The sequence below is a fragment of the Actinoplanes lutulentus genome, assembly GCF_003259845.1.
Classification (GTDB): domain Bacteria; phylum Actinomycetota; class Actinomycetes; order Mycobacteriales; family Micromonosporaceae; genus Actinoplanes; species Actinoplanes lutulentus.
The window spans coordinates 57,672-169,290 of record NZ_QLMJ01000027.1 but is presented as its reverse complement, the minus strand read 5'-3'; the positions used below and the strand labels follow the sequence as shown (position 1 = coordinate 169,290).

General features: G+C 69.7%; 90 protein-coding genes and 1 pseudogene (1 of these 91 running past the window's edge). 45 read left to right on the top strand and 46 right to left on the bottom strand.

All coding sequences use genetic code 11. The features are described from left to right. From B0I29_RS46170 to B0I29_RS41380, 14 genes are all read left to right on the top strand, one after another. The coding region (locus B0I29_RS46170) for an FG-GAP repeat domain-containing protein (RefSeq protein ID WP_181558243.1) at positions 1-1,206 on the top strand (1,206 nt) is incomplete at its 5' end. 161 nt (positions 1,207-1,367) lie between these two features. Then, positions 1,368-2,300: a hypothetical protein gene (locus B0I29_RS41440; RefSeq protein WP_111654662.1), complete on the top strand. Its 933-nt coding sequence runs from the start codon at positions 1,368-1,370 to the stop codon at positions 2,298-2,300. Between the two features lie 122 nt (positions 2,301-2,422). Continuing rightward, entirely contained in the window at positions 2,423-3,043 is a 621-nt protein-coding gene (locus B0I29_RS41435) for a response regulator transcription factor (protein WP_111654661.1), read from the top strand. Between the two features lie 99 nt (positions 3,044-3,142). After that, the gene (locus tag B0I29_RS41430; protein ID WP_111654660.1) at positions 3,143-3,700 is read left to right on the top strand and encodes a hypothetical protein; all 558 of its coding nucleotides are present in this window, start codon (positions 3,143-3,145) and stop codon (positions 3,698-3,700) included. A 165-nt stretch (positions 3,701-3,865) separates the two neighbouring features. After that, positions 3,866-4,651: an AfsR/SARP family transcriptional regulator gene (locus B0I29_RS41425; RefSeq protein WP_146617062.1), complete on the top strand. Its 786-nt coding sequence runs from the start codon at positions 3,866-3,868 to the stop codon at positions 4,649-4,651. 96 nt (positions 4,652-4,747) lie between these two features. Beyond that, the gene (locus B0I29_RS41420; RefSeq protein ID WP_111654658.1) at positions 4,748-5,173 is read left to right on the top strand and encodes a hypothetical protein; all 426 of its coding nucleotides are present in this window, start codon (positions 4,748-4,750) and stop codon (positions 5,171-5,173) included. Positions 5,174-5,272: 99 nt separating this feature from the next. Further along, entirely contained in the window at positions 5,273-6,184 is a 912-nt protein-coding gene (locus tag B0I29_RS41415; protein ID WP_111654657.1) for a hypothetical protein, read from the top strand. Continuing rightward, the gene (locus B0I29_RS41410) at positions 6,174-7,382 is read left to right on the top strand and encodes a peptidoglycan-binding protein (RefSeq protein WP_111654656.1); all 1,209 of its coding nucleotides are present in this window, start codon (positions 6,174-6,176) and stop codon (positions 7,380-7,382) included. Before B0I29_RS41415 ends, B0I29_RS41410 begins: the two co-directional genes overlap by 11 nt. Then, on the top strand, positions 7,379-8,050 hold the full coding sequence (locus B0I29_RS41405) for an ABC transporter ATP-binding protein (protein ID WP_111654655.1): 672 nt from the start codon (positions 7,379-7,381) through the stop codon (positions 8,048-8,050). Before B0I29_RS41410 ends, B0I29_RS41405 begins: the two co-directional genes overlap by 4 nt. Continuing rightward, positions 8,047-9,279 carry an ABC transporter permease gene (locus B0I29_RS41400; protein ID WP_111654654.1) on the top strand — a complete coding sequence of 411 codons (1,233 nt, stop codon included), beginning with the start codon at positions 8,047-8,049 and terminating at the stop codon, positions 9,277-9,279. The genes B0I29_RS41405 and B0I29_RS41400 overlap by 4 nt, the downstream gene beginning before the upstream one ends. A 67-nt stretch (positions 9,280-9,346) precedes the next feature. Beyond that, entirely contained in the window at positions 9,347-10,006 is a 660-nt protein-coding gene (locus B0I29_RS41395) for a ThuA domain-containing protein (RefSeq protein ID WP_111654653.1), read from the top strand. Between the two features lie 82 nt (positions 10,007-10,088). Continuing rightward, entirely contained in the window at positions 10,089-10,874 is a 786-nt protein-coding gene (locus tag B0I29_RS41390) for a DedA family protein (RefSeq protein WP_245973164.1), read from the top strand. Positions 10,875-10,922: 48 nt separating this feature from the next. Continuing rightward, positions 10,923-11,174, top strand: a complete 252-nt coding sequence (locus B0I29_RS41385; protein WP_221402883.1) for a hypothetical protein — start codon at positions 10,923-10,925, stop codon at positions 11,172-11,174. A gap of 166 nt (positions 11,175-11,340) precedes the next feature. Further along, the gene (locus B0I29_RS41380) at positions 11,341-11,961 is read left to right on the top strand and encodes a class I SAM-dependent methyltransferase (RefSeq protein WP_111654650.1); all 621 of its coding nucleotides are present in this window, start codon (positions 11,341-11,343) and stop codon (positions 11,959-11,961) included. Here B0I29_RS41380 and B0I29_RS41375 read toward each other — a convergent pair. Genes B0I29_RS41375 through B0I29_RS41360 form a run of 4 tightly spaced genes read right to left on the bottom strand, consistent with a single transcriptional unit; the run spans position 11,918 to position 16,101 of the window. Further along, on the bottom strand, positions 11,918-12,943 hold the full coding sequence (locus tag B0I29_RS41375; protein WP_111654649.1) for a prenyltransferase/squalene oxidase repeat-containing protein: 1,026 nt from the start codon (positions 12,941-12,943) through the stop codon (positions 11,918-11,920). The two genes, B0I29_RS41380 and B0I29_RS41375, sit on opposite strands and share 44 nt — an antisense overlap. Then, on the bottom strand, positions 12,930-13,637 hold the full coding sequence (locus B0I29_RS41370; protein ID WP_111654648.1) for a class I SAM-dependent methyltransferase: 708 nt from the start codon (positions 13,635-13,637) through the stop codon (positions 12,930-12,932). The genes B0I29_RS41375 and B0I29_RS41370 overlap by 14 nt, the downstream gene beginning before the upstream one ends. A gap of 7 nt (positions 13,638-13,644) precedes the next feature. Continuing rightward, the gene (locus tag B0I29_RS41365; RefSeq protein WP_111654647.1) at positions 13,645-14,904 is read right to left on the bottom strand and encodes a glycosyltransferase family 4 protein; all 1,260 of its coding nucleotides are present in this window, start codon (positions 14,902-14,904) and stop codon (positions 13,645-13,647) included. A gap of 9 nt (positions 14,905-14,913) precedes the next feature. Then, positions 14,914-16,101 carry a cysteine desulfurase-like protein gene (locus B0I29_RS41360; protein WP_111654646.1) on the bottom strand — a complete coding sequence of 396 codons (1,188 nt, stop codon included), beginning with the start codon at positions 16,099-16,101 and terminating at the stop codon, positions 14,914-14,916. A gap of 64 nt (positions 16,102-16,165) precedes the next feature. On the opposite strand from B0I29_RS41360, the gene B0I29_RS41355 reads away from it, so the two are divergent. Beyond that, positions 16,166-17,701 carry an FAD-dependent oxidoreductase gene (locus B0I29_RS41355; RefSeq protein ID WP_111654645.1) on the top strand — a complete coding sequence of 512 codons (1,536 nt, stop codon included), beginning with the start codon at positions 16,166-16,168 and terminating at the stop codon, positions 17,699-17,701. Positions 17,702-17,749: 48 nt separating this feature from the next. Then, positions 17,750-18,970: a cation:proton antiporter domain-containing protein gene (locus B0I29_RS41350; RefSeq protein ID WP_111654644.1), complete on the top strand. Its 1,221-nt coding sequence runs from the start codon at positions 17,750-17,752 to the stop codon at positions 18,968-18,970. On the opposite strand, the gene ppk2 is transcribed toward B0I29_RS41350, so the two are convergent. Next, positions 18,925-19,716 (bottom strand): polyphosphate kinase 2, encoded by a 792-nt coding sequence (gene ppk2 / locus B0I29_RS41345; RefSeq protein ID WP_111654643.1) that lies wholly within the window; start codon positions 19,714-19,716, stop codon positions 18,925-18,927. The two genes, B0I29_RS41350 and ppk2, sit on opposite strands and share 46 nt — an antisense overlap. 88 nt (positions 19,717-19,804) lie before the next feature. Next, complete coding sequence (locus B0I29_RS41340) at positions 19,805-20,968, bottom strand: ROK family transcriptional regulator (protein ID WP_111654642.1); 1,164 nt, start codon at positions 20,966-20,968, stop codon at positions 19,805-19,807. A gap of 97 nt (positions 20,969-21,065) precedes the next feature. On the opposite strand from B0I29_RS41340, the gene B0I29_RS47640 reads away from it, so the two are divergent. Then, the gene (locus tag B0I29_RS47640; RefSeq protein ID WP_111654641.1) at positions 21,066-22,283 is read left to right on the top strand and encodes a chitosanase; all 1,218 of its coding nucleotides are present in this window, start codon (positions 21,066-21,068) and stop codon (positions 22,281-22,283) included. Between the two features lie 47 nt (positions 22,284-22,330). Here B0I29_RS47640 and B0I29_RS41330 read toward each other — a convergent pair whose 3' ends face one another. Beyond that, positions 22,331-24,271: a DUF4153 domain-containing protein gene (locus B0I29_RS41330; RefSeq protein ID WP_245973163.1), complete on the bottom strand. Its 1,941-nt coding sequence runs from the start codon at positions 24,269-24,271 to the stop codon at positions 22,331-22,333. Positions 24,272-24,532: 261 nt separating this feature from the next. Here B0I29_RS41330 and B0I29_RS41325 point away from each other — a divergent pair, with 261 nt between their 5' ends. Beyond that, the gene (locus B0I29_RS41325; RefSeq protein ID WP_111654639.1) at positions 24,533-24,994 is read left to right on the top strand and encodes a phage tail protein; all 462 of its coding nucleotides are present in this window, start codon (positions 24,533-24,535) and stop codon (positions 24,992-24,994) included. 45 nt (positions 24,995-25,039) lie between these two features. Here the strand turns inward: B0I29_RS41325 and B0I29_RS41320 are convergent, their stop codons facing one another. Together B0I29_RS41320 and B0I29_RS41315 are read right to left on the bottom strand one after the other, a co-directional pair. After that, positions 25,040-27,256 (bottom strand): ricin-type beta-trefoil lectin domain protein, encoded by a 2,217-nt coding sequence (locus B0I29_RS41320; RefSeq protein ID WP_111654638.1) that lies wholly within the window; start codon positions 27,254-27,256, stop codon positions 25,040-25,042. Between the two features lie 198 nt (positions 27,257-27,454). After that, on the bottom strand, positions 27,455-28,738 hold the full coding sequence (locus tag B0I29_RS41315) for a TolB family protein (protein ID WP_111654637.1): 1,284 nt from the start codon (positions 28,736-28,738) through the stop codon (positions 27,455-27,457). Between the two features lie 183 nt (positions 28,739-28,921). On the opposite strand from B0I29_RS41315, the gene B0I29_RS41310 reads away from it, so the two are divergent. The 3 genes from B0I29_RS41310 to B0I29_RS41300 are packed head-to-tail and all read left to right on the top strand — an operon-like array spanning position 28,922 to position 32,840. Then, positions 28,922-30,625: a putative Ig domain-containing protein gene (locus B0I29_RS41310; protein ID WP_111654636.1), complete on the top strand. Its 1,704-nt coding sequence runs from the start codon at positions 28,922-28,924 to the stop codon at positions 30,623-30,625. Then, positions 30,622-31,299 (top strand): prepilin-type N-terminal cleavage/methylation domain-containing protein, encoded by a 678-nt coding sequence (locus B0I29_RS41305; protein ID WP_111654635.1) that lies wholly within the window; start codon positions 30,622-30,624, stop codon positions 31,297-31,299. The genes B0I29_RS41310 and B0I29_RS41305 overlap by 4 nt, the downstream gene beginning before the upstream one ends. Further along, complete coding sequence (locus tag B0I29_RS41300) at positions 31,296-32,840, top strand: DUF1561 family protein (protein ID WP_111654634.1); 1,545 nt, start codon at positions 31,296-31,298, stop codon at positions 32,838-32,840. Before B0I29_RS41305 ends, B0I29_RS41300 begins: the two co-directional genes overlap by 4 nt. Before the next feature lie 3 nt (positions 32,841-32,843). Here the strand turns inward: B0I29_RS41300 and B0I29_RS41295 are convergent, their stop codons facing one another. From B0I29_RS41295 to B0I29_RS41280, 4 genes are all read right to left on the bottom strand, one after another. Further along, on the bottom strand, positions 32,844-33,404 hold the full coding sequence (locus B0I29_RS41295; protein ID WP_181558242.1) for an SUKH-4 family immunity protein: 561 nt from the start codon (positions 33,402-33,404) through the stop codon (positions 32,844-32,846). 53 nt (positions 33,405-33,457) lie between these two features. Continuing rightward, positions 33,458-35,059 (bottom strand): beta-1,3-glucanase family protein, encoded by a 1,602-nt coding sequence (locus B0I29_RS41290; RefSeq protein WP_111654632.1) that lies wholly within the window; start codon positions 35,057-35,059, stop codon positions 33,458-33,460. Positions 35,060-35,338: 279 nt separating this feature from the next. Continuing rightward, positions 35,339-36,067, bottom strand: coding sequence for an alpha/beta fold hydrolase (locus B0I29_RS41285; RefSeq protein WP_111654631.1), 729 nt, complete (start codon positions 36,065-36,067; stop codon positions 35,339-35,341). A gap of 88 nt (positions 36,068-36,155) precedes the next feature. Next, entirely contained in the window at positions 36,156-36,902 is a 747-nt protein-coding gene (locus tag B0I29_RS41280) for a GNAT family N-acetyltransferase (RefSeq protein WP_111654630.1), read from the bottom strand. A 94-nt stretch (positions 36,903-36,996) separates the two neighbouring features. Between B0I29_RS41280 and B0I29_RS41275 the strand changes: the two genes are divergently transcribed. Further along, the gene (locus B0I29_RS41275; protein WP_111654629.1) at positions 36,997-37,842 is read left to right on the top strand and encodes a sigma-70 family RNA polymerase sigma factor; all 846 of its coding nucleotides are present in this window, start codon (positions 36,997-36,999) and stop codon (positions 37,840-37,842) included. A gap of 18 nt (positions 37,843-37,860) precedes the next feature. Here the strand turns inward: B0I29_RS41275 and B0I29_RS41270 are convergent, their stop codons facing one another. Both B0I29_RS41270 and B0I29_RS41265 read right to left on the bottom strand, forming a co-directional pair. After that, complete coding sequence (locus B0I29_RS41270; protein ID WP_111654677.1) at positions 37,861-41,019, bottom strand: ATP-binding protein; 3,159 nt, start codon at positions 41,017-41,019, stop codon at positions 37,861-37,863. Between the two features lie 164 nt (positions 41,020-41,183). Further along, on the bottom strand, positions 41,184-41,840 hold the full coding sequence (locus B0I29_RS41265; protein ID WP_111654628.1) for a pyridoxamine 5'-phosphate oxidase family protein: 657 nt from the start codon (positions 41,838-41,840) through the stop codon (positions 41,184-41,186). 130 nt (positions 41,841-41,970) lie between these two features. Between B0I29_RS41265 and B0I29_RS41260 the strand changes: the two genes are divergently transcribed. Next, a complete protein-coding gene (locus tag B0I29_RS41260; RefSeq protein ID WP_111654627.1) occupies positions 41,971-42,348 on the top strand; it encodes a PPOX class F420-dependent oxidoreductase in 378 nt (125 codons plus the stop codon). 74 nt (positions 42,349-42,422) lie between these two features. Here the strand turns inward: B0I29_RS41260 and B0I29_RS41255 are convergent, their stop codons facing one another. The 5 genes from B0I29_RS41255 to B0I29_RS41235 form a co-directional block, all read right to left on the bottom strand. Then, a complete protein-coding gene (locus B0I29_RS41255; protein ID WP_111654626.1) occupies positions 42,423-43,232 on the bottom strand; it encodes an alpha/beta hydrolase in 810 nt (269 codons plus the stop codon). A 61-nt stretch (positions 43,233-43,293) separates the two neighbouring features. Then, a complete protein-coding gene (locus tag B0I29_RS41250) occupies positions 43,294-46,158 on the bottom strand; it encodes an AfsR/SARP family transcriptional regulator (protein WP_245973162.1) in 2,865 nt (954 codons plus the stop codon). 80 nt (positions 46,159-46,238) lie between these two features. Continuing rightward, a complete protein-coding gene (locus B0I29_RS41245) occupies positions 46,239-46,493 on the bottom strand; it encodes a virulence activator alpha C-terminal domain-containing protein (protein ID WP_111654625.1) in 255 nt (84 codons plus the stop codon). A 106-nt stretch (positions 46,494-46,599) separates the two neighbouring features. Next, complete coding sequence (locus B0I29_RS41240) at positions 46,600-47,217, bottom strand: helix-turn-helix transcriptional regulator (RefSeq protein ID WP_221402899.1); 618 nt, start codon at positions 47,215-47,217, stop codon at positions 46,600-46,602. Positions 47,218-47,317: 100 nt separating this feature from the next. Further along, positions 47,318-50,509 (bottom strand): ATP-binding protein, encoded by a 3,192-nt coding sequence (locus B0I29_RS41235; RefSeq protein ID WP_245973161.1) that lies wholly within the window; start codon positions 50,507-50,509, stop codon positions 47,318-47,320. 324 nt (positions 50,510-50,833) lie between these two features. Here B0I29_RS41235 and B0I29_RS41230 point away from each other — a divergent pair, with 324 nt between their 5' ends. Both B0I29_RS41230 and B0I29_RS47210 read left to right on the top strand, forming a co-directional pair. Beyond that, on the top strand, positions 50,834-51,484 hold the full coding sequence (locus B0I29_RS41230) for a response regulator transcription factor (protein WP_146617061.1): 651 nt from the start codon (positions 50,834-50,836) through the stop codon (positions 51,482-51,484). A 105-nt stretch (positions 51,485-51,589) separates the two neighbouring features. Continuing rightward, positions 51,590-52,375: pseudogene (locus B0I29_RS47210) on the top strand (AfsR/SARP family transcriptional regulator); the annotation flags it as partial. A 603-nt stretch (positions 52,376-52,978) separates the two neighbouring features. Here the strand turns inward: B0I29_RS47210 and B0I29_RS47205 are convergent. The 3 genes from B0I29_RS47205 to B0I29_RS41210 all read right to left on the bottom strand — a co-directional run bounded on the left by B0I29_RS47205 (position 52,979) and on the right by B0I29_RS41210 (position 57,526). Continuing rightward, positions 52,979-56,164: an ATP-binding protein gene (locus B0I29_RS47205; protein WP_245973160.1), complete on the bottom strand. Its 3,186-nt coding sequence runs from the start codon at positions 56,162-56,164 to the stop codon at positions 52,979-52,981. A gap of 74 nt (positions 56,165-56,238) precedes the next feature. Continuing rightward, the gene (locus B0I29_RS41215) at positions 56,239-56,655 is read right to left on the bottom strand and encodes a peptidase inhibitor family I36 protein (RefSeq protein WP_111654621.1); all 417 of its coding nucleotides are present in this window, start codon (positions 56,653-56,655) and stop codon (positions 56,239-56,241) included. A 112-nt stretch (positions 56,656-56,767) separates the two neighbouring features. Then, positions 56,768-57,526, bottom strand: a complete 759-nt coding sequence (locus B0I29_RS41210; protein ID WP_111654620.1) for an RICIN domain-containing protein — start codon at positions 57,524-57,526, stop codon at positions 56,768-56,770. A 196-nt stretch (positions 57,527-57,722) separates the two neighbouring features. Between B0I29_RS41210 and B0I29_RS47200 the strand changes: the two genes are divergently transcribed. Continuing rightward, complete coding sequence (locus B0I29_RS47200; RefSeq protein WP_111654619.1) at positions 57,723-58,115, top strand: YciI family protein; 393 nt, start codon at positions 57,723-57,725, stop codon at positions 58,113-58,115. Beyond that, positions 58,112-59,326 (top strand): RNA polymerase sigma factor, encoded by a 1,215-nt coding sequence (locus B0I29_RS41200; RefSeq protein ID WP_181558241.1) that lies wholly within the window; start codon positions 58,112-58,114, stop codon positions 59,324-59,326. The genes B0I29_RS47200 and B0I29_RS41200 overlap by 4 nt, the downstream gene beginning before the upstream one ends. 8 nt (positions 59,327-59,334) lie before the next feature. Here B0I29_RS41200 and B0I29_RS41195 read toward each other — a convergent pair whose 3' ends face one another. From B0I29_RS41195 to B0I29_RS41170, 6 genes are all read right to left on the bottom strand, one after another. Further along, positions 59,335-59,745 (bottom strand): DUF1622 domain-containing protein, encoded by a 411-nt coding sequence (locus B0I29_RS41195; RefSeq protein ID WP_245973159.1) that lies wholly within the window; start codon positions 59,743-59,745, stop codon positions 59,335-59,337. 125 nt (positions 59,746-59,870) lie between these two features. Continuing rightward, positions 59,871-60,266: a hypothetical protein gene (locus B0I29_RS41190; protein ID WP_111654616.1), complete on the bottom strand. Its 396-nt coding sequence runs from the start codon at positions 60,264-60,266 to the stop codon at positions 59,871-59,873. A gap of 31 nt (positions 60,267-60,297) precedes the next feature. Next, complete coding sequence (locus B0I29_RS41185; RefSeq protein WP_111654674.1) at positions 60,298-62,307, bottom strand: YfaP family protein; 2,010 nt, start codon at positions 62,305-62,307, stop codon at positions 60,298-60,300. Positions 62,308-62,390: 83 nt separating this feature from the next. Further along, entirely contained in the window at positions 62,391-62,975 is a 585-nt protein-coding gene (locus tag B0I29_RS41180; protein ID WP_111654615.1) for a GNAT family N-acetyltransferase, read from the bottom strand. Between the two features lie 116 nt (positions 62,976-63,091). Further along, entirely contained in the window at positions 63,092-63,697 is a 606-nt protein-coding gene (locus B0I29_RS41175) for a suppressor of fused domain protein (RefSeq protein WP_111654614.1), read from the bottom strand. 17 nt (positions 63,698-63,714) lie between these two features. After that, a complete protein-coding gene (locus B0I29_RS41170; protein WP_111654613.1) occupies positions 63,715-69,720 on the bottom strand; it encodes a polymorphic toxin-type HINT domain-containing protein in 6,006 nt (2,001 codons plus the stop codon). A gap of 497 nt (positions 69,721-70,217) precedes the next feature. Between B0I29_RS41170 and B0I29_RS41165 the strand changes: the two genes are divergently transcribed. Next, positions 70,218-72,404, top strand: coding sequence for a discoidin domain-containing protein (locus B0I29_RS41165; protein WP_245973158.1), 2,187 nt, complete (start codon positions 70,218-70,220; stop codon positions 72,402-72,404). 72 nt (positions 72,405-72,476) lie between these two features. Here the strand turns inward: B0I29_RS41165 and B0I29_RS41160 are convergent, their stop codons facing one another. Then, positions 72,477-73,463 (bottom strand): Lrp/AsnC family transcriptional regulator, encoded by a 987-nt coding sequence (locus tag B0I29_RS41160; RefSeq protein WP_181558240.1) that lies wholly within the window; start codon positions 73,461-73,463, stop codon positions 72,477-72,479. A 238-nt stretch (positions 73,464-73,701) separates the two neighbouring features. Here B0I29_RS41160 and B0I29_RS41155 point away from each other — a divergent pair, with 238 nt between their 5' ends. From B0I29_RS41155 to B0I29_RS41135, 5 genes are all read left to right on the top strand, one after another. Next, positions 73,702-74,559: a transporter substrate-binding domain-containing protein gene (locus B0I29_RS41155; protein ID WP_111654610.1), complete on the top strand. Its 858-nt coding sequence runs from the start codon at positions 73,702-73,704 to the stop codon at positions 74,557-74,559. 65 nt (positions 74,560-74,624) lie between these two features. After that, a complete protein-coding gene (locus B0I29_RS41150) occupies positions 74,625-75,392 on the top strand; it encodes an amino acid ABC transporter permease (RefSeq protein ID WP_111654609.1) in 768 nt (255 codons plus the stop codon). After that, positions 75,389-76,156: an amino acid ABC transporter ATP-binding protein gene (locus B0I29_RS41145; RefSeq protein WP_111654608.1), complete on the top strand. Its 768-nt coding sequence runs from the start codon at positions 75,389-75,391 to the stop codon at positions 76,154-76,156. Before B0I29_RS41150 ends, B0I29_RS41145 begins: the two co-directional genes overlap by 4 nt. A gap of 20 nt (positions 76,157-76,176) precedes the next feature. After that, entirely contained in the window at positions 76,177-77,748 is a 1,572-nt protein-coding gene (locus B0I29_RS41140) for a 5-guanidino-2-oxopentanoate decarboxylase (RefSeq protein WP_111654607.1), read from the top strand. Between the two features lie 2 nt (positions 77,749-77,750). Beyond that, positions 77,751-78,680, top strand: coding sequence for an NAD(P)-dependent oxidoreductase (locus B0I29_RS41135; protein WP_181558239.1), 930 nt, complete (start codon positions 77,751-77,753; stop codon positions 78,678-78,680). On the opposite strand, the gene B0I29_RS41130 is transcribed toward B0I29_RS41135, so the two are convergent. Together B0I29_RS41130 and B0I29_RS41125 are read right to left on the bottom strand one after the other, a co-directional pair. Then, positions 78,671-79,381 (bottom strand): 3-phosphoshikimate 1-carboxyvinyltransferase, encoded by a 711-nt coding sequence (locus B0I29_RS41130; RefSeq protein ID WP_111654605.1) that lies wholly within the window; start codon positions 79,379-79,381, stop codon positions 78,671-78,673. The genes B0I29_RS41135 and B0I29_RS41130 overlap by 10 nt on opposite strands. After that, the gene (locus B0I29_RS41125; protein WP_111654604.1) at positions 79,378-80,253 is read right to left on the bottom strand and encodes an Lrp/AsnC family transcriptional regulator; all 876 of its coding nucleotides are present in this window, start codon (positions 80,251-80,253) and stop codon (positions 79,378-79,380) included. Before B0I29_RS41125 ends, B0I29_RS41130 begins: the two co-directional genes overlap by 4 nt. A gap of 137 nt (positions 80,254-80,390) precedes the next feature. Between B0I29_RS41125 and B0I29_RS41120 the strand changes: the two genes are divergently transcribed. The 4 genes from B0I29_RS41120 to B0I29_RS41105 are packed head-to-tail and all read left to right on the top strand — an operon-like array spanning position 80,391 to position 84,512. Then, on the top strand, positions 80,391-81,275 hold the full coding sequence (locus B0I29_RS41120; protein ID WP_111654603.1) for a sugar phosphate isomerase/epimerase: 885 nt from the start codon (positions 80,391-80,393) through the stop codon (positions 81,273-81,275). Then, positions 81,272-82,441 (top strand): aromatic ring-hydroxylating oxygenase subunit alpha, encoded by a 1,170-nt coding sequence (locus B0I29_RS41115; RefSeq protein ID WP_111654602.1) that lies wholly within the window; start codon positions 81,272-81,274, stop codon positions 82,439-82,441. Before B0I29_RS41120 ends, B0I29_RS41115 begins: the two co-directional genes overlap by 4 nt. Next, positions 82,438-83,391: a PDR/VanB family oxidoreductase gene (locus B0I29_RS41110; protein WP_111654601.1), complete on the top strand. Its 954-nt coding sequence runs from the start codon at positions 82,438-82,440 to the stop codon at positions 83,389-83,391. The genes B0I29_RS41115 and B0I29_RS41110 overlap by 4 nt, the downstream gene beginning before the upstream one ends. A 5-nt stretch (positions 83,392-83,396) precedes the next feature. Further along, a complete protein-coding gene (locus B0I29_RS41105; protein WP_111654600.1) occupies positions 83,397-84,512 on the top strand; it encodes an alcohol dehydrogenase catalytic domain-containing protein in 1,116 nt (371 codons plus the stop codon). Between the two features lie 91 nt (positions 84,513-84,603). Here B0I29_RS41105 and B0I29_RS41100 read toward each other — a convergent pair whose 3' ends face one another. From B0I29_RS41100 to B0I29_RS41090, 3 genes are all read right to left on the bottom strand, one after another. Beyond that, positions 84,604-85,017 (bottom strand): arsenate reductase ArsC, encoded by a 414-nt coding sequence (locus B0I29_RS41100; protein WP_111654599.1) that lies wholly within the window; start codon positions 85,015-85,017, stop codon positions 84,604-84,606. Between the two features lie 51 nt (positions 85,018-85,068). Further along, on the bottom strand, positions 85,069-86,097 hold the full coding sequence (gene arsB, locus B0I29_RS41095) for an ACR3 family arsenite efflux transporter (protein ID WP_111654598.1): 1,029 nt from the start codon (positions 86,095-86,097) through the stop codon (positions 85,069-85,071). An 84-nt stretch (positions 86,098-86,181) separates the two neighbouring features. After that, positions 86,182-86,526 (bottom strand): ArsR/SmtB family transcription factor, encoded by a 345-nt coding sequence (locus tag B0I29_RS41090; RefSeq protein ID WP_111654597.1) that lies wholly within the window; start codon positions 86,524-86,526, stop codon positions 86,182-86,184. Positions 86,527-86,615: 89 nt separating this feature from the next. Between B0I29_RS41090 and B0I29_RS41085 the strand changes: the two genes are divergently transcribed. Both B0I29_RS41085 and B0I29_RS41080 read left to right on the top strand, forming a co-directional pair. Then, positions 86,616-88,019 (top strand): FAD-dependent oxidoreductase, encoded by a 1,404-nt coding sequence (locus tag B0I29_RS41085; protein ID WP_181558238.1) that lies wholly within the window; start codon positions 86,616-86,618, stop codon positions 88,017-88,019. Between the two features lie 5 nt (positions 88,020-88,024). Beyond that, the gene (locus B0I29_RS41080; protein ID WP_111654596.1) at positions 88,025-89,245 is read left to right on the top strand and encodes an MFS transporter; all 1,221 of its coding nucleotides are present in this window, start codon (positions 88,025-88,027) and stop codon (positions 89,243-89,245) included. A 1-nt stretch (position 89,246) separates the two neighbouring features. Here B0I29_RS41080 and B0I29_RS41075 read toward each other — a convergent pair whose 3' ends face one another. Both B0I29_RS41075 and B0I29_RS41070 read right to left on the bottom strand, forming a co-directional pair. Further along, the gene (locus B0I29_RS41075) at positions 89,247-90,800 is read right to left on the bottom strand and encodes a serine/threonine-protein kinase (protein ID WP_181558237.1); all 1,554 of its coding nucleotides are present in this window, start codon (positions 90,798-90,800) and stop codon (positions 89,247-89,249) included. 153 nt (positions 90,801-90,953) lie between these two features. Continuing rightward, a complete protein-coding gene (locus B0I29_RS41070; protein ID WP_111654594.1) occupies positions 90,954-92,267 on the bottom strand; it encodes a sodium:proton antiporter in 1,314 nt (437 codons plus the stop codon). Positions 92,268-92,544: 277 nt separating this feature from the next. Between B0I29_RS41070 and B0I29_RS41065 the strand changes: the two genes are divergently transcribed. The 3 genes from B0I29_RS41065 to B0I29_RS41055 all read left to right on the top strand — a co-directional run bounded on the left by B0I29_RS41065 (position 92,545) and on the right by B0I29_RS41055 (position 98,369). Then, entirely contained in the window at positions 92,545-93,609 is a 1,065-nt protein-coding gene (locus tag B0I29_RS41065) for a ThuA domain-containing protein (RefSeq protein ID WP_245973157.1), read from the top strand. A gap of 18 nt (positions 93,610-93,627) precedes the next feature. Continuing rightward, the gene (locus tag B0I29_RS41060) at positions 93,628-96,303 is read left to right on the top strand and encodes an outer membrane protein assembly factor BamB family protein (protein ID WP_111654592.1); all 2,676 of its coding nucleotides are present in this window, start codon (positions 93,628-93,630) and stop codon (positions 96,301-96,303) included. 95 nt (positions 96,304-96,398) lie between these two features. After that, positions 96,399-98,369, top strand: coding sequence for an alpha/beta hydrolase family protein (locus B0I29_RS41055; protein WP_111654591.1), 1,971 nt, complete (start codon positions 96,399-96,401; stop codon positions 98,367-98,369). Here the strand turns inward: B0I29_RS41055 and B0I29_RS41050 are convergent. The 4 genes from B0I29_RS41050 to B0I29_RS41035 form a co-directional block, all read right to left on the bottom strand. Beyond that, positions 98,299-99,174, bottom strand: a complete 876-nt coding sequence (locus B0I29_RS41050; protein WP_111654590.1) for a shikimate dehydrogenase — start codon at positions 99,172-99,174, stop codon at positions 98,299-98,301. The genes B0I29_RS41055 and B0I29_RS41050 overlap by 71 nt on opposite strands. Before the next feature lie 88 nt (positions 99,175-99,262). Beyond that, a complete protein-coding gene (gene dctP / locus B0I29_RS41045) occupies positions 99,263-100,297 on the bottom strand; it encodes a TRAP transporter substrate-binding protein DctP (protein WP_111654589.1) in 1,035 nt (344 codons plus the stop codon). A gap of 39 nt (positions 100,298-100,336) precedes the next feature. After that, on the bottom strand, positions 100,337-101,617 hold the full coding sequence (locus B0I29_RS41040) for a TRAP transporter large permease (RefSeq protein ID WP_111654588.1): 1,281 nt from the start codon (positions 101,615-101,617) through the stop codon (positions 100,337-100,339). Further along, positions 101,614-102,180 (bottom strand): TRAP transporter small permease, encoded by a 567-nt coding sequence (locus B0I29_RS41035; RefSeq protein WP_111654587.1) that lies wholly within the window; start codon positions 102,178-102,180, stop codon positions 101,614-101,616. Before B0I29_RS41035 ends, B0I29_RS41040 begins: the two co-directional genes overlap by 4 nt. A 307-nt stretch (positions 102,181-102,487) precedes the next feature. Between B0I29_RS41035 and B0I29_RS41030 the strand changes: the two genes are divergently transcribed. Continuing rightward, positions 102,488-103,297, top strand: coding sequence for an IclR family transcriptional regulator (locus B0I29_RS41030; protein ID WP_220091558.1), 810 nt, complete (start codon positions 102,488-102,490; stop codon positions 103,295-103,297). Positions 103,298-103,311: 14 nt separating this feature from the next. Here the strand turns inward: B0I29_RS41030 and B0I29_RS41025 are convergent, their stop codons facing one another. From B0I29_RS41025 to B0I29_RS41010, 4 genes are read right to left on the bottom strand one after another with little or no spacing between them, the layout of a single operon-like run. After that, entirely contained in the window at positions 103,312-104,361 is a 1,050-nt protein-coding gene (locus B0I29_RS41025) for a Gfo/Idh/MocA family protein (RefSeq protein WP_111654586.1), read from the bottom strand. Next, positions 104,352-104,810 (bottom strand): type II 3-dehydroquinate dehydratase, encoded by a 459-nt coding sequence (locus B0I29_RS41020; protein WP_111654585.1) that lies wholly within the window; start codon positions 104,808-104,810, stop codon positions 104,352-104,354. Before B0I29_RS41020 ends, B0I29_RS41025 begins: the two co-directional genes overlap by 10 nt. 26 nt (positions 104,811-104,836) lie before the next feature. Beyond that, positions 104,837-106,594, bottom strand: a complete 1,758-nt coding sequence (locus tag B0I29_RS41015; protein WP_111654584.1) for a thiamine pyrophosphate-binding protein — start codon at positions 106,592-106,594, stop codon at positions 104,837-104,839. Then, positions 106,591-108,081 (bottom strand): aldehyde dehydrogenase family protein, encoded by a 1,491-nt coding sequence (locus B0I29_RS41010; RefSeq protein ID WP_111654583.1) that lies wholly within the window; start codon positions 108,079-108,081, stop codon positions 106,591-106,593. The genes B0I29_RS41015 and B0I29_RS41010 overlap by 4 nt, the downstream gene beginning before the upstream one ends. 190 nt (positions 108,082-108,271) lie before the next feature. Here B0I29_RS41010 and B0I29_RS41005 point away from each other — a divergent pair, with 190 nt between their 5' ends. Further along, positions 108,272-109,450 carry a CaiB/BaiF CoA transferase family protein gene (locus B0I29_RS41005; protein WP_111654582.1) on the top strand — a complete coding sequence of 393 codons (1,179 nt, stop codon included), beginning with the start codon at positions 108,272-108,274 and terminating at the stop codon, positions 109,448-109,450. Next, positions 109,447-110,259, top strand: a complete 813-nt coding sequence (locus tag B0I29_RS41000; RefSeq protein WP_111654581.1) for a citryl-CoA lyase — start codon at positions 109,447-109,449, stop codon at positions 110,257-110,259. The genes B0I29_RS41005 and B0I29_RS41000 overlap by 4 nt, the downstream gene beginning before the upstream one ends. A gap of 37 nt (positions 110,260-110,296) precedes the next feature. On the opposite strand, the gene B0I29_RS40995 is transcribed toward B0I29_RS41000, so the two are convergent. Continuing rightward, positions 110,297-111,619, bottom strand: the end of a protein-coding gene (locus tag B0I29_RS40995) for a TIM barrel protein (protein ID WP_181558236.1). 1,458 nt of this gene lie beyond the right edge of the window; 1,323 of the gene's 2,781 nt are visible here — the last part of the coding sequence; its start codon lies off the right edge, out of view; the stop codon is at positions 110,297-110,299.

Here is a 111,619-nt window from a genome sequence, read left to right as displayed (position 1 = left end):
ATCACCATCGACGCCTCCGCACCACCGGCGCCGGACGTGACCAGCGACGTCTTCCTCGAAGCGACAGCGGACGGCGCCACCTGGGCCACCGTGAAGTTCGGCCAGACCGGCCCGGTCACCTTCGAGTCCACCGGCGCCGTGCGGTTCGCCTACACCTTCAACGGCGTGGGTACGCCCGTACCGGTGACCGCGACCAGCGGCAAGGCCACCGTGCCGGCCCTGGCGCCACGGCACTCCGGTCCGAACGGGCTGCACGTGATCGCGTACGACTCGGTCGGCAACCCGAGCCCGACCGCTGTCTACACGTTCTACGTGCCGCCGAGCAGCGTCGCTGACGGCCCCGGCGACATCGGCGGCGACCAGAAGCCGGACCTGCTCGTCATCGACGCCAACGGCAACCTGCGTTCGCTGCCCGGTGACGACGCCGGTGAACTCTGGGGCTCGCTGGTCGCCTCGTACAACTCGGCCGGCAAGCTCGACCCGGCCGGGCACTGGACCGACCCGGCCACCGGAACGGCGGCGCTGATCGCGAAGCACTCCGACGTCTACCCCGGTGACGGCACCACCGACCTGTTCGCCCGTAACCACGAGGGCTTCTGGCTCTACCCGGGTGACGGGTACGGCAGCTTCAACGTCGACAACCGGCTCAAGGTGCTGCTGCCGGCCGGCGTACCCGCGCCGTCCACCTGGACCCAGATGAAGGCGGTCGGGGACATCACCGGCGACCACCGTGCCGACCTGGCGATCCGGTCCGGTTCCGCGTTCTGGATCCTGAGTGGTTATACCGGTGGCGCCTTCCAGTCGGCCGTCCAGATGGACGCCACCAACTGGAGCCGCGCGGAGATCGTGAACATCGCCGACGTCGACCTCGACGGCACTCCCGACCTGGTCTGGCGGCACCTGGACACCGGCTTCATGTGGCTGCGCCACGGCAAGCCCGGCACCGTCGCGACCAGCGTCAACCTGGACTCGCTGAAGAGCGCGGCGGCGTCCCGCCAGGGCGTCGACACCCAGTACGGCAGCGGGTGGACCACGATCAAGACCGTCATCGGTACGCCGGACGCGAGCGGCGACAAGGTCCCGGACATGTGGGCTGTGGTCGCGGCCACCGGCGAGACCCGGTTCTACACCACCACCACGACGTACGGCGGCACTCAGAAGGTCGTCCTCACCGTCGACTGGCGGAACATGAAGGGCTTCGCCTGATCTGAATAGTTCCGGCGGCGGGCTTGAGCAGAACGTTTGCTCAGGCCCGCCGCCTGCTTTCCGGTCATCAGAGATTTTTCCGGGCGAAAGCGCATCCGACGCGACAGGACGGGTAGACCTTTGTCGATGGCATGACGACTGGCGCCGGCAGGAGGTGGATCGTGACCGCGACTGTTTCGCGCGTCGCCCGCCTGCTGTTCGTGATCGGCATGGCCATCGCCGCGTACTTCGCGGTGAGCCTCCTGGATCACGCGGCCCGCGCCGACGAGGGCGTGCTCGACCGGCCGCTCGCCTCCGTCGAGGAGCTGGTCACCCCGCAGGCGATTCCCGCCAAGGCACAGAAGGCCATCGCGGCAAAGCCCAAGCTCCACAAGGCCGAACCGGTACGGAAGCAGGTCACGAAGGTTACGAAGGTCGCGAAAGCCGCGAAGCGCGCGGCCCCCGCACCGCAGGCGGTGACAAAGCCGCTGAAAGAGGTGACCAAGCCGCTGAAGAAGGCGACAAAGCCGCTGAAGAAGGTGGCACGCGCGGCAGATCCCGGCACACTCGTCCGTCGCGTCCTCACCGCCGCCAAGAATCCGCCCACGACGGCAGTCCCCGACCTGCCCAGCGCGGACACCCTGCCATCGGTTCCGGCAACAAAGCCGGGCAAGACCACCAAGGCTCAGCCGCACAAGACGACCAAGGCACAGCCGGTCGAGAAGGCCGCGACGCAACCGGCCGCCCACGACCCGCTGGCGACGGCACGTCTCGTCACGCCGCCAGAGGCCGATCTCCACCCGGTCTCCGTCACCACGACGCCGCCCGCCCTCTACGGCCCCTCCACACCACGGGCGGAGACCCGGCAGCACCACCCCGCGCCCACCCTGGCACCGGCCCCTGGCACTCCGTGGCACAACCCGATCACCCCGTCCCACCCCGGTGAGCAGTCCGCCGGCGCCGCCCATCTCCGCGACGCCGGCAGCACGACCGCAGCCCCGATGGGCACCGTCCCGTCCTCCTGGTGGCCGGACACCCAGGCCGGCGCCACACCTCTGCCCGAAAACGCGACCGCCTCCGGACGACCCGTCCGGCACAGCGGCCCTCCCAGCTAACTTCCGCGGTTCAGGAATCAAGCCCGCCCCGGTGACCCGGCCCGGCGGCGCGCCAGCCGACCCTCCACACATCTGAGGACGTCGGCATTCCCACCGCGAAATTCCCTGGCTGGGAGGCCACCATGATCCGCATCCTGCTCGTCGAACCCATGAATCTGCTGCGCGGCGCCCTGGCCGCGACATTGTCGCTGGAAGAGGACTTCACCGTGGTGGCCGAGCTCGGCTGCCTCCACGAGGCGCCGGCCATGGCCCGCGCGGTCCCGCCGGACGTGGCGATCATCAACGTGGGGTTGCTGGCCGGCGACGGCCTGCGCCTGTTCACCACTCTCACCGCGGAGCAACCCGGCTGCGTCACGCTGGTGCTGGCCGGCCCGGACGCACCGGCCCAGCTGCGTCGCGCGCTGGACTTCCCCGTTCAGGGCGTGGTCGGCGTGCAGGCCGCACCGAGCGACCTGATCCGCGGCATCCGGCAGCTGGCCCAGGGCGAACGCGTCATCGACGCTGACCTGGTCGTCGCCATGGTCGCCGCGCCGCGCAGCCCACTGTCGGAGCGCGAACTGGACGTGCTGAGCGTCGCCGCGTCCGGAATGCCGGCCGCCGATGTCGCCGCGACGTTGCACCTGACCGCCGGCACGGTCCGCAACTACATCTCGGTGATCCTGCGCAAGACCGGCGCTCGCAACCGCCTCGAAGCGATCCGGGTCGCCGAGGGCGCGGGCTGGCTCCGGGAAAGCCGGACATGACAGTTGTCAGGCCGATCGATGACAGCACTCACTGGGACCGATCTCCGCGGACATCGAGGCTTACCAGTGAAAGCACCGCACATAAAACCAGGAGGAACGATGACACACCGGCAACGGTTCTCGACGATCCTCGTAGTCCTGCTCGCGGCATTGGGTTTCGCCGCGGTGGGCACGAGCCCCGCCACCGCCGCTCCCGCCGCACCCACCACCCAGGCCGCCGTCATCCCCGGCGTCCCGGTCACCGGAACCTTCACCGACGCCACCGGAGGCGCGGGCACCTTCGCCGGCACCTTCACACCGGAGAGCTTCTCCGCCCAGGACGGCGGCCTGCTCGCCGCGGGCACCCTGACGGGCGCGCTCACCGACTCGTCCGGAGACACCGTCGGTACGGTCGACCAGCCCGTGAGCATGCCCGCCGCCGTGGCCCAGGCGACGTGCCGGGTCCTCGACCTGACCCTCGGCCCGCTGCACCTGGACGTTCTCGGCCTGGTCGTGGACCTGAACCAGGTGCACTTGACGATCACCGCCCAGTCCGCGCCCGGCAACCTGCTCGGCAATCTGCTCTGCGCGATCACCCACCTGCTCGACCAGAACCCGAGCGCCGGAACACTGGCCGCGATCCTGAACTTCCTGCTGGCACTGCTCGCACAGTCCTGATCCACTTCCACGACCGGTCAGCTGAGGTGCCCCGCGGCAATAAGCCGCGGGGCACCTCGGCTGACGGGTCACCGCGATGCCTGTCCACTGTGTATTCTCCGTCTCCGGGGGGCGCCTTTAGAGGCGGGAGTCTGCACTGTGCGCGAAGATCAAGAATGGCCTGAGGTGCGGATTCTCGGACCGGTCGAGATCACGGGGTCCAGCGGGGCGAAGATCGACCTCCAGCCGCAGTGCCGCAAGGTGCTCGCGCTGCTGGTCGCGGCGGCCGGGCGGCCCGTGTCAACCGGACAGCTGGTCCGGTCGATCTGGGGTTCCGGCCACCCGCCCCACGCCCCGCAGATGGTGCGTTCGCACATCCGGGTGCTGCGCGGCGCCGTGCGGCACAAGACCGAACGAGCCCTGACGACCAGCACGGCTGGGTATCGGATCGCGCCCGACAGCTGTGTCGTCGACGCGTACCGGTTCCGAGAATTGCTGCACGAGGCGCGTACCCGATGGCCTTTGGATCCGGTGGGCGCGGCCGGGACCGCTCGCGCGGCGCTCGATCTGTGGCGCGGCGCCGAAGCGATGCCGGACGTGGTGGACGTGCAGTCGCTCCGCGCCGAAGCGGCCTATCTCGAGGAGTTGCGCTTCCAGGCCGAGGAGATGCTGGTGCTGTCCAGCCTGCGGTCCGGGCAAACCGATCTCGCCCTGCCCAGAATCCGGAAGCTGGCCGAGCTGCACCCGAGGCGCGAGCGGTTCTGGCTGCAGCTCATGGTCGCCGAGGCACTCAGCGGCAGGCTGGTGGAGGCGACCTCCATAACGTTCCGGCAGGCCCGTCACCACCTGGTGAAGGAGACCGGCCTGCACGCACCCGGCCTCGAACGGCTCCAGCGGGAACTGCTCCGGGGCGTTCAGTCGCCGGAACAACTCCTGAACTTGATCACTCAAAGCAATCGCAGTGTCGCTTGAGGTTACTTACGTCCGACTGACCTCGCAGCCTATGGGGCGACCCGAGGCTCATGGGTAGGCGGAGCGAACGCGCTCCGCACGGGGAAGGGATACCACTTGTCTCGGACCACTTCGCGGACACGCTGGCTCGGTACGCTCGCCGTCACCGGCTTCGCGGCCACCGCCGTCCTGTTCGGAACCGCCGTGCCGGCATCGGCGGCGAACACCAACTTCGACGGCGACTGCGAAACCTCTGAATCCTGCATCTGGCAGGGCGACATCTACGAGGTCGCCGCCTGGGACTACGAGAGCACCGACTCCAACCTGAGCAACAACTACTACAAGAAGACCGGCGCCAAGGTCAACGACAACAGCGGCGGAGTCATGAGCTTCGGCTCCTCGTGCACCGCGGCGTGGGGCAACAACAGCGGCTCCCTTTCCAACAGCACCAAGACCGTCAAGATCGCTGTCGGCGGGCAGGCGAAGACTCTGCTGCGCACCGTCTACGAGGACGTCATCTCCTCGCACCACTGGCAGTGCTGACAGCGAAGCCCGAGCGATAGAGGCGCCGGCGGGGGTGGCGTACGCGCCACCGCCGGCGTCCCCAGGCAGAGAACAAGAAGAACGAGTGGGAGCGTACCGATGAAACGTGTTCTCGTCGCGGTCGTGCTGACGGCCGGCGCGCTGTCCACCGCCGGATGCACCGGTGATCAGGATGCCGGAGGCGGACCGCCGGCGTCCGTCGCCTCGCTTCCGCCACCGCCGGTGACCGCCACGCCCTCGGTGTCGAATCTCAACGACACGCGGCTGCCACTCGACCGCTACACCACCACGGTGGACCAGTTCATCGATCTCGACTACGCCTCGAAGATGGTGGCCGCGGACTGCATGAAGCGGTTCGGCATCACCTACAAGTTCGGGCGCCAGAACCTGGACGCTCTTCGGGACCGGACGAACCGGCTCGGCCTCATGGACGAGGCGGAGGCGAAACAGAACGGGTACCACGGTGATCCGGAGGATGTCGCCCAGTACACGCAGACGGACAGCGCTCACACGAACCTCACCGACGACCAGGCCCTCGTGCTGCTCGGCACTCGTCCAGGCCTGCAAGCGCCGGAGGGCGTGCCGGCGGGCGGCTGCATCGGCGAGGGGCACAGCAAGGTCCAGTGGAATCTCGAGGAGGACTCCTGGCTCGAGGACCAGACGAACGAGGCGGCCACCCGCACCTTCGCCGACGAGCGCGCGCTCACAGTGATCGCCCGCTGGAGCGCGTGCATGAAGGAATCCGGCTATCGGTACGACACGCCGGACGACGCGAACAACGACCAGCGCTGGTGGAAGGACGACAGCGTCGTCGCCTCAGGGCCGGAGATCAAGACCGCGGTCGCCGACGTGCGCTGCAAGAAGAAGGTCAACTACCTCGATCAGATGACCTCGATCCTGACCGCGTACCAGCAGCAGATCGTGGAGAACAACGCGGAGCGGCTCGAGACCGCCCACCGGAACACGCAGAACGCCCTGAAGAACGCGGCGACGGTGCTGAGTGGACGGTAATCCCGCCCCCGCCGACCCGTTGCGCGGCCGGCGCAGGTTCCTGATCGGCCTGGTCACCGGGGCGGTGGTGATGGCGCTCGCCGGACTCGGCGCCTCCACCCTGATCAAGTCACCGCAGCAGGCGGCGGCCGAGGCCGCTCCGCCCGCGCCGAGCCTGATCACCGCGACCGTGGAACGGCGAGTGCTGGAACAGGCGGTGGTGCTACGGGGCACCGTCGAGCCCGATCGGGCGCTCGACGTCAAGGCGGTGCTCGGCGAAGGCCGGGCCGTCATCTCGCAGCGCACGGTCAAAGCGGGCGACCCGGTCGAGGCGGGCACGGTTCTGGCGGAGATCTCCGGACGACCGGTCATCGCGCTCAGCGGCCCCGTGCCGCCGTACCGCGATATCCACACCGGGATGACGGGCTCGGACGTAGAGCAGTTGCAGTCGGCGCTGGGCGACCTGGGTTACCGGATCAGCGACCGGGACGGGGTCTTCGGCGCCTCCACCGAACGTGCGATCCGCAAGATGTACCAGGCCCGTGACTACGATCCGCCGGTCGAGGAGACCAATCCCGTGGCCGATCCTGCGGCCGATCCCGTGGCCGATCCCACCGTGTCTCCGAGCGCCTCCCCCACAGCGGCCCCACGCCCCGATGCCTACCTGCCGATGAGCGAGGTCTACTTCGTCAAGTCCCTGCCCGCTCGGGTGGCCGCGGTCAAGGCGAGCCTGGGCGCTGAGGTCCGCGACGCGATCCTCACCCTCTCGGTGGGAAAGATGGTGGTCCGGGGCATCCTGGCGCCCGCCGACCGTGAACTGGTGGAGACCGGCATGCCGGTGCGGATCCTCAACGAGACCACCGGTGACGAGGCCGCCGGAAAACTGGCGTCGATCGGCGCGCTGAAACAGGGCGCCGGGTCGGAGACCGGTCACCCGATCACGGTGAGCAGCACGAAGGCGCTCCCCGCGGACTTCACCGGCGAAGACGTACGCCTCACCGTCACCGCTGCGACCACCGAGGAGGCCGTCCTGGTCGTACCGGTCTCGGCGATCTTCTCGGCCGCGGACGGTTCGACCCGGGTTCTCCGGGCGCCGGGCGGCGACGAGCGGCAGTCGGTCCCCGTCCGGACCGGGGCGGCCGCCGGCGGATTCGTCGAGGTCAGCGGTGACGGGCTGGCCGAAGGCGACCGGATCGCCGTCGGGGAGCGCTCCGGATGACGGCTCCACCGGTCGTCGAGTTCGCTCGCGTGACCCGCTCCTATCCGGGACCGCCCCCGGTGCGGGCTCTGCACGAGGCCGATCTGATGGTCAACCCCGGAGAGTACGTCTCCGTGACCGGCCCGTCCGGCTCCGGAAAATCCACCTTCCTCAACCTGGTGGGGCTGCTCGACCGCCCGGACGGCGGCGTGTACCGCCTCGACGGCATCGACACGGCCGCCCTCGCCGACGCCGACCGGACCGCGCTGCGCGGGCGGCGCATCGGCTTCGTGTTCCAGTCGTTCCACCTGCTGCGGCACCGGTCGGTACTGGAGAACGTCAAGCTGGCCCTGATCTACACCTCGGTGAATCGCCGCGCCCGGACCGCCCTCGCGCTCGAGACCCTCGACCGGGTCGGGCTCACACACCGGGTGTACGCGCGCGCAGGGCACCTGTCCGGCGGCGAGGCGCAACGGGTCGCTATCGCCCGGGCGCTGGTGAACCGGCCGTCGCTGCTGCTCTGCGACGAGCCGACCGGCAACCTGGACAGCGCCAACGCGGCAGCCGTGCTCGCTCTCATCGGCGAGCTCAACGCTTCGGGCCTGACGGTTCTCATGGTCACGCACGACCAGCAGGTCGCCGGCCGGGCCCACCGCTCCGTTCTGATCAAGGACGGGTTTCTCCGATGAGCAGGCTTTCCCTGTTCAGGCGGGCGCCGCGGATGGTTCCCGCGACCCGGCTGGGTTTGCGGGACGTGGTCGACGAGGCCGTCGCCGGCATGCTGGCGCGGCCGGGACGGGCCGGGCTGACCGTGCTGGGCACCCTGCTCGGTGTCGCGGCGTTCGTCACCGTCCTGGGCCTGACCACCACCGTCGAGGGACAGATCAGCAACCGTTTCACCGCGCTGGTCGCCACCGAGGTGCTCGTTCAGGACACCACCGACCAGCCCGACGCCGGCACGGCGTTCCCGGACGATGCGGAACAGCGGCTGACCGCTCTGAACGGGGTGCGCAGCGCCGGCCTCTTCTGGGAGGTCGCCGACCCGGGCCCGCTCGCCGCCCGCCGGCCGACTGCCCAGGAGCCCGGCGAGAACCTGAAGGTGCTCGCCGCCTCACCCGGTTACCTGCGCGCGATCCACGCACGCCTCAGCTCAGGCCGAGTCTTCGACACGTGGCACGACGCCGAGCACCAACGCGTCGTGGTGCTCGGTTCCGGTGCGGCCGGCCGGCTGGGCATCACCTGGATCGACGAACAACCGGCGGTCTTCATCGGCGGCACCCCATTCGTCGTCATCGGCATCATCGACGACGTCGACCGGGAGGCCGGCACCCTGCTCAGCGCTGTGGTCCCGGCCGGGACGGCGGAAGCCGCCTGGGGCGCCGGCACCGGGACGCGGGCGCTCATCGACACCGAGATCGGTGCCGCCCAGCAGGTCGGCGACGAGGCGCCGCTGGCCCTGCGGCCCGAGGAGCCGAACCGGTTCACGACAATCACACCGCCCGACCCACGAGAGCTGCGTGAGGGGGTGACCACCGACCTCGGCACGCTCTTCCTTACCCTCGCCGCAGTCTGCCTGCTCATCGGCGCGGTCGGCATCGCCAACACGACGCTGGTAGCGGTCCTGGAACGCGTCGGCGAGATCGGCCTGCGTCGCGCCCTCGGCGCCCGCCGCCGGCACGTGGCAGCCCACTTCCTCGCCGAGTCCGGCACCCTCGGCCTGATCGGCGGCCTCATCGGCACCAGCGTGGGAGTCGCCGCCGTGGTGGCCGTCGCCTACCTCAGGGAATGGACCCCGCTCCTGCAGCCCGCGACGGTGCTCCCGGCCCCACTGGTCGGTGCGCTCACCGGCCTTGTCGCCGGCCTCTACCCCGCCTGGCGAGCTACCCGGATCGAACCTGCCGATGCCTTGAGGCGCTGACAGTGGTACCGGCCGGGTGTTCAGCAGCTCGCCCTCTGGATGAGATCCTGGAAACCGTGAGAGCCCGATGAACGCACTGATCGTCCGCGGCGGATGGGCCGGGCACGAGCCGGTGGCCTGCACCGAAACCTTCCGAGCGTTCCTCGAACGCAACGGCTTCACCCTGTACGTCGTGGACGACCTCGACGTCTACACGAACCGCGACGCCCTCGCCTCGGTCGACCTGATCGTGCAGTGCTGGACCGGCGGACGCATGACCGCCGAACAGGAGAACGGGCTCGTCGAACGAGTCCGCGACGGCGCCGGCTTCGCCGGCTGGCACGGCGGGGTCCTCGCGACCGGGTACGAGGCCGCCCAGTACCAGCACATGGTCGGCGGCCGCTTCATCAACCATCCGGGCGGCTTCGTCGACTACACCGTCGACATCACCGGCAAGCACCCGATCACCGCCGGTCTGGCCTCGTACGCCGTGCACACCGAGCAGTACTACTGCCACGTCGACCCCGCCCTGGAGGTACTGGCGACCACGACGTTCACCGGCGAACACGGCGCTCCGGAGACCGCCGGTGTCGTCATGCCGGTGGCCTGGGCCCGCCGTTTCGGCCAGGGACGGGTCTTCGTCTCCGCCCTGGGACACTCCCCCGCCGACCTCGAGGTGCCACAGACCCGCACCATGACCGAACGCGGCCTGCTCTGGGCCGCCGGACTCGCGATCCCGCAGGGATGACCGGACCTGATCGTTCCCGCTGGGAACGTTTTCAGGAAATATGCATCTTACGCCCGTATCTTCGGCGGCTAAGCGGCCTGTCATGGCCGCTGATCCGTATGAGGAGACGAATTTCCGCATGGGTGGCATCACCGATTTCATCACCGACTGGGTCTTCCGGCTCGTCGATGCGCTGGGAGCGATCGGCGTCGGGCTGCTGCTCTTCCTCGAGACCGTCATCCCGCCGATCCCGTCCGAGCTGATCCTGCCGCTGGCCGGCTTCCACGCTCGCGCCGGCGACCTCAACATCGTCGCCGTCTGGGTCACCGCCACCATCGGCGCCCTCGCGGGCGCGCTCGTCCTCTACTACGTCGGAGCCCTGCTGGGGTACGACCGACTGCACGCGCTCGCCGGCAGACGCTGGTTCGTCCTGGCCACGCGCGCGGATGTGGAACGCGGTTACGCCCTCTTCGACAAATACGGCTCCTGGCTCGTGCTCGCCGCCCGCTGCGTCCCGATCGTCCGCAGCCTGATCTCGCTACCGGCGGGCGTCGCGCGGATGCCGCTGAGCAGGTTCATCCTGTTCACCACCATCGGCAGCGGCATCTGGAACGGCGCCCTGATCGGCGCCGGCTGGCTGCTCGCCGACAACTGGGAGCGTGTGGAGGGCTTCCTCGGCCCGGTGTCGAAAGGCGTGCTGGCCCTCGGCATCGCCTTCCTGATCTTCCTGGTGACGCGCCGGGTCCTGGCCCGCAAACGTGCCCTGGCGGCCGGCATCGACCCCACCGAGGCGGACGTGGACGGCAGCCCCGCCCCGGATTTCGACGGCCTGGGCAGCCCGAACCAATACCCGACAGCCAGGGGCGTGGCCCGGGTTGATCATCTGTGAGGCACGACTCGTCGGCGTGCGGCCCGACTCGTTCCTAGGATTGCGGTCATGAGCGATCAACCCACAACAGAAGAGATCCGCCAGCGGATCACCGATCTGGACGCTGAGATCGCCGAGCTCCGCAGGCTCGACGGCGACGCCCAAGCCCGTCGCGGCGAGGACGGCGGCGAGTCAGAGGGCATCATCGAGAACGAGGAGCTCGCCACCGAGCTGACCGGCATCGCGGAGAACCAGGCCGTCATCGACGTCCTCCTCCAGCGCCGCGAAAGCCTCGAAGCGAAACTCAACGCCGCGAAGTAACCCGCCGCGGGGCGAGCCGTAGCTCAGACATGTCATGAGGCTGCGATGACCTATCTGAGCTACGGCCCGGCCCGCAGATCCGACAGCGCCATGTCATCCCCGGAAGTCCCGTGCGGTCACGCGTACGAAAGAAGGGGGTTGATCTTGGTTTTTGTATGATGGCGCGATGCTCGATTCCGACCTGATGGCGGCTGCTGCCGCGGCTACCGGCTTCATGCCCGAGGACGAAGGCCGCGCCCTCGCCGAGGCGGCGTTCGCGGCGCCGGACGGGCCGATCCTGGAGGTGGGCAGCTACCTCGGGAAATCGACGCTCTATCTGGCCGCGGCCGCCCGGGCGCGGGGCACGAAGGTGGTGACCGTCGATCATCACCGCGGGTCCGAGGAGCATCAGCCGGGCTGGGATTATCACGATCCCGAGCTGGTCGACCCGGCCGTCGGGCTGATCGACACGCTGCCGGGCCTGCGCGCGACCATCGCCGCGGCCGGCGCCGAGGACGTGGTCGTCGCCGTGGTGGCCCGGGCCGAGGATTTCGCCGCGCTGTGGGGGACGCCGCTCGCGTTCCTCTTCCTCGACGGCAGCCACACCGACGAGTCCGCGCAGCGTGACCTCGCGAGCTGGGCGCCGCATCTGGCGGTGGGCGGGGTCCTCGCCATCCACGACGTGTTCCCCGACCCCGCTGACGGTGGGCAGGCGCCCTACCGGATCTATCGCAAGGCTCTCGATTCGGACGCCTACACCGAGCTCACCGGGCAGGGTTCGCTGCGTCTGCTGCGCCGGCGTTCTTGAAGATCGCCGAGCGGGGATGCTCCGCGTGCAGGGCGTCGACGGCGAGGACGACCGCCGCCGCCGTCCAGGTGGTCCGTTCCACCGGCCATCGCACGCCGTCGGTCAGCACCAGGCCGGTCCAATAGGATCCGTCCGCCTCGCGCAGGTGCTGCATCGCCGCGATCAGCTCCCGCGCGGCGGACCGCTCACCGAGCGTGTCCAGGGCCAGAGCCAGCTCGCACGTCTCCGCGCCGGTCACCCACGGCTGATCAGAGACACAGAAAACACCTTTCTCGGGTACGACGAACTCGTCCCACCGCTGCTCGATGCGATGCCGGGCCGCCGTGCCACGGACCGCGCCACCGAGAATCGGGTAGTACCAGTCCATCGAGAAGCGGCCCTTGTCGGCGAACGCTTCCGGCCGGTTCTGGAGCGCGCTTCTCAATGTAAAAGCCGCGATCTCCCAGCCGGGCTGTGCCTCGCCGAGGTGCTCGGCGATCGCGGTGCCGCAGCGTAGGGCCTGGTGGATGCTGGAGCAGCCGGTCAGCAGCGCCACCGGGTCGCCGGCCGCCCACCAGATCTCTCCATCAATCGCCTGGCAGCCGACCACGAACTCGAGGGCGCGGCGGACCGCCGGCCACATCCGGGTGAGGAAAGCGTCGTCGCCGGTGCTCAGCCAGTGATGCCAGCAGCCGACCGCGAGGTAGGCGGCGTGGTTCGTCTCCGCGGTCGCGTCCGCGATCACCCCGCCCGGGTCGTACCGCGACGCCCACGAGCCGTCCGGCCGCTGCGTGCGGCGCATCCAGTCGTAGGCGGCCGCCGCCCGGTCCGCCTCACCACCGACGTCGAGGGCCATCGCCGCCTCGACGTGATCCCACGGGTCGGCCTGGCCGCCGGCGTACCACGGGATCAGGCCGTCCGGCTGCTGCTGCGCGGCGATGCTCGCGACGGTCGCCAGGATCTGATCGGTGCCGAGTACCTGGGGCAGGTCAGGAACCGACATGTTTCTCCAGGTAGATGACCACGCTCTTGCCGATCAGCGGGTTGAGAGCCTGCTCCACGACCCGGGTCACCGCCGGCTTGTCGACGATGTCCCACACCAGCATCTTGTGGTACGCCCGGGTCGGTGCGGCGTCCCCGATCGCGCACTTGAGCCACCAGTACGGGCTGTGCAGCGCGTGCGCGAACCCGTTGCCGGTCACCGTCAGCCCGGCCTGGCGCAGCCGGTCGGCCAGCTCGCTCTCCTTGTAGATGCGGACGTGCCCGCCCTCGTTGGCGTGGTACTCGTCGGACAGAGCCCAGCACAACCGTTCCGGCAGCCAGCGCGGCACGGTCACCGCCGCCAGCCCGCCCGGCCGCAGCACCCGGGCCAGCTCCGCGATCGCCGTCACGTCGTCCGGGATGTGCTCCAGGACCTCGGAGGCGATCACCCGGTCGAAACTGGCGTCCGGGAACGGCAGCGACAGCAGGTCACCCTTGACCGTCGTGGCGGTCGCCGTCGCCGGCGACTCGCCTGCCAGGTCCATCGCCGCACACCAGGACGCGGTCGTCGCCAGGTCCTTCTCGTTCAGATCCAGGGCGACGACGTCCGCGCCACGCCGGTACGCCTCGAAGGTGTGCCGGCCCTCGCCGCACCCCAGATCGAGGACGCGCATTCCCGGCCGGACGTCCAGCCTGTCGTAGTCGACGGTCAGCAACGGTGTTCTACCTGCTCTTTCGGTTCTGATTCGCGGCGATTGCTTCGGCGTACCATTCGGCGGTGCGGATCGCGGTCCGCCGCCACGTGAATTGCTCGACCGCCCGCAGGCGGCCCTGCTCGCCCAGCCGGCGGCGCAGAGGCTCGTCGTCGAGCAGCCGCCCGATCGCCGCCGACAACGCCTCGGCGTCGCCCGGCGCGACGTGCAGCGACGCCAGCCCGTCCGGGCCGGCCACCTCCGGCAGCGCGCCCGCCGTCGTCACCACCAGCGGGATCCCGCATGCCATCGCCTCGACGGCGGGCAGCGAGAAACCTTCGTACCGTGACGGGACCGCGGCCACCGTCGCTGACCGGAACAGATCGGCGAGTTCGGCGTCCGAGATGCCGGAGACGAACCGGACTGCGTCCTCCAGGCCGAGCCGGGTGATCGCCTTCGCGGCGGCGCCGTCCGGGCGGGCTGATCCGACGACCACCAGTTCCACGTCGTGGTCGGCGCGGAGTTTGGCTACCGCCTCGATCAGTTCGGCGAGGCCTTTCAGGGGTACGTCGGCGCTGGCCACCGTGACGATGCGGCCGTTGATTCTCTCGCCGCCCGGGCTGAACGTGTCCACGTCCACGCCTACCCCGATCACGCGTAGCCGCTCGGCCGGAACCCGGAACGCTTCGACGATCTCGTCCCGGGCGGCCTGCGACACGGTCGTCAGCCAGGGCAGGTTCCGGGCGACCCGGGCCTGCATGCGGGTGAAGGCGTACCAGCGCCGCAGCGACAGCCGCCGTTTCCAGTCCGGCGCCGCCACCAGCTCCAGATCCCGGTCGACGGTGATCGGGTGGTGGATCGTCGCGACCAGTGGCGTGCCCGACCGGCTCAACGGCAGCAGCCCGTAACCGAGGCACTGGTTGTCGTGCACGATGTCGAACCCGGCCAGCCGCTCCCGCAGATGCCGCCAGGCGCGCAGCGAGAACGTCAGCGGCTCCGGGAACGCCCCGGTGCACATCGCCGCCCATTCCAGCACGTCGACCGGCGTCCGGAACTCCGCCAGCTTCGGCGTCCGGAACGGATCAGGCTCCCGGTAGAGGTCGAGGCTCGGCAGGACGGTCAGGCCGACCCCCTCGTCCAGGTCGGGCAGCGGCGGCCCGGAGAACACCTCCACCTGGTGACCGAGCCTCACCAGCTCCCGTGACAGATGCCGGACGTAGATTCCCTGTCCCCCACTGTGCGGTTTGCTCCGATATGACAACAGGGCGATGCGGAGGGGGGCTGAGGTCACCAGCTGATCCTATTTGCGCAGGAAATCAGCGAGACCAGCGAGGAACCGGTCCACCTCTTCGCCGGTGTTGTAAGGTGCCAGGCCGACTCGCAGCGCGGGCTCGGGCAGCTTCAGCGCGGTGAAGGGCTCGTACGCGTAGAACGATCCCGCCGGCGCGAGCACGTCGCGCTCCGCGAGGAACAGCTGGGCCTCACGGGCGTCCCGGCCGTTCAGGCTCATCAGCGTCGTCGGGGTCCGGTCGGCGGCCCGCGAGTAAACAGTCACCTCTAGCTTGCCGAGCCCTTGTTCCAACCGGGTAAGCAGGGCGGTTTCATGCTCGTGGATCGCCTCGAACGATCGCGTCAGCCCCTCCCTGCGGGTCGCAGCTGGGGCGATCCCCGCGAGGAAGTCGACAGCGGCCGTCGCGCCGGCGAGCATCTCGTAGGGCAGCGTGCCGAACTCGAACCGCTCCGGGACCGCGTCCGACGACGGCAGCAGCTTGTCCGGCCGGATGCTCTCCAGCAGCTCCGGCGCCGCGGCGAGCACCCCGCAGTGCGGACCGAAGAACTTGTACGGCGAGCAGACGAAGAAATCCGCGCCCAGCGCCGGCACGTCCACCAGCTGATGCGCGGCGTAGTGAACCCCGTCGACGTAGAGCAGGGCGCCCGCGTCGTGCGCGAGGTCCGCGATCCGGCGTACCGAAGGAATGGTTCCCAGAACGTTGGACGCGGCGGTGACCGCGACCAGACGGGTGCGCGGCGACAGCGCCCGCTCCAGCGAGCCGAGGTCGAGCTCCGGACCGTCGAGGTCGATCCAGCGCACTGTCACCCCGGCCGGCCCGGCTGCCTGAATCCACGGCCGCACGTTGCTGTCGTGCTCGAGCCGGCTGAGAACGATCTCGTCGCCGGGCTGCCAGGTCTTGGCCAGGTGCCGGGAGAAGTCGTACGTGAGCTGGGTGGCGCTGCGACCGTGCACGATGCCCTGAGCGGGCACGTTCAGCAGGTCGGCGTAGGCAGCGCGGAACTCCGTGACGGTGCGCTCGGCGTTGCGTTCGGACTCGGTGCTCGTCCCCCGGATGGACAACGGCCGCAGCATCGTCTCGGCGATGGCCCCGGCGACCGGGCGCGGCGTCTGGGTGCCGCCCGGGGAGTCGAAGTACGCCACGCCGCCGTCGAGGGAGGGGAAGTGCGCGCGCAGAGCCGTAACGTCGATGACCATGACGACAGTCTGCCTGCAAGCAGTGCCAGGGTTGGATCACAGGTGGCCGGGAACTTTGCGGAGCATGACGCCTTCCCGCGGCTCCGGCTTCGCGAACCGCCACGCCCGACGCCTCATCCGCATCGACCGGTCGCTGCCAGGCCGGGTGGACCACCCCGCGAGCGCTGTGGTGATCGGGGGTGGGATCGCGGGCATGACATCGGCCCTGCTGCTCGCCGAACGCGGTGTCGCGGTGACACTGCTGGAACGCGACGATCGGCTCGGTGGCCGGCTCGCGGCGTGGCCGAAACAGCTGGCGGACGGGTCCACCCAGATGGTCGGCCACGGGTTTCACGCCTTCTTCCGGCAGTACTACAACTGGCGGAACATCCTGCGCCGGATCGACCCGGCGCTGTCGTTCCTCCGCCCGGCCGAGCACTATCCCGTGGTGTCCCGGGCCTGGCCGGACGAGGACTTCGGCGGGCTGCCGAAAACACCGCCGTGGAGCCTGCTCGCGCTGATCGCCCGCTCCCCCAGCCTGCGGATGCGCGAGATGCGCGACGTCGACGGACCGACGGCGATGGCGCTGCTGCGATTCTCCCGGGCGCAGACCTACCGGGACTTCGACACGATGTCGGCGGCGGACTACCTCGACCGGCTCGCCATGCCGGACCAGGCTCGCGCGCTGCTGTTCGACGTGTTCGCCCACTCGTTCTTCAACCACGCGGCCGAGATGTCGGCCGCCGAGATGATCATGCAGTTCCACTTCTATTTCCTGCGTAACGCCGAGGGCCTGGCCTTCGACGCGCCGGACGACGACTACCAGACGTCGATCTGGGCGCCGCTGTGCGAGCGGTTGCAGGCGCTGGGCGCGGACATCCGCACCGGCGCGGCCGTCGACCGGATCGAACCGGGCTGGACCGTCACCCTCACCGGCGGCGCCCAGGTCCGCGCGGACCACGTCGTCCTGGCCACCGGCCCCGCCGCCGCGCGCGCCATCGTCGCCGCGTCACCCACCCTGACCGGCTCGGCGCCGGCTCTGGTCAAGAACATCGAGACGGTACGCACGACCGCCCCGTACGCGGTCAGCCGGATCTGGACCGACCGGGACGTCGCCGCGGACCGCGCGGTGTTCAGCAGCGTCGCCCGCGAGCCGCTGCTGGACTCGGTGAGCCTGTTCCACCGCGTCGAACGAGGCTCGGCCGAATGGTCGCGGCGGACCGGAGGCGCGGTCCTGGAACTGCACGCGTACGCCGCGGACGCCGGCGTCGACGCGACGAGCGCGGCCCGCGACATGTGGTCGCAGCTCACCGGGATCTGGCCGGAGACAAGCACGTTGCGGGCGGTCGACAGCGACACCCGGATCGGGTACGACGCCCCGGCGTTCGATGTGGGCAGTGACGCCACCCGGCCCGGCGTGATCACCGACGCCGACGGATTGTTCCTGGCCGGCGACTGGGTCCGCATGTCGTTCCCCTGCGCGTTGATGGAACGCTCCGCCGCGTCAGCCGCGCTGGCCGCCAACGCGATCCTGAACCGCCACGGCGTACGCCCGGTGCAGGTCTACTCGATCCCGCCCCGAGGACTACTGGCCGGACGCGACCTCATCCGCGGGGGATGACGGAACCTCGCCCGGTGCCCGGAAGCATGGTCGCGGAGGAGGACTCCTGTGGAAGCGGCCGCTGTCTCCCTGGTCATGGTGGCGATCTTCTGCTGGGGTCTCACCGCGAACCGGCTCGGCCGGGCTGACCTCAGTGCGCCGATCGTGTTCGTCCTGGTCGGCGTGCTGTTCTCCGAGGGTGTGCGCGCGGTGGAGCCGGAGGCCACCCAGGAGGTCGTCAAGCTGCTGGCCGAGGTGACCCTGGTCTGGGTGCTGTTCGCGGACGCCTCCCGTGTCGGCCCCCGGGAGGTCCGCGCCGACCTGGGACTGTACGTCCGCCTGCTCGGGATCGGCCTGCCGCTCACCATCGCCGCCGGTTCCGTGCTGGCAGTGCTGCTCTTCGACGGACTGGGTTTCTGGCTCGCCCTGCTGGTGGGCGCCGCGCTCGCGCCCACCGACGCGGCGCTGGGCGCCGCGGTGATGGCCAACCCCGCCGTGCCGGAACGGATCAGGCGGGTTCTCAACGTCGAGAGCGGTCTCAACGACGGCATCGCCACTCCGGTCGTGACCATCGCCGTCGCCGGCGCCGTCACCGCCGAGACTTTCCAGGGCGCACTGAGTCTGGGCGGCGCACTCCTCGATCTGGCGGTCGGCCTCGGGGTCGGTGTTCTCGCCGGGCTGGCCGGCGGCCACAGCATGCGGATCGCCCGGCACCGGGGATGGGCGGCCGAGGACTTCGCCGGGCCGGCCGTGCTGGCCCTCGCGCTGGCCGCGTACGCGAGCACTGTCGCGCTCGGCGGCAACGGCTTCGTCTCCGCCTTCGTCGCCGGGCTCGCCTTCGGCCACTACGCCGGCCGGGGCGGTGTGAAGGAGGTCTTCTACGTCGAGCAGACAGCCGGACTCGTCTCCCTGCTCACCTGGCTGGCCTTCGGGGCCGTCGCGGTCCCGATCGTCATCGACCACGCCGGCTGGCGGGTGGTGGCGTACGCCGTCCTGAGCCTCACCGTGGTCCGGATGCTGCCGGTCGGGCTCGTCCTGATCAGATCCGGTCTCTCACTGCCGACGATCTCGTTCATCGGCTGGTTCGGACCGCGCGGTCTCGCCTCGATCATCTTCGCTCTGATCGCTGTCGAGGAACTCCACGACGCCGCCGGCCCCGCCGTGGCGGTGATCGGCATGACCGTGCTGCTCAGCGTGTTCGCCCACGGCCTCAGCGCGAAACCCCTGGCGAACCGGTACGCGCGTCAGAACGGCGCCGGAATGGACCGCGGCGCGCGGGCCGGTTCCTGATAATCGCCGGCCTTCTGCCGTTCCGGCAGCGTGACGTCCGGCTGCTTGAGCGGCTCGTACGGCACCTGGCTCAGCAGATGACTGATGATGTTGAGCCGGCCACGCTTCTTGCTATTGGTGTCCGCGACGTTCCACGGCGCCCACGGGGTGTCGGTCGCGGCGAACATGGCGTCCCGGGCCCGTGAGTAGTCGTACCAGCGGCTGTAGGACTTCAGATCCATGTCGGACAGCTTCCAGACCTTGCGGGGGTCGTGGACGCGGCTCTCGATCCGGCGCGTCTGCTCGTCCGAGCCGACCTCCAGCCAGTACTTGATCAGGATGATGCCGTTCGCGACCATCGCCTCCTCCACGGCGGGGACCTGCTGGAGGAACTGTTCGGTCTGCTCGGGTGTGCAGAAACCCATCACCCGTTCGACCCCGGCGCGGTTGTACCAGCTCCGGTCGAAGATGACGACCTCGCCGGCCGCCGGGAAGTGCTCGATGTAGCGCTGGATGTACATCTGCGACTTCTGCCGCGCCGTCGGTTCCGGCAACGCCACCACCCGGAACACCCGCGGACTCACCCGCTCGACGATCCGCTTGATCGTGCCGCCCTTGCCCGCGGTGTCGCGTCCCTCGAAGACGACACACACCTTGGCGCCGCTCGCCTTCACCCACTCCTGCATGGCGACCAGCTCGGCCTGCAGATCCTCAAGCGCCTTTTCGTACGCCTTACGGCCGAGCTTCTTGTCCTGTTTCTTCGCCACGGTGCGACCTCCTCGACAGCCGCGTTCAGATCAACACCGTGGACGCCGCAGCGCCTCATCCGGCCGGGATGAGTTGCCGAGCAGCCGGTCAGCCGGCCCGGATGGCGGCGACCAGAACCTCCCGGACCGCCTTGAGCCCGGCGTCCAGAGCGCCGAGCAGCACCGCGTCGCCCTCGATGGCCGTGACGGTGATCGAGCACTCCAGGGGCGCGGCACGCCCGAACGCGCTGGTCACCGCCGTGAGCAGCGCCTCGCCGCCGGCCTGGGCGATGGGCCCGGCCAGCACGATCAGGTACGGGTCGAGAATGGCGGTCACCGCGGCCAGCCCGACCACGACGCGATCCGCCAGGACGGCGAGGAACTCCTCCGAGCCGGCGGCGACCACCGCGGCCGGAGTCTCCCCGGCGATCCCGTGATCCCGGGCCAGCTCCATGATCGCCGGGCCGCCGAACAGATCCTGCAGATCGATCTTGCGGTGCGGCGAATCGGGTGAGTAGAGCGGCACATAGCCGATCTCACCGGCGCCACCACGCGTACCCCGCAGCAGCGTCCCGTTGATGTCGATGGCCAGGCCCAGCCCGTCCTGACCGATCCAGAGCAGCGCGAAGTTCTCCGCCTCCCGGCCGGCGCCCCGCCGCCGCTCGGCCACCGCGGCCAGGTTGACGTCGTTGTCGGCGCCGACCCGGGTGCCGAGCGCCTCGGCGATCCTCGGCACCAGACCGGGCCGGCCGAATCCGGGCACGTCGGTGAGCCGGATCGTCTCGCTCCTCGGGTCGTACGAGCCGGGCACGCCGAGCTGCACGTGCCGGATCCGGCCGGCCTCGACACCGGCCCGTTTCCGCAGCCGGGTGACCACGCCGGCCACGGTGGACACCGGGTCGGCGCCGAGGAAGTCGACATGCGTCTCGACCGTCGCCCGGATCGTGCCGGTCAGGTCGCAGAGCGCGGCGGCCACCGACGGATTTCCGCTGGTCCCGGTCTCGCGGATGGAGACGGCGACGGTGTAGGCCGCGTCCGGATCAGCCGCGTAGATCTCCGCGGCCGGCCCGGGCCGGCCGCTGTCGTGCCCGACCACGGTGATCAGCCCGGCCGCGGTCAGCCGCCGGAGCAGCTCGGAGATCGTCGGTGTGGACAGCGCGGTGATCCTGCGCAGGTCGGCGCGGGTGAGCATGCCGGGGTCGAGCAGCAGTTCGAGCGCCGCGCTCTCGTTCATGGCGCGCAGCAGCTTGGACGAGCCGGCCAGACGTGACATCGAAGCTCCCTATTGACGGCTATTGATAAAGCTACTTAACAGTCATAGAGTCCGTCCAGCGCGCGCCACCCTTCCATCCCCTTTCCCCAGGAGCGCCATGTTTCGCGTGAAAACCGCCGTTTACGCTGCGTCCGGACTGGTCCTCGCCGGTGCGGCCACGATCTACGGACTACTTCCGGCCAGCGCCGCCACGGCCGGCCCGATCACCGGCCTGGGCGGCAAATGCATCGACGTCGCCGGCGCCTCGTCCGCCAACGGCACCGCCATTCAGATCTACGACTGCAACAGCTCGGCCGCCCAGCGGTGGACCACCGGCAACACCGACGGCACCCTGCAGGCACTGGGCAAATGCCTGGACATCACCGCCGCCGCGACGGCCAACGGAACCAAGATCCAGCTGTACGACTGCAACGGCACCGGCGCTCAGAAGTGGACCTTCACCAACGGCGCCCTGGTGAACCCGGTCTCCGGCAAGTGCCTCGACGTCACCGACAAGAGCAGCGCCAACGGCACCCGGCTGCAGATCTGGACCTGCTCGGCGACCGCCAACCAGACCTGGACGCTGCCCGGCGGCTCGACCCCCACGACCCCGCCCACCAGCACTCCGCCGTCCACCGGCAAGAACCTCGACGATCCGGCGAAGAAGGACGTCGCCATGCAGATCGTCTCGGCGGCCGAGAACTCGTCGCTGAACTGGCGGGCGCAGTTCTCCTACATCCAGGACATCAACGACGGCCGGGGCTACACCGCCGGGATCATCGGCTTCTGTTCCGGAACCGGTGACATGCTCGAACTGGTCGAGGCGTACACCGCCACCAAGCCCTCGAACGTCCTGGCGAAGTATCTCCCGGCGCTGCGCAGCGTCAACGGCACCGCCTCGCACTCGGGCCTCGACCCGAACTTCACCAGGGACTGGAAGACCGCGGCCGCCGACGCGGTGTTCCAGGCCGCGCAGGAGTCCGAGCGCGACCGGGTGTACTTCAACCCGTCGGTCCGCGACGGCAAGTCGGACGGCGTCCGCGCGCTCGGCCAGTTCGCGTACTACGACGCCTCGGTCGTGCACGGCTACGGCGGCATGCGGTCGATCCGCAGCCGGGCCCTCGCCAAGGCCAAGCCGCCGGCCCAGGGCGGCGACGAGCGCGCCTGGCTCAACGCGTTCCTGGACGAGCGGGTCGTCGAGATGAAGAAGGAAGCGGCCCACGACGACGTCACCCGCATCGACACCGCCCAGCGCGTCTTCCTGAACAACAGCAACTTCGACCTGAACACGCCGCTGGACTTCAAGGTCTACGGCGACGCGTTCCACATCGGCTGACCCCGGCGCCAGGAGGGTGCTCCGGCACGAGGCCGGAGCACCCTTGCTCACCTGCGGGTCTTGGGCAGGTCGAACTGGTCAGCGGCGCGGCAGTCCTTCTGGTTGCCGATCGCCTCCGGACCCAGCTTGTCGATCGCTTCCCGGGCCTGCTGACGGCCGAGGTTCCACGCGTACCAAGGGTCTGGCTCTTTGAGATCCTCGGCGATCCAGCTCAGCGTGCAGCGGCGGACCGGATCGGGCAGCTCGGTCAGCGCCGGCGTCGCGTCGGCGGAGAGCGCGCGAAGGTACCAGGCGTCGATCTTGCCGGAGCCCTCGTAGCGGGCCGCGTTGCGGCTCGCCACGTAACCCTCGGGGTCGAGGACCGCGAGACCGAGAAGCATCAGCACGGCGAGCCCGACGGTGGTGCCGGGAATCCAGCGGCCCTGCCACTTGATGCCGGCGGCGGCGATCAGCACGAAGATCACGCCGAGCAGCATCTCGGACGCCATCACGAAGATCCGCTCACCGGTGAAGCTGTAAACCCGCTGGTACTCCCACATCCGCGACAGCGCGGACGCCACGATCACCACGCTCAACCCACAAAGCAGGCCCAAGAGTACGCGCAACAGCACCCGTTCGACCGGTTCGTCCCGTTTTGCCCATCGGGCCAGGGCGGCGATCAGTGCCAGGGAGAGCAGGGTGACCGCGACGAGCTGCCAGAAGCCGCTGCGGGCGTACTCCGAGTAGCTGAGCCCGGAGGTCTTGAGCACGTGCCGGCTGCCGCCGAACAGTACGGCGAACTGCACCGCCACGAAGCCGCCGAAGAGCAGCACCAGCGCGGCACCGGCCGGCGCCCATTCGAGCAGGCCGAACCTGGCCTTGCCCTCGGTATCCATGCTGGACGTCGACGGCGGCGCGGTCAGCGTGTAGACGCCGGAGACGGCGAGCAGGGCACCGGTCACGGCCAGGAAGATCCATTGGAAGACCGAACCGAACGCGAAGTCGGGCACCGCGTCGTCCAGCAGGCGGGAGAACGCGACGTCAGCCGAGGACAGCAGCGCGCCGAAGACGAACAGCACCACGACGGTGAGCGCCACCGAGAAGAAGATCCGCTTGGCGATGCCGGGGTTCTTGCCCGCTTTCAGGTGCCTGCGGACCCACGGGATGCCGGCGAACGCCGCGTACGGGGCCGCCACCAGGCTGAACAGGATCGACCGGACCTGCCGGCCGCCGACGATCGCCAGCGCGGTGCAGCCGATCGCGCCCAGCACGCTGAACGTCACCAGCCACCACGCGTTGCGGAACGCCGGGACGAGCATCAGCGCGAGCGCCGCCGCGGCCCAGCCGGACCGGATCAGGGCCTCGTTGCGCGACAGATCGGTGGACTTCCGTACGCCGAACGTCACGCCCAGCGTGAGCGCCAGCCAGCCGAGGAACCAGCCGATGCCGACCCGGTCCAGCGGCAGGAAGAACAGGAAACCGAGGGCGCCGGCGAGCACGCCGGCCGGGACGGCCCAGCCCTGGGCGGCCTTCGGCCCAGGCCAGTGCTTCTCGCGGAACGCTTCCCAGGTGGTCTGGCGCCGTTCGTAGGTGCCGAACGCGTGGATCGGGGCGTGCACCACGGGTGCCGGTCGCTGCGGACTCGGCCGCTGGGCCGGCGGCTTCGGCTTCGCCGGGGTGAACGCCAGGTCCGACGGGGTGGCGTTCTCCACCGGCGCGGGTTTCGGAGCGGGGGCAGGCTTGGGTTCAACCGGCTTGGGTTCAGCCGGCTTGGGTTCAGCCGGCTTGACTTCCGCCGGTTTGACCGCGGCCGGCTTGACTTCGGCCGGTTTGGCGGCGGCCGGGGTTGCCGTCTGCACGGGGATCATCGGGATGAACAGGGCGTATCCCCGCGTACCCGATGGAATTTGAACGGGAATTGCCCATGCCGTTTCGCCTTCGGCGCCCGGCCAGACCAGCGACGGGATCGCGTCGGTAGGCGGCATGACCAGCAGTTGAGGTGCCGGCACGGGAACGTCTTTGTTCGAATCCGCAGGCACAGCCGGGTCCGGCTGTTCTGGTGGCAACTCCGCCACTGCACCCTCCTAGGTTGCTCAGTCCGCACACTGTAGGGCGTGCGCACAGCAATTTCTACGCCGGGACGTGTCCGTATCGCCGCGACGCCCAGATGGATTGGCACAGATGCGGGAGATCCCCGGAGACATCGGTGTGCCGGTTAGGGTTGGACCAGGGCCGCGTCCACCGCGGACAGGCACTCCGGGGGTATCGCCATGACCTACGTAGTGGATTTCGACACCGTGTCGACGGCCGGGCTCGAATCGTCGCCGGTCTCCGCCACACTCGCCGGCCTGCGGGCGAACGAGGCCCGGTACTTCAAGAACAAATACAGTCATGTCTTCACGGTCGAGCCCGCGAGCGACGCGAAGGAGACCATCGACTGGGTGAGCCGCATCCTCGAACAGGAGCGCGGCATCGTCATCTCCTCGAAGCCGCTCGAAGCGACCGCCTTCCAGGTCGAGAACATCCGGATGGCCTACGTCTTCTACGAGAGCGGCCTGTCCATCAACGTGATGTACACCGTGGACGACGGCGGGAAGCGCGCTGTCGGCTTCAAACTCTCCGACGGCATGGAGGTTCCCGAGGAACTCGGGTCGTTCAAATTCGCCCGCCAGAAATCAAAGCTGGCCGGGACGATCCGCGGCTCCTACTTCGTCATCAAGAAGGAGTACTGACCCCACGACAGGAGGGCCCCGGGATTCCCGGGGCCCTGCTGCCGATCAGGGACCGGAGGTCAGATATGCCACCTGGCTACCGCTGTTCACGGTCGCACCGCTGTTGTTGATGACCCGGTTGATCGTGCCGGTGCCGCCCAGCGACACCGTCACCATGCTGGTGAAGCGCACGCCCGGCTTGACCGGCACCTCGAAGGCGCGCTCGGCGACCACCGACGGGTTGACGTTGAAGTAGGCGTACGACCCCAGCCCCCACGCCTGGTGGTTGTTGACCGCGTCGGCGACCTTGTACGCCGCCCACCCCCGCGTCGACCCGTTCATGAACGCGGCCTGGTTCGGCGGGTCGTACGGCATCTCGTTCTGATAGAAGTACGTGCGCCCGTTCTCGCCGTTCCAGATGGTCTGGTACTTCTGGTAGTGCTCGACGAACAGTCCGTAGAACGTCATGTCGTCGCCGTTCACGATCAGCCCGGTGTCGGCGGTGTTGATGTTCCAGCCGACTGTTCCGCCGTTGCCGTGGTCGGCACGCCAGATCCAGGTGTGGTCACCGATCACGTCATCGCTGTTGACCTTCAGGCTGACCGTGGCCTTGCCGGCGATCGAGCCGCCGATGCGGAAGAAGACGTCGTGCAGCGAGGTCGGGTTGGCCGCGTGGTCGGTCGACGAGCCGTCCGGCCCGACCTCCATGAGCACCGGCGAGTTGGTGGTTCCGGCGTCGAACATGATGCCGGCGACCTTCACGCCGTCGACGTCGGCGACGCGCATCGGCACGATGCCGTTCTGCGGTACGAACGTGGCCAGACCCAGACCCAGCACCACGGTGTTCGGCCGGGTGACGTTGATCGTCTGGTTGATGTTGTAGGTGCCCGGCGTGACCAGCAGGTCCCGGCCCGCGGCGAGGGCGGCGTTGATGTTCGCGGCGGTGTCACCGGGCCGGACGATGGAGAACTGGCTCAGCGAGATCGACTCACCGGCCGGGTTGCCGTTCGCCCAGGTGGTGCCGCTGACGTTGCGGCGCAGCGCGGGCACGAAGACCCGGTACGCACCGGCCGCGTCGACGTACAGATAAGGCTTCTCCCGGATCACCGGTGACTGACCGACGTTGGTGTACGGCGGGTTCGGGAAGCTGGTCGCCGGAGCGCCCTGCACCCCGACGAACACCTGGTTCCAGTTCCGGCCGGTCCACGAGCCGATCTGCGAGTTACGGGTGATCCACTGCTGCTGCGAGCCGGAGTCGATCTGGCCGTCGATCTTGGTGTCCGAGATCCAGCCGCCGGACGACCAGCCGCCGTCGGAGAGCGCCAGGTTTCCGCGTACGTGCATCCGCCGGTACGGCGCGGCCTGCGACACCGACCAGCGGTCCAGGCCGGCGGTCGGGTTGACCGCCAGGCCCTCCGCCGAACGCCAGAAGTTCTGGGTCGCGTTCTGCGAGCCGTCCGGCCACCAGTCGGCCTCGACGTGCACCCGCCCGTTGATGGTGGTCTGGTCCGGGACCAGGCCCAGCCCGGCGACCTGGGTGAAGAAGCCGACGTTCGCGTCGACGTTGTAGGCGCCCGGCTTGAACAGCAACGCGTACCGCTGGGTCCCGAACTGGTTGGTGACCTGCTGGTTGAAGACCTGGTTCAGCCGGTTCTGGATCGTCGACGCCGGCATCGAGGGGTCGAAGACGGAGACGTTGGGTCCCAGATCCGGGTTGGTCACCGGATTGTCAGTGGGCGGCGTCGTAGGCGGGGTGGTCGGCGGGGTCGTGGGACCACCCGACAGCGTCCACCGCTGGTTGGCGGAGCCGGCGCACGCCCAGATCTGCAGCCGCGAGCCGTCGGCGGTGCCGTTGCTCTGTACGTCCAGGCACTTGCCGCTGGCCTGGTTGACCAGCGCGCCGGAGGCGTTGAGCGTCCACTTCTGGGTGGCCACGGTGTCGTAGCAGGTCCACAGGTGGGTCAGAGAGCCGTCCGTGGTTCCGTTGTTCGCCACGTCCAGGCACTTGCCCTGCGACTGCACCTGACCGTTGTCGGCCAGGGTCCACTGCTGGCTGGGCACCGTGCTGTAACAGGTCCAGATGTGGATCGCGGCGCCGTCGGCGGTCGAGCCGTTCGCGACGTCGAGACACTTGCCGCTGCCCGCGCCGACCAGCGACCCGGCGCTGGCGGCCGAGGCGTTGGTGACGCCGAGAATGCCGAGACCGAAGATCACGGCGGTGGAGGTGAGGACGGCGAGCAGTCTTCGCCGTCTCGGGGATGACGGGATGCCTGTCGAGGGCATGGGGACTCCCAGTGTGAACGAAATCCGGGGGAACGAGAGCCGGGGGCTGACGTACCGGTGATGCAACTCTTAAGAAACATTCATGTCAATGCATTGCCGCGTCAGCGGCAGTGTCATCGCAGCTCAGCACCGGTTCCGGATCTGTTTCATCTGTTACATCCGCGTCGGCATCAGGGCGCGGACAGGCCCGCATGTCGTTCAGAGGTCGCGGATGAACACGTCGAGGTCGTCGTTGGTGTCGCCCGGGACCAGGTCGGACGAGAAGGAGGTGAACGCGATGTGCCGGCCGTCGCTGCTGATGGCGCCGTTCTCGCCGCCGAAGTTGCCCTGGGTGCCGGCGGTCGACACGCTGACCATCGAGGTCCGGCCGGTGCGCAGGTCGCGGACGAAGACGTCGTACCAGTCGTTGGTGTCGCCGGGCACGAGGTTGGTCGCCCAGGATCCGAACACGACGTAACGGCCGTCCGGGCTGATGTCCGCGGAGCTGCTGTTGTAGTTGCCCGGGGTGCCCGCCGCGGTGACGCTGACCATCGTGGTGGTACCGCTGCGCAGGTCACGCAGGAACACGTCGGGTTCCGGGTTGGTGTCGCCCGGCACGATGCCGGGGTCCTCCGAAAAGAAGGTCACGTAACGCCCGTCCGCGCTGACCGCCGGTCCGTCACTGCGTCCGGCGATCTGCCGGCCGTCGCTGGTCAGGCTGACCCGTACGGTGGTGCCGGCGACCCGGTCGTACCGGAACACGTCGTGCGCGCCGTTGGTGTCGCCCGGCACGAGGTTGGTGGCCCAGGACCCGAAGGCGATGTACCGGCCGGTCGGGCTGACGACCGGTGAGTGACTGCCGTCGTCCGCCTCCGGCGGGGTGATCATGCTGATCGTTCCGGCAGGCAGATCGATGACGTAGACGTCCTCGTGGTCGTTGGTGTCCTGCGGCAGTAGCGGGTCCCCGGCGGAGAGCACGACGCTACGCCCGTCCGCGCTGATGGTGCCGTTCCACAACGGCCGGTCGCCGGACAGCTCGATGTGGGCGATCCGGCGGGTGGTGCCGGTCCGCACGTCGCGCAGGAAGAGGTCGGAGGACCCGTTGGTGTCACCCGGCACCAGGTTCGTGGCGTCCGAGACGAACGTGATCCAGCGCCCGTCATCGCTGATGGACGGGTTGGAGCTCGCCAGGTCGCCCTGCCTGCCGCTGGACGAGACGCTGACCCGGCGGGTGGTCTGTGCCCAGCGATCGCGCAGGAACACGTCCTCGGTGCCGTTGGTGTCCCCGCGGACCAGGTTCGCGGCGGAGGAGTCGAACACGACGTAGCGTCCGTTGCCGCTGAGCGAGAACATGAAGCTGCGACCGGCAGCCTGCTGTTCGTTGTTACCGACGCTGGCCCGCTCGGTCCGCGGACCGGTGGCGCCGGCGGGCTGCGCTGTCGCGGCGACCGACCCGAACACGGCGACCGACACCGTCACCACAGCGCTTCCTATCGATCTCATACCAACCTCCAGAGGTGGTTTCCCTTCGACGTTGGTCGATCGATCTGCCGCGCGCCAGAGCCGAACGGCTCGTATGACCTCAGTGAGCCTCGTACGGGCCCCGAGGAGAAGCAGGACTCTTGACGCTAAGCACTCCAGCCCACCTGCCGATCATCCGCACGAGAGGCATCAGGGACGGGGAGTATGCGGGAGAGGTCGGTGCGGGACGACGGCGACGAGGGCTACAGCCTGGTCGAGATCATCGTCGCTCTGGCGATCGTCAGCATCACCCTGCTCGCCAGCACCCCCTTCTTCGTCGCCAGTCTCAACAACGTCAACTCCCAGCGCGGCCGGCAGGCCGCGATCCAGCTCGCGAACACCGCCATCGAGCAGGTACGCGGCCTGCAGGGCAGCGCGCTGCTGAGCGGGCGCAGCAAGAGCGCCACCCAGACGCAGTTCGATGCCGCGCCCACGTCCTTGGCGAGCTATCTGGCGACGATGGCGGTCGAGGCCGATTTGACGATCACCGACGCCACGTCGACCGAGGGCGCGGACGCGCCGATCCCGACCGCGTCCCAGAAGCTCACCGTGGAGGGGACCACCTTCACCCAGAACATCTACGTCGGCGCGTGCGAGATCTACCTGGTCAAGACCAGCTCCGGTGAATGCGTCTACCCGCAGGGTTCGGACGCGCCGACCGACTCCACCAAGATCCTCAAGTTCTTCCGCGTCGTCGTGCTGGAGACCTGGCCGGACCGGGCCTGCACCAGCAGCAGCGGTGCCAGCATGTGCGAGTACATCACCTCGACGCTGGTGGCCCGGGCCGCCGAGCCGATCTTCGACTTCCACCGGGCGTCGCCGACGGTGCTCACCACCACGATCTACTTCTACAAGGACGTGGAGGGGTCGTTCCAGCTGGAGGCCCGGGGCGGGTACCTGCCGAACGTCTGGACGCTCGCGGCCGCCAGCCCGAAGCTGCCGGACGGGCTCTCGATGTCCAAGTACGGCGTGATCGCCGGGACCGTGACGACGGCCGGCACCACCAACCTGAGCGTGACTGTCACCGACAACCAGGGCCGCACCGACACCGAACCGATCGCGCTGAAGGTGGTGCTGCCGCCGACCGTCACCGTGCCGGCCGCCACGATGCGTGTCGGGGAAGCGGTCAGCCTGCAGGCCGTCGGAGCGAACGGGGTCCCGGCGTACACGTACACCGCGACCGGTCTGCCGCCTGGTCTGACGATCGCGAAGAAGACCGGGCTGATCACCGGTACCCCGACCACGGCCGGCACCTACGTGGTGACGTACACGATCGCCGACGCCAACGCGGTGACCGGCACGGCCACCTACACCTACTCGACCTATCCCGCGCTGGTCCTGGGCACCCTCGCCGACCAGACGATCAAACTAGGTGACCAGATCGATCTCACCGCCGTCGGCTCGGGCGGTGACGGCACCTACACGTACAGCGCCACCAATCTGCCCACCGGACCCTCGGTCAAGATAAACGCGAAGAGTGGCGCCATCTCCGGCAAGCCGACCGCGTCGGGCCGGTTCCTGCCCACTATCACCGTCACCGACGGCACCGGCGCCACCGCGAGCCAGCGCGTCTCGATCATCGTGACCACCACGACCTCGCTGGTCTTCACGGCGCCCGCGCTGACGGCCGCCGACCAGAGCACGGTCAAGGGCGCCGCGGCATCGCTGACCCTGACCACGAACGGCGCGCTGCTCGGCCTGTCCCCGGTGGTCACCGTGACCGGGCTGCCGACCGGCATGAGCTACAACGCGCTGACCGGGATCATCTCCGGCACACCGACCACCGCCGGCAGTTACACGGTCACCGCCACCGCGACCGGCCTGTCCAGCAACCTCAGCGTTCTCACGTTCATCTGGAAGGTCACATGAGCGACTTTCTCCACGAGCGCAGGAGCGACGACGCCGGCTTCTCGCTGATCGAGTTGCTGGTCAGCATGGGCCTGATGAGCGTGGTGATGGTGATGGTGGTCGGCGGCCTGTTCGAGGTCTACTCGGACGTCAACCGCGCCGACGGCCTGGCCAGCTCCCGGGAACAGATCACCACCAGCTTCCGGAGACTGGACAAGGAGGTGCGCTACGCGAACTGGCTCTCCCCTGCCGGCAAGGTGGGCGGCAACTACTACCTGGAGTACGCCACGCCGCCGCCGGTGAACACCACCCGCCCGCCGAAAATCTGCCGCCAGCTCGTCTACAAGAGCGGCGTACTGACCCTGGCGAGCTGGAATCCGACGCTCACCAGCACGCCGGAGACACCGACGACGATCGCGACCGACCTGACGCTGACCGGGACCCAGGACCCGTTCACGATCATCCTGCCCGGCGACAGCCCGAACTCCTCGGCCAGCCCCGGCACCGCCGGCACGGGCACCGGGTACGTGCCGCAGCACAGCCAGTTGCGCCTGCGGTTCACCGCCAAGTACGCCACCGTGACCATGCCGGTGGACGTGCTCTTCACGGCGCAGAACACGACGTCGTACAACGTCTTCGGCAACAACCGCGAGCTTCTCGACAACGACTGCAGCAAGGGAAGGCCCACCTCATGAGCCTGACGACGCTCCGCAGGGACGAGGGCTCGCTGCCAATGGCGATGCTCCTCATCACGGTCGTGCTGTCGATCTCGGCGTTCCTGGTTCCGCTCGTGGTCCGCCAGACCAAGGCCACCCAGAACCTCGCCCAGCGCACCACCATGCTGGACGCCGCCCAGGCCGGCATGGACGTGATGATGGCCCGGGTGCGGGCCGCTTCCGACGTGGAGACGCGCGAGGGCTATCTGGAGAACATGCCGCCGTGCGTCCTGAGTGGCGACGCCGGGGCCACCGACACGTCCGAGCGGCTGGCGTACCAGGTGACGGTCACGTATTACGACGCGGCCGGCGGCGCACTGTCCTGCCCGGTCACCGATGTGCCGACCACCGCCAAGGTCGTCTCGGTCGGCACCACCGGGACGCTCAAGCGCACCCTGGCCGCCACGTACGTCTTCTCCACCAGTAACACCAACATCCCCGGCGGCCAGATCCGGATCTCCAGCTCGACCCTGGGCAACCAGTGCATGGACTCCGGTTCCAGCAAGGCCCCGACGGTCGGCTCCGCGCTCATCATGGCGACCTGTGACGGCAGCAGCCGCCAGCAGTTCGGCTACACCGCCGACCTGTACCTCAAGCTGATCGGCTCGGAGTCGACTGGCGCCGACGACGGGATGTGCCTGTACTCGGGCGCCACCCACGCCAACAACAACCCGCTCGTCTTCCAGCCGTGCCCGGCGACCACTCCGGCAACCTCGACGTTCCAATGGAGTCTGGACGGCAACAGCCTGTTCCACTCCGCCAACGCGTCCAAGGTCGTCGAGTCGTTCTGCATCAACGTCGTCCAGCCGGGAACGGCGGGCAGCGCGGTCGCTCTCGGATCCTGCACCAGCGCCGCCACCAAGACGGTCTGGCGCTCCGCACCCGGCGTGGGCGCGGGCATGGCCGGGGACAACACGTACCAGCTGGTCAACTATGCCCAGTTCAGCCGCTGCCTGGACGTGACGAGCAAGTCGATGAGCGCGACGTACATGATCACGTGGTTCTGCAAGCAGGCGCCGAACGGCGTGGTCGACTTCAACCAGCAGTGGGTCCACCCGGTGCCGGACGCCACCAAGAAACAGGTCTCGGCCACCGGCCCGATCATCGTCAACAACTACACCTCCACCAGCAACTCGGTCAGCGCCTGCTCGACGAGCACGGCGAAGGGCTGCGGCAGCAACTACTGCCTGAAGTCGCCGGGCACCGCCACCTCCAGTTCCTGGGTGACGGTGGAGCTGTGCTCGACCGAGGCGTTGCAAGCCAAGAACTACCTGCAGTGGACCGTCTACCACGACACCGGCGACTATGCGACGAGCTACCGGATCAAGGACTACAAGGGCAACTGCCTGCAGCCGACCCGCCAGACCGACACCTCGTACACCGCGCCGAGCAGTGACCTGCACGGTGACGGCACCAGCAAGGTCAAGGTCGTCACCTGCAACTCCTCGGAGCTGCAGAAGTGGAACGCGCCGGCGAACATCAGCAAGCCGACCCCGCTGACCGACCTGGTCGAGGACTGATCTCTACGGCAGGTCGATGATCACGTCAGGCCAGAACCCGGTGTCCGGATCGATCTCCCGGAAACGCTCCAGCACGTACTCGCACAACTGCTGATAACCGAGATAGGCGTCCGGCAGCTCCACGCCGTCTTTCCACGCCCGGATCTCGGCCTCTCCCGCGGCGTTCTGTGCCTCGGCGAGCAGCGGAACGATCCCATGCCAGCGCCACGCACACTCGACGAAGGCCGGGACCGACGAGTTGACCGTCGTCGGCGTCACTCCCCCGGCCAGGTCGGGATGCACGGCGGTCGAGCGCGGAACGGCCAGGACGGCATCCGAGTCCGCAACGAGCTTCGCGGAGCCGTAGACGCCGAGGACGTGCTCCCGGAACACGCCGGCGACGCCCATCAGGCCGTCGTCCCTTTCCGGCGGGAGTCCGTACGCGAACAGCGCGGCCTTCGCCGGGCCGGACAACCGCCAGTCCGCCAGCTCTGACGCTGGAAGTACCGGCGGGCTGCCCGACCTGGTCAGACTTTCGAGGGTGTCCCCGAGGATGCGGTCCACCGCGATCCGCGTACCGCTCACCTCCACGAGGACACCCCTAACCGTTCAACCGGACGGCCAAACTACCGGCCGGGTCAGCCCCTGCGCCATTTCTGGTTCAGGCCGCCGACGCAGTCCCAGAGGTGCAGCTTGGCGCCGTCGTTCGCGTTCCACGCCGCGATGTCGACGCACTTGTTCGCCTGCGGGTTGACCAGGTCGCCGGCCGCGCTGAGCACGAACTGCTGGGCCGCATTCCCGCTGCACGTGGCGATCTGGATGGCCGTGCCGTTGGCAGCTGCGCCCCAGGCCACGTCCATGCACTTGTTGTTCTGCGTACTGATGGTGCTGCCGTTGAACGTCCACGCCTGCGCCGCGGAGTTGTTGCAGGTCCAGACCTGCAGTTGCACCCCGTCGGAGAAGTTGGCGTTGTTGACGTCGACGCACTTGTTGTTCCAGTTGCTGAGGATCCGGTTGCCGGTGGCCGGCGGCGTGGTGGGCGGGTTCCCGCCGGCGCCGAACGGGCTCATGATGATGCCGGCCTGCTGCGGGTCACCGTCGTTGACCAGCGACTCGAAGTGACCGACGTCGTCATAGGCGAATCCGTACGCCTTACCGTCGGCCATGTTCGCGTGGATGATCCGTGAATAGTGGTTCGGCGCGCTGTTCTTGTAGAACGCGTTCGCGTCGTAAACGGGTTCCACGGTGGACGGGCCGAGCGTTCCGCGTACCAATGCTGTGCAGATGGTGCGACGCACCTCGCTCTGGATGAACGGCGCGACGTTAGGAGCGTTGAAGACGCCGTCGCAGCCCCAGACGTTCGCGGTGCTGGGCTTGTCGACGGTCGCGACCTCGGCGCCGGTGCTGTCGGTGAAGCGCATGGTGTTGCCGACGGTCCGGCCGAAGAACTTGCGGTTCGGTTCGGCCTCGCGCGGCACGACGGTCAAGGTCTTGCTGGTGTACGCGCTCCACGCCGCGTTGATGTACGCGTCGAGATAGGTCGGCGAGAATTTCCCGGCGTCGGTGGCCTTGCCCGGCGCGAGCACCCGCAGCACCGTGCCGTCGGCGCGGGTGATCACCGAGTCCTGCCAGCCGGGCTGGGCCTTGATCGCGTTGATGACCTTGTTCCGGCCGTCGTTGACGACGTCGCCGGTGCGCTTGGTCTGCCCGGCGCCGTTGGTCACGGTGACCGCGTGCGGGATGCCGAAGAAGTCCACCTGTGAGCTGTTCAGCCACAGCCCGGAGTCGTTGAAGGTGAACTCGCTGGTGTCGAAGAGCGTGTTGAAGTTCGGGTCGCCGGGCGCCCACGGCGCGGGCTGGACGAAGCCGTCCGGGGTGATGAAGAACTTGATCTTGTCGCCCATCGCCATGTAGACGCGGCCGGACAGACCCTTGGGGATGCGGATCGTCGTGGTGCCGCCGTTGCCCGGCCCGGCCATCGACACGTCCGGGGCGGGCACCGGCGGGTTGCCGCCGGCCGGCCACGGCGTGAAGGCGCCACCGGTGTTGACGTACCCCCAGCGCCCGTTCATGGTGCCGATGACATAGAGGAACACGGCGTCGCCGCGGCCGGTGTTGTTGGTGACGGTCATCGGGAGCACGGCGGGCGACGCCGCCGAGGCGGGCATCGTCACGGCCACGACCGGTGCCGCCACCGCCAGGGCGGCGACGGCGGTCAGCCATCTCATTCTGGTTCGCAAGCCAACTCCTCAGTTCTGTCCAGGCACACCCGGCAGACCTCGGGGAAGCGGCCGCGTGGCGGATGGCGGCGAAGGGGACAGGTCACAGAGGTATGACCCGTTCGCCGGCGCACTCGCCAGGAACCGCGAAGCCACTGTGAGAGCGCTCTCACAGCATTGTTTGGTTTGTTAACCGATGTCAACAGCGAAAGTCATAAATGTTTCACGACACCGGGCGATCCCCGGGCAGACGCCACGAACCGTGAACGATCCGCTCGGGGTTCACCGCTGTGCGAATCCTCAGTCGCCCACGTGCGCGGCCGCCGCGAGGATCGCCTCGACCGACGCCTGCGGCTGGGACACCAGCGACACGTGCGACGCCGCCACGTCGAAGATCTTCGAGCCGGCACGATCGGCCAGGGACCGCTGCGTGGCGGCCGGGATCACCAGGTCCTCGGTGCCCACGACGGCCCAGCTCGGCAGCGTGCGCCAGGCCGCCGTAGTGGTCGGGGCGGCGTTGGCGCTCAGCGTGATCGGCCGCTGGCCGGTGACGACGTTCCAGCCGTCCGCCTCGGGCAGGTCCTGAGCGAAATAGCGGAACACCGTGTCCGGCTTCAGGAACGCTTCCGCGTCACCCTCCGGCGCACCCGGGTACCCGACGACGTCGAGCACCGTCGTCGGGTCCGGGACGTCGAGGGCCGATCCCGATCCACCCAGAATGCCGAAGATGCTCTCGCCCTCGGCCGGGATGAAAGCGTTCACGTACACCAGCGCGCGCACGTCACCGCCGTTGCCGGCGGCGTTACTGATCACCACACCGCCGTACGAGTGACCCGCGAGCACCACCGGGCCGCTCGTGCGCTGAGCGAGGAACGACGACAGGTACGCGGCGTCGGCCTCCACCCCCCGTAGCGCGTTCGGCGGCGCCAGTACCGTGAAACCGTGCCCACGCAGCTGAGCCGCGACGGCATTCCAGCTGGACGCGTCGGCCCAGGCTCCGTGCACGAGAACGATGGTCGGCTTGGTCATTACAGTCTCCTCGGGTTATCGGGCGGATCGGCTCCTCGGCACCGACACTGGCAAGGCCCACTGGAGAGTTAGTGAACGCGCGGCGCAGTTACTCGCCGGCGAATGCCGCCCAGGTGTCCACGACGCGGAACCCCATCGACTCGTACAGCGCCCAACCGTCGTGCGACGGGTGCAGATAGGCCGTCGTGGCGCCCGCCGCGAAACCGTCCGCGAGCGTGCGCGCGGCCAGCGCCCGGCCCAGCCCTCGCCCGCGTTCCGCCGGCAGCACACCGATGTTGAACACACCGGCCGTCTCGCCGCTGAGCACACCCAGCCCGGTGCCCACGGCCCGTCCCCGCCGGTACGCCAGATATCCGGTGAAACCCGGCGCCTCCAGGACCCCGCCCTGCATGAGGCCACCGAAATCCGCTCCGAATCCGGCGTTGAGGACGCGGGTGTAGAGGTGGCTCTGATCCGCGCCGGCCACCCGGATCGCCGGGTCCGAAGCCCCGTCGAGCACGGCATCGGTGGCCGCGCAGGCCATCACCGGCATCGGCGAACGGGCGGTCAGGCCGTGCCGGGCCGCGAGACCGGCGACCGCGTCCGCCGCCTCCCCGCGCACGATAATCGACCAGGGCACCTCGTACCGGGCCACGACGGCCGCCATCTCGTCCAGCGCCGCGAGGTCGGGCTCCCGGCTCATGTCGTATGCCGCGTTCAGCGAGGTCACCGGGGTGCGGGTGATCACCGCCCCGGCCGGTCCGCGGGCGGCTCGCCGGCCCTGCGGCGTCACCTCGGCCAGCCAGCTGACGGCGTCGGCCCAGCCGGCCGCGATGCGGTCCGGCAACGTGTTCACAAAAGTCTCCACACCATCCGGATGCGTGCCGCGGCGCCGAAGTTCGGTCGCCGGGTAAAGAAACTCTCCACTGCTCTTCTCTAGCTTTGCCGCCATGCCGCTGACCGATACCGATGACGCCCGGCTCGTCCACGCCGCCCAGCAGGGTGACACCGACAGCCTCACCGCGATCTTCCGTACGCACTACCGCGGCATGCGGTCGGTCGCGAACCAGATCCTGGGCCCGGGCCCGGACGCCGAGGACGCCTGCCAGGACGCCGCGATGGCGGCGCTCGGCCGGATCCGCGGGCTGCGGGACCCCTCCGCGGTACGGGCGTGGCTGCACACGATCGTCCGTAACAACTGCCGGATGCGGCTCCGGGCGCAGCGGACCGTCGTGATGGAGATCAAGGCGGATCTGCCGGCGCCGGAGGTCGACGGCCCGGAGCGGGTGGTCGACCGCGACGCCGACCGCGACTGGGTCCGTTTCGCGCTGGGCCGGCTGTCCCCCGCGGTGCGCCCGGTCGCGGTGCTGCGTTACTTCTCAGACCGCCATTCGTACGAGCAGATCGCCACGCTCTGCGGCATTCCGGTCGGCACGGTGCGCAGCCGCCTGAGCGAGGCCCGCCGGCAGCTGGCGATCATCCTGCCCGGCGTGCACGACGAGCGGCACGGGGACGCGGCCGCTCTCACCGCCCAGCGCCGGGCCGAGGCCGCTGCGATCCTGGCGGGCACGGCGCCGGGCGCCTCCGAGCGCTGGGCGCCGAACCTCGTCGTCCACTGGCCGGCCGGTCACCGCACGTCCGGGCCCGCGGCGCTGCGGGCCGCCGTCGAGCAGGACTGGCGCCTCGTCGACGTCGTCGCCGGCCCGGACGTCACCGTCTGGGAGACCGTGTCCGCCACATGGCTGCTCATCGAGACGAACGGCCAGGTTCACGAGGTACGCGTCGTGCATCGGTGACCCGATCTCGACCAGCAGTCACATCCCGGGCGGCGTGCCGAGTTTCGCGAGGAAGTCGTCGGCGCGCCGGGCGAACAGGTGCGCGCCGCGCTCGGCCGACAGCGTCCGCGCCGCGACCGCGGCCGCACGGACCACCGGCTCGGGCTCGCCGCACGCGGCCAGCGCCTGCGCTCGCTGCAGGAGGAGCAGGCCCTCGGCACTGCGCTGTCCCTGGGTGCCGAGTGCCCGGATCGCCGTCTCGATGACGGACCGGGCCGTGGCGGGCTCGCCGGCCGCCAGCCACATCTCCCCCACCAGCCCGGAACAGAACGCGAAACCCGATCGGGGCGGGTCGGTCAGCGCCTCCGCCACGATCGCGGACGCCCGGTCCGCAGCACCGGCCGGATCGTTGCCCGTCACCGCGCGCGCCCACCAGAGGCATATCTCCACGTACGCACGGACGTGCGGGAACGCCCGCTCCGGAAAGGCGGCCATGCCCTTCTCCGCGACCCGCAGAACCCGGCTGGCGTCGCCGGCCATCGCCGCGGCCGTGGTGCTGTGGTGCGCCCACCGAGTCACTTCGAACGGCTTACCGGCCGCGCTCGTCTCCATCAGATCGAACAGCTCCTGCGCCGCCTCGGCGTGGCCGTTCATGGTCAGGACCGTCGCGCGCATCCCCGGCCACAGCATCCCCATGTCGCGGCGCAACCGTTCCGGCGCACGGTCGGCCAGCTGGTCGAGCAGGAAGCCTTCGTTCTCGCCCAGCGACCGCACCGCCTCGGTGATGTCGCCGCGATCCCATTGATGGATGCCCCACGCCTGTGGGCCGTACGTCCGCACCACGGGATCGGCGGACGCACGACTCACGGCGAGCATGCGCCCTGCCAGTTCGGCGCTGCGCTCCAGGCGGAGGCCGTGCGAGGTGGCGATCCAGCTGGACAACAGCGAGTCCGCGGCCTCGCGTTCACGGCCCAGGCCACGGGCCAGTTTCTCGACGCGTTCCAGCAGCTCCGGCGCCGTGTCGACGTAACCCACCTGCATCGCGGCAACGGTCGTGAGCTGGGTCAGTGCGGACAGCTCCAGCTCCGTCTCGCCGGCCTTGGCCGCCAGCCGCACGGCCGAGCGGAACTGCCGCTCCGCCGCGGCGAAGGCGGACTTGTCGGTGGCACGACGACCCGCGCGGATCAGCGCCCGCACGGTCCGGACCGGATCGGCGAGCGGACCCGCGACCCACAGGTGGTACGCGAGACGTTCGGTGCCGGACTCCTCGATCGTCGCCGTCTGCTCCAGCGCGTCAGCGACGGCGAGGTGCAGCAGGGCGGTGCGTCCCAGCGGGGTGGCCGCGGCGACCGCCTCGCGGACCAGGTCGTGGGCGAAACGGAACACGAACGGGTCACCGGGCGCCCGCACCACCATGCCGAGCGACCCCAGCGGCTCCAGGCGTTCGAGGCAGGTCTGCGGGTCGAGGCGGGCGGCCCGGGCGAGCAGGCCGAGCGTGACGTCGCGGCCGGCGATCGCGGCAGTCTCCAGCAGGTCACGGGCGCCGCTGTCGAGCCCGCGTATCCGGTCGAGAACCACGTCACGGACCGTGGACGGCACCCCGGCCCGCTCGACGGCGTCCCTGCTCAGGTCGCCGCCGCCGAGCAGGCGGGCCAGCTCACGAACGAAGAACGGATTGCCATCGGTACGCGCGTGGATGGCCTCGGACACGCTCGGATCCGCGTCGACGCCAGTCTCGTGGCGGACCAGCTCGGCCACCTCGGCCGGTCCGAGCGAACCCAGCGAGAGGCGGCGGTGACCCGGCACCCGGGCCGCTGCGGCCAGCGTCCGGGCGAGCTCCGAACCGGGTAGCGGCGCCTGGTTGCGCAGTGAGCCGGCCACCACCACGCCGGCCGGCAACCGCGACACCAGATGCCCGAACAGCTGCAGCGACTCGGTGTCGAGCCACTGCAGGTCGTCGATCAGCAGCAGCACCGGCCGCTGCGCCGCCATCTCCCCGAGCATCGACCCCACCTGCTCGAACAGCCGGAACTGGGTGCCGCTGTCCGGCACGGCAATCTCGGCTCGCGGTGCCACCAGCCGGCCCAGCTCGGCGGTGAGCCACCGGGCCCGGGCAGCCGCGGGCAGGCTCGCCACGACGGCGCCGATCGCCTGCACCCAGGGCCACATCGCCGGCGTGCCGTCGCCCTCGACGCCGCCGCCCCAGACGGTGAGCATGCCGTGCCGGTCCGCCTCGGCGGCTATCTCCTCCAGCAGGCGGGTCTTGCCCACTCCCGGCTCGCCCTCGACCAGGGCCAGGCCGGTGCCACCGGTCAGCGCCGGTTCGACGAGGTGCCACAGGGCGCGCAGCTCCTCGGACCGCCCCACCAGACCAGCGGGCGGCACCGGCGCTGCCGCCGCCGGACGGACGGGCGAAACGGCGGGCACGAACGGCGGCGCCTGCCCGCCGAGCACCCGCCGATGGGCCCGGAGCAGAGCGGTTCCCGGGTCGACACCGAGTTCCTCGGCCAGCCGGGCACGCACCGCCAGGTAGACCGACAGCGCCTCCGCCCGCAGGCCTGCCGCGCCGAGAACCGTGATCAGGCTCGCCTGCACCGGCTCGTGCAGCGGCCCGATCGAGGCGGCCAGGCGCACCGCCGGCAGCACCCGCTCGGGGCGGCCCGCGGCGACCGCCAGCTCCGTCGCCGTCACACAGGCGTCGAAGAATTCGCCGTTCAGCCCCGCGAAGATCGACATGGCGGCCGGCGGATGGGTCATGCCGTCGCCGGCGGGTCCCTGCCACAGGCGCAGGGCGGCTGTGTAGGCGTCGAGCGCAGCGTCGTCGCGCCCCGCAGCGGCGGCGGCGGCCACCAGACTCCGGAAGTCCGCTAGATCGAGTGTTCCGGGGCGCGGCACGAACTGATAGGCGTTGCCGCGACGCACCAGGTACGACGCGGCTCCCCGGACGGGCAGGCCCGGTTCCAGCAGGCGCCGCAGCGTGCCGACGTACTTGTGGATGACGTTCAGCGCGGTGGCCGGGGCAGCCTCGTCCCACATCAGGTCGACCAGCTCGGCCACGCTGACCGGCTGTCCTGCCCTGGCCAGCAGCAACGTCAGGAGGTACGCCTGCTGGCGCGGGCCCAGATCGAGCTCTTCGCCGTCGCGCCAGAGCCGCGGCGGGCCGAGGATCTGGGCACGCACACCCGGAGGGACCGTCATGCCGATCGGTGCCCGGCGCACTGCGCTCGCTCGGCGGACACCGGCGCCTCCTGCTTGATCGAGCGCTCCCGTGCCCGCACCCCCGCCGCACGCACCTGCCACAGGGTAACCGCCGGGCTCACGGCGGACCGGTCAGGTGACGGAAGGGCCAGGTGGCGGAAGGGTCAGCTGGCGGTGCCGGGCTTGCGGCCCCGCAGCTCGGTCAGCTCCCCGAGCAGCCGGCGGTTGGTGTCCCGCAAGTCCTTCAGCTCGCCGTGCAGCTTCTCCAGTACGGGAGCGAGCTCAGCCTGCGTCCATCGGGGCGTGATGTGCTGCGGGCAGTTCCAGTCATATCCGTGCACCTCGACGGTGATGACCCGTTCGACGTGCGCGCGGTAACCCGGCGTGCTCACCTTCGCCACCAGGTCTGCCGCGTCCGCACGCCGGGCATCAACCACCCGGGCCTCGCCGAGGATCTTGAGCCGCTGCTGACGGGCGTAATCGATCAGGAAGATCGACACCTTCGCGGACGACCGGAGGTTGCCGATCGACACGTACTGCCGGTTCCCTCGATAGTCGGCCCAGCCCAGCAGGCCGGCATCCAGCACTTTCAGGAACCCGGGTGGCCCGCCCCGGTGCTGGACGTAAGGCCAGCCGCTCTCCCCGGCGGTGCCGAGGTAGAAGGTGTCGCGCTCGGCGATGAACGCGGCCTCGTCCTCGCCGAGTTCGGCGTCGGTGTCCCACCCGGCGATCAGGCGCCGCATGGCGGTGTGACTGCCGTACTCCTGTTGCGCGGCCTCGACCGAGGGAGTCTCGAGCGCGGTCAGGTAGCGGTGCGGCACGGCATCCTCCAGGAGCTGGTTTCGTCATGACGCTAGCCAGCCGCACTTGACGATTCGTGGATCACCGGCCCGATCCGTCGCCGGATCGCTGGTACACAAGCTGTCAAGAGGCCCTCGATACGGTCGCGCGGTGACTGCTCCCGAGGAACTTCGCGCCGCCAAATACGTCCTGCTGACCACATTTCGCCGCGACGGCAGTGCCGTGTCGACGCCGGTCTGGATTCTGCCTGCCCCCGGCGACGAGCTGGCGATCTGGACCGGCGAGGACACCGGCAAGATCAAACGGATACGCCGCGACAACCGGGTCACGCTGGCGCCGTGCACCGTCCGGGGCCGCGTTCTCGGCGAGACCGTGGAGGCGACGGCTCGGATCGGCAGCCGCGAGCAGACGCACTGGGCGGCGAGGCGGATCCTGCGGAAATACGGCCTGATCGGCCTGTCGGTCCTCGCCGGGAGTCTGCTGAAGAACCGCAGGCTCGGAGGAGTCGCGGTCTTCCTGACCCTGTGATCGACAGCGGGTGGTGACCTGCCATCCGCACCGCATCTGCCGGGCGCCGTGAACGGCGCCCGGCACGAGGTTGCTCACGCTGACGGTGCTCCTGAACGATCCAGGGAGCGGACCCACGAGAGTGCTTCGTCGGCGAGCTCACGCCAGCCGTGGTCGAACACGCCGCTGTGGCCGCGGTCGGGGTGACAGGTGATGTCGGTCCGGGCCGCCGAGCCGGCGTAGAGCCGGTGGGCCGCGCGGACGACGACGGCCGGAACGGTGTGGTCCCTGCCCGCCGCCACCATGAGCAGCGGGCCCCGGTTCGCCGACGCGGTGTCGACGGCCGACGGCGCGTCACGGGTGAAGTTCGCCGACGACACCTCGAACAGCGGGCGTCCCGGCCCGGGGATGGTGAACCGCTCGTACAGCTCGGCGGACTCGGCGGCGGGCAGCGCGTTGCCGAACGAGTACGCGAACTGCTTCTCGGTCAGCGACACGGCCCGCTGCTTGTTGCCGGGCCGCGACAGCACCGGGAAGCTGGTGCGCAGCAGGCTGAACGGGAGTGCCCGGACGCCTTTGATCGGCGCCGGGGAGAACGCCACGGCGGCCGCGGCGAGGCCACGGTCGAGCAGCTTCTGCGCGATCAGCCCGCCGAACGAGTGGCCGATGACGATCGGTTTCTCGTCGTAGCCGGCCAGCACGGCGGCATACGCCTCGGTGATCGCGTCGACGCCGTACCCGGCGACGGCGTCCGGGTTCGCCCGGGTCGCGGCGACGGTGTCGCCGTCGCCCGGCCAGCCGGGCGCCGCGGTCCGATAGCCCTGGAGCTCGAAGAGCTCCTGCCACGGCTGCCAGGCGCTGGAGTGGATCCACAACCCATGGATGAATACGACCGGCCTGCTCATATATGCCCCCACCTACCCGAAGTTCACGTCTGCCGGAAAGGTAGAACAGCGCTCTTGACGGTCAGTGGATCGGCAGCTTCCGCGCCAGGTTGTCGAGCTGCTCGCGCATGTGCGGCGGGCCGCCGCCCTGGAAGGAGTCGAGCACCTCACTGGCACGGTCGAACGCCTCACGGGCCCCGGCGTCGTCGCCGAGGGTGTTCAGCAACTCGGACAGGCTGCGGAACGCCTGGAAGTGGTAGGGCCCCTGGCCCACCGAGCGGGCCGCGGCCGCGGCCCGCCGCAGTTCGGCCACCGCGTCGTCGGTGCGGCCGAGGTCGACGAGGTTGTGCGCGATGGAGACCCGGATCATGGCTTCCTCGTGCCGGCGGCCGACCCGCAGGTTGATCTCCAGGGCCTGTTGCAGCACCCGCGCCGCCTCGGCGTGCTGGCCGAGCCGGGCCAGGGAGCGGCCCTTGCAGTCCAGGCTGCGCATCAGCGACGTCTCGTTGCCGGCCGCACGGCACAGCTGCACCGCCGTCTCGGCGCTCTCCAGGGCTTTCTTGTGTTCGCCGAGTGAGGTGTGCACGGCGTGGACGTTGATGTGGGTCAGTGCCTGTTCGAGGAGCATCCGGTACTCGTCGAACACTTCCAGGGCCGCGGCGAGTAGCGCGAGCGATTCCTCATTGGCGCCGAAGAACCAGCGGGCGCCGGCGAGGCTGCGCAGCACGTGTGCCTCGCCGAGCACGTCGCCGCTGCCGCGGGCGGCCTGTAGCGCGACCCGCATGACGTCGTCCCAGTCCTGGAAGTAGCCGTACCACTCGAAGTACTGCTGCATGGTGATCGCCAGCTGCCACGGGACGATGCCGTACCCGAGGTCGGCCGCGACGCTCACGGCCTCCTTGAGTGCCCGCCGGTGCCGGGCGAACCAGGCGATGGCTTCCTGGTAGGTCTGCGGGTCTTCGGGCGCCACGCCGGGCAGCGCCGGATCGGGCGGGATCGGCGTACGGTTCGGGGCCAGCACCACCTGGGCGTTGAAGCTGCTGTGCAGGTAGTACTGCAGCAGCCGGGTGACCGCGGCGCGCTGCTCGGCCGGCGGGTCGAGGGTCCGGAAAAGCTCCTCTGCGTACGCCCGGACCAGCACGTGCCCGGTGAAGCAGCCGCCGTCCTGTTCGGTCACGAGCGCAGCCTCGGACAGCTCCTCCAGTGCGGCCCGTGTCCCTGCGGCGTCGCCTCCGGCCAGACTGACGCAGGCCTCGGCCGTGATGCCGGCGGTCGGCGCCTGCGACAGCAGCCGGAACAGACGGGCCGCACCCGGGCTGAGCTGGCGATAGGACCAGGAGAACGCGGTACGCGGATCGGTCACGCCGCGGCCCTCCGGGAACGCCGCCAGCCGGTGGGCGCCGTCGCGCAGTTCGGCGGCGACCGTGTCCATCGACAGTTTCGGGCGTACGCCGAGTCGCGCCGCCAGCACGGCCAATGCCAGCGGCAGGCGGCCGCAGAGCTCGATGATCTCGTCGAGGACCGTCTCGCCCCCGTCGAGGTCGCGAAGGCCGGCGAGCCGGGTGGTGAGCAGTTTCCGGGCGTCCGGCAGGTCCGGCAGGTCGGCCCGGTGCAGGCGAGCGCCGTCGGAGGCGGCCAGACCGACCAGCGGCCGGCGGCTGGTGATCAGCACCAGGCTGTCCACCGAGTTCGGCAGCAGCGGTCGTACCTGTACGGCGTCGCGGACGTCGTCGAGCAGCACCAGGAAGCGCTTGCCGGCGGTGAGGCTGCGGTACGCCCCGACGAGCGCGTCGAAGGTGTCCGGCACGTCGGCGCCGTACAGGCCCAGGGCGTAGAGCAGGGAACGCAGCGCGTCGGCGGCCGGGACGCTGCCCTGCTCGTCCTCGTTGCCGCGCAGGTCGAGGTAGAGCTGGCCGTCGGTGAAGTCGGCGGCGACCTGGTGGGCGAAGTGGGCGACCAGCGTCGACTTGCCGACGCCGCCCATGCCGTCGACGGCGACCACCATCGGGCTGGTCCGGCGGCTGTCGCGCATGGCGTCCATGTGGTCGTGCAGCACGCTCATCTCGTGCGAGCGGCCGACGAACAGCGGCTGGTCCGGTGGTAGCTGCGCCGGGCGTACCAGCGGGACGGGTCGTGCCGGCACCGCGGGCGGGCCGGGGTCGGCGGGCTCCGGCGCCCCACCCTGGGTGAGCACCTGCTGCTGGGCGTTCTGCAGTTCGCGGCCGGGGTCGATGCCGAGTTCGTCGGCGAGCCGTTCCCTGACGCTGCGGTAGGCCTCGAGCGCCTCGGCCTGGTGCCCGGCCGCGGCCAGGGTCTCCACGAGCGCGACGTGCACCGGCTCGTGCAGCCGGCCCATCTTGGCGGCCAGTCGCAGCGGCGCGAGCACGCGGGACGGATGGCCGGTGTGCCCGGCGATGCCGGCGGCCGCGACCACGGCGTCGTAGAACTCGCCGTCGATGCCGGCGAAGGTCGCCGCGGCCGCGGCGCTCTCGGCCAGGTTCGTCCCCGCGGCGCCCTGGCACAGGCGCAGTGCCCGGGTGTAGTCGTCGAGGGCGTCGTCGAGCCGGCCTTGGGCCTGCGTTTCCTTCGCGCGCACGACCAGCTGGCGGAACGCGATCAGGTCGAGGGTCTCTGGCCCGGCGCTGAAGCGGTAGCCGTTGTCGTGGCGTGTCAGGTAGGCGCCGGGTGCGCGCGGCGCCAGGTCGGGTTCCAGCAGCCGGCGCAGGACGCCGATGTATTTGTGGATGACGTTCACCGCGCTGGCCGGCGGGTTGGCTCCCCAGATCAATTCGATCAGGTCGGACATGCCGATCGGCCGGCCTTCCTGGGCGACCATCAGAGCCAGCAGGCACCGTTGCTGGCGGGGCCCGGCATCGAGCTCGGTGTCGCCTCGCCAGACCCGTAAGGGCCCCATGATCTGCAGGCGGAGAGCATCGGCGTCGGTCAATCGAAGTTCCTTCAGGGTCGGGACGAGTCATGACCGTAGTCACGACCAGTGGAAGAGTTCTGGACGCCGGCTGAACGCGTTCAGTCCCTCCCCGCGCCCACCTCGCGCCAGAAGTCGATCATCAGCTGTTCCAGCCGCAGCCCGGCCTCGAGCGTGGCCCGCCTCGGCGTGCCCGGCCGCAGCAGGCCCGACGCCACCAGCGCCTGGTATTGCGCGAGGCGCTGCTCGTGGGCGGCGATCTGTTCCCCGGCCAGACGCTCGATCGCGACGGCCGCGCCGGGGTCGCGGGTGGATTGGAAGAACAGCCGCAGCAGTCCCTCGTCGTGGATCTCCATGGTCGATCGGCTCGGCGCGGCGAGCCATCGGTCCAGTTCGCGCCGGCCCTCGTCGGTGAGCGCGAGCGTGCGGCGCCGGCGGCCGTCGTTTTCCTGGTGCTCGGGGTCAGATCATCCCGGTACGCACGGCGTACGCGACCGCGTGCGAGCGATTCCGCAGCTGGAGACGGTTCGTCATGCTGTAGATGACGTTCTTCACGGTCCGCTGGGAGTAACTCAGCGCGTCCGCGATCTCGTTCGTGTCGAGACCGTCCGCCATCAGCCGCAGCACGTCCACCTCACGCGGGGTCAGTCCCGCGGCGTTCTGGCCGCGCGGCGCGAGCACCTCGCGATGCACCCGCTCCAGGTGCCGCAACAGCTCGCCGACCAGGTTGGAGGGCAGCACCCCGCCGCCGGCCGCCGCGGCGACCACGCTGTGGGCCAGCCTCTCCGGGCTCACCGCCGCGCGCGGCAGGACCGCGACGACCCGGCACTCCACCGCGATGACCAGGTCGGCCTCGGTGAAATCGTGCACCACCAGCACGACCGGCGCTCCGGTCTCGGCGGCCGACAGGCGCAGCATGGCGATCACCTCGGCGCTCAACCGCTCGCAGCAGACCACCAGCACCCCGCCCGGCACGGCCGCGTCGCCGTCCACGACGGTGATGCCCGGGCTCGCGTCCAGGAAGCTGGCAAGCCCCTCCCGGCTGAGCGCGTCCGACGCCCGTACCGTCACCTGCACCATGTTCACCGCCACCTCCCGGATCGCGTCACCGGGACCAGTGTGTGAGGCCGTACTTCACGAACAGTGAACGCCGCCTGATCGGCGGCACGGCACGCGGCGGTCAGTCGCCGAGTTCGCTCAGCAGCCGCTCGGCCTGCCGGGCGAACAGGTGGGCCTCGCGACCGGCCGACAGCGCCCGGGCCCGCTCGGCCGCGGCCCGGACGACGCCGGCGGGTTCGCCCCGGGCCAGCAGCAGCCGGGCCCGTGTCAGCAGGAGCAGGCCCTCGCAGTGGCGCTCACCGTGCGTACGCATGCCGTGCTCGGCGCGGTCCAGGGCGGCGCCGGCCGCCTCGGTGTCACCGGCCGTCAGGTACAGGCCGGCCAGCAGGGCGAGCCAGGTGGTGTACGACGAACGCGGCGGGTCGAGCAGATTGCCGGACACCAGCCGGTCGAGCTCGGCGGCGGAGGCTGCGGACGCTGACGGGTCCTGGCCGGTCATGCCCAGCCCCCAGCAGCGGCCCAGCCGGGCATACGTGCCGAGGAAGACGAACGACAGGTCGGGGTCGACGGCGATGCTGCGCTCCGCGATCCGCAGCGCCCAGTGCGGGTCCTCGGCCAGCCCCGCCGCGATGACCGCGAAGGACGCCCAGAACGTCACCGCGTACCGATCGTCCCCGGCCTCGGCCTCCATCGTGTCGAACAGCTCCCGCGATCGCGCGACGTCGCCGTGCAGGGTGGTCATCAGCGCGAGCATGCCGGCGGCGAGCAGTTTCACGTCGCGCAGCAGCGGAAGGTCCTCGGTCAGCACCCGGTCCTCGGCCGCAGCCTCGGTGCACCACGTCAGATGGCGCGACGCCTCGCCGATGTCGCCGGATTCCCACTGGTGCATGCCCCAGGCGAGCAGGCCGTAGACCCGCACGACCGGATCGCCGGACGCCTCGCCCTGCTTCCGCAGCCGCTGCGCCAGCGGGCCGCTCCGCTCGACTTCCGCGCCCTCGGACAGTCCGGTGAAGCGGGTGAACAGGAAACTCGTGGCCTCACGCTCGCGGCCCAGCTCACGGGCCAGCGTCTCGGCACGTTCGAGGATCTCCGGCGGCGACCCGACGTATCCCTCCAGCATGCCCAGGACCAGGGTGAGCTGCGACAGCGCGGCCAGCTCGAACTCCGCGAGCCGGGCTTCGCGGGCCACCCGCACGGCCGTGCGCAGCTGCTGTTCCGCTGCTTCGAACGCGGACTTGCCGGTGGCCTGCCGGGCCGCGTGGATCAACGCCGTGACGGTACGAGCCGGGTCGGCGAGCGGGCCGGCCGCCCACAGGTGGTGGGCGAGCCGCTCGGCGGCTGACTCGCCGCCCGGGTCGGCGGCGTCCAGCGCGTCGGCGATGTGCAGATGCAGCCGGGGAACCAGGTGCTGCGGGGTGCTCACGACGATCGACTCGCGGACCAGATCGTGGGCGAATCGGACGGCGAACGGGTTGTCCGGCGCGGGCCCGAGCAGGCCGAGGGCCTCCACCGGTTCCAGGTGATCGAGCGCCGCCTGCACGCCCGTACCGGCAGTGCGCGCGAGCAGCTCGACGTCGGCTTCACGGCCGAACAGCGCCGCGATCTGCAGCAGCCGGCGAGCCTGGTCGCCCAGTCCGGCGATGCGGTCCTGAACCACGTCGCGGACCGTGGAGGGCACGCCGGGCCGGGTCGTGGCCTCGTCGGCGAGCTCGGTCCCGCCGGCGCCCAGCAGCCGGGAAAGCTCCCGGACGAAGAACGGATTGCCGGCGGTGCGGGCGTGGATGCCGCGGGCCACAGCGGGCGCCGGCCGGCGGCCGGTCTCCCGGCGTACCAGCTCACTCACCTCACCGTGGCTGAGCGGGCCGAGCCGGATCCTGCGGTGACCGGACGCCCGGCTGGCGGTGGCGAGCACCCGGGTCAGGTCGGGGCTGGGCACCGGCGCATGGGTACGCAGCGCGCCGACCAGTGCCGCACCCGCCGGAAGCCGCGCCGCCAGGTGCCCGAACAGGTGCAGCGAGGCCACGTCAGCCCAGTGCAGGTCGTCGATGATCAGCAGCAGCCGGCGCTGAGCGGCAGCGCGGGCGACGAGGTCGGCGACCTGCTCGAACAGGCGGAACCGCGCACCGCCGCCGGGTGCCGCCAGCGTCTCGCGGGCGGCCTCGCCGAGTGCCAGCAACCGGTCGAGCTCGCCGGTCGGCTGGTCCCTGCGATGGGCTTCGGGCAGGGCCGCGAGGATCGCGCCGACCGCCTCGATCCACGGCCACATCGACGGGGTGCCGTCACCTTCCATGCAATGGCCCCACACCACGAGCGCGTCGCGCCGGCCGGCCTCGGCCGCGGCCTCCTCCAGCAGGCGGGTCTTGCCGGCGCCGGGCTCGCCCTCCACGATGACCACACCGGTGCCGTAACCGATCGCTGATTCGATCCCGGACCGCAGCACGGCGAGTTCCGCGACCCGCCCGACCAGGCCGTCGGTGCCGGTGAGCGCGTCCACCGCGGGCTCCACCGTGGCCGGTCCGGGCCGGCCGAGCACCTGCTGGTGCGCGGCGCGCAGTGCCGGTCCGGCGTCGATGCCGAGTTCGTCGGCCAGCCGGGCGCGGACCCGGCCGGCGAGCGCGAGCGCCTCGGCCTGCCGGTCGGACGCGCCGAGAGCGACGATGAGAGCGGCCTGCACCGGTTCGTTGAGCGGGGCCAGGGAGGCTGCCAGCCCCAGCGGCCGCAGCACCCGCTGGGGAGTGCCGAGCGCGACGGCGAGGTCGGCGGCGGCGATGCAGGCGGCGAAGAACTCCTCGTCGAGAGCCGTGAAGATCGGTTTCACCGCCGGGGCGCCACCGATCCCGCCGCCGGCCGGGCCGCGCCAGAGCCGCAGTGCCCGCACGTACGCGTCGAGGGCCGGGTCGCCGGACGCCCTCTCCGCCGCCGCGACGAGCCGGCGGAACATGACCAGGTCCAGCACGCCGTGGTCGTCGACGAAGACGTAGCCATTGCCGTACCGACGCAGGTAGGAGCTGGCGCCGCGAGGCGCCGCCGCCGGTTCGAGCAGCCGGCGCAGCGCGCCGATGTGTTTCTGAATCACGTTGACGGCGCTGGCCGGGGCGTCGTCGCCCCACATCAGGTCGATCAGCTCGCTGACGCTGACCGGCCGCCCCACCCGCGCCAGCAGCACGGCCAGCAGAAACGTCTGCTGCGGAGGTCCGAGATCAAGGGTGACGTCGCCGCGCAGGACGCGCAGTGGGCCGAGCACGTGCAGCCGGAGCCCGTCGCCGGATGCCGCGTCGCCGTCCGCGTGCTCCGGCGTGGCCGGCGTTGTCACCCTGATTACCCCTGACGCGCCGACGATGTTGCTCGATCGGGCATGGTTTCCCGATCGGCCGGATAGTACAGGGCGCCCGCCCGCGTGAGAGCGCCACGCGCATCGCGTCCCAGTACAGCGGCCTGCGATCGGCATCGACGTGCGTGGCGGCACGGCGACATCGGCCGGAGGCCATCTATGCCCTTTCGGGCAATCCGGCTACCTGGCCTCGAATCCCGGCCTGGGCGCGCTCCCATGATGCCCTGTTCAGCCGCACGGAAGTCGAAAGTAAGTCACGCACCCGATCCTGGATGCTGCGGGCAAGTCAGTAGTCAGGGGTGGTCGATGTCGGTAGCCGCAACGCGAGGCGGCAGTGAACGTGCCCGGCTGATCCCGGTGACCGTGCACGGCGACGACCCGCTGGTGCTCGCAGGGCTGACCCATCACCTCCAGGCGAGCCCGCTGATCGAGCTGGGCGACCCTGCCGGCGCCGGCAGGCCGGGCGTCGCCGTCCTCGCCGCCGACCGCATCGAGGAGCCGGTGCTGGACGACCTGGCCGCGCTGAGCCGTACCCGCCCGGTGGTCCTGGTCGTGGCCCGGCTCAGCGAGTCCGAGCTGCTCAAAGTACTGGACGGCGGTGTCTCGGCCGTCCTCTACCGGCACGATGTGACGGCCGAGAGTCTGCGCGACGCGGTCCGGACGGCGGCGCGGCACGGCCGGAATCTGCCGAGCGCCGCCGTCGGTCAGCTCATCGACACCGTGCTGAGGCTGCGCCGCGAGCCATCCGGCCCAGCCGAGGACACCCGGGCGCCGCGCGGGCGTGAGCTCGACGTGCTGCGCCTGCTCGCCGACGGCCTGGAGACCCGGGAGATCGCCCAGCGGCTCGACTGCTCCGAACGCACCGTCAAGAACGTGCTGCACGGCGTCACGGTCCGCTTCCGGCTGCGGAACCGCACCCATGCGGTCGCGCACGCACTTCGTGCCGGATACCTGTAACCGGATCCCGGTGGTCAGTGCGATGCCAGTGCGGGCGTCAGTTCACCTGAAGTGATCGTCCAGTGGACTCCGTCAGGCTGCACGCACAGCAACACCCGTACCAAAATGGGGGGTGAAGTGGTGTTTGCTTCGTTAACCGAGATTTCCACCGGCACCGACAACCTGCGCATCCAGATGCTCGGCCCGCTGCGGCTGTGGCGCGACGGCGAGGAACTGGACATCGGTCCCCGGCAACAGGCGCATGTGCTGGCGTTGCTGCTGGCGCACGCCGGCCAGCCGGTCAGCAAGTCCGAACTGATCGACCTGGTCTGGGGCGACGAAGCCCCGGCCAGCGCGCTGAACATCCTGCACAAGTACATCGGCAATCTGCGCCGGCTGCTGGAACCGGCCCTCGAACCGCGCCGCGACGGCTCGTATCTGCGGCGCCGCGGCCACGGTTACCTGATCACGGTCGGCCCGGACGAGCTCGACCTGGACCGGTTCCGCACACTCGTGCGCGCCGCCGCCGGAAAGCGCGCGACCGGCCGGCTGCAGGCCGCGCTCGACGACTACGCCGGGGCCCTGCACCTCTGGCACGGTTCCACCGCGCAGTCGCTGACGCCGGACTCCCCCGCGATACCGGTCGCGACGTCGCTCGACCACGAGTTCTTCGACGCCTGCGGCGCGGCGGCGGACCTCGCGATCACGCTGCGCCGGCCCAAACGGATCCTGCCCGCCCTGCGACTGGCCGCTTGGATGGCACCGCTGCACGAGTCGATGCAGGCCAGCCTCATCACCGCGCTGGCCGCGGACGGCCGGCAGGCCGAGGCCCTGGCATCGTTCCACGAGGTGAGCGCCCGGCTGGTCGAGGAACTCGGCATCGATCCCGGATGGGCGCTGCGGCAGGCACACCGGCAGATCCTGGCCGCCATGGCGGGGCCCGGTGCGGTTGCCGCGCCGGCCCGCCCGGCGCAGTTGCCGCCGCTGCTGCCCGCCTTCGCCGGGCGCGCCGGCGAGTTGGCGGCGCTCACCGAACTGCTGGCCACGCCGCGGACCAGCACGCTGGTCGTCGCCCTGGACGGCGTCGCCGGGGCGGGTACGTCGGCGCTGGCCAGCCAGTTCGCGCACGAGGTGGCCGCCCAGTTCCCGGACGGCCAGCTCTACCTGGACCTGCGCGGGCACGTGGCGGGCGCGCGAAGCCTCCCGGCGGAGGCCGCGCTGCACACGCTGCTGCGGTCGCTCGGCGTACCCATGTCCGGCATGCCGGACACAGTGGACACGATGATCGGGACCTATCGGAGCCTGACCGCCGGCCGGCGCATTCTGGTGCTGCTGGACAACGCCCAGGACGCCGCGCAGGTACGCGCACTGCTGCCGAACTCCGCGCACTGCCTCGTCCTGGTCACCAGCCGTACCCCGCTCGTCGGTCTCGCGGCCCTCGACGGCGCCCGCCTGCTGCACGTCGACCTGCCCGGCGCCCCGTCCGCCCGCGAACCGCACCGGCCGGCGGTGGGCTCAGCCCGGCAGCCCGGCCATGAACCGCTCGACACGGCGGGCGAACAGATGAGCCTCACGCTCCAGCGACAGGGTGTACGCACGCCCGGCGGCAGCCCGGACCGCCGCGACGGGCGCGCCCCGCGCCTGCATCAGCCGTGCCCTCAGCAGCAGGATCAGGCCCTCGGCGTACCGCTGGCCGTGAGTCTCGAGCAGGTACTCGGCACGGTCGAGGGCCGCGGCGGCCTCCTCCACCTGCCCGGCCGCCAACCACATCTCGCTGAGCAGCGCGTGCCAGGTGGACACACAGGTTCGGGTCGGCTCCAGCAGGTTCGCCGCGATGATCTCCTGAGCCTCGGCGATGGCCGCGGCCGGGTCCGGCCCGGTGAGCGCCAGCGCCCAGCAGCGGGCCAGCCGCTGATAGGTGCCCAGGAAGACGAACGAGAAGTCCGGGTCGGCCGCGATGCCGGCCTCGGCGGCCCGTAACGCCCAGTGCGGGTCCCCGGCGATCGCCGCGGTCCGCGCCGACAGCGACGACCACACCGTTATCGCGTACGGATCGGTTGCCTGCGCCTCGGCGGCGTCGAACATCGCGCGGGCCTCGTCGACGCGGCCGTGCAGCGCGGTCGTCTCGGCGAGCATGCCGTCCATCAGCAGTTCCACGTCGTAACGGACCGGGTCCTCGTCGCGGGTCGTGTGCAGCAGCTCGTGCGACCTCGTGAGGTAGCGAAACGACTCGCCGATGTCGCCGATGTGCCAGTTGTGCAGGCCCCAGGCCCGCAGACCGTACGTCCGCACGGTCGGATCCGACGACGCCTGGCCCTGTTCCAGCAGCTGCCGGGCCACCACGCCGCCGTGGTCCAGCTCGAGCAGGGTGGCGTGCACCAGCCAGCGGGAGAACTGGAAGCCGGTCGCTTCCCGCTCCCAGCCCAGGTCGCGGGCCAGCTGCTCGGCGCGTTCCAGCACGTCGAGGGTGGCCGCGCCGTACCGCGACTGCATGCCGACCGCCGCGGTCAGGGCCAGCGCGGACAGTTCCAGCTCGGCGAGGCCCGCCGAGCGAGCGGTCCGCGCCGCCGACCGCAGGTGCTGCTCGGCGGCCTGAACGGCGGACTTGGCCGCGGCCCGCTGCCCGGCGCGGATCAGCGACGTCGCGGTCCGGGCCGGATCGGCGAGCGGGCCGGCCGCCCGCAGATGGTGGGCGAGGCGCTCGGCGACCGCATCGTCGCCCAGCCCCGCGGCCTCCAGCGCGTCCGCGACGCGCAGGTGCAGCTCGGGCGTCTTCGGCCGGGGTGTCAGGCCGGCCACCGACTCACGGATCAGGTCGTGGGCGAACCGCACCGCGAACGGGTTGCCGGGTACCGGTTCGAGCAGGCCGAGCGCGTCCACCGGCTCCAGGCGGTCCAGGCACGACTGCACGCCGATGCCGGCCACCCCGGCGAGCAGCCGCAGGTCGATGTCGCGGCCGACCAGTGCGGCAATCCGCAGCAGCGCGCACACGTCGTCGTCCAGGCCGGCCAGCCGGTCGTAGACCACGTCGCGCACGGTGGCCGGTACGCCGGCGCGGGCCACGCCGTCCGCGGTGAACACGCCGGTCTCGGCGAACAACCGGGCCAGCTCCCGGACGAAGAAGGCGTTGCCTGCGGTACGCGTGTGGATGCCGAGGACCACGTCCTGTTCCGGGGCTTGGCCGGTCTCCCGGCGTACCAGCTCGGCGACGTCGGCCGGGGCGAGCGGCCCGAGCCGGATCCGGCGTTGCCCGGGTGCCCGGCTCGCCACCGCGAGCAGCCGGGTCAGTTCCGCGCTGGGCAGCGGTGCGACCGTACGCAACGCGCCGATCACCAGGCTGCCGCGTGGCAGCCGGGTGACCAGATGGGCCAGCACCTCGAGGGACGCGACGTCGGCCCAGTGCAGGTCGTCGAAGATCAGCACGCAGGGCCGCTGCGCCGACACCTCGGCTACCAGCCCGGCGACGCGCTCGAAGAGCCGGAACCGGGTGTCGTTCTCCGGCATCATCGCCCCGGCCGGGGCGTCGGCGCGCGCCTGCACCAGGCTGCCGAGCTCCCCGCCGAGCCACTTCTGCCGGGCAGCGGCGGGCAGACCGGTCAGGATCGTCTCGATGACCTGCACCCACGGCCACATCGACGGCGTTCCGTCGCCCTCCAGGCACTGACCCCAGAACACCTGCGCGCCACGCCGGCGCGCCTCAGCGGCGGCCTCCTCGATCAGCCGGGTCTTGCCGGCGCCCGGCTCGCCCTCGACGAGCACCACCCCGGAGCCGCCGCCCATCACCGCGTCGATCGAGCGCCACAGCTCCGCGCGCTCCTCAATCCGCCCGACGAGACCGGCCCGCCCCATGAGACCAGCCATCCCGACGAGACCGGCCATTTCGGCGGCCGAGGCCGCCGGGCGCGGCAGCGAGCCGGCCGCCTCCCGCGGCCACAGCGTCAGCCGCAGCACCCGCTGATGCGCGGCCCGCAGCAGCGGGCCGGGTTCGACATCGAGCTCGCCCGCCAGCCGCAACCTGACCTCGTCGAACGTCGCGAGGGCCTCGGCCTGCAGCCCGGCGGCCGCGAGCGTGGTGACCAGCCCGGCATGCACCGGCTCGTGCAGCGGATCCATCGTCGCGGCCAGCCGCAGCGCGGCCAGCACCTCCTGCGGCCGGTCCAGGGCCACCGCGAGCTCGGCCGCGGCGGCCGCGGCGTCGAGGAACTCGCCGTCGAGCGCGGCGAATGCCGGGATCGCGGCGGCGGCGTGCTGCATGCCCTTCGCGGCCGGGCCCGCCCACAGGCCCAGCGCTTCGGCATAGGCGTCGAGCGCCGCGCCGTCCCGGGCCGACCGGGCCGTGGCGACCAGTTCGCGGAACGCCACGACATCGGCCACCTCGCCGTCACCGGCGAACACGTACCCGGCGCCGCGGCGCAGCACGTACGACCCGTCGCCGCGCGAGGTCACGCCCGGCTCCAGCATCCGCCGCAGACCGCCGACGTGCTTCTGGATCAGGTTCACCGCGCTCGGCGGGACGTCGGTCCCCCAGATCAGGTCCACGAGCGAGCTCGTGGAGACCACGTGGCCGGCGTGCGCCAGCAGCAGAGCGAACAGATAGGCCTGCTGACGCGGGCCGGCATCTACCTGGACGCCGTCGCGCCAGATCCGCAGCGGGCCGAGGACCTGCACATAGATAGATCCGGAACGGGCGGGCGCCAGCACGCTTCCCACACCCCCGAGACACGGTGATTTCCGGGACGCCATCGTGACACAGCCTGGCGCCCGGCCGAAATGATCTAGGCGGTCCTCAGCGAGGAGGCCTTGTCGTTCATGTCGATCGTCGACCAGTGCGGCCCGAAGTTCATCTCCCGGCCCGGCCAGATCCAGTACGCGAGCCCGTTCTTCTTCGTGTTGTAGCTGCCCTCCGAATAGATCCAGAAGCCGCGGTTCGATTTGTTGACGACCGACGACACGGAATCGTTGAGGTTCTCGCCGTTGGTGTACCGGTAGTTACGGAAGTCCTCGAACTCGCCCGCGCTGTTGTTGCGCAGCAGGACCGCGACACTGCCGGTCTTGTCGTAGTGCTGGTAGAGGCAGACCTCGCCGTCACGGCAGGTGTACGCGGCCTGAGCAGCAGCCGGAGCCACGAACACAGCGCCGATGACGGCCGCGGCGGCACTGAGCACACCGGCAAGAGCAGAACGCTTGTTCATCGAACCTCTTCATGCGGGAATCTCAGCGATCCACCATGGAAAGAATGGCGGATCGCTCTTTCATCCCTGACGGTAATCGTGGCCTCTGAAGATTAAGTAGACGGTTAGTTGATCAGTCCAGCGACGGCAGGGAGGCCTTGCCCTTGTCGGCGATCACGAACGGCGTATCGATGTCGGCGGTGCCCTCGCCGATGGTCACCGCGGCGACCCCGACCCCGGTTCCGGCGATCTCGCCGGTCGGGTCCTGGATGATGTACGTGGTCGAACCGGTCCGGATCGTGTAGGTGGGCTTGCCGTTCGACTCGCCGGTCCGCCGGAACCGGAAGACCTGGTCGCCGGCCCCGGCGTCGCAGCCGGCCGTCACCACGGTGCCGGGCTTGCCGCCCGCGCCGAGCTTCGCCGACACGCACAACGCCTCGCCGCCGGCGCGCAGCTTGCCGGTGCGGATCTGGAACTCGTCGCCGCCGGGCGTGGTCGGTGTGAGCACGAACAGCTCGTTGTCGCCGAATGCCGAGGACAGGCCGATCTTGCCACCGCCGACGACACCGAGGGTGGCCTCGCTGTTCTTCGGCAGCAGGTAGACCTGACGGGTGCCGCTGAAAACCCCGCTGCCGTTAGCACCGCCGCCGGTCGCTGCGGTGGTCGGCGTGGACGCCGGGCGCGTTGTCGGCCGCGACGCGGGACTGGTGGTCGCGGCAGCGGTCGTCGGCTCGGCGGCCGGCTCCGTCCCGGCGGACGATGACGCCGGGACCGCCGCGGGCGACGGCGCCGCGACCGGAGGAACATCGCCCTCACCGCTGTTGCAGGCGGAGATCAGCAGCAGACCGGCGAGGGCCGCAGTGGCCGCGGGGACGCGAGCGGAGGAAAGCACAACGAACTCCTAAGACAGAGGTGTAGTCCGCAGTGTTTCCTCGTGATCCGGGCCGTGACCAGCGATGGGAGCGGAACAGGTGACAAAGAGGCAGCCGCGATGGGACTTTCTTACGGTCCGGGACCAAACCATGTAGACATCGATGAGCCCGCTCCGACGTACCGGTCACAAGCAACACGACACGAGGGAGACCGCCATGAAGTACGTCATCCTGATCCACTCGAACCCGCAGCCCTGGGGCCACCCGACCAGCGACTACCTCGACGCCCACAAGGCCCTGCCCGCCGACGTCCGCGCCCGCCTGCAGGGCGAGTTCAACCAGGTCATGACCGAACTGTCGGCCAACGGCGAACTCCTCGGCGGCGAAGCCCTCGGCGACCCCACCGCCGCCCGCCTCTACCGCTGGCGCGACGGCGATCCCCTGGTCAGCGACGGCCCCTACTCCGAGTCCAAGGAACACCTCGCCGGCTTCTTCCTCATCGACGTCGACAGCCAGGCCCGCGCCGAACAGGTCGCCGCCCGCTTCTCCGGCCCCGACGAAACGGTCGAGCTCCGCCTCCTCATGTGGCCCGGCGGCGACGACCAGTGACCGATTCTGATCTGGCTGACGTGTGGCGTCGAGAGGCGCCACACGTCCTGGCCGCCCTCCTGCGCAAATACGGCGACCTGGGCGACTGCGAGGAGGCGCTCCAGGACGCCGCCGAGGCCGCGACCACCCAATGGCCACACAACGGACTTCCGGACAATCCCCGAGCGTGGCTGATCACCGTCGCCGCCCGCCGGCTCATCGACCAGGCAAGATCAGAGACATCGAGGGTACGCCGGGAGCGGCTGGACGCGGCCCGCAATCCCCAGGTCTTCGACGGGCCGCTCGCGTACGACCGTGACGACACCCTGCGCCTGTTCTTCCTGTGCTGCCACCCTGCGCTGACCCGCCCGTCCCAGGTGGCGCTGTCCTTGCGTTCGGTGGGCGGCCTGAGCGTGGAGCAGATCTCAGCGGCGTACCTGGTGCCCGCGCGCACGATGACCCAGCGCCTGACCCGGGCCCGCACAGTCCTGCGCCAGGCGGGCGCCCGTTTCGACATGCCGTCCGATAATGATCTGCCCGACCGGGTGTCCGCCGTCCTGGACGTCTGCCACCTCATCTTCACCGAGGGCTACGCCCGGACCTCGGGCGAGCAGCTGCAGGACATCCAGCTCACGACGGAAGCGATCCGCCTGGTCCGCCAGCTGCACGACGCCCTACCGGAGCACGCCGAGGTGTCCGGCGCCCTGGCACTGATGCTGCTCACCCAGGCCAGGTCCGCAGCGCGTACCAATGCGGCCGGTGACCTGATCCCCTTGGCCGACCAGGACCGCACCCGATGGCGGCACGACCGGATAACCGAGGGCGTGGCCCTGCTGGAGAAGACCCTCCCCCGAGGCCACGTAGGCCGTTTCCAGCTGCAGGCCGCGATAGCGGCCGTGCACGCCGAGTCGGTGACCTACGAAGAGACGGACTGGCTGCAGATAAGCCTGCTCTACGACATGCTCACCCGGGTGGCCCCCAGCCCGGCGGTGACGCTCAACCACGCGGTGGCGGTGGCGATGGCCCACTCCCCCGAGGCCGCCCTGGCAATGCTGAAACCGCTGTCCGACGACCCGGCAATGAGCCGCCACCACCGCCTCTACGCCGTCCGAGCCCACCTGCTCGACCTCAACGGCGACCACGAGGCAGCCCAGGAGCAGTACAGACTGGCCGCCCGCCTGACCTCAAGCGGGCCGGAACAGCGCTACCTGAACAGCAAACTGTCCTCATAACCACCAAGTCAGCGAAGGTCGGTGTCCGTCGGCTCGTCGGCTTCCTTCGGCTCCGTCTCGTTCGACGGTGTCCTGCTCGCCGAGCTGCGGCGCCACGGCAACGAACCCTCCAGCTCGACCTCCAGCGAAAAGCTGAGGAACGTCCGGACCAGCACGAGGACGCCGAGCGTCAGCGTGCTCTGCAGGGTGCGCTCGACCGTGATGGTCAGCACGATGTCCGCGATGATCAGGATCTCGAGGCCCAGCAGGATGACCCGGCCGACATCCTGCCGGGCTCGTTTGTAGGCCGCCCGCGGATCCCCCTTGCGCAGCGACACCACGGCTGACACGAGTGCCAGCACCGAGCCGACCGCCAGGATGGTCGCGCCGGTGACCTCGAATCCGGTGACCACCCACTCCATGACCTCATCGAACCGCACTCTGGTTCCGCCCCCACCCCTGCATCGATCGCTTCCGCCGGCTCGGACCACCATGCCCAGAAGGCCGTGTCACGTACCGCGTAGTCGATCCGCCGGGAGCTGAAATCTTGTGAGGGCGATGCGGGTCACAGGTTGTTGATGCGGGCCAGCAGCTCTGCCTCGGTCAGGTTCTCCAGGACCGCGTCCTGCTTGCGGCCCAGGACTGCCAGCAGCTTCTCCTTCTCCAGCTTCTTGGCCGCCGCTGCCTTCGCCGCCTGGTCCTCCGCTAGGCGGATGGCGATGACGTGCTTGACGACCTCCAGCTTGGTCTCCAGAGTCGCCTTCGCCGCATTGGTCTCGGTGGCCACGAACGACTCGGTGTCGATGGCCTTGAGTTCGGCGTTGACGGTCTTGGCCACGTCATCGAGGCTGAAGCCGGACTTGGCGGTCAGCGGAAGCTCCCACAGCTGTTCCGTGGTCAGCAGGCCCTTGGTCGACGGGTATCGGAATTTCTCTCGTGTGGCCTTTTCGAAAATGGTCACGGTGGCCTCTCTCGGCTGTCGGGGCAAGGGTTCAGAACTGGATGCTGATGAGGCGGCGCCGGCCGCCTGTCGTGGTCACCTTGGCGACCACCGAGCTGCGGACCGTGGAGCTGAAGCCGAGGCCGGACAGCTGATCCGGCGACGGCTCGCACTTGGTGCGATCGCCGAGGACCTCGAACACCTTGCGGTGCGGTTGCAGGTCGCGGCGCAGGAACTCGTTGTAGATCCCCCGGGTCGGCTGGTCGTTCACGCACTCCTTCAGCATGAAGAGGTAGTGACGGTTGCCGACTTCGTTGTCGTCGAAGTAGTTCGGCGAGTACATGACGGTGGACACCGGCACGAACTGTTCGGTGGTGATGCCCCACAGGTCCTTGCCGGCGCTGCCCGGCCGCATGTCCTTACCCGGCCGGAAAGCGGTGATCTTCTCGCCGGCGACCGTCATCCGGCCCACCTCGACGGTCTCCTTCTGGCCGACCGCCCGCTCGTGGCTGTAGTGCTCGATCCTCCCGTTGCTCTCGGTCTCGATCACGAAGCCGACCCCGGCGCTCTCCCGCTTGCGGAACTGGTTCACCTCGATCCGGTACTCGCCGTCGGGGACGTTGCGGGTCCAGGTGACGTTCTCCACCGGCTCGCGGGACAAGCCCCCGCCCGCGTTCATGTCGACGTCCAGTTTGTTGCGCTTGTCCTGGTACCAGATGTGGTCGCCGTTGGGTTCGAACACGTGCAGGTCGAGGTCGTCGTGGTTGAACCAGGACAGGCTCACCCGCAGCTTGCCGGTGACGTTGCCGCCGGCCCGCTTGACCCTCTCCTTGATCGAGTCGGTGAGGTTGCCGTGGTAGGACCACCCGAAATCGTTGTCCCAGGTGAACAGCCGCGGTGCGGCCGGGTGCCGGCCGGTGGTGAGGCTGACGAAGTTCGGTTCGTGGCTGTTGGCGACCCACAGGTCGATGGTCGCGGCCCCAGGCAGGATGTCCTTCATGAAGGCGATCACGGGGATCTCCTCCGGCTTCGCGTCGCGAAGGCGCGGACCTGCCGGCGTGGTGGTGGCCGCCTGCATGAGCAGCCCTTCGATGCCGTCCTTCATCTGCGACTGGGTGTCGTTGCCGACCCACAACACGTTGGTGACCGACACGTCGGACAGCCGGGCGAACCGTCGCTGCAGCGACTCCTCGATGCCCAGCTCGTCGATGGTCTTCATGGCGGCCTTGACCATGGCCGGGGTGATCAGCGCGGTGGGGCGCTGGTAGTTCTGCGGTGCCACCCTCGACTCGAACGACCGGACCGCGTGCTCCAGGTCGACGCCCGCGGAGAGCTCCTGGACGAGGGTGCCGATCACCGTGTTACGGAACCGGGCCGCCGGGTTCATGGCGTTGGCGAACACGAAGGCCCGCCCGTCGGTGGCCTGCGTCCACTGGTTCTGCAACGACCGGAACTCGGTCACCGCCCGGCGATGCTCCGCGCCGCGGTAGAGGGCGTCGCCGTCGATGAGGTCGACGACGGTGTCCAGGGCCTGCTGGGTCAGCTCGGCCAGGCCGCGCTGGAACACCTGCACCGCGGCGTCGAACGAGCCCCGTGCCGCGCCGGCGTCGGTGGTGTGGTGCCGCTTCTCCACCCGGCCGTTCAGGTGGTGCCACACCTCGACCTGGCCGTCGCGCAGTGTCCGGGTCGTCCTCGTCCCGTACTGCGCCTCGGTGGACCGGAAAACGCCGGACAACGGCAGCATGCCGACGAATTCGTCCAGTGCGGCGGCGACGACGGAGAAGACCGGATCGGATGCGGACACCCCGGACCAGACGGTGCGGATCCGTCCGTTGTGGATCTCGACGACGTTACCGAAGTTCTTGATGAACCCGCGGCAGGTCGAGCAGTCGTACTCGGACCGCTCACGGAACCGGAGATTGGTGCCGGCCGGGAAGGATTCAAGGAAGGTGAGCCAGAGTGAGTCCCGGTCGAGGCCGTCGCCGACGACGTACAACTCGCCCTTGGACATCGTGGACAGACGTGTGCTCACGTCCGCTACGAACTGCTCGAAATCGCCCACCGTGTCATCCCCCTTGATCACCGCAGATCCTAGGGACCGCACGCGATCGGAGAAACGTATTTCCGGCTCGCGGCCGGCGAGCGCTACCCGCGGCTGATACGCCATTCGTCGGCGAGCAAGGCATAACCCAGGCAGTCGAGCCACTCACCCGATCGATGCAGTGAATCCCGGACGGTGTGGAACTCGCGGCGCATTCCGACGCGTTCCATCAGCCGCCATGACGCCTCGTTGTCAGCGAAGCAGACGGCCGTCACGCGGCGCAGTCCGAGATCCTCGAAGCAGAGCCGGAGCAGTTCACGGACGGCTTCGGTGGCGTACCCATGGCCTGCGTGATCGGGGTCGAGCACCCATCCCAGCTCCGCGTGCACGCTGCGCGCTTCTTCGGCGATCTCCGTCTGGGCCCAGGCGTCCTCGATCTTGACCATGAGGTCGCCGATGACGGCGCCGCTGTGCTCGATCACGAGGGTCCTGGCGAGAGTCTCCGGTGCCTCGAACCAGGTGCGGTGGTCGTCCAGGGTGGCCGAGGCGCGGGTGATCCAGTGGCTGACGTCGGCGCGGCGCCGGAAGTGCCAGGTGGCGCCGGTGTCGCCGGTGGTAGCCGGCCGCAAGGACAGCCGGTCGGTGCGCAGCGGCCAGGTCACGGCCGTCAAACCCGTGTGCGTAGTCATATGGTCAGCAGCCTAGGAAAACAGATTGCGACATGCAACCAGTTCCTCGAAGCGAAGCCGAGCGATACCGCAATGCGGTACCCGATCAGCAACATCGCCACCATCGGGCCGGCCCGTCAGGCTGCCGGCGTGCGCAGGGGGTCGAAGCGATCCCACGTCAGCCCCCACAGCGCATCGAATCCCCGGGAGTAGGCGAGTTCTCGCTCCGATGCGAAGATCGGGTAGACGCCGATCATCTCGATGTGGTCACCATCCAGGTCGAGGACCGGTGGAATCCTCTCGGAGGCGGGCGCCGCCAAGGCGACACTGCTCATCGGTGATGACGCGACATACGGCTCCTTGTAGCCAAGGACCTGCCCTGAATTGAACGGACAGATCCCGCGCAGAGCGGCCACGATTCTGGCCGGAATTCGAGACCATTCCACCTCGCTGGATCGCACGGTGATGCACAGTTCGCGGGCTCGCCCACCCCAATCCGGATGATTCGCCAGCGACAGCCCGTACGTGAATCCGGTGATGTATTGCGGCTCGGGAAAGCCGATGCAGGAGATCGCGCGGACCGGCCCGTCCGCCGCGACCCGCGGCTCGATGTCGGTAACGACGGGTGTCACCTCGCTGAGCGAGTCCAGCAGTTCACGGTATCGCTCGAACCGATCCGGCATCAACACTCCAAGCAGCAGGCAAGCCATCGGGTGGGTGGCGCCGCGCGCGGCACCACCCACCCGCTACATTATTTCACCTACCCGGCGGGCGGATAGAAGTGCCCCAATGCAGCATCCCACCATTGGGTCTTGCTGTGATCGATGTACGAATTGAACTCGTCGAACCTGGCCGCCGGAATTCTCCACTCCGTCAGATTGTCGATGCCATTCGAGTTGGGCAGCGGGAATTCGAGGTCTCCGAACGCCTCACGGAATCCGTCCCTCATGACGAATCGGTGGAACCCCAGGTCATGGCCGTTGCCGGCGTACTGTGCCGCACCCTCGGGCAGGTTGGACAGGTAGGCGGTCGGGTGATTGCCCTGGTGGTTGCCCGCGTTGAGACCCCGGGCCTCGCTCGCCCGTCGTCCTTCGCCGGGTGAGCGGTAAAGAACCACCTCGCAGTTGTGGACGAGGACCGATGCGGCACCGGCGAGTACGAAGTACGTGTGCAGGTCGTCGACGGTGAGGTCGTAGGTGCGGGCCTCGCCCTCGTACTTCTTGACCGCCGACAGCTGCACGTACGTCCCTGCGGAGGTCCGTAGCAGCTCGCCCTCGCGCAGATCACCGGCTTCCACCCACTGCTCGCGGGTGACCGACCAGAACGGGTGAGTCTCGGTGGTGGTGACGGTCTGCCCGTCGTCGACGGTCAGCTCGACGAAGTGCTTGTCATCATCCGTACGAATGGTGTGAGTGACCTGCCGGGAACCGGATTCTCCGGTCTCCGGGTCGGCCGCCCGCACCGTGTCGCCCGGCTCGACGTCCTCGATCGGCTTGCTCGTCCCGTCGGCCAGCAGAACCGCGGTGCCCGCGACGAAGCTGTGCGGCGTCGGGCAGGCCGAGCCGTCAGCCGCGGATCTCTTGGTCTTGGCCTTGGCCTTGGCGGCGACGGCCTTCGCCTTCTCCGCTGCCTTGGCGGCGACGGCCTTGGCCGCTCGGTCCGCCGCTTCCTTGGCTGCCGCCGCTTTCTCGGCCGCGGCCTTGGCCGCCTTTGCTGCCGCGTCCTTGGCGGCCTGTGCCGCCTTTTCCGCGCCTTGCAGGATGGCTCGGGCCCACTTCACCTCCTCGAAGAAGGTGAACACGGCCTTGCCGGCCCGGAAGATCGCCTCGCCGATCTTCTTGGCCTTGAAGATCTTGCCCCAGGGCAGCGCCCCGACGACCATCGAGACGCAGGCGACCAGGTCGCCCTTGAGGCAGTTGAGGATGTCGTTGATCCCGAGGAACTCCATCAGGATCTGGCCGCCGGCCTCCAGGATCACGTCCAGCGTGCTCTTGGACTGCAGCTGGTTGGCCCGTGCGATCTCCTCCGGCGACGGTCCCTGCACCACAGGTGTGGTCGTCGTGGTGGTCGGCCCGGCGTCCGGCACCGCCCCGGTCGGGTCGGTGTACGCCAGCGGGTTGTTGGACGCGTACGTGTACGCCGACGTGGCGCCCTTACCGGTGGGTTGCGGGTCCCGGCTGGCGAACCGGCCGGTGTCCGGGTCGTAGTTGCGCGCCCTCAGGTAGTAGTTGCCGTCACCGGACGTGGAGTCCTGGTACTGCCCGGTGAACTGCATCGGGTTCTCGATGCTCTGCGCCGGCAGCTGCTGCCCGGCCAGGGTCGGCCCCTCGCGCGGGTTGCCGAACGGGTCGTAGTCGTACCCTTCCTCGACCTCGCCGGTCGGCGTCAGCAGGTTCGCCACACCACCGAGCCAGTCATGGGTGTAGGAGTGCACGCCCGACGCCGGGTCGAGCAGGGCAAGCGGCTCGTCGTCCGGCCCATAGGTGAAACCGCGCTTCTCCACCACCGCACCGGCACTGTTCTCGACGGTGTCGATGCCGATCTGCGGCAGCGTGCCCGCCACATCCCACGACCAGTACTGCGTCGAGGTCTGGCTCTGCGCCGTCGACGTCGCCGAGATGCGCAGGCCGTCGGCGTCGTAGTTGAACGTGGAGCTCTGCCCGCTGGCGAGGGTCGCCTTGGCCAGGGTGTTGTCGAGGTTGTACTCGAGCCGGTCGCCGCCTGCCTTGATCTGGTTACCGCGCTCGTCGTACTTGTACTCGGTCTCCCGCTCGTGGTTCGGGCCTTCGAGTTCCGTCTCGACCAGCTGGTCGCCGTCGTCGTACTCGTACTCGGTGACGTCGTTGCCGGCGTTTCCGGTCCGGGTCTGCTTGGTCCGGTTGCCGTTCACGTCGTACCGGTAGTCGATGCGACCGGCCGGTTTGGCGTCCTTGTCGGTGCACGACGCGACCGCGTAGCAGGCCGAGGTGACCCGGTCCGCCTCGTCGTAGGCGTACGCCACCGATTCGGCCACACCGCCGCGGGTGGTGACGACCCGGTTCGGGTTGCCGACCGCGTCCAGGGTCAGAGCGTAGGAAGAGATCGGATCCTGTACGCCCGGCACGGACGAACCGGTCCGGTCGGTGCCGATCGCGGTCAACCGGCCCGCGTCGTCGTAGACCCGCTGCTCGGACAGCCCGGTCGGACCCGGAAGCACGGTGCTGGTCCGCCGGCCGGCGACGTCGTACCCGAAGCTCCAGTCCGCACCGGCCGCGCTCAGCGACGTGATCCGGCTCGCCGCGTCGTAACCGAACGCAACAGTGGTGCCGTCCGGGTACTGCCGTGACGTGACGTTGCCGCGGTTGTCGTAGTCGTAGCGGTAGACCTCGTCGGTCCGGCCCGCCTGCTTGCGGGTGACCGTCTGGATCTGGTCCTCGTCGTCGTAGACCACCTCGCGGACACCGGTCGGATCCCCGTACGACGTGACCCGGTCCTTGCCGTCGTACCGCCACTGGTAAACCGGTCCCCCGGTGCCCAGCGTGCGCTGGTCGAGCCGGCCGACGATGTCGTAGCTGTCGGCGATCGTGCGCTTGGCGCGTTCCTTGGCGCTGAGGTCCTCGATCTCCTCGTCCTCGCCGATGGTGATCGTCTGGATCCGGTTGCCGTCCGCGTCGTACTTCGCGTACGTGCTGCGTTCCAGCGCATCGGTGCTACGCGCCAGGCGACCTGCCTCGTCGTAGTCGACGGTGGTCCGGTTGCCCTTCGGGTCGGTGATGGAGGTGAGCGAGCCGTCGTCGCCGTACCCGTAGAACGTGGACTCGTCCTCCGGGTCGTCGACGTCCGGGGTGGTCACGCTGCGCGGCTGGTCGTCGTCGGTGTACGTGTGCCGCGTGGTGTGCTTGTTCGCGTCGGTGACCGAGGCCAGCCGGTTGATCGCGTCGTACTTCGCGGTGGTGACGTTGTCGAGCGCGTCGATCGAGCGGACCTGGTTACCGGCCAGGTCGTACTCGTAGTGCGCGGTGAACCGCTCCTTGTCCGCGCCCTCGACGTTGCCGCGCGGCTCGGTGACCGCGGCCAGCAGCCCGTCGTCGGTGTACTCGTACGTGGTGACCCCGCCGGTCGGCGAGATCGTCTTGATCTTGTTGCCGGCCGGGTCGTACTCGGTCTTGGTCTGCGCGCCGCCCGCGTCGGTGATGCCGCTCTGGCGGCCACCGGCGTCGTACGACAGCTTCGTGCTGCGCCCCAGGCTGTCCGTGGAGCTGTTGACCCGGCCGCTGTTGGCCCGGTCGAACGTCGTGGACTTGCCGAACTCGTCGACCGTACCGACGCTGCGGTCCAGGTCGTCGACCTTGTAGTCGCGGGTGACGACCTGCCCGTTCGGGTACGGCCGCCGGGTCTGGATGATGTTGTCGTTGTTGTCGTAGACGAACGTCGTGGTGTAGTCAGCCTTTGTCGCCCCCGGCACGTTGCCCCGCGGCGACGTCGACGACTGCACCAGGCCCTTGGCGTTGTACGTGAAGCTGGTGACCAGGTCGGCCTCGTGCCGCATGTCGACGGCCGAGGTCGCCCGCCGGCCCGCCGGCGTGTACGTGTGCAGCAACGTGCGCCGCGCCTCGAAGACCGCCTTGAGCAGCCCGTTGTCGAGGTAGCTGTAGGAGACGGCCACGCCCGCCGGGCTCACCGACTTCTTCAACCGGCCCACGGTGTCGTACACACTCGTCTTGGGGTTGTCCTTGCCCGGCTGTTTCACCGCGACGACCCGGTCCAGCGCGTCGTACGTGGTCCGGGTGGTGAAGTCCGCCGGTTTCGCCCCGGCCACCGTGCCACGCGCGTCGGTCACCGTGACCGGCCTGCCCACCTTGTCGTAGCCGTACTCCAGACGCCGTCCCTCGGCCGAGATCACCGCCCCCTGCAGACCGGCGTTCGCCTCACCGTCCGGGATGTTCTCCGAGCGGGTCACCTTGCCGCGCTGGTCGGTCACGGTCAGCGACAGGCCGCGCGCGTCGTAGGTGTAGGTGATCGCATGGCCTTGCGGGTCGGTGGATTTCACGAGCTCGTCGAACTCGTTGTAGTCGTCCTTCCACGTGCGTCCGTCCGCGTCGACGTGGGTCGTCGGGTTGTTCCGGGCGTCGTATGTCGTCTTCTCGGAGAACCGGCGCTGCGGCGCGAACTGCTGGACCAGGTTGCCGGCCGGGTCGTAGGTCGACTCGTGCTGGTTCTGGTTGCCGTTGACCACCAGGCTGCGGTTCAGCGAACCGTCGTAGCGGTGGTTGCTGGTGTCGCCGTTGCCGCGCTGCGAGTAGAGCAGCACGTTGCCCTTGTATCCGTCCCACACCACGACGTTGTCCGCGTCGGTGGTCCGGGCCTCCTGCTTCTCGGCGTTCCACACGAACGTCGTTGCCGCGCCGAGCGCGTCGAGCTGCCGGACCACCCGGCCGCCCGCGTACTCGTTGGTGAGCGCGACCACCTTGTCCGGCTGGGTCACCTTCGTCAGCAGCCGGTTCGCGTCGTAGGTGTACTGCCAGTACTCACCGGCCGCGTCCCGGACCTTGGTCAGCAGGCCGCTCGTGTAGGTGTACTGCGTCTTCCGGCCGTCCGGTAGCGTGATCGAATCGATCAGCCCGCCGACGAGCTTGGCCACGGTCTTGCGCGCGGAGGCGTCGGTGACCGTGACGCTGGTGTCGGTGTGCGCGAACCGCAATCCGACCTGGCGCGGGTTCAGGATCGAGATCAGCCGGCCCTGCGCGTCGAACGCGTACACGATGTTGTTGCGGGTGACCAGCTCCCAGCCGTCACCCGCCTTGCGCAGCGTCGATCGCACGCCGGCCGGTCGCGCGTACCCATCGCCCTGGATTTTGAAGATCGTGTCCGAGCCGTCCTCGGCGCGCACCAGCACCCCGTCATCCACCGGGGTGACCTTCAGGTCATAGATCCAGGCCCAGCCCGGCCCGAACGCCGAGGCACCCGTGTTCAGCGACGAATAGGACCGGGTCGAGGTGAAAGGAACACCAAAAGACGAGGTCAAAAGATCTTTTTCGGTACGCACGAAAGCACCAGTGCCGGTGTTGACGCCGATGGCCCGGGTGGCCTGGCTCGCGCCGGTCATGCCCAGTGCGACGCTGCATCCACACCCGGCGGCCTGCCGGTCCGGGATCGCCGGCGGGTCGACAGTGGTCCGCGGCTGGGTGGTCTCCGACCGCGCGGACGGCACCTCGCCGTCCGGGTAGAGCCCGGTGATCGTGACGAAGTAATTCCTGGTCGCGTCCAGCTGCCAGCCCTGCTCGGCGCCGAGCGATTTGCAGAAGTCACGCAGATTGCCGCAGCCGTCGTTGCCCAGCTGGTCGAGACCCAGCTCCACGGACTCCTGACGGGTCTGTGAATCAGCGTCGTAGAGATCGATCCGCCAGCGGTCGAAGCCCCGGTCCTTGAGGTTGAAATAGGTCACCAGCGAGGTGTCACCGACCACGAATCCGGGTCGCAGCAGCACGTCGACGAACGCTTCACCCGGCGCCGCAGCGGCGGCGAACCGTGCCGCGACGGCCTCGCCACCGGCCTGCACCGAGGGCGGCACCACCGGTGGCCGCGACGTTTCGGAGACCGCGGCGTCCGAGGCCGCACCGGCCGGCAGGCCCCGCTGCTGCGGCACCTGACCAGCGGAGACAGTGGGAACCTCACCCGGATCAGCGGAGGCCGGCACGTCGGCCGGCGGCGCCAGGGTGATGATCAGCAGGAGCGCGCAGAATCCGGTGAGCCAGCGGATGCGCGCGGATATTCCAGCGATGGACATCGATGCGTTCCTCCCCGTAAGACAAGCCCACGCACAGAAACATGGAAGGACATCGATGCGCTACCCCGATAGCCGATTTGCCGGATTGGCGAAGGATTCAGCGGCCGCGGTGGTTCCGGACATCCCGATCGATCACGCCGACAGCGGCAGCACCGCCTCCAGTCGCAGACGGGCTCCGTCCGGCGGAATAACAATTTTCCGAGGGCATTCTTTCTTATTTCCCATTCGGATTGCTCGATAGAGACGTCATGATCCCGGGCTGCTGAGGGGCGGATTTAGTTCCGGAACCGGTCCTTTGTTGACGGCATATTGACGAGCGGCAACATGGCGGTAACAATTCCGTGGAGAGCGCTCTCTGGTCTGGCTGCACCCCACTCCCGCCCCGCCACGCGTCTGTCCCCAATGGATGCGCGGCGCCCCGTCCGACAGGCAGGAACATGACACCCCCGACAGTGACTTCTCCACCGCCGCACCACCTTCGACGCCGCGGGAAGGTCGTGCTCAGCGCCGTCCTCGCCACCGCCCTCGGCATCACCGTCGCCTCGGTCGCCACCACCGCCAGTGCCGCGGACATCCCGGTGTCGCAGGGCAAGACGGCCACCGCCTCGTCCGTCGAGAGTGCCGCCTTCCCCGCGTCCGCCGCGGTCGACGGCAACGCCGGCACCCGCTGGTCCAGCACGTTCGCCGACCCGCAGTGGCTGCAGGTCGACCTGGGCAGCACCCAGACGATCAACCAGGTCGTGCTGAACTGGGAGGCCGCGTTCGCCTCGGCGTTCACCATTCAGACCTCCGCGAACGGCACCTCCTGGACGAACATCAGCCCGGTCACCGCGGGCCAGTCCGGCGTACAGACGCTGAACGTCTCCGGCAGCGGCCGGTACGTGCGGATGAACGGCACCACCCGGGCCACGCCGTACGGTTACTCGCTCTGGGAGTTCCAGGTCTTCGCGAACGGCGTGAACCCGTCGCCGTCGCCCAGCACCCCGTCGCTGCCCACGTCGGACACTCCGGATCTCGGCGCGAACGTGCGGATCTTCGATCCGTCCACCTCGGCGGCGACCATCCAGACGGCGGTGGACGCGGCGTTCAACGCGCAGCTGCGCAGCCCGACCGCGCAGTTCGGATCGCAGCGTCACGTGTTCCTCTTCAAGCCCGGAACGTACGGGCGGGTCTGGGCCAACGTCGGCTTCTACACCACCCTCGCCGGTCTCGGTCTCAACCCCGACGACGTGACGATCAACGGTGCGGTCAACGTCGACTCCGGCTGGAACTACGGCGACGAGTCCAACGCGACGCAGAACTTCTGGCGCAGCATGGAGAACCTGTCGATCGTCCCCGAGGGCGGCACCAACCGGTGGGCCGTCTCCCAGGCCGCCCCGATGCGCCGGGTGCACATCAAGGGCAACCTGACCCTGGCGCCGTCCAACCAGGACAACGGGCAGGGTTACTCCAGCGGCGGTTACCTGGCCGACTCCGTCGTCGACGGCGTCGTCTCCTCCGGTTCCCAGCAGCAGTGGTACACCCGTGACAGCCGGATCAGCCGCTGGGACGGCGGTGTCTGGAACATGGTCTACTCCGGCGTCCAGGGCGCTCCGGCCAACGCGTTCCCGAACCCGCCGCACACCACCCTGGCCACCACGCCCGTCACCCGGGAGAAGCCTTTCCTGTACGTCGACAGCGCCGGCCTGTACCGCGTCTTCGTGCCCGCTCTGCGCCGCAACTCCGCGGGTGCCAACTGGCCGAACACCGCCGGCACGTCGATCCCGATGCGGGAGTTCTACGTCGCCAAGCCCGGTGACAGCGCCGCCCGGATCAACTCCGCGCTCGCTCAGGGCCTGAACCTGTTCTTCACCCCGGGCACGTACTCGCTCAACGAGACCATCCGGGTCACCCGCCCGAACACCGTGGTGACCGGCATCGGCTTCCCGACCCTGATCCCGAACAACGGGGTCGAGGCGCTGAACATCGCCGACGTCGACGGGGTCAAGGTCAGCGGTCTGACCTTCGACGCCGGTACGACGAACAGCCCGACGCTGATGAGCGTCGGACAGGCCGGTGTCCACACCGACCACGCCGCGAACCCGATCAGCCTGCAGGACGTCTTCTTCCGGATCGGCAGCAGCGTCCAGGGCAAGGCCACCACCACCCTCGCGGTGCACAGCGACGACACGCTCATCGACCACATCTGGGCCTGGCGTGCCGACCACGGCGGCGCGCCCACCGGCTGGACGGTCAACACCGGCGACACCGGCCTCGTCGTGAACGGCGACGACGTCCTCGCCACCGGCCTGTTCGTCGAGCACTACCAGAAGTACGAGGTGATCTGGAACGGCAACCGGGGGAAGACGATCTTCTTCCAGAACGAGAAGCCGTACGACGTACCCAACCAGGCGGCCTGGATCGGGCCCCGTGGAAACGGCTACGCCGCCTACAAGGTCGCCGACGCGGTCACCGACCACGAACTGTGGGGCGGCGGCTCGTACGCCTACTTCAACGTCAACCCGAGCGTCCGGGTGGACCGGGCGTTCGAGGTCCCGAACCGGGCGGGCGTACGGCTCCGCAGCGTTCTGACGGTCTCGCTCGGTGACGTCGGCACCATCGCCAACGTCGTCAACGACACCGGCGGCGCCGTCCCCAACCCGGCCGGCAACACCACGCCGCGCAACGTCGTGGCGTACCCCTGATCCTTGATCTGGCAGTAGGACCGAGGTGAACCCGGCGGCCACCAGCGCGATCCGCGCTGGTGGCCGCCGCTGTCACAGCAGCGCGAACGGATCTTCCGCCGGAGTGCTGGGAGCTCGTGAACCACGGCGCGCGGCGGGCGTCACGCCGGCCGTGCCACCGCCGAGCGGGAGCCGGTACGTCTCACGGACGAAGTCCATGTGCACCCAGGTGCAGATTCCCGTGACGTCGGAGGACGAGCGCACCTGCTCGGCGATCCGCTGCAACGCCGGCAGCGAGTTCCCCGAGATGGTGCCGATCATGTCGTAATTCCCGATCACGGTGGCCAGGAACTCGACCCCGGGGATCTCGAGGATGGTGGCTACCAGGTCTTCGGAGTATCCCCGCACGTGCATCCCCAGACCCATCGCCATGTTCCGGGTACGCCGGCCGCGGCGGGAGATGGTCGAGATCCGCATGACCTCCCGCTCCAGCAACGCCAGGGTCCGGGTACGCGCGGTGGACTCGGAGACCCCGACGGATTCCGCGAGTTCCCGGAACGGCATGCGGCCGTCGTCCTGCAGCCGGTGCACGATGGCCAGGTCGATCTCGTCGAGCCGTACCTGCGCCGGACGTGCGGCCGCCGCGAACGGGCTGCGCAGCACGTCGACGTAGACGAGCGTGCACACCTCACGGACGGCGTCCGAGAGGCGGATCTCCTCCACCGCGTCGAAGAGTTCGCGCTGGTCGCGGGCCCGGAGCTCGACCACGATGTCGTACTCCCCGCTCACCAGGGACACGAGGGTGACGTTCTCGGCCGCCAGCAGATGCTCGACGACGTCGCGGGTGGAGCCGTAGACCTTGATGGAGAGGTGGCATCCGACGTCCAGGTCCAGGACGGCCGGATGAGCGATGGCGACGATCGCGATGTCGCCGCTCTCCCGCAGTTCGCGCAGCCGGCTGCGGACCACCGAACGGGGCACGCCGAGCTCGGCCGCCAGGTCGACGATCGGGGCGCGACCGTCCCTGCGCAGCAGGGCCACCAGACGTTCGTTCATCTCCTCGTGGGGGGAACCGCTCATCCAGACCTCCGTACCGGGAAATCGGCGGACCAATTCTTCGGCCCACCGATGGTCCAAATCCTTCGTTGATCTGCCTCCTGGACGACGAAACGATATTACAGACGGCCCAGAACGGGAACGATTCCGCGACCCAGGCCTGATATCGCAATGATTTGGAATGCGGTGGAAACAAACGGCACCTAGCGTCCCCGGCCAACCCCCTGGTTCGGCAACTAGGAAGTGATCTCCCGTGAAGCGAATGATCATCGCCGCGGCCGCAGCAGCCTCGCTGCTCGGCCTCTCGGCCTGTGGTTCCAGTTCTTCCGACTCCACCGGCTCCTCGGAAGCCGTCACCGCTGTCAAGGCTCAGGCCACCGCTCCGGAAGGGCTGGTCAAGGCCGGCACCCTGACGGTCTGTATCGACCCCGAGTACGCACCCCTGGAGTACTACGAGAACGGCACGTCCGGGGACATCATCGGCTTCGACGCCGACGCCGCCCGGGCTCTGGCCGCGTACTGGGGCCTTGAGTTCGCCACCCAGGTCACCACCTTCGAGGGCCTGCAGCCCGGCCTCACGTCCAAGCGGTGCGACGTCATCCCCGGCGGCCTGTACATGAGCGAGGAGCGCACCAGCGTCCTGGACGGCGTCGCCTACATGCAGACCGGCCCGGCGCTGATCGTGGGCACCTCGGTGAAGACCGACCCGGCCGCCGAGAAGGACCTGTGCGGGCTCACCCTCGTCGGACAGAACGCCTCCGAGAACCTCACGGAGGCCAAGCGGATCGCCTCCGAGTGCGAGGCCGCCGGCGCCGCCAAGACCTCCGTGCAGAATTACCCGAAGACCTCCGACACCGTGCTGGCCGTGATGAACGGCAAGGCCGACGCGCTGATCGAGACCGACGTCGCCGCCGTCGACATCGTGAAGAAGAGCTCGGGCAAGCTGCGCCAGATCAACGGGTTCTTCCCGCCCAGCACCCAGTTCGGCATGTTCGCCAACAAGGACGCCGCACTCACCGCTCCGCTGGGCGAGGCCCTGAAGGCGCTCTACACCGACGGCACCCTTGGCAAGATCGCCACGACCTACGGGCTGAGCACCGATTCCCTCAACGTCTACTGACTCGCTGATCCGGGTGGCCGTCCGTTCCGGATCGGCCGCCCGGTGAATCGGGCGGAGGTGCCCCCATGGCATTCGACTCGACCATCTTCTTCGATCAACTGTTCTCCGAGGCGTACCTGCGGGGTGCCCTGCTGTCGCTGAGCCTGGCCATCGCCAGCCAGATCGGCGCGGTGATCATCGGTTTCGGCCTGGCCCTGGGCAAGTCCTCGAAGTTCGCCGTGGTCCGCTCGCTCTGCACCAGCTACATCTGGTTCTTCCGGGCCGTCCCGGCGCTGCTGCTGCTCCTGCTGATGTGGAACGGGCTGCCGCAGCTGTCCCCGGTGTTCCAGAAGGAGTGGTACTCGCCGTTCCTGGCGGCCTTCATCGGGCTGGCCCTGGCCGAGGGCGCGTTCATGGCCGAGATCATCCGCTCCGCGCTGATGAGCGTCGACGACGGCCAGCAGCTCGCGGCAAGGGCCCTCGGCATGACCCGTGGCCAGGTGCTGTTCAAGGTCGTGCTGCCGCAGGCCACCCGGGTGGCCCTGCCCCCGACCGGCAACGAGTTCATCGGCATGGTCAAGTACACCTCGCTGGCCAGCGTGATCTCGCTGCAGGAGCTGCTCACCACGGCGCAGATGGGTGTGGCGGTCACCTTCCGGTACGCCGAGTACTACGCCGCCGCCACCGTCTACTACCTGGTGATCGTCTCGGTGCTGATGCTGCTGCAGAACCGTGTCGAGCGCCGCTTCACCTGGACGTCCACGCCCACCCGGCGCCGTTTCCCCGCGCTCTCGCGCGCCGGGGCCGCCGGCTCCCCGAAGCAGACGACGACGCAGGAGAAGGTCCCGGCATGAAGACTCCACCACTGCTCGAGGTGCAGAACCTGCACAAGTCCTACAACAATGTCGAGGTGCTGGGCGGTGTCGACTTCACCGTGCGGCGTGGCCAGGTGAAGGCGTTGCTGGGCCCGTCCGGCAGCGGGAAGTCCACGATCCTGCGGATGATCAGCCTGCTGGAACCCGCCGACTCCGGCACCATCCTGCTCGACGGCGAGCCGATCGGGGTGATCGGTGGCCGGGTCGACGTGCGTCCGGCGCCCGAACGCGTCCTGGCCCGTCAGCGCACCGCGATCGGCATGGTGTTCCAGAAGTTCAACCTGTTCCCGCACCTGGACGCCACCCGCAACGTGATGTCGGGTCTGACCACCGTCCTCAAGGTGCCGAAGAAGGAGGCCCGGGAGCAGGCGCTGGAAATGCTCGACCGGGTCGGCCTGTCCGCTCGCGCGCACGCGTACCCCGCGGAGCTCTCCGGCGGCCAGCAACAGCGCGTGGCGATTGCCCGCGCCCTGGTGATGAAACCGAAGCTGATGCTGTTCGACGAGCCGACCTCGGCACTGGACCCGGAGCTGGTCCGTGAGGTGCTCGACGTGATGGAGAAGCTGGCCTCCGACGGCATGACCATGGTGGTGGTCACCCATGAGATGCGCTTCGCCCGCAGTGTGGCCTCCGAGGTCGCCCTCTTCGACTCCGGCCAGATCGTCGAGCAGGCCCCGCCGGATCGTTTCTTCGACGCCCCCGAGCACGAGCGCACCCGCCGCTTCCTCGCTCACATGCACTGACATCGGTAAGGAGAAACACCATGAGAGCTGGGCATGCCCTGGCCCTGCTGCTGCGCGAGTACGGCGTCGAATCCGTGTTCGGCATTCCCGGCGTCCACACCATCGAGCTCTATCGAGGGTTCGCCGAGGCCGGCATCAGCACCCACCCCGCGCGGCACGAACAGGGCGCCGGTTTCATGGCGGACGCGTACGCGCGCCAGACGGGCAAGCCGGGCGTCTGTGCCCTGGTCACCGGTCCTGGTGTGCTCAACGCCCTGACGCCGCTGGCGCAGGCCTGGCACGACTCGATCCCGCTGCTGTTCGTCACCGCCACCACGCGCTCGGATCTGCTCGGGCGTGAACGCGGGCCGTTGCACGACATCCGTGACCAGGTGGCCGCGGTGGCCGGGGTCACCGAGCATTCGTGGCTGGCCCGTACCCCGCAGGAGCTGCCCGGGCTGGTTGCCCGGGCGTGGACCGCGATGACCGAGGGACGCCCGCGTCCGGCGCACATCGCCATCCCGATCGACGTCCTCACCACCGAGGTCGACGGTCCCTTCACCCGGGTTGTTCTTCAGCCTGAAGAACACGAGCCCGATCAGGAGGCTTTCCGGGCCGCCGCCGCCCTGCTCGGCCGGGCGGGCACTCCCGCGATCATCGCCGGTGGCGGTGCGCGTGGCGCCGCCGCCGAGGTCCGCGCGCTGGCCGAGATGCTCGGGGCGCCGGTCGTCACCACGGGTAACGCCGCGGGTCTGCTGCCCCCCGGCCATCCGCTGGCTGTCGGCACGCTCCTGCCGTTCGCCGGCACCCAGGATCTGCTGCGGGACGCGGACGTGGTCCTGGCGGTGGGCACCGAGTTCTCCGAGACCGATGTGCTCTACACCGGACGGGACGTCGAGTTCGGTGGTTCGCTCATCCGGCTCGACATCGACCCGGCGAACCTGCAGGCCCCGATGCCGGCGAAGGTGGCACTTCAGGGCGACGCCGGTACGGCTCTCGCACGGCTGACCGGTCTGATCGACCGGGAGCCGGCGGCGAACGGCCCTGCCCGGGCCGGCGACGCCCGCGCCGGCGTCGCGTGGACCGCACAGTCCCTGGGGCATCACCCATGGCTGGACGCGGTGTCCGCGGCCCTTCCCGAGGACACCGCCGTCGTCCTGGACTCCACCCAGCTGGCCTACACCGCCCATCACTACCTCTCCCCCGCGGAACCGACCGCCTGGACGGCCACCTATGGCCTGGGCACGCTCGGCGCGGCGCTGCCGATGGCGGTCGGTGCGGCCATCGCGCAACCCCAGCGGCCGGTACTGGCGATCGCCGGTGACGGCGGAAGCCTGTTCACCCTCACCGAACTGGCCACCGCCGTCGATCTCGGCCGCCAGCTCACCCTGCTGATCTGGGACAACCGCGGTTACGGGGAGATCCGCGACTCCTTCGACCGGGCGTCGGCCACCCGCGTCGACACCGAGGTCACCGCGTTCGATCACGCCCTGATCGCCCAGGGTTTCGGTGCCCACGGCGTACGGGTCACCTCGCCGGAAGCGCTGGGCGAGGCTCTCCACACGGCGATGCGTACCGACGTGGTCACCGTCGTCGTCGCGGCAGGATTCTGACCGTGACGCAGCGACCCTTGGTGATCCTGACCGACGTCTCCGACATCGACCCGCGACCCGCGGTCGATCTGCTCGACCGCAACGGCTTCGACGTCGAGGTGCTCAAGCTCGACGTCGATCCCGCGGTTCCGCCTGCGGCGACCCGCGCGGTCGCCGCGATCGGCGGTTACGCGCACCTCGGCGAGGACTTCTTCGCCGCCCTGCCCGATCTGGAGCTCGTGGCGCTGACCTCGGCCGGGGCCGACATGGTCGACGCCGAGGCGGCCGAGCGGCACGGTGTGCGGATCCGCCCGCTGTACGGCGCCGCCACCGAGGAGGTCGCCGTTCACGCTCTGGCTCTGGTGCTGGCCGTCGAGCGGGGGCTGCGGGTGACCGAGCAGGTCGCGGCGGGTTCGTGGTCGGAGGCCTTCGAGCACCTGCCGCGTCGTCTGTCCGGCTGCACCCTGGGTGTTCTCGGGCTCGGCCGGATCGGCGCCGAGTTCGCCCGGATCGGCCGGCCGATGTTCGGTCGCGTCATCGGCTACGACCCGTACGCCCCGGTTCCCGAGGGGGTCGAGGGTGCCGGTCTCGACGAACTGCTGGCCGCCGCCGACGTCCTCTCGGTGCACATGCCGCTGTCGGAGCAGACCCGCGGCATGCTGGGCGCCACCGAGCTGGCCAGGTTGCCGCACGGGGCCAGTCTGATCAACGTGTCCCGCGCCGAGATCGTCGACCAGGGCGCGCTGCTGGCCGCCCTCGACACCGGCCGGCTGCGCGGTGCGGGCCTGGACGTGCTGACCGGCGAGCCACCGGCCGCGGGCGATCCGCTGCGCGCCCATCCCCGCACGGTGGTCACCCCGCACGTGGGCTACCTCTCGGAGGGATCGTTGCGGGCCTACGAACAGCAGCCCGCGGCCACCGTCGTCGAGTGGTGGCGCAGCCGTCAGCCGTAGTAGGGCACGGTCCCGGTACTCGTTCCGGGAAGGATGTTCTCGTCGGCCGTCATGGCCCATCGCCACGCTTTCAGGAACGGCCTCAGCCCGGGTGCGTCCGGGCTGAGGCCGGCGATGCGCACTCCCGGAATCACCAGCCCGAGAACAGCCCCGAACGCCCCGAGCCGCGGGTCGCCGTGTGACTGCCAGGCACCCGCGCGCAGCGGCCCCGGAACGATCTCGACGACACCCGCCCGCACCGTGGCGTCACCACCCAGTGCTGTCACATTCTCCAGGACCTCGGCGACGCGCGGAGCCTCGGACACACCGTGCAGACTCGACGGGCTGTCCGCGAGTGCCGCCAGCACAACCGCGATCCCGGCAAGACCAGGAGCAGCGGTCAGGTCGTGGTCGACGCCGTCCAGGTGTCCGGAGGTGGCCCGGCTGGTGCAGGTCAAGCCCTCGGCGGACCGGACGACGTAGGTGCCGAACGTGGCGAGCAGGTCGCGCAGCAAGCCGGCGGCGGGGTCCGCGGCGAGGGCTTCCCAGTTGCGCAGCACCACGGTGCCGGTGGTGACGGCGGCGCCGGCCAGGAAGACGGCGGCGTCGTCGACGGTGGGTGCCTCCACAACCGCGCCGGTGCTGTCCACGGCGACCACGTCGAGGCGGGCGCGCACGGGCATCGTCGCGGCGGGAGCGGGCCAGATCAGCTCGGTGCTCACGCGTAGATCTCCTTCACGACGTCGAGGTGGGTCCAGCTCTGCAGGGCACGGACGCCGGGGACGGCCCGCAGCCGGGTCAGCGCCCGCGACGCGTCACCGAGCGAGGCGCAGGTGAGGGTGCCGACGAAGTCGGCCGAACCGGTGGTGAGCGCCAGGTACGACATGTCCGGCAGGTCGCGCAGCACGGTGAGGGTCTCGGCCCGTGTGGCGGGTGCGCTGAGGCGGTAACCGACCTGGACGGTGCCGGGGCCGGGACGCCGGCGGACACCGATGCGCAGCGCCTCGGTCTCGATGAGGCGCAGCACCCGGCTGCGGGTGGACGCGGTGGTGAGGCCGACCTGCTCGCCCATCGCGGCGAACGAGCGCCGCCCGTCGGCCTGCAGCTCGGTGACCAGGGCGCGGTCGATCTCGTCGAGCGGCTGAGGAACGCCGGGCCGGGGCAGGTCGAGGCTGGCGTCACGCACGATGTCGAGGTACTCGTCGAGGTCGACGCCGGCGACGCCGGGCAGGGCCGCCACCTCGGCGACCACGGAGGCGAGCGTCGTGCGGGCGGCCACCCGGATCTCGGCCGAGAGGGTATGCCCGCCGGCCACGTGCGACACGAACGGAATCTCCGGCCGGGCACACAGCGCGTCGAGCACGTGGTCGAGCGGGCCGTCGACGCGCAGGCGCAGGTGGGCGCACTCGGGCAGGCCCAGCACCGCGGGGTGCACGACGGCCCGCACGGCGAGACCGTCGTCGCTCAGCGCCGTCATGGCCTTGCGGACCACCGCACTGGTGAGCCCCAGCGAGCGAGACAGCGCCTCCACCGACATCCGGCCGTCGGAGGCGAGCGCGGCGGCCACCGCTTCCTTGACCTCGTCCGTCGTCACATCTGCTCCTTCTCTCCGCTGCGGTGGACAGCATCCCACGCCGGGCACATTTCCGGAAAAGAGTTTGTTTGTTAAATCCGTGGTCACGGCCAACTTCTGCTTGCGTAATGATCAGAATCTAACGTAGATATATTGCCATGAGCCAGGACGACAACACTTCTCGACTGATCTTCGTACAGTCGCTGTGGGCCATGGAGGATCTACCCTGGCGCGGCGCCCGCTCCTGGACGATGGAGGAGCAGCTGGCTCAGCTGGTCGCCGCGGGCTACAGCGGGTACGCCGTCGACCTCGGCGCCTCGAAGGCCCCCACCAGCACCGATCTGGCCGCCGCGGCGGCGGGCAGCGGGCTCAGTGCCACCGTGATGGCTTTCGTCCCGGACGAGAAGGTGCTCGGCGACGCGCTGCGGTACGCCGCCACGATCGGAGCCCGTGACCTGGTGCTGTGCGCCCAGCACTACACGCTGGACCTCGGCGAGGCCGCCGCCCTCACCGCGCGCTGGCACGGCATCGCCGCCCGCGAAGGGGTGCGGCTGGAGCTCGAGACCCACCGCAACACCATGACCAACGACCTGCGCTTCACCGCGGCGCTCGCCCAGCGCCTGCCCGAGGACATCGACCTGGCCATCGACCTGTCGCACTACGTCGTGGGCGCCGAGATCCCGTCCGAGCCGACCGCCGAGATCGAGAGCCAGATCGCGGCGCTGCTCCGGCGCGGCGGGTCGGTGCAGGGACGTGTGGCTTCCCGGTGCCAGGTGCAGCTGCCGCTGCACCACGAGTCCAGCCGGCCCTGGATCGCGCTGGCCCGGCGGTGGTGGGCCGACGCCTTCGAGCAGATCCTGCGCCGGCGCCCGTCCGGCGATGTCGTCTTCCTCACCGAGCTCGGCACCGCCCCGTACGCGATCACCGATGCCGGCGGCGTCCAGGTCAGCGACCGCTGGGCCGAGGCCGGGCAGCTGCGCGAATGGGCCACCGAGGCATTCACCCAGGCACTTCGATCCGCACCCATGGAGCGTTCCGCATGACCTCGTACTCGACCACCAGCACCGGCAACACCATCGTCGACGGCCCGCTGTCGGAGGACACCTACGGACGGTCGATCCTGCCCGCCTCGGCGTACACCGACCCGCAGGAGTTCGCCCGCGAGCAGCGGATGATCTTCAGCGCCGAATGGGTCTGGGCCGGTTACACGCACTGGGTCGGCAACGAAGGCAATGTGCACCCGGTCGAGGTGGCCGGCAAACCGCTGCTGATCGTGCGCGACGGCGAGGGCAACGTCAACGTCTTCCACAACTCGTGCCGCCACCGCGGGATGGTCGTGACGCAGGAGCCGATCGAGGTGACCCAGCGCATCCAGTGCGCCTACCACTGCTGGTCGTACAACCTGGACGGGTCCCTCGCGGCCGCGCCGTACTTCAACCGTGAGCGCCGCGGCGCGCCCTCCCCCGAGTCCCGCCGCAAGCTGGGACTGCTGCCGGTGCCGAGCGCGGTCTGGGCGGGCATGGTGTTCGTGAACCTCAGCGCCGACCCCACACCGTTCGCCGACGTCATCGCGCCGCTGGCCGAACGCTGGTCACACATCGATTTCGACAGGCTGCACCTGGCACAGGAGCGGACGTTCGACCTGGAGGTGAACTGGAAGCTCGCTGTCGAGAACTTCCTGGACTTCTACCACCTGCCGTTCGTGCACCCGCAGGTCGGACCGGTCGCGGCCTCGCTGGACGTCGACGACGTGGTGATCGACAGCCAGGTGATCGTCGGTGGCTGCTACCCCCGCGGTGCCGTCGGCAAGGCCAAGAAGTCCGAGGACGCGCTGCCGTTCATCGGTGACGTGCCGGCGGGCAAGGTGGACTCGCAGGATATCTTCTGCGTGTTCCCCAACGCCCTGGTCTTCCTGGAGGCCGACTGGTTCCAGGTGATCGCGCTGTCGCCGGCCGCCGCCGACCGCACCGTCGAGCACATGGCCGTCTTCGTTGACTCCGACGCGGCCGCGCCGCGCTTCGAGGAATCCGTCAAGAGCCTGTGCGACGTGCTCTTCCACGTCAACGAACAGGACATCCCGTTCCTGTACAAACTGCAGGCCGGGCGCTCCTCCGACGGCGCGAACCACACCACGCTGCTGCCGTCGTGGGACCAGATCACCGCGATGTTCCAGACCGCGGTCGCCGCCCGGATGGGGTACCAATCATGACCCCGCGGCGCTACGACGCCGTGGTGGTCGCGCACGAGAGGGTCACCGAGGACGTCGTCCTGGTCCGGGTGCAGGCTCCGGACCTGCCTGCCTGGCAGCCCGGCGATCACGCCGACCTGGAGCTCGCGCCGGGCCTGGTCCGGCAGTACTCGCTGTGCGGGACACCCGGCGACGACGGCGTGTGGACGTTCGCGGTCCTGCTGCGCCCGGACGGCGCCGGCGGTTCCCGGCACGTTCACGACACGCTCGCCGTGGGCGCCGAGGTCCGGGTCGCCGGGCCGAAGGCCATGTTCGCGCTGGAGGACGCCGAGCATCACCTGCTGCTCGCCGGCGGCATCGGCGTCACCCCGATCCTGACCATGGCCGAGCATCTGGCCTCCCAGTCAAAACCTTTCCACCTTGTGTACGTCGGAAGCACCAGCAGCCGGATGCCGTTCCTGGACAGGGTGGCCGCCCTGGGTGACGCGGTCATGATCGTGGACCGCTCGCAGACGCCGGACTTCACCCTGGCGCAGGCCCTGGAACTGGCACCGGCCTCGGCCCTGGTCTACGCGTGCGGCCCGGACCGGATGATCAGCGAACTGAGCGGGCTGGTCACCGGCGGGCGCCTGCGCACGGAATCGTTCGACCCGGCCGGATCCCCGGTCGAAACGGACGGCTCCTTCGAGGTCCAGTTCGGCCTCGACGGACCGGTACGCCAGGTTCCGGACGGCACCCCGATGCTCGACGTACTGCTCGACGCGGGTGCCGACATCATCTGGTCGTGCCGGGAGGGCACCTGCGGCAGCTGCGAGACCCCGTTGCTCAAGGGCGAGGCCGACCACCGCGACGACATCCTCACCCCCGACGAGAAACAGGCACAGACCGCCGTCTTCCCGTGCGTCTCCCGGGCCCTCTGCGACCGCCTGGTCCTGGACCTCCCCGCCCCGCCCGCTCTTGTCGAAAGCTGACCGCCATGCCCATCGCATCACGCGCCCTGACCTTCGACGACCGCACCGGCACCGCCCCGCGGGTCGTCGACACCCAGGTCGGCGAGCCCGGACCGGGCCAGATCCGGGTGCGGATGACCGCCGCCGGGATCTGCCACTCCGACCTGCACACCATCAACGGTGACTGGCCGATGGGCCGGCGCCTGGTGCTCGGCCACGAGGGCGCGGGCGTCGTCGACCAGGTCGGCCCGGGAGTCACCGGCCTCGCGCCCGGCGACCCGGTCGCACTCAACTGGTACGTGGCCTGCCAGGCCTGCCCGCCCTGCCGGCAGGACAAGCCCTGGCTGTGCACCGGCTCCCCGGCCCTGGAGAACCAGCTGCCGGACGGCACCACCGCGGTGAAGGACCCGGCCGCCGATGACCCCGACGTCTGGCCGTTCCTCGGTGTGGGGGCCTTCTCCGAGTACGCCGTGGTCCCGGAAACCGCCGCCGTACGCCTGCCGCCCGAAGTCCCCCCGCACATCGCCGCCCTGATCGGATGCTCGGTGACCACCGGGTACGGCGCGGTCCACAGGACGGTGTCCGTGGCGAAGGGCGACGCCATCGTCGTTACCGGCTGTGGCGGTGTCGGTCAGGCCATCATCGCGGCGGCCGCCGACGCCGGAGCCGGCCCGATCATCGCCGTCGACCGTTCCGCGTCCCGTCTGGAGGCCGCCCGGGAGCTGGGGGCAACCCACACGATCCTGGCCGACGGCACCGAGGTCGACCAGGCCCTGACCATCTGCCCGGACGGCGTGACGTACGCCTTCGACGCCATCGGCATCCCCGACGTCGCCGCCCGCGCACCCCGCTTCCTCACAGCCGGCGGCACCGCCGTCCTGGTCGGGATGCCCGCCATCGCCGCGACCGCACCGATCGACACCTGGGACGTCGTCACCCGTGGTCTGACCGTGGTGGGCTGCAACTACGGTTCGGCCGTTCCTGCCCGCGACTTTCCCCTGATCGCCGAGGCCTACCTGACCGGCCGGCTCCCCCTGGACCGGCTGGTGGGTGGCTCCGTCACCCTCGACGCCGCTGCCGACGCCATCAACGCCCTCACCACCGCCGTCGGCGGCCGGACGATCGTGACCTTCGACCACTGAGCCGCTTCGCGCGTACCCAAGAAGGCGCCGGGACAAAAAACGGCCAGGCGGCGGGCCGCCTGGCCGTTTCCTCGCCATGCTGGGACTGCTTTTAATCGGCCTGGCGAGGGATCAGGTCGGCGAGAAGCACTTCGATGCGGGACTTGATCTCGTCGCGGATCGGCCGGACGGAGTCGACGCCCTTGCCGGCGGGGTCGTCGAGCTTCCAGTCCTCGTAACGCTTGCCGGGGAAGATCGGGCAGGCGTCGCCGCAGCCCATGGTGATGATGACGTCGGACTCCTGTGCGGCGTCCCAGGTCAGCTTGGCCGGGATCTGGCCGGTGATGTCGATGCCGGCCTCCTTCATCGCCTCGACCGCCGCCGGGTTGATCTGGTCGGCGGGCTCCGAACCGGCGGAGCGGACCTCGACCTTGTCGCCGGCGAGGTGACGCAGCCAGCCGGCGGCCATCTGGGAACGGCCGGCGTTGTGGACGCAGACGAACAGAACGGTGGGCTTCGTGGTCATGCGGATGCTTCTTCCTGTTCCGAGGCGAGGGTTGACGGGCAGGGGTCCGGGTCAGGTGAAGAACCGCCGGCGGGCCCACAGCGACACGTAGACGAGCGCGACCAGGACCGGCACTTCGATGAGAGGGCCGACGACGCCGGCCAGGGCTTGGCCGCTGGTGACGCCGAAGGTGCCGATCGCCACCGCGATGGCCAGTTCGAAGTTGTTACCGGCGGCGGTGAAGGCCAGGGTGGTGGTGCGTTCGTAGGTCAGGCCGATCGCCTTGCCGAGGGCGTAGGAGCCGCCCCACATGATGGCGAAGTAGGCCAGCAGCGGCACCGCGATCAGGACGACGTCCCAGGGCCGGCTGGTGATCGCGTCACCCTGCAGGGCGAACAGGATGACGATGGTGAACAGCAGCCCGTACAGCGCGGCGGGGCCGATTTTCGGCAGGAACCGGCTCTCGTACCAGTCGCGGCCCCTGGCCCGCTCGCCGAAACGGCGGGTGAGGTATCCGGCGAGCAGCGGGATGCCGAGGAACACCAGGACGTTTCCGGCGATCTCCCAGCCGGAGACCTCGAGCTGGGCGCCGTCGAGGCCGAGCCAGCCCGGGAGCACGGACAGGTAGAACCAGCCGAGGACGCCGAAGGCGAAGACCTGGAAGACGGAGTTGAGGGCGACCAGCACGGCGGCGGCTTCGCGGTCGCCGCAGGCCAGGTCGTTCCAGATGATGACCATGGCGATGCAGCGGGCCAGCCCGACGATGATCAGGCCGGTGCGGTACTCGGGGTGGTCCGGCAGAAAGAGCCAGGCCAGGGCGAACATGAGCGCAGGCCCGACGATCCAGTTGAGGATAAGCGAGGAGAGGAGCAGTCGTCTGTCGCCGGTGACGGTGTCGAGCCGGTCGTAGCGGACCTTCGCCAGCACCGGGTACATCATGATCAGCAGCCCCAGGGCGATGGGCAGCGAGATGCCGCCGATCGTGACGGCGTCGAGGGCGTTGTCGAGCCCGGGCACGAATCGGCCGAGGAGCAGCCCGGCGATCATGGCGAGGCCGATCCAGACGGGCAGGAACTGGTCGAGGCGCGACAGACGGGCCATGACCGCTGTCTCCGGTGGGCTGGGCGGGCTGGTGGTGCTCACGGTGGTGCTCCTGGATCTCGGGTGCTGGACAGGGGCGTGCGGTCAGGCGAGCAGCGCCGCCAGCGTGCGCATCACGTCTGTCCGAGCGCGGTAGTAGACCCAGGTACCGCGCCGCTCCGCGTCGACCAGGCCGGCCTCCCGCAAAGTCTTCAGGTGATGTGAGATCGTCGGTCCGGACAGCTCGAACGCCGGCGTCAGGTCGCAGACGCAGATCTCACCGCCGTCCGCGGATGCGATCATCGACATCAGCTGGAGCCGGACGGGATCACCGAGCGCCTTGAACGCGGGCGCCAGCGCGGCGGCGGCCTGCGCCGGAATGCGGCTCACCGCCAGCGACGGGCAGCATTCCGCCTCCTGGCTGAGGTCGGTCTCGGCTTGTTTCGACATGCGTCTAGGTTGACATTTATCAAAACAACCTGCAACTCTCTTGTTTCGAGAAGTATCTAGGCACCTTCTCCAGCAAGGAGTTCACTCTCGTGACCAGCAACTTCCCCGAACTGCCCGTCGTGGTCATCGGCGCCGGGCCCGTCGGTCTCGCCGCCGCCGCCCACCTGGCCGAACGCGGCCTGCCGTTCCTGGTCCTGGAAGCGGGCGACAACCCGGCAGCCGCCGTACGGGCCTGGGGCCACGTCCGGCTGTTCTCACCGTGGCGGTACGACATCGACCCGGCCGCCGCCCGCCTGCTGGAGCACAGCGGCTGGATTCGCCCCGGCGACGACAAGCTCCCCACCGGCGCCCAGCTCGCCGCCGACTACCTCCAGCCCCTGGCCGACCTGCCCGGGCTCAAGCCGAACATCCGGTACGGCGCGCGGGTCGCCGCGGTGACCAGGCTCGGCCTCGACCGGGTCCGCAGTCTCGGCCGGGAGGCCACCCCGTACCTGGTCCGCCTCGCCGGCGGTGAGGACATCCTCGCCCGGGCGATCATCGACGCCTCCGGCACCTGGGCCACGCCGAACGTGCTCGGCGCCTCCGGCATCCCGGCCCACGGCGAGAGCGCCGCGACCGCGTTCGTCGAGCCGGCGCTGCCGGACGTCCTCGGCCGCGACCGTGACCGGTTCGCCGGCGCGCACACCCTGGTCGTCGGCGCGGGACACTCCGCCGCCAACACCCTGCTCGCCCTCGCGGAACTCGCCGAGCAGGCCCCGGGCACCACGGTGACCTGGGCGATCCGGGCGACCAGCGCGGTACGCACCTACGGCGGCGAGGCAGCCGACGCGCTGCCCGCGCGTGGCGCCCTCGGCTCCCGGCTGCGCAACCACGTCGAGAACGGCACCGTCACCCTGCTGACCGGCTTCTCCGTGCGGAGCGTCATCGCCGGCGGCACCCAGGTGGAGGTGTCCGACGGCGAGCAGTCGATCACCGTGGACCGCATCGTGTCGGCGACCGGGTTCCGGCCCGACCACACGATCGCCGGCGAACTGCGCCTGGACCTCGACCCGATCATGGGCTCGACCCGGGCGCTGGCGCCGCTGATCGACCCGAACGAACACTCCTGTGGCACCGTCCCGCCGCACGGCGTCGACGAGCTGATCCACCCCGAGCCCGGTTACTACGCCATCGGCGTCAAGAGCTACGGCCGCGCGCCGACCTTCCTGCTGGCCACCGGTTACGAGCAGGCCCGCAGTGTCGTCGCCGCCCTGGCCGGTGACTGGGAAGCCGCCCGCGACGTCCAGCTCGACCTGCCGGAGACCGGCGTCTGCAACAGCAACCCGGTCGAGGACGACGACACCGTCGCCGCGGGAGGTGGCTGCTGCGGCGCACCTGCTCCGGCCGCCGTGGAGCCGGCCGGGCGAGGGCTGTCCACCGGGATCGCCGGTGGGCTGCTGACCGCACCGCTCAGCCTGATCACTGTGGGCGAGTCCGGCTCCTCCTGCTGCTGAGCCGCGTGACCGTCACGGGTGGCCGGCGGATCGTCGTCACGTTCGCCATCACCCAGACCATCGGGTACGGCAGCCTCTACTACGCCTTCGCCGTCCTGCTCCACCCGATCGCCGCTGACCTGCACACCTCGGCGGCGGTCGTCACCGGCGCGTTCACCGCCGCGATCCTCGCCCAGGCCGCTGCCGCCATCCCCGTCGGCAGATGGCTCGACCGGCACGGCGGCCGCGCCCTGATGACCGCCGGCGCGATCCTCGGCGCCGGCATGCTCGCGGCCTGGTCCCAGGTCCGTACGGCCGGGCAGCTGTATCTGGTCTTCGCCGGACTCGGCGTCGCGATGGCGATGGCCCTGTACGAGGCCGCCACCCCGGTCCTGGTCTCCTGGTTCGACGCCGCACGCCGGCCGGGAGCGATCCTCGGGATGATCGTCGTCGCCGGGTTCGCCAGCACCATCTTCATGCCACTGACCGGCTGGCTCACCGACCGGCACGGCTGGCGTACCACCCTGCTGATCCTCGCCGCCCTGTACGCCGGCACCGCGGTCCCGCTGCACCTGCTCGTCGTCCGCCGCCCACCCGAGATCCCCCGCGCACCGGGGCATCGCATCTCCGCGCACCGCCGAATCCTGATCCGGGCGGCTGTTCGCGACAGCCGGTTCTGGTGGCTGGCCGCCGCGTTCGTCGCGCACGCCGCCGCGATGACCACCATGACCGTCCACCTCGTCGGCTACCTGGTCAGCAGCGGCCACCCCGCCACCTTCGCCGCAAGCGTCGCCGGCCTGCTCGGCGTCCTGTACGTCACCGGCCGGCTCCTGCTCACGGCCACCGCACGCCGGATGCGCCAGCACCGTGTCGTCGCCGCCGTCTTCGCCCTGCAAGCCGCCGCCGCACTCAGCATGCCCGCCCTCGCCGGCACCCGCCCCGGAGCGATCCTCGTCGTCAGCGCTTTCGGGCTCGGCTTCGGCATCTCCAGCCTCGCCACCCCACAACTACTCGCCGACCGTTACGGCACCACCACGTACGCCAGCATCGCCGGTACCCTCGCCGCCTTTGTCACCCTCGCCAAAGCCGGCGCGCCCCTGGCCGCCGCGGGCCTGCTCACCGTCTCCGGCGACTACCGCACTGTTCTGCTCACCGCCGGCAGTGCCTGCCTGGTCGCCGCCGGCAGCATCTGCGCCCGGGCCGGCACGCCACGCCCTGCCGGTGCGGCCGCTGACGGACGACGCTAGGTCAGGTGCTGGTGGAGGACGGCACCCAGTCGTCACAGGTCACCGTCATCGTGATCCGGGTCTTGCCGTGCTGGAACAGCACCGCTGGTGCGGGCCCCGCCGCTTTGTCACCCTCACTGATCTTGTACGGCTTGGTGGCCGTCCACGACAGGATCTGTGCGGTGCCGGCGTCCGGGCAGACGGCCCGGACGGAGCCGGCGGCCGAGGACAGGGTGCGTTCCACCGGCTGCACTGCCGGAGGCGTCGTGGTGACCACCGGCTCGGGACTGATGGGCGCTGAGGGTGTGCTTCCTGGCGCGACGGCGGCCGTTGTCCGTGGCGGCGCGGTAGTGATCCGGGCGGTCCGGGTGGGGTTGGCGGCCCCCGGCTCGGCGGCTCCCGGCCCGGCGACTCCCGGGTCGGCGCTGGTCGGCGCCCTCGGCGCGTCGGCGGGCCTGCTCGGCGCGGGCCCTGGGCTTGCGGCGGAGCTTGTCGGAGCCGATGCGGCTGCCTGCTGATCCGACGGGCGCATCAGCCACAACGTCGCACCGGCGGCCACCAGCACCACCGCGGCGGTCAGCGCGTAGACCGCGGGGATCTTCCTCGCGGTCGCCCGCGCCGGATTCCGGGCCGGGTTTGGGGCCGTCGGTTCGTCCGAGCCGGGCGGCCGGATCAGGACGGACGGCTCGGCATCGATCGAGCCCTGCGCCGCGACGGCGGCAGGCTCGTCGGTGATGACCTGCATCCCGGCGCCGTGAGCGAGCATCGCCGCCACCTCGCGGGCGCTCGGGCGCTGTGCCGGGTCCTTGGTCAGGCAGCGGTTGCACAGGTCGGTCACGTAGCCGGGCACCTGGAACATCGGCAGCAGCGGCGCCGGGTCCAGATAGACGTGCGCCGTCAGCATCTGCGTGCTCGTCTCACCGGTCCACGGCGAGTGACCGGCGAGCAGCCGGTAGAGCACCACGCCGAGGGCGTACACGTCCGACGCCGGCTCCACCGCGTCGTGCAGCAGCCGCTCGGGCGCCAGGTACGCCGGCGTGCCGAACACCTCGAACTCGCCCATGCTCAGCTGCGGGGGCCGGATCGCGGCGGCGATGCCGAAGTCGACCACCTTGGCGCCGGTCGGCGCCAGCATCACGTTGCCCGGCTTGATGTCGCGGTGTGCCAGCCCTTCGGCGTGTGCGGCAGCCAGCGCCGCGGCGATCTCCGCGCACACCCGCATCGCGTACCGGGGCAGCACCGGACCGTCCTTCAGCCTCTGGTGAAGCGATCCGCCACGGATCAACTCCATCACGACGTACGCGATCACGGCGCCGTCGACGTCGGCCTCGCCGTAGTCGTACACCTGGGCGATGTTCGGGTGTGAGAGGGCCGCCGCGGCCCGCGCCTCGTGGAGGACCCGCATGCGCGACTGAGGGTCGTCGGCGTAATGGGCGGCGAGGACCTTCACCGCGACCTCGCGGGCCAGCACGCTGTCGAACGCCCGCCACACCACGGCCATGCCCCCGGCACCGACCTGGGAGATCAGCCGATAGCGCCCGCCGAGCACCCGGCCGGCGCCGGTGTCGCCGCTCACGCCCCTGGACCTCCAGTCACCATTCACCACCGGGAGTCTGCCGTGGACCATCGAAGTTCGCATCCCCACGCGGGCGCGTGAGCGCTGCTCCAGCGCGGTGGCGGTGCGACGGACGGCTACCACGCCTGCGGTCAGGGCATGACCCGTCAGCGATCAGCCCGGTGAGAAGAAGAGGAATGTCGCGGCTGCCAGCACCGGCAACATGATCAGCATCGCGATCAGGGCGTAGGCGAAGAAGTGCGGCATCCGCACCCCCCGGTGTTCCGCGACCTCTTTGACCATCAGGTTCGGCCCGTTGCCGATGTAGGTCAGGGATCCCATCATCACCGCGCCGCAGGCGATGGCGAACAGCAGATCGTTGCCTGCCGGGATGTCGACCAGGGCAGCCAGGTAGCGGGGATCGTCGACGCTGATGCCCAGCTGACCGGCGGCGACCGAGGTGAAGGCCAGGTATGTCGGCGCGTTGTCCAGCACCGACGACAGCCCACCGGAGGCCCAGAAGAACTGCCACGGTTCTTCCAGCCCGATCTGGGCGGCTCGGGCGTTGAGGATGAGCAGTGGCTGCGTCATGGTGACGAACACCCCCGCGAAGATCACCGCGACCGACGCGATCGGGCCGAACCCGAAGTGATTGGCCTCGTGGATCGCGCGGGGCGTGACCCGGTAGGACGCGTAGGCGATCGCCAGCAGTGTCGCCTCCGGCACACCGAACGGCAGTGCGAGAGCGCCCTTCGCGAGCAGGACGAGGACGACAGCGGTCAGCAGGAGCACGTTGCGGCGGCCCCCGATGCTCAGGGGCTGGTGGGTGATGAGCTCATCCAGCAGGCCGGTGTTGCGATCGCGCCGTTCCTCACGGTTGACCAGGAACTGGTCGACCAGGTTGAAGACGAGAATGAGGACGCCGTTGACGAACAGCCACGGCGCCCACAGCCGGAAGGTCCACTCGAACGGCACCCCCTTGAGGAAGCCGAGATAGAGCGGCGGATCGCCGATCGGGGTGAGCAGGCCTCCGGCATTCGCGACGATGAGGATGAAGAACACCACCAGGTGCGCCCGGGAGCCGCGGCGTGCGTTAGCGCGCAGGAACGGACGGATCAGCAGCATGGCGGCGCCGGTGGTGCCGATGACGTTGGCCAGTACCGCACCGACCGCGAGCATGCCCGCGTTCGCGAGAGGCGTGCCGGCGAGCGATCCGCGGACCTCGATGCCGCCGGAGATGACGAACAGAGCGGCGAGCAGCGATACGAACGACACGTACTCGGCGACGGAGTGGGTGAGCGCGCCGGCTCCCCCGACGATGAGGAGCTGGACCGCGGCGGGCACGGCGAGCACGGTGACGACCAGCGCCTTGCTGGTGAGGCGGCTCCACCAGCCGGCAGCGAGCACTTCCAGCACTGCGACAGCGGCCAGGAGCAGGACGAACGGTGCGACGGTCCACATCGGCAACCGGCCGCCGAGAGCCTCCATGCCGCCTCCCACAATTAGTCCATCAGGCGGTCCGGTCGCACCGAAATAGCGTACCGCTGGTTAGTTATAGCTGACGCGGGCCGATCAGGAAAGAGCCAGAGCCGGCGCCGCTCATCAAGTGATCTCCCTCGATGTCAGGTGTGCGCTCGCCGCACCTTGTGAGTAAACCCACTCCCCATTATGGTCTGTCCAGCGGTACATCCAGTCCACTAAGCGGACCGACTGCCGAGTGCGCATGGCAAGCAACTGGAATCCACCTCCAGACGGGACTCCCAGCGTGAACAACAATTGGCTCAAGACGGTCGTGCCCCTCGCGGTGCTCGCGATCCTCGCGCCGGCCTCGGCTCTCGCGATCACGGGATCGGCGGACCGACACCAGGGAAAGCCGAACAGCATCGACCCGGTTTACGGCGTGTGCCGTGGAGTGGACCCGGACTGCTACAGCGACTGGGGCACTGAACGCGACAACAAGGTGCTGGTCTACTCCCGTACGGCGGGTCCCCGGCACGCGAACCTCGGGCGGGTCCTGGATCCCGACAACGCGAGCCTCCAAGGCGTGACTCTCCCCCGCCCCTATGTGATCACGAACAACCACAGTGACCCGGCGGCCTGGCCGCGCCCCCTGGACAGCTCCAACGTGGCGCAGGCCGGGCTGGTCAGAATGCTCGAGGCCGACGGCATCGAGGTGCACGTCACCGAGGACGTCCAGGCGATGGAGCGGCTGAACTCCAGCTACCGGGCCGTGATCTTCATGAGCCCCACCCGGGACACCCTGTGGAACCACGCGCGCGGCGCGGCCGGCGGCACCCGCCTCGACTGGGCCCGGGAGTCACTGCGCAAGTACATCCAGGGCGGCGGCGGTTTCGTCGGCGTCCACAACGCCTTCGGTACGGAGTACGGCTGGCAGTGGTACGAAGGGCTGCTCGGCAACGCGAACTACTACAACCACGGACGCAGCCAGCCCGGTGACGTCGTGGTCGTCAACGACCGGGACGTGTCGACAAAGGGCCTGCCGCGACGCTGGGGATTCTCCGACGAGTGGTACAACCTCGTACCGTTCCCGACCGACGTGAACTTCCTCGCCACCGTCGACGAGCGGACCCTCGCCGGCGGCGCGGGCGGCGAAGGATCGCACCCCGGGCACCGGGATTTCCATCCGGTCACCTGGTGCCAGTACTACGACGGCGGTAAGTCCTGGGTCACGACCCTCGGCCATGAGGGTGCTGCCTTCCAGGAGAACTCCACCTTCCCCGGCGCGGCCGAGTTCCAGGCACACCTCGAACACGGCATCAAGTCCGCCATGGGCCTCGAACCGTTCTGCACCCCGGCCAAGCGCAAGTAGCCATAGCGGAGGCGATCGATGAAACCAGGAATACTCGCACCCATCCTGTTCGCCGTACTCGTCGCCGCCGGGCCGTCGACCGCCGTCGCGCAAGGGCCACGAGAGGGCGTCGAACAGGCGGAACCGCCAGGTCTGGAACCGACCGGGGCGGACATGCCGACCGTCGGTGGCAACCTCGCGAACCAGCACTACTCCGGTTTGACGCAGATCTCGCAGCGCAACCTCGACAAGCTCGGCCCGGTGTGGCGTACGCACCTCTCGGCGGTCGCGCCGGCCAGCGACGACGTCGGCCAGCAGACGACGCCCATCGTGGCCGACGGGGTCATCTACCTGGACACGCCCGGCGGCGAAGTGATCGCCGTCGACGGCAGGACCGGCGCTCCCCAGTGGAAGTGGGCACCGCAGGGCTTCTCGACCGCGGACACCCGCCGCGGTGTCTCCATCGGCCAGGGCAAGGTCTACACGCTCGCCGACGGCGATCGCATCGTCGCCCTCGACCAGGACACCGGTGAACAGGTCTGGGTCGTGCAACCGGCGGTCCAGGCCGGAGTCGATCTGGGCAACATCGACCGGGTCGCGACGGTTTACCACGACGGCGTGGTCTACGCCCACGCGGCCAACGGCAACCGCGCCGCGGTCGTCGCGGTCCGAGCCAGCGACGGCGGCTACCTGTGGCATGTCTTCGGCGGACCGGATCGGGGAACCGTCTACACCGACGTCAACGGCAACTCCATCGACGCCGGCGCCACCTGGGGACCCGTGCTGCCCGACGGGACGCAGTGCAACCTGGAGGGAGGTGCGACACCGTGGATGCACGGCGCGGTCGACCCCGGCCTCGGGTTCTACTACATGACCTTCGGTAACCCGCGTAGCTGCCGCAGCTCGCAGGACGGTTCCCTGCGCCCGGGCGACAACCTGTTCTCCACCACGATGGTGGCGGTCGACATGAAGACCGGTGCGTACAAGTGGCACTACCAGTCGATCCGGCACGACGTGTGGGACATGGACAACGTCCATCCGCCGACCCTGGCCGACATCAGGATCAAGGGTCAGAAGCGCAAGGTGGTGTTCTACGGCAGCAAGTCGGGACACCAGTTCGTGCTCGACCGGACCACCGGCAAGCCGGTGCTCCCGGTCGCCGACAAGCCGATGATCGTGGACTCCCGGCAGCACAACGCCGAGACCCAGCCGTTCCCGGCCGAGCGCCTGCTGCCCGAATGCGTCGTCTGGCAGAAGCTGGACCCGCGCACTGTCCCGGGTGACCCGTGGCGGGCGGTGCCGAACTACAACGGCTACCAGGCCGACGCGGACGGCGACCTGGTCTTCAACCCGGACAGCTACGTCGCGGCGGACGAGCCGTTCCTGACATACCCGCAGAACTCCGGCGCGGACCACCGGCGCGGCTGCATGTACGACCCGCAGTGGAACCAGCCGATCCTGTCGACCACCAGCCAGAACGGCGGCGGCGACTGGTCGAACAACTCCTACAGCCACAGCACGAACCTGGTCTATTACCCGTACGGCGCCAACCCGGTGGCGCACTGGAACGGCGCCGCGGCCAACGGTCAGCGGGCCATCGGGCAGTACCAGACCGGCGGCGTCCTGGCCTACGACGCGTCGACCGGCAAGGTGCGGTGGCGCAACCATCTCGGCACCGACATGTCGCACGGCCAGGGTCCGCTGACCACCGCGACCGACCTGCTGTTCGCCGGCCAGATCGACGGCCGGCTCCTCGCCATGGACGCCCGCGACGGCGACGTCCGGTGGGAGTTCCAGACCGGATCGGGCATCGCCGGCGCCCCGATCACCTACATGGTCGACGGCGAGCAGTACGTCGCCGTTCTCGCCGCCGGGTCCACGAATCCGTACGGCGGCTCGGTGACACAGGGCGACTCGCTGTGGGCGTTCAAGCTGGGCGGCGCGTACACCACCGAATCCGGCAGTCAGGAAGGCCCGGACACCGCTCCGCTGGCGATCCGCCGTCCCGTCCAGGGCGGTCCGGTCGACGGCGCGACGGTGAACAACACCGTCTACCTGGGCAGGCAGGACCGCACGACCGATACCGCCACGGCACGCGACAGCACCTCACAGGCCGGCATGGCCCCGACGCACCTGCGGGTGCCGGTCGGAACCACCGTGACGTTCCTGAACCCCGGAGCGGAGACCTTCCCCAACTTCCCCAACCAGCGGCCGCACTGCGCGACCCAGTACTTCGAAGGGCTCTTCAACCCCCGGCTCGATCCCGGGGAGCGCTCCGACTTCACGTTCGACCGCGCCGGTGAGTACTACTTCAACGACTGCACCGACCCCCGGCCGACCGGCAAGATCGAGGTGTACCCGGCGCCGCAGGACCTGCCGGGCGCGCTGCGGTTCATCCCCGCCACCCTCGACCTGGGGTCGCGGACCGGGATCTTCACCGCGGTCCGCGGCGGGGTGACGGCGACGCTGAGCCTCCCGGCCGGCTACCGGCTCGACGGTGACGTGGAGCTGCGGACGCCGCTGTCGCGGTCACCCGTCACGGCGAAGCACGCGACGGTGATCGGCCGCACGCTGATCGTGGTGTTCGACAAGGCCGACCTCGACAACAACGTGCCGGAAGGTGACGCGGTGCCGTTGACGCTGGTGGCGAACTTCCTGCACGAGGGGGACCAGGAACAGCTCACGTCGACGGCGTCGGTGCGGGTCCGCAAGTAACCCCGGCCACCGGGCCCGGCGAGGCGGCGACGCCCGCCTCGCCGGGCCCGGGCCCATCTCCGAGCACCATCAGTCGCCCTGGCGAAAGGACCATCATGGGTACGATCGATCGGCGCCGCCTGCTTCAGGGAACCGCCGCCATCGCGGTGACCGCGACTCTCGCGAGCCAAGCCACGGCCCAGCCGGCCGCCGGCGCACGCCCCGGCGGGCAGGCTCCGGGCCGGATCGGGGAACCGCAGCCGCTGGACGGTCGCCCGTTCCCGGCTTACGACTACTCCCGCGCCAGCAAACTGCCCCGCGAGATGACCGGCTATTGGACGAAGTCCTTCGACGTCGCGGGCACCGTCCGCACCGCGAAGGTATACATCTCGCCCGAGACGCCGATCCGCTCCTACTTCACGGTGATCGCCGTACCCGATGGCGTCGAGACCGGCGAGTTTCTCCAGCAAACGAGCTGGGCCGGGATCGCCGGCCGGCGTGAGGAGGGCCTGTTCGTCCTGGAGCCCGGCCCGGCCGGCTGGGGCGACGCCGGAGAGGAGACCGCCTACGTCGAAGCCGCAATGGCGTTCTTCCAGGCCAACCGGTACTTCTCGATCTTCGGTCTGCACTACCTGGTCGGTTACGGCGCCGGCGCGCCGGCCATGGAGGCCTGGGCGGTCGCGCACCCCTTGCGCGTCATCAGTCAGGTGTACGTCGATTCGCCGGGCCTCGATGCGGACTACCTGAACTCCTACGCCGGACGCGAGTTCGGCGGCGAGACCGAGGGCAGCTACACCCCGGTCGAGTTCCCCGAGGGCTTCGACCTGATCAGGTACGACGAGACAGTTCTGCCCACCTGGTACATCCACCCCGACCGGACCTCGATCGACGCGAGTGTGTCCTACTGGAGGCGGGCCAACGACACCGGACGCCGTACGCGGGAGGACCCGGCCCTCGGCACCGTCTACCCGCAACGACCCGACTCCCGCCGGTGGATGACGTCGTACGCGGGGCCGATCTCGCAGGTGGCCGTGCAGCAGCGTCCGATGAGCACGCACCGCATCGTCGGCTTCCTCACCCGGTACACCCGGTACGAGAACTTCTTCGCCTACGGCAACCAGCTCTTCGAACGCGCCGACTACGCGAAGCTGGGCGTCGAGGTGCGCACCATGATGGTCGAGGGGTACCTCCGCGAGTACCTGGTCTACGTTCCCCGCACCGCCCGCCGGTTGTGGCGCGACCGTGCGCCGGTCGTGTTCGTCTGGCCCGGCAACACCCAGACCGCCAAGGTGTTCTTCGACGCCGCGCAGTGGTGGAAGGTCGCGGAACGCGAGGGATGCGTCCTGGTCGTCATCGGGGAGCAGTACAGCGCCACCTCCGTGTCAGTGAGCCACCGCGACTCGAACACCTTCTACCGGCAGCTGCGCGAGCTGATCACCGACGAGCTGGGGGTCGATCCGACGAGGTTCTATTCCACCGGGCAGTCCGCCGGCAGCGCGGTCACCCAGAACTTCGCGATCGCCTACCCGGAATACTTCGCCGCGGTCGCGTCGACGTCGTTCACCACCGCTCCGGACGCCGCCGGCACGGTCGGCATCGACGGACTCCAGGTCCCGGCCAGCGGCCGGGCGATCCCCAACTACCAGATCTATGGGTACGGGGATCTCGGCTTCCTCGCCGGCGATCTCTGGGACGGCACACAGAACTCGCTGGACAGCTGGGCGCGGTATCACCTGGGCACCAACGGACTCACGCTCGCCGACGTGGACACCGTCGCCGGCCGGCGCCACGGCTGGCACGACCGCTTCCAGACCTGGACCTGGCACGACGAGCACACCGAGGTCCCGGTCCTGAAGCTGTCCAAGAACCTGTACCGATCGCACAACACCATGCCCGAGGAATCACCACTGTTGTGGGACTTCCTCAAGCATTACAGCGTCGAGGCCGACCGGGACGGAAACCTCGTCCGCTACTACAGCCGCTCGGCGTTCCGGCGCCCCCGGGACAAGAAGGTGATCAGCGGCCGCGCCGCAGTAGTTCCGCGGAGTCAGCGAGCATCGTCTCCGCATCCGCGGGAACCCCGGTGAAGTGCTCGAACGCGGCAACCGCCTGGTAGACGCTCATCCCGGCGCCGGGCAGGGTCGCGGCGCCGGCCGCGCGCGCCGCCTGGAGCAGAGCGGTGTCGGCCGGCCGGTACACGATGTCGGCCACCCACATGTCCGAGCGCAGGTCGCCGGGCGCGACGGGTGAGCCCGGATGGTGTGCCATCCCTATCGGCGTGGTGTTGATCAGCCCGTCGGCGCCTGCCAGCAGCGTGCTCAGGTGTGCGGGCGCGCCGACGGCGATCCGGCCGGTACCGAACTCGGTGGCGAGCAGGCCGGCGAGCCGATGGGCCTTGGCGGTGTCGAGGTCGACGACGGTGAGATGGCGGGCGCCCAGCGTCAACATGGCGTGCGCGACCGCGGATCCGGCTCCGCCGGCGCCCAGTTGCACCACCGTGTTCCTGGGCGCGTCGGGGAAGTTCCGATCGAAGTTGCGGGCGAACCCGACGGCGTCGGTGTTGTGACCGCAGGCGATGCCGTCGGCGAAAACCACGGTGTTGACCGCGCCGAGGGTCTTCGCCTCCGCCGAGAGCCGGTCGAGGTACCGGACGATCTGCTGTTTGAACGGGTAGGTGACGTTGAGTCCTCGGTAACCCAGCGTGCGAGCCCAGCGGAGCAGTCCGGGAAGATCGTCGGCGGTCAGGCCGTACGCGTCCGAGTCGATGATCGTGTAGAGGAGCCGGATTCCTTGGCGGTCCGCCTCCTGCTGGTGCAGCAACGGTGAATGCGATGACCCGATGCCCGCCCCGATCAGCCCGACCAGGACCTGTGCTTGTTGAGGGCTGGTCACCCGTACCTCTTCCAGGTTTTGATCGTGAGGTTTTGATCGTGGGGTTTTGATCTTTGGGGCCGGCGGATCGCCGGCCCCGCTGCCTCGATCAGGCCGAGGCCCGGACGCTCTTGTAGAGCTCCAGGTTCTCGCCCTTGAAGTGGGTGTTGAAGAAGGCTTCCGCCTTGCTGATGAACGCTTCCCGGTCGATCTGGTCGATCTCCACCACCGTGCGGGTGGAGTCACCGCGCCAGCCGTCGAGGACCTTCTCGGTCTCGTCGTCGACGCACTTGCGGTTCTCGGCCCGGATGTCGTGGATGGCCTTGAAGAGAGCGTCCTTCTGCGGCTGGCTCATCTTGTCGAGGGTCTTGTCCGACACCACGACGTAGTGGGTGCCGACCTGGTGGTTGGTGAGGCTGGCGACTTTGAGGATCTCGTCGAACTTCTGGGCGTGGGTGGCCACGACCGGGTTCTCCTGGCCCTGCGCGATGCCCTGCTGCAGTGCCAGGTAGAGCTCCTCGACGGCGATCGCCACCGCGTCGGCGCCGAGCGCCTCGGCGTTGGCGAGGAACTGCGGGGTGTTCGGGAAACGGATCTTCTGGCCGGCGAGGTCCGCCGGTTTGCGGATCGGCTTGGTGGCGGTGAACGTCCGCATGCCGAAGTACCAGGCGTCGACGATGGTGGTGTCGGTCGCCGCGTTGAAGTCGGTGAAGAAGTCCTTGCCGTATTGGTCGACCCATTTGAAGAAGTGGTCCACGTCGTTGAATGCGTATGCCGCGTCGAGCACGCCGATCTGCGGGTAGGCGGTGGACATCGCTGAGCCGCCCTGCAGGTCGATGTCGATGTCCCCGCTCTGCACACCGGCGTAACGTTCGGCGTCCGGGCCGAGCTGGCTGTTGGGGAACATGTCGATGGTGAGGCCGAGGTTCTGTGCCTCGACCCGTTCCTTGAGCAGCTTCATCCCGCAGTAGTAGTTCGGCTGGCTCTCCGGCTGAGAGCTGCCGATCTTGATGGTCAGGGTGGGATTCTCGCCTTCGGTGGTGGGTGCGTTGCTCGATGTGGAGCACCCTGCGGCGAGAACGAGTGTTATCGGAAGAGTCAGCGCCGCGGTGATGCGGCGCCACCCTGCTGGACGTTGGTGCATGGCGTTTCTCCTCCCGGTGTGGGATGGCGGGCCGGTGGGTCAGAAGCCGAGGAGGCCGGGTAGCCAGAGCACGAGGCCGGGCAGTGCGGTGACCAGAATCAGCACGGCGACCAGGGGAATGAGGAACGGGGCGACGCCGCGGAAGATGACGTCGACCGGTTTGCCGGTGACGGAGCTGGTGATGTAGAGGACGCTTCCCACCGGTGGGGTCAGCAGGCCGATCATCAGATTGATGATCATGACAACGCCGAAGTAGATGGGGTCGATGCCGAGATCCATCGCGATCGGCAGCAGGACCGGCACCGTCACGAGGATGATCGCCGTGGCATCGATCAGGCAGCCGAGGATCAGCAGGATGATGTTGACCAGGATCATGAAGACCCAGGGGTCGTCGGAGAACGAGGTGAGGAACTCGGCGACGTCGCGTGACACATGGGCCCGGGTGAGGATCAGGCCGAGCAGCGCCGCGGCACCGAGGATCAGGGTGATGCCGGCGGTGATGACAGCGGTCTCGCGTAGCGACTGGAGCAGCAGCCGCGGTGTCGCGGAACGGTAGATCAGGCCGAGGATGAGCATGTAGAGGACAGCGACGGATGCGGCCTCGGTGGGTGTGAAAACGCCGGAGAGGATGCCGCCGAGCAGGATCACCGGAGTCAGCAGCGGGCCGATGGCGCCCACCGAGGCACGGGTGAACCGGTCACGATCGAACGGCACCGAGACGAACTGCGGCCGGTGCAGTGTCCAGATAAGGATGTATATGCACAGCCCGGCCGCCATGGCGAACGCCGGCAGGACGGACGCGGCGAAAAGGGCTCCGGTGGAGACGGTCGCGGTCGCGGCATAGATGACGGCGGGGATGCTGGGCGGCATCACCGGGCTGATGAGCGATGAGGAAGCGGTGAGCCCGGCAGCGAATCCGGCGGGATAGCCAGCCTTGATCATCGCCGGGATCTGCATCTTGCCGAGCCCGGCCACGTCGGCGAGCGCGGATCCGCTCATCCAGGAGAAGCCGACCGCGGAGCCGACGTTGACGTACGCGAGGTTGCCGCGCAGCCGGCCCAGCGCGGCCAGGCAGAACTCATAGAGCCGGTCGGCGATGCCGAGCCGGTTCGCCAGCACGCCGACGAGGATGAACAGCGGGACGGCCAGCAGCGGGAAGCTGTTGAGACCGTCGAAGGTGGTCTTGAGCGCGAAACCTTCGGAGCGGCCGTCCGCGAGTGCGTACCAGAGGCTGGGGCCGATGAAGGCGAGCCCGACCGGCACCCGGAGAAACAGCAGGACGGCGATGGCAACGCCGACCATCCACAGCTCGAGGATCATTTCGCCTCCGCCGCGTCGAAGGGGACGTCCTCGCGGGTGGCGGTGAAGACCCTGATGAAGGCCCGGACAGTCCCGGAGGCGAAGCCGAGCATCGGGATGGCGTAGAGCGTCCAGATCGGGATGCCGAGAGCGGCCGTCGTGCGGGTCGGGTACGCCTGGATCAGCGCCCACGCCTCCCAGACGAGCACCGCGCAGATCAATCCGGTCAAGGCGGCGGACACTGCTTTGACCACGACGAAGGCTCGTCCTTTGACCAGATAGTCGATGACCTGGATGGTGATGTGGCCGTTGTTGCCGATCAGGTAGCCGACCATGATGAAGGTCAGCACGATCAGCGAGTAGTTCGCGACCTCGCCCACGCCCGGCCAGTTGAGCGCCGGCACGTAACGGCTGATCACCTGCCAGAGGACGCTGAGAAAGATCATCGTCAGCGCGAGGCAGGCGATCCAGAGCTCGATCGATGCCCAGACGCGCAGAACTCTCGGCTCCCGCCACCGCACGTCCTCATCGGACTGCGGAGCGGGCTGCGGGTCACCGGGGGCGGCAACGGATTCAGCGGTCATCGGTCATCAGTCCCGGCACGTGCTCCGGCCGCCGGCACCACGGGCCGGCGATGCGGGACGGGGGTGGTCAACAATGCGCCCTCGCTCTCAGGTGAGTGTCGCTACTCTCGAACCATTAGCCGGACCTGATGGACCGCTGTGTGGACTAGGTGTAAAGTACGGGCGGCCCAGGTTCATGGCAAGGGCTTGAGTCCGGACCGTTACGGATATGTGAAAAGCGAAAGGTGAGCCCCGCAAACAAGCACCGTGGCGAAGCAGGAAGGATGGTCGGCGGACCATTCCCGCGAAACGAGGAGAGTGCAGAACCGTGGACGCGCCCCCCACCCGCAATTCCGCGGCCAAGCCATCCGCGGCGGAGTCCGCCGACCCGCAGGGCGTGCGAAGCGTCCAGCGGGCGCTGGGCATCCTCGGCCTGCTGACCGATGACCGGCCCACCGTCTCCATCCGCAACATCGTGGAGGAGACCGGCCTGGCCAAGACGACAGTGCTCCGGCTGGTCTCGACGCTGGAGCAGAGCGGCCTGCTCTGGGCCACCGGCAGCGGATACATGGCGGGGCCGGGACTCTGGCGGTGGGCGCATCTCGCCCGGCGCAGCTGGGAACTGCCGCCCGAGACGCAGCGCGACATGCGGGAGCTCGCCGCGCGCCGGCGCGAGACCGTGAACATGTACGTGGTTCGCGACATCTACCGGGTGTGCGTCGCCCAGCAGGAGAGCCCTCAGCCGCTGCGACACGTCGTCCACGTCGGCGACGAGCTGCCGATGTGGGCGGGCGCCTCCTCCAAGGTCCTGCTGCGCGACGCCTCCGCCGGACTTCTGGACCGGATCGCCAAGCAGTCGCCGCACGGCCCGCAGCACGCGGCGACGATGCGCGCCGAGATCGACGAGACGGCCGCCAAGGGGTACGGCGAGAGCCACGGCGAACGCGAGGCCGGTCTGTCGGCCGTGGCCGTCCCTATTCTCGGGCAGTCGGGCAGTGTCGTCGCGGCACTGGCTCTGAGCGGGCCCACCATCCGATTCACCCCCGACCAGGTCACCGCGTTCGCCGCCGACCTGCGGCAGATGGCGCAGCAGATGGCCGAGCGGGGTTTCGATCGCCCCTTCGGCAGCGGAGGCTGACCGCTCCCCCGCTCTCACGACGGCAACTCCACGGCCGCACCGGTGCGCGACGACGCGTAGACAGCCTCGACGATCGCCAGTGATCGCAGCGCGTCCCGGCCGGTCACGGCAGGCTCGCGCTCCTCGCGCAGTGCCGCGACGAAGTCAGCGATCTGCTCGGCGTGGTACGGCGCGAGGTGGTCGTGGATCTCGGCCAGCGCGATGTCGAAGGGCCGGCCGGCGCTGTACGCGCCGGCGAACGCCTCCTCACCGGGCAGGGTCCGGACGTCGGTGAAGCCGACGCCCTCCGGAAACTCCATCACGCTCGCCGTACGGCCACGCGCGTCGCTGACCCACACCTGCACGCCGAGCCCGGGCTGGAAGGTGGTGCCGGCCTGGATCGTGGCGACGGCGCCGGAGACGAACTCGATGAGCGCGGCGGCGGTGTCCTCCACCTCGATGATGTCCTGGTGGGCCAGGTTCGCGCACCGGCCGGTCACCCGCCGCGCGGGGCCCATGAACCACTGGAGCAGGTCGACGTGGTGGATCACCTGCGTCATCAGAACCCCGCCGCCCTCCGTCGCCAGGCGGCCACGCCACGGCTCGGCCCGGTAGTAGTCCACGCCCCGGTTCAGGCGGGCCACGACGCCACCGCAGATCGGCAGGCCCATCCGGCCGTCGTCGATCGCCGCGCGGATGCGCGCCGCCGCCGGCCAGAAGCGCCGTTGGAAGAGGACCCCGAGGCGCACCCCGGCGGCATCGGTGGCGGCGATCATCCGCTCGGCCTGCTCCACCCGCAGGGCGATGGGCTTCTCGCAGAGCACGTGGGTGCCGTGGCGGGCGGCGGCCAGCACCCCCGCCTCGTGGTCCGCGTGCGGAGTGCAGATGGTCACGGCGTCGAGCCCGCCGTCGAGCATCTGATCCAGGTCACCGAAGGACCGGTCGACGCCGTGGTGCGCGGCGAACGCGCGGGCCCGTCCCGGATCGATGTCGGCGACCGCGGCGACCTGGACGCCCTCGACGCCACGCAGGGCGCCGACGTGGTTGCGGGCGATCCGGCCGCAGCCGACGATTCCTATCCGCACGGCCGGCCACCTCCGGACAGGTGAGCGGCCAGGCCCCGCATCGCCATCTCGTAGACCTCGGCACCGAAACCGGCCAGGAAACCCCACGCGGCGGCCGCGGTCAGCACGTCCTGGTAGAGCGATTCGCGGGCGAACACGTTGGTGAGGTGCACCTCGACGATCGGGCGGCCGAGCATCCGCAGCGCGTCGTAGAGGGCAACGGAGCGGGTGGACAGCCCGGCCGGGTTGATGATGACCGGAGCCGTCTCGTCGAATGCCTGGTGAACCCAGTCGATGAGCTGACCCTCGGCGTTGGACTGGGCGAAGAACAGGTCGAAGTCGAGTTCCCCGGCGACCACCCGGCATCTGCTCTCGATGGCGGCCAGCGTCACCCGGCCGTACAGGTGCGGTTCGCGCCGGCCGAGCATGTTGAGATTGGGACCGTTGAGGATGAACAACCGCTCCGCCACGGACGGCCTCACCTTCTAGGGCGGACTCACTCGAAGATGCCCTGGTAGATGTCCTTGATGTTCCAGTGCCCCGGCGTCGGCACCGGTTCGTTGACCATCGGTACGTCGATGACCGCCGGCCGGCGGGCGGCGAGGGCCGCACGTAACGCGTCGCCGAAGTCCCCTGCACTGGTCAGGGAGTAGCCGTCGGCGCCGCACGCACGCCCGAGCGCCGCGAAGTCCGGGCTGTACGGCTTGCCGTCCGGACCGGTGAAGTCGCAGCCGAAGCTCTGTCCGAAGTTGGCGGCCTGCAGGTCGCTGATGGTGCCGTGGGAACCGTTGTTCATCACGACGAAGATGACCGGGGCGCCTTGTTCGACGGCCATCGGCAGGGCCGGGAGCTGGGCGCTCATCCCACCGTCACCGATCAGGGCGACCACGGTACGGCCGGGTCGGGCGATCTGGACACCGACCGCCGCCGCCGGTCCGAAGCCCATCGTCGAGGCACCACCCGGCGTGATGAACCGCCCCTCGTCCGGCAGTTCGTAGCACTGGGCGACCCCGTTCTTGTTCCAGCCCACGTCGGTGACCAGGACCGCGTCGGCGGGCAGGATCGCCCGCAGATCGGTGAGGATGCGTTCCGGGCGCAGCGGGAAGTTGTCGCTGGTGCCGCGTTCGCGGCTGTCCGTGAACAGGGTGCGGCGGGTCGCGGTGATGGTCTCGCGCAACTGCGCCTGGCGCCGGGATTGCGGGTGGCGGGCGCGGACGGCGGTGTCGATCGCCTGGACCGCGTGGGTGACGTCGGCGACCGCGCCGATGTCGACCGGGTAGTTGCGGCCGATCTCGGCGGGGTCGATGTCGATCTGGATCAGCTTGCCGGGCGGGAACTTCCAGGTGTAGCGGGAGTCCCAGGAGCTGGCGTCGGTCTCCGCGAAGCGCGTGGCCAGGGCGAGGACGACGTCGGCGTCGCGGGTGTATTCGTTGGTGATCTCCAGGCCCCAGAAGCCCGGCATGCCGAGCAGCAACGGGTGGCTGTCGGGCAGGGTCCCCTTGGCCATCAGCGAGTGCACCACCGGGATGTCGAGATGCTCGATCAGGGAGCGCAACGCGTCGAGGCCGGGCCCGCGGCGCAGTCCGCCGCCGAGGTAGACGAGGGGTTTTCCGGCGGCGAGCAGCGTGTCGGCGATGCGGTCCGCGACGTCGGCGGGCAGGCCCGGGCGTTGCGGTACGGCCAGTGGGTGGGCGCTGCCGGTCCCGGCCGGCACGGGACGGGAGAAGTGGTCCATCGGCACGCTGAGCAGCACCGCGCCCGGCCGTCCGGACGCCGCGGTCCAGAAGGCGCGTTCGGTGAACCGGGCCAGGTCGGCGGCGCGGTGGACCTGCCAGGCGCGTTTGACGAAGGGCCGGTAGATGGCGGTCTGGTCGGCGTCGGCGTGCAGGTTCACCTCCTGGTGCGGATGCCGGCCGTGGTAGTAGGACGGGATGTCGCCGGCGATCGCCACCAGCGGGACCGAGTCGAGCGCTGCGGTGAGGACCCCGGTGACGCCGTTGGTCAGGCCGGGACCGACATGCATGAGCACCACGCCGGTGCGGCCGCTGGCCCGGGCGTACCCGTCGGCGGCGTGCGCGGCGGCCTGCTCGTGGCGTGCGATGACGAACCGGATGCTGCTGCGCCCGATCGCGTCCAGCAGGGCGATGTTGGTGTGCCCGCAGGTGCCGAAGATGTATTCGACGCCGTACGCCTCGAGCTGGTTGACCATCGCCTCGGCGGCGGTCACCGTCTTCTCATCCGATGCGAGGGTCATCGGGCGTCCTCCTGGTCGCCGAAGAGGGAGATGCCGCGCAGCATCAAGGTCTTGACGACGGTGTAATCGTCGATCATCCAGCGCGGGGACTCGCGGCCGAACCCGGAGTCCTTGACCCCGCCGAACGGGACGTGGTCGAGCCGGTAGTTCGAGGAGCCGTTCACGATGAGCCCGCCCACCTCGAGTTCACGCCACGCGGTGACGATGCGCCGCACGTCGTGGGTGAACAGTCCGGCCTGCAGGCCGTAGCGGCTGTCGTTACAGGTGGCCAGCACCTCGTCGAAGTCGTCGAACGGCCGGACCGCGACGGCGGCGCCGAACACCTCGTCGCGGATCAGGCGGGCGTCCGGTGGCGGGGACGCGACGACTGTCGGGATCACGGTGGCGCCGTCGCGGCGGCCACCGGTCGTGATGGTCGCGCCCGCGGCGACCGCCTCGTGCGCCCAGGAGACGACGCGTTCGGCAGCGTCGTCGTCGACCATCGAGCCGACGTCCGTGGCGGTGTCGAGGGGGTCCCCGATCGTGAGCTTCTCGACCGCGAGGGTGAACGCGTCGAGGAACTCCTGGTATCGGCTCCGGTGGACATAGACGCGCTGCACGGAGATGCAGCTCTGCCCGGAGTTGCTGTACCCGGTGGCAGCGCAGATGCGGGCGGCCGCCGTGATGTCGGCGTCCTCGCAGACGATCGTCGCGGCGTTGCCGCCGAGCTCCATGACCAGGCGTTTGGCTCCGGCCGATCGAGCCACCGCGGCACCCGTCCCGGGGCTGCCGGTGAAGCTGATGACGCCGACCTCGGGCGCGGAACTCAGTGCCGCACCGACCGGACCGCCGCCGTGCAGCACCTGGACCGCCTCGGGCGGCATGCCGGAGTCGAGCAGCAGTCGCACCACCGCCACGGACGACGCCGGGGCTTGCGGCGGCGGTTTCACGATCGTCGTGTTGCCGGCCGCGAACGAGGCGGCCAGCTTGTGGGCGAGCAGGTTGGCCGGCGCGTTGAACGGGGTGATCGCGAGAGCGACACCGACCGGTGCGCGGTGGGTCAGCGCGGTGTTGCCCACTCCGCGGGCCCAGCCTGCCACCGGCAGGACCTCCCCGCCGATGCGGCGGGCCTCGGCGGCGGAGACCGCGAAGGTGTCGGCGACCCGATCGATCTCGCCGCGGCCGTCCTTGACGGGTTTGCCGAGCTCCAGCGCGAGCAGCCGGGCCAATTCGTCGCGCCGGGCGAGGGCTTCGGTGGCGGCGCGTTCCAGCACGTCGGCCCGCGCCGCGGGTGACATCCGGGCGATCGCCTTGGCGCTACGACGCGCATAACCGAGGGAAACCTCGACGTCGTGGTCGGTGGCCTGCCGGGCGGTGCTGACGACGGCGCGGGTCCAAGGCCCGACGCGGTCGGCCCCTTCTCCGTCGCTCACCCACTCGCCGGCGATCAGGCATCCGACCGTGGTCGGCGCGTCCTCCGGGACGGCATGGCCAGGGCTGTCAGTCATCGCCACTCCTTCGCGCGAACCGCTTGGCAGTCCATATGGACCACTCTGTGGACTAGGTGTAACGTACGGGCCGCGGAGTCCTCTGGCAATGGGTGGTCCGCGGTTGTTCCGGGGAAGTGAAAGCCGCACTGATCCGCCGCCTGACCGCCATGCCGGGCTCTCGCCCGATGACGACCGAGGGGCACGTCTTATGGATGAGGATCGACCGCTGCACGGCGTCCGGGTGCTGGACCTGACCAATGTTCTGGCCGGCCCGTACTGCAGCTACCACCTGATGCTTCTCGGCGCGGAGGTCGTCAAGATAGAGCGGCCCGGCGACGGCGATCTCGCCCGCAGGCTGGGTCCGGAACCGGGATTGAACTCCGCGGCGATCGGCGCCTCCTTCCTCGCACAGAACGCGGGAAAGAAATCCGTCGAACTCGACCTCAAGGACCCCACCGACCGCGCGACCTTCGAGACACTGCTCAGCGGCGCCGACGTCCTGCTGGAGAACTTCCGGGCCGGTGTCCTGAGCCGGATCGGATACAGCTGGGAAGTGCTGCACCGGATCAACCCGCGCCTGGTGTACTGCGCGATCTCCGGGTTCGGGCAGACCGGGCCGATGCGCGAGGCGCCCGCGTACGACCAGATCATCCAGGGCCTGTCCGGGATGATGAGCGTCACCGGCACACCGGAGACCGCCCCGCTACGGGTCGGTTTCCCGGTCTCCGACACCATCGGTGGGCTGGTCGCCGCCATGACGATCGCCGCGGCGCTGACCGGACGAGAGAGGACCGGTAAAGGTGTGCGCCTGGACGTCTCCATGCTGGAGACGTCCCTGTCCGCGATGGGCTGGGCCGCGTCGAACTTCCTCGTCAGCGGCGTCCCCCCGGAACCGATGGGCGACCAGAACGCCACCGCCGCACCCTCCGGCACCTTCCACGCCGCGGACGGACCGCTCAACATCGCCGCCAACAGGCAGGAACAGTTCGCCACCCTCTGCCGGATCATCGAGCGCCCGGACCTGCTCACCGACGAGCGGTTCGCCGACCGTGAGGCCCGCAAACAACACCGGGCCGCGCTCAACGACGAGATCAACACGGCGCTGCGCGGCCGCCCGGCCATCGAGTGGGAACGCGCCCTGTCGACGGCCGGTGTGCCCGCGGCCCGCATCCTCACCGTCCCGCAGGCTCTGGAGCTCGACCAGCTGACGGCCCGCGGCTTCTTCACCGACCTGGACTTCCCGGGCGACCCTGAGCGGAGGTTGCGGGTCACCGGCAACGGGGTGCTGGTCAACGGTGAGGCCCTGCGCCCGCAGGCGCCGCCACCACTGCTCGGTGAGCACAACGGCGAATTCAAGACCACCACGGACGAGGTGATCGCACCATGAACCAGGACCGGCCCGAACCGACCGTCCGGGACGTGTCCGACTGGTGGTCGACAAGCGTCTCCCGGATCGAGCCCAACCGCATCGAACTGCGCGGACACCCCGTCCAGGACCTGATCGGCTCGATCAGCTTCGCCGGGATCATCTGGCTCATGCTCCGCGGCGAGACCGCCACACCGGGCCAGGAGCGGCTGCTGGAGGCAGCCCTGGTCTCCTCGGTGGACCACGGGCCGCACGCGCCGTCCATCGCCGTGGCCCGGATGGCGGCGACCTGCGGCATCGGCCTCAACAACGCCGTGGCGACCGGCGTCAACCTGCTGGGCGACGTGCACGGAGGCGCCGGCGAACAATGCATGGCCCTGCTGGGCGACGTGCGACGGCTGCACCAGGAGGGCACCGACCTCGCCATCGCGGCGGAGACGACAGTCGCCGCCTGGCGGGCCCGCTCGAAATACCTGCCAGGCTTCGGGCACCGGTTCCACTCCGTCGACCCTCGCCGGGATCCGCTGCTCGGCCAGGTGGAACACGCCGTCGCGGGCGGCGTCGTCGACGGTTCCTACCTGCACGCCGCCCACGCGATCGAACGGGTTCTCGCCGACGGCCGCGCCCGGCCGGTGCCGATCAACATCGACGGCTGCACCGCCGTCGTCTACGCCGAACTGGGATTCCCGCCGCCGCTGGCCCGGGGACTGTTCGTCCTGAGCCGCAGCGTCGGCATCCTCGCCCACGCCTGGGAGGAGACCGGCCAGGGCCGCCGCAACAAGGGCCCGATGCCGCCGTGGATTCTGCCGACCTTCACCGACGGCGTCTGACGGGGTCCGCCCGGGCGGCGCATCTCGGCCGGCCCGGTCATGCCGCATCGGCCGGCTTCCTGCTCGCCGGCACACCGTCGAGGCGGCGGCGCGCGGCGGCGACCGCCAGGCGGGCGTGCTCCTTGGCCCCGATCTGCGCCACCAGCTGCGCGCGCGGGATCTCCAGGGCGTACGGGATACCGGACGGCAGGGCTGCCAGAATCCCGTCGAGGTCGATGCCCCCGTCCCCCGGATAGAGCCGTTCGAACCGGGCGGTGTGGATGAGCTCCTCCCTGGTGGGCGGCGTTCCCGGCGGCGCGTCGCAGACGTGAGCGAAATGGAACCACTCGGCCGGCAACTCCCGCAGGTCAGCCACGCTGGAGCCGGACCGGGCGAAATGCAGCAGGTCGATCAGGATGCCCGCGTTCGGTTGCTCGGCCGCCCGCAGGACCCGGATCGCTTCGGTGAGATCCGGCGTCTCGGTCCACGACGGGAACTCCAGATCCACGGTGAGCCCGAGCGGGTGGGCCATCTGGCACAGCTGGGCGTACCGATCGATCTTGCGGTTGCGGTCCGGATCGGGCAGCTGGGCGATGACGTGACGCGCGCCGAGTTCCGCTCCGGCCTCCAGGACCCGCTGGAAATCGCGCGGGTCCTCGTCGGGGCCGATCCTGGCCAGTTCGATGTCGAGCACCTCGACCCCGGTGGCCGCCAGGCGCACCTTCGTCGTGCGCATCAGCGCGGGATCGGTGGCCAGCGGATAGTGCGGTTCGATCGGCGTCACCCGGGTCAGGCGCAGGCCGACGTACCGGTATCCCCCGTCCGCGGCGGCCTCGACCAGCTCCGGTGGCGACAGGCTCAACGCCGTCAGGTGGGCCAGTGAATAGTCGTGCTCACGACCGTACCCTCGCTGTGGGGTGTCTCTGAGTCGCCGCAGGCGACGCTGGCGGTGCGCGGCCATCCGCACCGGTGCGCTGCTCGCAGCGCCGTAACCGGCGTAGTCGCCGATGCGCTGCACCACCTCGAAGAAGAGCCGCGAGCCCAGCATCTCGGTGTAGAAGTGCAGGTATTCCCCGTTCTCGTCGCTGTCGTGGAGGATCGAGTGCTCGCGCAGCGTGGCGAGCAACGCGGGCTGCGGGGCGAGCCGGGCGTCGAGGTCGTCGTAATAGTTCTGCGGGATGCGCAGCACCGGCGCGCCCAGTTCGCGCATGGCCCTGGCCGCGGCGATCACGTCGTCGCTGGCGAAGGCGATGTGCTGCGGGCTCGGTACGACCGGCGCCCAGGAGCCGCGTCGCAGCGGCGCCGTGTTGAGCGTGATCCGGACCCGATGGTCGGTGTCGGTGGCCGACCGGCTACGCAGCAGGCCGAAGGGTGCGACGAG

Excerpts from the sequence above, each read along its gene's own strand:
- B0I29_RS41155 (WP_111654610.1), top strand. The coding sequence starts at position 73,702 with ATGATCATCGCCGCGGCCGCAGCAGCCTCGCTGCTCGGCCTCTCGGCC.
- B0I29_RS41340 (WP_111654642.1), bottom strand. The coding sequence starts at position 20,968 with ATGTCACGTCTGGCCGGCTCGTCCAAGCTGCTGCGCGCCATGAACGAG.
- B0I29_RS41150 (WP_111654609.1), top strand. The coding sequence starts at position 74,625 with ATGGCATTCGACTCGACCATCTTCTTCGATCAACTGTTCTCCGAGGCG.
- B0I29_RS41390 (WP_245973164.1), top strand. The coding sequence starts at position 10,089 with ATGGCCGCTGATCCGTATGAGGAGACGAATTTCCGCATGGGTGGCATC.
- B0I29_RS41310 (WP_111654636.1), top strand. The coding sequence starts at position 28,922 with ATGCGGGAGAGGTCGGTGCGGGACGACGGCGACGAGGGCTACAGCCTG.
- B0I29_RS41355 (WP_111654645.1), top strand. The coding sequence starts at position 16,166 with ATGACGCCTTCCCGCGGCTCCGGCTTCGCGAACCGCCACGCCCGACGC.
- B0I29_RS41415 (WP_111654657.1), top strand. The coding sequence starts at position 5,273 with ATGAAACGTGTTCTCGTCGCGGTCGTGCTGACGGCCGGCGCGCTGTCC.
- B0I29_RS41170 (WP_111654613.1), bottom strand. The coding sequence starts at position 69,720 with ATGTCCATCGCTGGAATATCCGCGCGCATCCGCTGGCTCACCGGATTC.
- B0I29_RS41375 (WP_111654649.1), bottom strand. The coding sequence starts at position 12,943 with ATGTCGGTTCCTGACCTGCCCCAGGTACTCGGCACCGATCAGATCCTG.
- B0I29_RS41230 (WP_146617061.1), top strand. The coding sequence starts at position 50,834 with ATGTCGGTAGCCGCAACGCGAGGCGGCAGTGAACGTGCCCGGCTGATC.
- B0I29_RS41180 (WP_111654615.1), bottom strand. The coding sequence starts at position 62,975 with ATGACTACGCACACGGGTTTGACGGCCGTGACCTGGCCGCTGCGCACC.
- B0I29_RS41245 (WP_111654625.1), bottom strand. The coding sequence starts at position 46,493 with ATGGAGATCCACGACGAGGGACTGCTGCGGCTGTTCTTCCAATCCACC.
- dctP (WP_111654589.1), bottom strand. The coding sequence starts at position 100,297 with ATGCACCAACGTCCAGCAGGGTGGCGCCGCATCACCGCGGCGCTGACT.
- B0I29_RS41395 (WP_111654653.1), top strand. The coding sequence starts at position 9,347 with ATGAACGCACTGATCGTCCGCGGCGGATGGGCCGGGCACGAGCCGGTG.
- B0I29_RS41360 (WP_111654646.1), bottom strand. The coding sequence starts at position 16,101 with ATGGTCATCGACGTTACGGCTCTGCGCGCGCACTTCCCCTCCCTCGAC.
- B0I29_RS41380 (WP_111654650.1), top strand. The coding sequence starts at position 11,341 with ATGCTCGATTCCGACCTGATGGCGGCTGCTGCCGCGGCTACCGGCTTC.
- B0I29_RS41275 (WP_111654629.1), top strand. The coding sequence starts at position 36,997 with ATGCCGCTGACCGATACCGATGACGCCCGGCTCGTCCACGCCGCCCAG.
- B0I29_RS41140 (WP_111654607.1), top strand. The coding sequence starts at position 76,177 with ATGAGAGCTGGGCATGCCCTGGCCCTGCTGCTGCGCGAGTACGGCGTC.
- B0I29_RS41320 (WP_111654638.1), bottom strand. The coding sequence starts at position 27,256 with ATGCCCTCGACAGGCATCCCGTCATCCCCGAGACGGCGAAGACTGCTC.
- B0I29_RS41300 (WP_111654634.1), top strand. The coding sequence starts at position 31,296 with ATGAGCCTGACGACGCTCCGCAGGGACGAGGGCTCGCTGCCAATGGCG.
- B0I29_RS41110 (WP_111654601.1), top strand. The coding sequence starts at position 82,438 with ATGACCCCGCGGCGCTACGACGCCGTGGTGGTCGCGCACGAGAGGGTC.
- B0I29_RS41270 (WP_111654677.1), bottom strand. The coding sequence starts at position 41,019 with ATGACGGTCCCTCCGGGTGTGCGTGCCCAGATCCTCGGCCCGCCGCGG.
- B0I29_RS41035 (WP_111654587.1), bottom strand. The coding sequence starts at position 102,180 with ATGACCGCTGAATCCGTTGCCGCCCCCGGTGACCCGCAGCCCGCTCCG.
- arsB (WP_111654598.1), bottom strand. The coding sequence starts at position 86,097 with ATGGCCCGTCTGTCGCGCCTCGACCAGTTCCTGCCCGTCTGGATCGGC.
- B0I29_RS41070 (WP_111654594.1), bottom strand. The coding sequence starts at position 92,267 with ATGGAGGCTCTCGGCGGCCGGTTGCCGATGTGGACCGTCGCACCGTTC.
- B0I29_RS41145 (WP_111654608.1), top strand. The coding sequence starts at position 75,389 with ATGAAGACTCCACCACTGCTCGAGGTGCAGAACCTGCACAAGTCCTAC.
- B0I29_RS41160 (WP_181558240.1), bottom strand. The coding sequence starts at position 73,463 with ATGAGCGGTTCCCCCCACGAGGAGATGAACGAACGTCTGGTGGCCCTG.
- B0I29_RS41055 (WP_111654591.1), top strand. The coding sequence starts at position 96,399 with ATGGGTACGATCGATCGGCGCCGCCTGCTTCAGGGAACCGCCGCCATC.
- B0I29_RS41000 (WP_111654581.1), top strand. The coding sequence starts at position 109,447 with ATGAACCAGGACCGGCCCGAACCGACCGTCCGGGACGTGTCCGACTGG.
- B0I29_RS41430 (WP_111654660.1), top strand. The coding sequence starts at position 3,143 with ATGACACACCGGCAACGGTTCTCGACGATCCTCGTAGTCCTGCTCGCG.
- B0I29_RS41040 (WP_111654588.1), bottom strand. The coding sequence starts at position 101,617 with ATGATCCTCGAGCTGTGGATGGTCGGCGTTGCCATCGCCGTCCTGCTG.
- B0I29_RS41090 (WP_111654597.1), bottom strand. The coding sequence starts at position 86,526 with ATGTCGAAACAAGCCGAGACCGACCTCAGCCAGGAGGCGGAATGCTGC.
- B0I29_RS41325 (WP_111654639.1), top strand. The coding sequence starts at position 24,533 with ATGACCTACGTAGTGGATTTCGACACCGTGTCGACGGCCGGGCTCGAA.
- B0I29_RS41385 (WP_221402883.1), top strand. The coding sequence starts at position 10,923 with ATGAGCGATCAACCCACAACAGAAGAGATCCGCCAGCGGATCACCGAT.
- B0I29_RS41435 (WP_111654661.1), top strand. The coding sequence starts at position 2,423 with ATGATCCGCATCCTGCTCGTCGAACCCATGAATCTGCTGCGCGGCGCC.
- B0I29_RS41315 (WP_111654637.1), bottom strand. The coding sequence starts at position 28,738 with ATGAGATCGATAGGAAGCGCTGTGGTGACGGTGTCGGTCGCCGTGTTC.
- B0I29_RS41005 (WP_111654582.1), top strand. The coding sequence starts at position 108,272 with ATGGATGAGGATCGACCGCTGCACGGCGTCCGGGTGCTGGACCTGACC.
- B0I29_RS41400 (WP_111654654.1), top strand. The coding sequence starts at position 8,047 with ATGAGCAGGCTTTCCCTGTTCAGGCGGGCGCCGCGGATGGTTCCCGCG.
- B0I29_RS41100 (WP_111654599.1), bottom strand. The coding sequence starts at position 85,017 with ATGACCACGAAGCCCACCGTTCTGTTCGTCTGCGTCCACAACGCCGGC.
- B0I29_RS47200 (WP_111654619.1), top strand. The coding sequence starts at position 57,723 with ATGAAGTACGTCATCCTGATCCACTCGAACCCGCAGCCCTGGGGCCAC.
- B0I29_RS41015 (WP_111654584.1), bottom strand. The coding sequence starts at position 106,594 with ATGACCCTCGCATCGGATGAGAAGACGGTGACCGCCGCCGAGGCGATG.
- B0I29_RS41105 (WP_111654600.1), top strand. The coding sequence starts at position 83,397 with ATGCCCATCGCATCACGCGCCCTGACCTTCGACGACCGCACCGGCACC.
- B0I29_RS41285 (WP_111654631.1), bottom strand. The coding sequence starts at position 36,067 with ATGACCAAGCCGACCATCGTTCTCGTGCACGGAGCCTGGGCCGACGCG.
- B0I29_RS41010 (WP_111654583.1), bottom strand. The coding sequence starts at position 108,081 with ATGACTGACAGCCCTGGCCATGCCGTCCCGGAGGACGCGCCGACCACG.
- B0I29_RS41115 (WP_111654602.1), top strand. The coding sequence starts at position 81,272 with ATGACCTCGTACTCGACCACCAGCACCGGCAACACCATCGTCGACGGC.
- B0I29_RS41240 (WP_221402899.1), bottom strand. The coding sequence starts at position 47,217 with ATGGTGCAGGTGACGGTACGGGCGTCGGACGCGCTCAGCCGGGAGGGG.
- B0I29_RS47640 (WP_111654641.1), top strand. The coding sequence starts at position 21,066 with ATGTTTCGCGTGAAAACCGCCGTTTACGCTGCGTCCGGACTGGTCCTC.
- B0I29_RS41120 (WP_111654603.1), top strand. The coding sequence starts at position 80,391 with ATGAGCCAGGACGACAACACTTCTCGACTGATCTTCGTACAGTCGCTG.
- B0I29_RS41255 (WP_111654626.1), bottom strand. The coding sequence starts at position 43,232 with ATGAGCAGGCCGGTCGTATTCATCCATGGGTTGTGGATCCACTCCAGC.
- B0I29_RS41405 (WP_111654655.1), top strand. The coding sequence starts at position 7,379 with ATGACGGCTCCACCGGTCGTCGAGTTCGCTCGCGTGACCCGCTCCTAT.
- B0I29_RS41060 (WP_111654592.1), top strand. The coding sequence starts at position 93,628 with ATGAAACCAGGAATACTCGCACCCATCCTGTTCGCCGTACTCGTCGCC.
- B0I29_RS41305 (WP_111654635.1), top strand. The coding sequence starts at position 30,622 with ATGAGCGACTTTCTCCACGAGCGCAGGAGCGACGACGCCGGCTTCTCG.
- B0I29_RS41215 (WP_111654621.1), bottom strand. The coding sequence starts at position 56,655 with ATGAACAAGCGTTCTGCTCTTGCCGGTGTGCTCAGTGCCGCCGCGGCC.